The sequence below is a fragment of the Euryhalocaulis caribicus genome (assembly GCF_000412185.1).
Taxonomy (GTDB): domain Bacteria; phylum Pseudomonadota; class Alphaproteobacteria; order Caulobacterales; family Maricaulaceae; genus Euryhalocaulis; species Euryhalocaulis caribicus.
The window spans coordinates 1-111460 of sequence record NZ_ASJA01000004.1 but is presented as its reverse complement, the minus strand read 5'-3'; the positions used below and the strand labels follow the sequence as shown (position 1 = coordinate 111460).

Annotated in this window: 114 protein-coding genes, 1 tRNA gene and 1 riboswitch (1 of these 116 cut by a window edge); of the genes, 72 read left to right on the top strand and 43 right to left on the bottom strand. The window is 64.5% G+C overall.

Going from position 1 to position 111460, the window contains the following annotated elements; genetic code table 11:
- Nucleotides 1-475, bottom strand: partial view of a sodium:calcium antiporter gene (locus L338_RS04880; RefSeq protein WP_022697251.1) — the start only. The gene continues 554 nt to the left of window position 1, outside the view; only the first 475 of its 1029 coding nucleotides appear in the window; it begins with the start codon at nt 473-475; its stop codon lies off the left edge, out of view.
- Nucleotides 476-606: 131 nt separating this feature from the next.
- Between L338_RS04880 and L338_RS04875 the strand changes: the two genes are divergently transcribed.
- A complete protein-coding gene (locus tag L338_RS04875; RefSeq protein WP_022697250.1) occupies nt 607-1587 on the top strand; it encodes an acetyl-CoA carboxylase carboxyltransferase subunit alpha in 981 nt (326 codons plus the stop codon).
- A 5-nt stretch (nt 1588-1592) separates the two neighbouring features.
- On the opposite strand, the gene L338_RS04870 is transcribed toward L338_RS04875, so the two are convergent.
- On the bottom strand, nt 1593-2171 hold the full coding sequence (locus tag L338_RS04870; RefSeq protein ID WP_022697249.1) for a TMEM165/GDT1 family protein: 579 nt from the start codon (nt 2169-2171) through the stop codon (nt 1593-1595).
- Nucleotides 2172-2193: 22 nt separating this feature from the next.
- Nucleotides 2194-2371: riboswitch (yybP-ykoY riboswitch) on the bottom strand.
- A 103-nt stretch (nt 2372-2474) separates the two neighbouring features.
- The gene (gene secA, locus L338_RS04865; RefSeq protein ID WP_022697248.1) at nt 2475-5327 is read right to left on the bottom strand and encodes a preprotein translocase subunit SecA; all 2853 of its coding nucleotides are present in this window, start codon (nt 5325-5327) and stop codon (nt 2475-2477) included.
- A 221-nt stretch (nt 5328-5548) separates the two neighbouring features.
- Between secA and L338_RS04860 the strand changes: the two genes are divergently transcribed.
- The 3 genes from L338_RS04860 to L338_RS18090 all read left to right on the top strand — a co-directional run bounded on the left by L338_RS04860 (nt 5549) and on the right by L338_RS18090 (nt 7169).
- On the top strand, nt 5549-6523 hold the full coding sequence (locus L338_RS04860; protein WP_022697247.1) for a peptidylprolyl isomerase: 975 nt from the start codon (nt 5549-5551) through the stop codon (nt 6521-6523).
- Nucleotides 6524-6612: 89 nt separating this feature from the next.
- A complete protein-coding gene (locus L338_RS04855; protein WP_022697246.1) occupies nt 6613-7014 on the top strand; it encodes a (deoxy)nucleoside triphosphate pyrophosphohydrolase in 402 nt (133 codons plus the stop codon).
- Nucleotides 6927-7169, top strand: coding sequence for a Flp family type IVb pilin (locus L338_RS18090; protein WP_277813415.1), 243 nt, complete (start codon nt 6927-6929; stop codon nt 7167-7169). The genes L338_RS04855 and L338_RS18090 overlap by 88 nt, the downstream gene beginning before the upstream one ends.
- Here L338_RS18090 and L338_RS04850 read toward each other — a convergent pair.
- A complete protein-coding gene (locus tag L338_RS04850; protein WP_022697244.1) occupies nt 7166-8086 on the bottom strand; it encodes a methyltransferase domain-containing protein in 921 nt (306 codons plus the stop codon). The genes L338_RS18090 and L338_RS04850 overlap by 4 nt on opposite strands.
- Between L338_RS04850 and L338_RS04845 the strand changes: the two genes are divergently transcribed.
- From L338_RS04845 to L338_RS04830, 4 genes are read left to right on the top strand one after another with little or no spacing between them, the layout of a single operon-like run.
- On the top strand, nt 8085-8873 hold the full coding sequence (locus tag L338_RS04845; protein ID WP_022697243.1) for a ComF family protein: 789 nt from the start codon (nt 8085-8087) through the stop codon (nt 8871-8873). The genes L338_RS04850 and L338_RS04845 overlap by 2 nt on opposite strands.
- 27 nt (nt 8874-8900) lie before the next feature.
- Nucleotides 8901-9164 carry a glutaredoxin 3 gene (grxC, locus tag L338_RS04840; protein ID WP_022697242.1) on the top strand — a complete coding sequence of 88 codons (264 nt, stop codon included), beginning with the start codon at nt 8901-8903 and terminating at the stop codon, nt 9162-9164.
- Complete coding sequence (locus tag L338_RS04835) at nt 9161-9976, top strand: carbon-nitrogen hydrolase family protein (protein ID WP_022697241.1); 816 nt, start codon at nt 9161-9163, stop codon at nt 9974-9976. The genes grxC and L338_RS04835 overlap by 4 nt, the downstream gene beginning before the upstream one ends.
- On the top strand, nt 9973-10398 hold the full coding sequence (locus L338_RS04830) for a DUF1178 family protein (protein WP_022697240.1): 426 nt from the start codon (nt 9973-9975) through the stop codon (nt 10396-10398). Before L338_RS04835 ends, L338_RS04830 begins: the two co-directional genes overlap by 4 nt.
- Here the strand turns inward: L338_RS04830 and L338_RS04825 are convergent.
- Nucleotides 10395-11222 (bottom strand): MipA/OmpV family protein, encoded by an 828-nt coding sequence (locus L338_RS04825; protein ID WP_022697239.1) that lies wholly within the window; start codon nt 11220-11222, stop codon nt 10395-10397. The genes L338_RS04830 and L338_RS04825 overlap by 4 nt on opposite strands.
- Before the next feature lie 93 nt (nt 11223-11315).
- Nucleotides 11316-12089 (bottom strand): bifunctional 2-polyprenyl-6-hydroxyphenol methylase/3-demethylubiquinol 3-O-methyltransferase UbiG, encoded by a 774-nt coding sequence (gene ubiG / locus L338_RS04820; protein ID WP_022697238.1) that lies wholly within the window; start codon nt 12087-12089, stop codon nt 11316-11318.
- Nucleotides 12090-12195: 106 nt separating this feature from the next.
- On the opposite strand from ubiG, the gene L338_RS04815 reads away from it, so the two are divergent.
- The 5 genes from L338_RS04815 (at nt 12196) to L338_RS16355 (ending at nt 19881) form a co-directional block, all read left to right on the top strand.
- Nucleotides 12196-13434, top strand: a complete 1239-nt coding sequence (locus L338_RS04815) for an aspartate kinase (RefSeq protein ID WP_022697237.1) — start codon at nt 12196-12198, stop codon at nt 13432-13434.
- Nucleotides 13435-13455: 21 nt separating this feature from the next.
- The gene (gene ptsP, locus L338_RS04810; RefSeq protein ID WP_022697236.1) at nt 13456-15759 is read left to right on the top strand and encodes a phosphoenolpyruvate--protein phosphotransferase; all 2304 of its coding nucleotides are present in this window, start codon (nt 13456-13458) and stop codon (nt 15757-15759) included.
- Nucleotides 15760-15864: 105 nt separating this feature from the next.
- Nucleotides 15865-16479 carry a helix-turn-helix domain-containing protein gene (locus tag L338_RS16360; RefSeq protein ID WP_022697235.1) on the top strand — a complete coding sequence of 205 codons (615 nt, stop codon included), beginning with the start codon at nt 15865-15867 and terminating at the stop codon, nt 16477-16479.
- Between the two features lie 103 nt (nt 16480-16582).
- Entirely contained in the window at nt 16583-17725 is a 1143-nt protein-coding gene (gene ispG / locus L338_RS04800; protein WP_022697234.1) for a flavodoxin-dependent (E)-4-hydroxy-3-methylbut-2-enyl-diphosphate synthase, read from the top strand.
- Between the two features lie 107 nt (nt 17726-17832).
- Complete coding sequence (locus tag L338_RS16355; protein ID WP_022697233.1) at nt 17833-19881, top strand: ATP-binding protein; 2049 nt, start codon at nt 17833-17835, stop codon at nt 19879-19881.
- 9 nt (nt 19882-19890) lie between these two features.
- Here L338_RS16355 and L338_RS04790 read toward each other — a convergent pair whose 3' ends face one another.
- Nucleotides 19891-20601 (bottom strand): M23 family metallopeptidase, encoded by a 711-nt coding sequence (locus tag L338_RS04790; RefSeq protein ID WP_022697232.1) that lies wholly within the window; start codon nt 20599-20601, stop codon nt 19891-19893.
- Nucleotides 20602-20695: 94 nt separating this feature from the next.
- Here L338_RS04790 and prfA point away from each other — a divergent pair, with 94 nt between their 5' ends.
- Nucleotides 20696-21778: a peptide chain release factor 1 gene (prfA, locus tag L338_RS04785; protein ID WP_022697231.1), complete on the top strand. Its 1083-nt coding sequence runs from the start codon at nt 20696-20698 to the stop codon at nt 21776-21778.
- On the opposite strand, the gene L338_RS16350 is transcribed toward prfA, so the two are convergent.
- The gene (locus tag L338_RS16350) at nt 21775-22341 is read right to left on the bottom strand and encodes a class I SAM-dependent methyltransferase (RefSeq protein WP_022697230.1); all 567 of its coding nucleotides are present in this window, start codon (nt 22339-22341) and stop codon (nt 21775-21777) included. The two genes, prfA and L338_RS16350, sit on opposite strands and share 4 nt — an antisense overlap.
- 22 nt (nt 22342-22363) lie before the next feature.
- Between L338_RS16350 and L338_RS04775 the strand changes: the two genes are divergently transcribed.
- The 4 genes from L338_RS04775 to L338_RS16345 all read left to right on the top strand — a co-directional run bounded on the left by L338_RS04775 (nt 22364) and on the right by L338_RS16345 (nt 25105).
- Nucleotides 22364-22717, top strand: a complete 354-nt coding sequence (locus L338_RS04775) for a hypothetical protein (protein ID WP_022697229.1) — start codon at nt 22364-22366, stop codon at nt 22715-22717.
- A 117-nt stretch (nt 22718-22834) separates the two neighbouring features.
- Nucleotides 22835-23062: a hypothetical protein gene (locus L338_RS04770; RefSeq protein ID WP_022697228.1), complete on the top strand. Its 228-nt coding sequence runs from the start codon at nt 22835-22837 to the stop codon at nt 23060-23062.
- Nucleotides 23063-23319: 257 nt separating this feature from the next.
- The gene (prmC, locus tag L338_RS04765) at nt 23320-24186 is read left to right on the top strand and encodes a peptide chain release factor N(5)-glutamine methyltransferase (protein WP_027068279.1); all 867 of its coding nucleotides are present in this window, start codon (nt 23320-23322) and stop codon (nt 24184-24186) included.
- Between the two features lie 247 nt (nt 24187-24433).
- Nucleotides 24434-25105, top strand: a complete 672-nt coding sequence (locus L338_RS16345; protein WP_022697226.1) for a DUF4167 domain-containing protein — start codon at nt 24434-24436, stop codon at nt 25103-25105.
- 73 nt (nt 25106-25178) lie between these two features.
- Here L338_RS16345 and L338_RS04755 read toward each other — a convergent pair whose 3' ends face one another.
- On the bottom strand, nt 25179-26948 hold the full coding sequence (locus tag L338_RS04755; protein ID WP_022697225.1) for a sodium:proton antiporter: 1770 nt from the start codon (nt 26946-26948) through the stop codon (nt 25179-25181).
- Nucleotides 26949-27192: 244 nt separating this feature from the next.
- Here L338_RS04755 and clpB point away from each other — a divergent pair, with 244 nt between their 5' ends.
- Complete coding sequence (clpB, locus tag L338_RS04750; RefSeq protein ID WP_022697224.1) at nt 27193-29823, top strand: ATP-dependent chaperone ClpB; 2631 nt, start codon at nt 27193-27195, stop codon at nt 29821-29823.
- On the opposite strand, the gene L338_RS04745 is transcribed toward clpB, so the two are convergent.
- Genes L338_RS04745 through L338_RS04725 form a run of 5 tightly spaced genes read right to left on the bottom strand, consistent with a single transcriptional unit; the run spans nt 29820 to nt 34831 of the window.
- Nucleotides 29820-30350 carry a hypothetical protein gene (locus L338_RS04745; protein WP_022697223.1) on the bottom strand — a complete coding sequence of 177 codons (531 nt, stop codon included), beginning with the start codon at nt 30348-30350 and terminating at the stop codon, nt 29820-29822. The genes clpB and L338_RS04745 overlap by 4 nt on opposite strands.
- Before the next feature lie 2 nt (nt 30351-30352).
- Entirely contained in the window at nt 30353-31555 is a 1203-nt protein-coding gene (locus L338_RS04740; RefSeq protein WP_022697222.1) for a JmjC domain-containing protein, read from the bottom strand.
- A 49-nt stretch (nt 31556-31604) separates the two neighbouring features.
- On the bottom strand, nt 31605-32456 hold the full coding sequence (locus L338_RS04735; protein WP_027068278.1) for a formate/nitrite transporter family protein: 852 nt from the start codon (nt 32454-32456) through the stop codon (nt 31605-31607).
- Between the two features lie 40 nt (nt 32457-32496).
- Complete coding sequence (locus tag L338_RS04730; protein ID WP_022697220.1) at nt 32497-33267, bottom strand: carbon-nitrogen hydrolase family protein; 771 nt, start codon at nt 33265-33267, stop codon at nt 32497-32499.
- 55 nt (nt 33268-33322) lie between these two features.
- Complete coding sequence (locus L338_RS04725; RefSeq protein ID WP_022697219.1) at nt 33323-34831, bottom strand: M23 family metallopeptidase; 1509 nt, start codon at nt 34829-34831, stop codon at nt 33323-33325.
- 145 nt (nt 34832-34976) lie between these two features.
- Between L338_RS04725 and L338_RS04720 the strand changes: the two genes are divergently transcribed.
- The 7 genes from L338_RS04720 to L338_RS04690 all read left to right on the top strand — a co-directional run bounded on the left by L338_RS04720 (nt 34977) and on the right by L338_RS04690 (nt 40982).
- Entirely contained in the window at nt 34977-38168 is a 3192-nt protein-coding gene (locus L338_RS04720; protein ID WP_152485818.1) for an intermembrane phospholipid transport protein YdbH family protein, read from the top strand.
- A gap of 65 nt (nt 38169-38233) precedes the next feature.
- The gene (locus L338_RS04715; RefSeq protein ID WP_022697217.1) at nt 38234-38428 is read left to right on the top strand and encodes a YnbE family lipoprotein; all 195 of its coding nucleotides are present in this window, start codon (nt 38234-38236) and stop codon (nt 38426-38428) included.
- Between the two features lie 10 nt (nt 38429-38438).
- Complete coding sequence (locus tag L338_RS04710) at nt 38439-38780, top strand: YdbL family probable chaperone protein (protein WP_022697216.1); 342 nt, start codon at nt 38439-38441, stop codon at nt 38778-38780.
- A gap of 13 nt (nt 38781-38793) precedes the next feature.
- A complete protein-coding gene (locus tag L338_RS04705) occupies nt 38794-39048 on the top strand; it encodes a hypothetical protein (protein WP_022697215.1) in 255 nt (84 codons plus the stop codon).
- A 30-nt stretch (nt 39049-39078) separates the two neighbouring features.
- Nucleotides 39079-39723 carry a histidine phosphotransferase ChpT gene (gene chpT / locus L338_RS04700; protein ID WP_033310551.1) on the top strand — a complete coding sequence of 215 codons (645 nt, stop codon included), beginning with the start codon at nt 39079-39081 and terminating at the stop codon, nt 39721-39723.
- A gap of 65 nt (nt 39724-39788) precedes the next feature.
- Entirely contained in the window at nt 39789-40163 is a 375-nt protein-coding gene (locus tag L338_RS04695) for a response regulator (protein WP_022697214.1), read from the top strand.
- 6 nt (nt 40164-40169) lie between these two features.
- Nucleotides 40170-40982 (top strand): CheR family methyltransferase, encoded by an 813-nt coding sequence (locus tag L338_RS04690; protein ID WP_022697213.1) that lies wholly within the window; start codon nt 40170-40172, stop codon nt 40980-40982.
- A 10-nt stretch (nt 40983-40992) separates the two neighbouring features.
- On the opposite strand, the gene L338_RS04685 is transcribed toward L338_RS04690, so the two are convergent.
- Together L338_RS04685 and L338_RS04680 are read right to left on the bottom strand one after the other, a co-directional pair.
- Nucleotides 40993-41211, bottom strand: coding sequence for a hypothetical protein (locus L338_RS04685; protein ID WP_022697212.1), 219 nt, complete (start codon nt 41209-41211; stop codon nt 40993-40995).
- A gap of 8 nt (nt 41212-41219) precedes the next feature.
- Nucleotides 41220-43325: a TonB-dependent hemoglobin/transferrin/lactoferrin family receptor gene (locus tag L338_RS04680; protein ID WP_022697211.1), complete on the bottom strand. Its 2106-nt coding sequence runs from the start codon at nt 43323-43325 to the stop codon at nt 41220-41222.
- Nucleotides 43326-43420: 95 nt separating this feature from the next.
- Here L338_RS04680 and L338_RS04675 point away from each other — a divergent pair, with 95 nt between their 5' ends.
- On the top strand, nt 43421-44440 hold the full coding sequence (locus L338_RS04675) for a DUF6607 family protein (RefSeq protein WP_022697210.1): 1020 nt from the start codon (nt 43421-43423) through the stop codon (nt 44438-44440).
- Between the two features lie 102 nt (nt 44441-44542).
- On the opposite strand, the gene putP is transcribed toward L338_RS04675, so the two are convergent.
- Both putP and ctrA read right to left on the bottom strand, forming a co-directional pair.
- The gene (putP, locus tag L338_RS04670) at nt 44543-46054 is read right to left on the bottom strand and encodes a sodium/proline symporter PutP (protein WP_022697209.1); all 1512 of its coding nucleotides are present in this window, start codon (nt 46052-46054) and stop codon (nt 44543-44545) included.
- A gap of 239 nt (nt 46055-46293) precedes the next feature.
- Nucleotides 46294-47007, bottom strand: a complete 714-nt coding sequence (ctrA, locus tag L338_RS04665; RefSeq protein WP_022697208.1) for a response regulator transcription factor CtrA — start codon at nt 47005-47007, stop codon at nt 46294-46296.
- Nucleotides 47008-47342: 335 nt separating this feature from the next.
- On the opposite strand from ctrA, the gene fliI reads away from it, so the two are divergent.
- Together fliI and fliJ are read left to right on the top strand one after the other, a co-directional pair.
- Complete coding sequence (gene fliI, locus L338_RS04660; protein WP_022697207.1) at nt 47343-48692, top strand: flagellar protein export ATPase FliI; 1350 nt, start codon at nt 47343-47345, stop codon at nt 48690-48692.
- On the top strand, nt 48685-49092 hold the full coding sequence (gene fliJ, locus L338_RS04655; RefSeq protein ID WP_022697206.1) for a flagellar export protein FliJ: 408 nt from the start codon (nt 48685-48687) through the stop codon (nt 49090-49092). Before fliI ends, fliJ begins: the two co-directional genes overlap by 8 nt.
- Here fliJ and L338_RS04650 read toward each other — a convergent pair.
- Nucleotides 49089-49634: a DUF421 domain-containing protein gene (locus L338_RS04650; RefSeq protein WP_022697205.1), complete on the bottom strand. Its 546-nt coding sequence runs from the start codon at nt 49632-49634 to the stop codon at nt 49089-49091. The genes fliJ and L338_RS04650 overlap by 4 nt on opposite strands.
- Before the next feature lie 71 nt (nt 49635-49705).
- On the opposite strand from L338_RS04650, the gene L338_RS04645 reads away from it, so the two are divergent.
- A complete protein-coding gene (locus L338_RS04645) occupies nt 49706-50530 on the top strand; it encodes a S49 family peptidase (RefSeq protein WP_022697204.1) in 825 nt (274 codons plus the stop codon).
- A 148-nt stretch (nt 50531-50678) separates the two neighbouring features.
- Here the strand turns inward: L338_RS04645 and L338_RS04640 are convergent, their stop codons facing one another.
- Nucleotides 50679-51293, bottom strand: a complete 615-nt coding sequence (locus L338_RS04640; RefSeq protein WP_022697203.1) for a J domain-containing protein — start codon at nt 51291-51293, stop codon at nt 50679-50681.
- A 70-nt stretch (nt 51294-51363) separates the two neighbouring features.
- Here L338_RS04640 and L338_RS04635 point away from each other — a divergent pair, with 70 nt between their 5' ends.
- Nucleotides 51364-51639, top strand: coding sequence for a BolA family protein (locus tag L338_RS04635; protein WP_022697202.1), 276 nt, complete (start codon nt 51364-51366; stop codon nt 51637-51639).
- Between the two features lie 4 nt (nt 51640-51643).
- Here L338_RS04635 and L338_RS04630 read toward each other — a convergent pair whose 3' ends face one another.
- Genes L338_RS04630 through L338_RS04620 form a run of 3 tightly spaced genes read right to left on the bottom strand, consistent with a single transcriptional unit; the run spans nt 51644 to nt 54608 of the window.
- Nucleotides 51644-52933 (bottom strand): HlyC/CorC family transporter, encoded by a 1290-nt coding sequence (locus L338_RS04630; RefSeq protein WP_022697201.1) that lies wholly within the window; start codon nt 52931-52933, stop codon nt 51644-51646.
- Nucleotides 52933-54045 carry a 3-dehydroquinate synthase gene (gene aroB, locus L338_RS04625; RefSeq protein WP_022697200.1) on the bottom strand — a complete coding sequence of 371 codons (1113 nt, stop codon included), beginning with the start codon at nt 54043-54045 and terminating at the stop codon, nt 52933-52935. The genes L338_RS04630 and aroB overlap by 1 nt, the downstream gene beginning before the upstream one ends.
- Nucleotides 54042-54608, bottom strand: a complete 567-nt coding sequence (locus L338_RS04620; RefSeq protein WP_022697199.1) for a shikimate kinase — start codon at nt 54606-54608, stop codon at nt 54042-54044. Before L338_RS04620 ends, aroB begins: the two co-directional genes overlap by 4 nt.
- Before the next feature lie 118 nt (nt 54609-54726).
- Between L338_RS04620 and L338_RS17540 the strand changes: the two genes are divergently transcribed.
- From L338_RS17540 to L338_RS04600, 5 genes are all read left to right on the top strand, one after another.
- Nucleotides 54727-54867, top strand: coding sequence for a hypothetical protein (locus tag L338_RS17540; RefSeq protein WP_022697198.1), 141 nt, complete (start codon nt 54727-54729; stop codon nt 54865-54867).
- The gene (locus L338_RS04615; protein WP_152485817.1) at nt 54839-56035 is read left to right on the top strand and encodes a hypothetical protein; all 1197 of its coding nucleotides are present in this window, start codon (nt 54839-54841) and stop codon (nt 56033-56035) included. Before L338_RS17540 ends, L338_RS04615 begins: the two co-directional genes overlap by 29 nt.
- The gene (locus tag L338_RS04610; protein ID WP_022697196.1) at nt 55984-56532 is read left to right on the top strand and encodes a hypothetical protein; all 549 of its coding nucleotides are present in this window, start codon (nt 55984-55986) and stop codon (nt 56530-56532) included. Before L338_RS04615 ends, L338_RS04610 begins: the two co-directional genes overlap by 52 nt.
- Entirely contained in the window at nt 56529-57461 is a 933-nt protein-coding gene (locus tag L338_RS04605; RefSeq protein WP_022697195.1) for a site-specific tyrosine recombinase XerD, read from the top strand. The genes L338_RS04610 and L338_RS04605 overlap by 4 nt, the downstream gene beginning before the upstream one ends.
- A gap of 257 nt (nt 57462-57718) precedes the next feature.
- A complete protein-coding gene (locus tag L338_RS04600) occupies nt 57719-58039 on the top strand; it encodes a hypothetical protein (protein WP_022697194.1) in 321 nt (106 codons plus the stop codon).
- Between the two features lie 228 nt (nt 58040-58267).
- On the opposite strand, the gene L338_RS04595 is transcribed toward L338_RS04600, so the two are convergent.
- Nucleotides 58268-58717 carry a hypothetical protein gene (locus L338_RS04595; RefSeq protein ID WP_022697193.1) on the bottom strand — a complete coding sequence of 150 codons (450 nt, stop codon included), beginning with the start codon at nt 58715-58717 and terminating at the stop codon, nt 58268-58270.
- Nucleotides 58718-58915: 198 nt separating this feature from the next.
- A complete protein-coding gene (locus L338_RS04590; protein WP_022697192.1) occupies nt 58916-59878 on the bottom strand; it encodes an IS1595 family transposase in 963 nt (320 codons plus the stop codon).
- Nucleotides 59879-59985: 107 nt separating this feature from the next.
- Between L338_RS04590 and L338_RS04585 the strand changes: the two genes are divergently transcribed.
- Nucleotides 59986-60210 (top strand): DUF6471 domain-containing protein, encoded by a 225-nt coding sequence (locus L338_RS04585; protein WP_022697191.1) that lies wholly within the window; start codon nt 59986-59988, stop codon nt 60208-60210.
- Here L338_RS04585 and L338_RS04580 read toward each other — a convergent pair.
- From L338_RS04580 to L338_RS04570, 3 genes are all read right to left on the bottom strand, one after another.
- The gene (locus L338_RS04580; protein WP_022697190.1) at nt 60202-60741 is read right to left on the bottom strand and encodes a hypothetical protein; all 540 of its coding nucleotides are present in this window, start codon (nt 60739-60741) and stop codon (nt 60202-60204) included. The two genes, L338_RS04585 and L338_RS04580, sit on opposite strands and share 9 nt — an antisense overlap.
- Nucleotides 60742-61455: 714 nt before the next feature.
- Nucleotides 61456-61635, bottom strand: a complete 180-nt coding sequence (locus L338_RS04575; RefSeq protein ID WP_152485816.1) for a hypothetical protein — start codon at nt 61633-61635, stop codon at nt 61456-61458.
- 87 nt (nt 61636-61722) lie between these two features.
- The gene (locus tag L338_RS04570) at nt 61723-62577 is read right to left on the bottom strand and encodes an AAA family ATPase (protein ID WP_022697188.1); all 855 of its coding nucleotides are present in this window, start codon (nt 62575-62577) and stop codon (nt 61723-61725) included.
- A gap of 177 nt (nt 62578-62754) precedes the next feature.
- On the opposite strand from L338_RS04570, the gene L338_RS04565 reads away from it, so the two are divergent.
- The gene (locus L338_RS04565) at nt 62755-65151 is read left to right on the top strand and encodes a zinc-dependent metalloprotease (protein WP_022697187.1); all 2397 of its coding nucleotides are present in this window, start codon (nt 62755-62757) and stop codon (nt 65149-65151) included.
- 21 nt (nt 65152-65172) lie between these two features.
- Here L338_RS04565 and L338_RS04560 read toward each other — a convergent pair whose 3' ends face one another.
- Nucleotides 65173-66912: a tetratricopeptide repeat protein gene (locus L338_RS04560; protein ID WP_022697186.1), complete on the bottom strand. Its 1740-nt coding sequence runs from the start codon at nt 66910-66912 to the stop codon at nt 65173-65175.
- 190 nt (nt 66913-67102) lie between these two features.
- Between L338_RS04560 and flbT the strand changes: the two genes are divergently transcribed.
- From flbT to L338_RS04525, 7 genes are all read left to right on the top strand, one after another.
- A complete protein-coding gene (flbT, locus tag L338_RS04555) occupies nt 67103-67495 on the top strand; it encodes a flagellar biosynthesis repressor FlbT (protein ID WP_022697185.1) in 393 nt (130 codons plus the stop codon).
- A gap of 3 nt (nt 67496-67498) precedes the next feature.
- Nucleotides 67499-67873: a flagellar biosynthesis regulator FlaF gene (flaF, locus tag L338_RS04550; RefSeq protein ID WP_022697184.1), complete on the top strand. Its 375-nt coding sequence runs from the start codon at nt 67499-67501 to the stop codon at nt 67871-67873.
- A 224-nt stretch (nt 67874-68097) separates the two neighbouring features.
- Nucleotides 68098-68934 carry a flagellin gene (locus tag L338_RS04545; RefSeq protein ID WP_022697183.1) on the top strand — a complete coding sequence of 279 codons (837 nt, stop codon included), beginning with the start codon at nt 68098-68100 and terminating at the stop codon, nt 68932-68934.
- 315 nt (nt 68935-69249) lie between these two features.
- Nucleotides 69250-70077 (top strand): flagellin, encoded by an 828-nt coding sequence (locus L338_RS04540; RefSeq protein ID WP_022697182.1) that lies wholly within the window; start codon nt 69250-69252, stop codon nt 70075-70077.
- Between the two features lie 145 nt (nt 70078-70222).
- The gene (locus L338_RS04535; protein WP_022697181.1) at nt 70223-70600 is read left to right on the top strand and encodes a flagellar protein FlaG; all 378 of its coding nucleotides are present in this window, start codon (nt 70223-70225) and stop codon (nt 70598-70600) included.
- Between the two features lie 201 nt (nt 70601-70801).
- Entirely contained in the window at nt 70802-71638 is an 837-nt protein-coding gene (locus tag L338_RS04530; protein WP_022697180.1) for a flagellin, read from the top strand.
- 116 nt (nt 71639-71754) lie between these two features.
- Nucleotides 71755-71943, top strand: a complete 189-nt coding sequence (locus tag L338_RS04525) for a hypothetical protein (RefSeq protein ID WP_022697179.1) — start codon at nt 71755-71757, stop codon at nt 71941-71943.
- Here the strand turns inward: L338_RS04525 and pseB are convergent.
- Nucleotides 71931-73013: a UDP-N-acetylglucosamine 4,6-dehydratase (inverting) gene (gene pseB / locus L338_RS04520; protein WP_022697178.1), complete on the bottom strand. Its 1083-nt coding sequence runs from the start codon at nt 73011-73013 to the stop codon at nt 71931-71933. The genes L338_RS04525 and pseB overlap by 13 nt on opposite strands.
- A gap of 125 nt (nt 73014-73138) precedes the next feature.
- On the opposite strand from pseB, the gene L338_RS04515 reads away from it, so the two are divergent.
- From L338_RS04515 to L338_RS04445, 16 genes are all read left to right on the top strand, one after another.
- A complete protein-coding gene (locus tag L338_RS04515; RefSeq protein WP_022697177.1) occupies nt 73139-73924 on the top strand; it encodes a cytidylyltransferase domain-containing protein in 786 nt (261 codons plus the stop codon).
- On the top strand, nt 73921-74895 hold the full coding sequence (locus L338_RS04510) for an SDR family oxidoreductase (RefSeq protein WP_022697176.1): 975 nt from the start codon (nt 73921-73923) through the stop codon (nt 74893-74895). Before L338_RS04515 ends, L338_RS04510 begins: the two co-directional genes overlap by 4 nt.
- Complete coding sequence (locus L338_RS04505) at nt 74793-75869, top strand: N-acetylneuraminate synthase family protein (RefSeq protein WP_022697175.1); 1077 nt, start codon at nt 74793-74795, stop codon at nt 75867-75869. The genes L338_RS04510 and L338_RS04505 overlap by 103 nt, the downstream gene beginning before the upstream one ends.
- Nucleotides 75866-76396, top strand: a complete 531-nt coding sequence (locus tag L338_RS04500; protein ID WP_022697174.1) for a GNAT family N-acetyltransferase — start codon at nt 75866-75868, stop codon at nt 76394-76396. The genes L338_RS04505 and L338_RS04500 overlap by 4 nt, the downstream gene beginning before the upstream one ends.
- A gap of 95 nt (nt 76397-76491) precedes the next feature.
- Nucleotides 76492-77916, top strand: coding sequence for an amidohydrolase (locus L338_RS04495; RefSeq protein WP_022697173.1), 1425 nt, complete (start codon nt 76492-76494; stop codon nt 77914-77916).
- Nucleotides 77917-77935: 19 nt separating this feature from the next.
- Nucleotides 77936-78064, top strand: a complete 129-nt coding sequence (locus L338_RS18085) for a hypothetical protein (protein WP_022697172.1) — start codon at nt 77936-77938, stop codon at nt 78062-78064.
- Nucleotides 78065-78149: 85 nt separating this feature from the next.
- Nucleotides 78150-79418: a UDP-N-acetylglucosamine 1-carboxyvinyltransferase gene (gene murA / locus L338_RS04490; protein WP_022697171.1), complete on the top strand. Its 1269-nt coding sequence runs from the start codon at nt 78150-78152 to the stop codon at nt 79416-79418.
- Nucleotides 79419-79432: 14 nt separating this feature from the next.
- Complete coding sequence (locus L338_RS04485; protein ID WP_022697170.1) at nt 79433-79870, top strand: DUF2948 family protein; 438 nt, start codon at nt 79433-79435, stop codon at nt 79868-79870.
- Nucleotides 79871-79876: 6 nt separating this feature from the next.
- Nucleotides 79877-80365: a UPF0262 family protein gene (locus L338_RS04480; RefSeq protein WP_022697169.1), complete on the top strand. Its 489-nt coding sequence runs from the start codon at nt 79877-79879 to the stop codon at nt 80363-80365.
- Nucleotides 80362-80808 (top strand): arsenate-mycothiol transferase ArsC, encoded by a 447-nt coding sequence (locus L338_RS04475; protein WP_022697168.1) that lies wholly within the window; start codon nt 80362-80364, stop codon nt 80806-80808. The genes L338_RS04480 and L338_RS04475 overlap by 4 nt, the downstream gene beginning before the upstream one ends.
- Nucleotides 80809-80859: 51 nt before the next feature.
- Nucleotides 80860-81078, top strand: coding sequence for a translation initiation factor IF-1 (infA, locus tag L338_RS04470; protein ID WP_022697167.1), 219 nt, complete (start codon nt 80860-80862; stop codon nt 81076-81078).
- Between the two features lie 13 nt (nt 81079-81091).
- A complete protein-coding gene (locus L338_RS04465) occupies nt 81092-81691 on the top strand; it encodes a Maf family protein (RefSeq protein ID WP_022697166.1) in 600 nt (199 codons plus the stop codon).
- Complete coding sequence (locus tag L338_RS04460; RefSeq protein WP_033310562.1) at nt 81684-82748, top strand: ribonuclease E/G; 1065 nt, start codon at nt 81684-81686, stop codon at nt 82746-82748. The genes L338_RS04465 and L338_RS04460 overlap by 8 nt, the downstream gene beginning before the upstream one ends.
- 14 nt (nt 82749-82762) lie before the next feature.
- Nucleotides 82763-83647, top strand: a complete 885-nt coding sequence (locus L338_RS04455) for a phytanoyl-CoA dioxygenase family protein (RefSeq protein ID WP_022697164.1) — start codon at nt 82763-82765, stop codon at nt 83645-83647.
- Nucleotides 83648-83659: 12 nt separating this feature from the next.
- A complete protein-coding gene (locus tag L338_RS04450) occupies nt 83660-83848 on the top strand; it encodes a DNA gyrase inhibitor YacG (protein ID WP_022697163.1) in 189 nt (62 codons plus the stop codon).
- A gap of 93 nt (nt 83849-83941) precedes the next feature.
- Nucleotides 83942-84017 (top strand) — tRNA-Phe (locus L338_RS04445).
- 6 nt (nt 84018-84023) lie between these two features.
- Here L338_RS04445 and L338_RS04440 read toward each other — a convergent pair.
- A complete protein-coding gene (locus L338_RS04440; protein ID WP_022697162.1) occupies nt 84024-86171 on the bottom strand; it encodes a hypothetical protein in 2148 nt (715 codons plus the stop codon).
- A gap of 140 nt (nt 86172-86311) precedes the next feature.
- Here L338_RS04440 and L338_RS04435 point away from each other — a divergent pair, with 140 nt between their 5' ends.
- Genes L338_RS04435 through L338_RS04425 form a run of 3 tightly spaced genes read left to right on the top strand, consistent with a single transcriptional unit; the run spans nt 86312 to nt 89604 of the window.
- Complete coding sequence (locus tag L338_RS04435; RefSeq protein WP_022697161.1) at nt 86312-87814, top strand: flavin-containing monooxygenase; 1503 nt, start codon at nt 86312-86314, stop codon at nt 87812-87814.
- Nucleotides 87811-88632 (top strand): SDR family NAD(P)-dependent oxidoreductase, encoded by an 822-nt coding sequence (locus L338_RS04430; protein WP_022697160.1) that lies wholly within the window; start codon nt 87811-87813, stop codon nt 88630-88632. The genes L338_RS04435 and L338_RS04430 overlap by 4 nt, the downstream gene beginning before the upstream one ends.
- A 12-nt stretch (nt 88633-88644) precedes the next feature.
- Nucleotides 88645-89604, top strand: coding sequence for an alpha/beta fold hydrolase (locus L338_RS04425; protein ID WP_022697159.1), 960 nt, complete (start codon nt 88645-88647; stop codon nt 89602-89604).
- On the opposite strand, the gene L338_RS04420 is transcribed toward L338_RS04425, so the two are convergent.
- The 7 genes from L338_RS04420 to L338_RS04390 all read right to left on the bottom strand — a co-directional run bounded on the left by L338_RS04420 (nt 89601) and on the right by L338_RS04390 (nt 98418).
- Entirely contained in the window at nt 89601-90434 is an 834-nt protein-coding gene (locus L338_RS04420; protein ID WP_022697158.1) for an META domain-containing protein, read from the bottom strand. The genes L338_RS04425 and L338_RS04420 overlap by 4 nt on opposite strands.
- An 84-nt stretch (nt 90435-90518) precedes the next feature.
- The gene (gene csgH / locus L338_RS04415) at nt 90519-90956 is read right to left on the bottom strand and encodes a curli-like amyloid fiber formation chaperone CsgH (protein WP_022697157.1); all 438 of its coding nucleotides are present in this window, start codon (nt 90954-90956) and stop codon (nt 90519-90521) included.
- A gap of 114 nt (nt 90957-91070) precedes the next feature.
- Nucleotides 91071-92849 (bottom strand): ATP-binding protein, encoded by a 1779-nt coding sequence (locus tag L338_RS04410; RefSeq protein WP_161624596.1) that lies wholly within the window; start codon nt 92847-92849, stop codon nt 91071-91073.
- Between the two features lie 131 nt (nt 92850-92980).
- Nucleotides 92981-94072: an SMP-30/gluconolactonase/LRE family protein gene (locus L338_RS04405; protein ID WP_022697155.1), complete on the bottom strand. Its 1092-nt coding sequence runs from the start codon at nt 94070-94072 to the stop codon at nt 92981-92983.
- Between the two features lie 46 nt (nt 94073-94118).
- Nucleotides 94119-95540 (bottom strand): coniferyl aldehyde dehydrogenase, encoded by a 1422-nt coding sequence (locus L338_RS04400; protein WP_022697154.1) that lies wholly within the window; start codon nt 95538-95540, stop codon nt 94119-94121.
- A 29-nt stretch (nt 95541-95569) separates the two neighbouring features.
- Nucleotides 95570-97180, bottom strand: coding sequence for a GMC family oxidoreductase (locus L338_RS04395; protein ID WP_022697153.1), 1611 nt, complete (start codon nt 97178-97180; stop codon nt 95570-95572).
- Entirely contained in the window at nt 97180-98418 is a 1239-nt protein-coding gene (locus L338_RS04390) for a serine hydrolase domain-containing protein (RefSeq protein WP_022697152.1), read from the bottom strand. The genes L338_RS04395 and L338_RS04390 overlap by 1 nt, the downstream gene beginning before the upstream one ends.
- 144 nt (nt 98419-98562) lie before the next feature.
- Here L338_RS04390 and L338_RS04385 point away from each other — a divergent pair, with 144 nt between their 5' ends.
- The 6 genes from L338_RS04385 to L338_RS04360 all read left to right on the top strand — a co-directional run bounded on the left by L338_RS04385 (nt 98563) and on the right by L338_RS04360 (nt 106156).
- The gene (locus L338_RS04385; RefSeq protein WP_022697151.1) at nt 98563-101238 is read left to right on the top strand and encodes a TonB-dependent receptor; all 2676 of its coding nucleotides are present in this window, start codon (nt 98563-98565) and stop codon (nt 101236-101238) included.
- An 84-nt stretch (nt 101239-101322) separates the two neighbouring features.
- Nucleotides 101323-101739, top strand: a complete 417-nt coding sequence (locus tag L338_RS04380) for a hypothetical protein (protein WP_022697150.1) — start codon at nt 101323-101325, stop codon at nt 101737-101739.
- A gap of 13 nt (nt 101740-101752) precedes the next feature.
- On the top strand, nt 101753-102733 hold the full coding sequence (locus L338_RS04375) for a sterol desaturase family protein (RefSeq protein ID WP_022697149.1): 981 nt from the start codon (nt 101753-101755) through the stop codon (nt 102731-102733).
- Nucleotides 102720-103802, top strand: a complete 1083-nt coding sequence (locus L338_RS04370) for a ferritin-like domain-containing protein (protein WP_022697148.1) — start codon at nt 102720-102722, stop codon at nt 103800-103802. The genes L338_RS04375 and L338_RS04370 overlap by 14 nt, the downstream gene beginning before the upstream one ends.
- Before the next feature lie 3 nt (nt 103803-103805).
- A complete protein-coding gene (locus tag L338_RS04365) occupies nt 103806-105035 on the top strand; it encodes a parallel beta-helix domain-containing protein (RefSeq protein ID WP_051122706.1) in 1230 nt (409 codons plus the stop codon).
- Complete coding sequence (locus tag L338_RS04360) at nt 105032-106156, top strand: SO2930 family diheme c-type cytochrome (protein ID WP_027068270.1); 1125 nt, start codon at nt 105032-105034, stop codon at nt 106154-106156. The genes L338_RS04365 and L338_RS04360 overlap by 4 nt, the downstream gene beginning before the upstream one ends.
- Here the strand turns inward: L338_RS04360 and L338_RS04355 are convergent.
- The 5 genes from L338_RS04355 to ccmA all read right to left on the bottom strand — a co-directional run bounded on the left by L338_RS04355 (nt 106153) and on the right by ccmA (nt 110149).
- On the bottom strand, nt 106153-107721 hold the full coding sequence (locus L338_RS04355) for a hypothetical protein (protein WP_022697147.1): 1569 nt from the start codon (nt 107719-107721) through the stop codon (nt 106153-106155). The genes L338_RS04360 and L338_RS04355 overlap by 4 nt on opposite strands.
- A gap of 225 nt (nt 107722-107946) precedes the next feature.
- Complete coding sequence (locus tag L338_RS17535; RefSeq protein WP_022697146.1) at nt 107947-108102, bottom strand: hypothetical protein; 156 nt, start codon at nt 108100-108102, stop codon at nt 107947-107949.
- Complete coding sequence (gene ccmC, locus L338_RS04350; protein ID WP_022697145.1) at nt 108099-108857, bottom strand: heme ABC transporter permease CcmC; 759 nt, start codon at nt 108855-108857, stop codon at nt 108099-108101. Before ccmC ends, L338_RS17535 begins: the two co-directional genes overlap by 4 nt.
- Nucleotides 108858-108872: 15 nt before the next feature.
- Entirely contained in the window at nt 108873-109526 is a 654-nt protein-coding gene (locus L338_RS04345; protein WP_022697144.1) for a heme exporter protein CcmB, read from the bottom strand.
- Nucleotides 109523-110149 carry a heme ABC exporter ATP-binding protein CcmA gene (gene ccmA / locus L338_RS04340; protein WP_033310557.1) on the bottom strand — a complete coding sequence of 209 codons (627 nt, stop codon included), beginning with the start codon at nt 110147-110149 and terminating at the stop codon, nt 109523-109525. Before ccmA ends, L338_RS04345 begins: the two co-directional genes overlap by 4 nt.
- 96 nt (nt 110150-110245) lie before the next feature.
- Between ccmA and ccmE the strand changes: the two genes are divergently transcribed.
- Together ccmE and L338_RS04330 are read left to right on the top strand one after the other, a co-directional pair.
- Nucleotides 110246-110668, top strand: coding sequence for a cytochrome c maturation protein CcmE (gene ccmE, locus L338_RS04335; protein WP_022697142.1), 423 nt, complete (start codon nt 110246-110248; stop codon nt 110666-110668).
- 199 nt (nt 110669-110867) lie between these two features.
- Nucleotides 110868-111460, top strand: a 593-nt coding sequence (locus L338_RS04330; protein WP_022697141.1) for an outer membrane protein, incomplete at its 3' end; no start/stop codon positions are given.

The following is a 111460-nucleotide window of genomic DNA, read 5'->3' as shown; positions in this document are numbered from 1 at the left end:
CCACGTCCTTGCTGAACAGATAGGCGGCGAACAGGAAGGGCGTGACCGGGTGAACGCCCAGAATGGAAACCTCCGGCCCGGATGCGGCCAGCAGCACCAGCGCGATCAGTCCGATCAGCGCCGCGCCGTCCACCAGATTGGCCAGCGATACCGCGGCATGCTCCAGATTGGCCCGGCGATAGGCGAAATCGGCGATGACCAGAAACGCCGTCTGCGCCGCAATGCCTCCCATGGCGTTGGAAACGGCCAGTTCCGGGTGATTCTGCGCGGCGGCGGCGACGGAGGTGACAATGCCGGGCAGGGACGTAATCGCCCCCATGATGATCGCCCCGGTCATCGCCTCGCCCAGCCCCGTGGCGTCCGCCAGCTTGTCCGCGGCCCCGGCCAGCCGCGACCCGGCCGCAAGAATTATGGCGGCCGCAACCAGAAACAGCAGGATCAGGACAGGAAGGGGCAGGGCGGCGGGGTTTGGCATTGCCTTCCCAATGCGGGCGCGGCGGCCTTGTTCCGGCCGGTTAACCGTCTGCGCCGCTTGTGAGGGGGGCAAGGCCCCGTTAGGTTGCGCGCGCCGCGTCGAAAGGGCGCGCGGCGGCTATAAAAAACCCGATGTCCGATCCCACCCGCACCTATCTCGATTTTGAACGTCCCATCGCCGAGCTCGAGGCGAAGATCGAAGAGCTCGAATCCGCCGCCGGCTCGAACGGCGACGGCGATGACGGCGTCGATGTGGCTGATGAAATCAAGCGCCTGCGCGAAAAGGCCGCTGACCAGCTGCGCAAGACCTATGCGAATCTGACGCCCTGGCAGAAGACGCAGGTGGCCCGGCATCCGGACCGCCCGCACTTCCACGACTTCCGATCGAACCTGATCGAGGCCTTTACCGAGCTGTCGGGCGACCGTTCCTTTGGCGAGGACCCGGCGATTCTGGGCGGCACGGGCTGGATGACCAAACGCCCGGTTCTGGTGATCGGCCATGAGAAGGGCCGCGACACCCAGACCCGCCTGCATCACAATTTCGGCATGGCCCGCCCGGAGGGTTACCGCAAGGCGGTGCGCCTGATGGATCTGGCCGAGAAATTCCAGATACCGGTGGTCAGCTTCGTCGACACCGCCGGCGCCTATCCGGGTCTGGGCGCGGAAGAACGCGGACAGGCCGAGGCCATCGCCCGCTCGACCGAGCGCTGCCTGACGCTGGGCGTGCCGATGGTGACGGTCATCACGGGCGAGGGCGGCTCCGGCGGCGCCATTGCGCTGGCCGCGGCCAACACTGTCCTGATGATGGAGCACTCCATCTATTCGGTGATCTCGCCTGAGGGCTGCGCCTCTATCCTGTGGCGCGATCAGGCCAAGGCCAAGGACGCGGCGGAGGCCATGAAGATCACCGCGAACGATCTTCAGGATCTGCACGTCATCGACGACATTATTCAGGAGCCGATGGGCGGCGCCCATCGCGCCCCGTCAGAGATAATTCAGAGCGTCGGCAAGGCGATTGACCGGGCGCTGGCTTCGCTGGAAAACCGCAGCGCGGACGAGCTTCGCGAGCAACGCCGCGAACGCTTCCTGCGCATCGGGCGGGAACTCAGCTAGCTCTCTTAAGCGCCATAGAGGCCTGCCCCGACGCCCAGCAGCGTCAGCACGCCCAACGCCGTGAACATCAAGGCGGCGAGGCCATGCACCAGCCGCACCGGGATCCGGTGCGCGGCGCGCTCGCCCAGCAGCACCGCCGGCGCGTTGGCCAGCATCATGCCCAGCGTGGTCCCCGCAATCACGGCGGTCAGCGCCTCGAACCGGGCGGCCAGCGCCACTGTGGCGATCTGCGTCTTGTCGCCCATTTCCGCCATGAAAAACGAGACCAGCGCCGCCCCGAACGCGCCCATTGCGCCGCCATGGGTTTTCAGGCCGTCATCCGAATCCGGGATCAGCACCCACCCCGCCATGGCCAGAAAGGCCAGGCCCAGCAGCCAGCGCAGGACATCGGGGCCAAGGAACGCGGACACCGCAGCGCCAACCGCCCCGGCCAGGGCGTGGTTGAGGATTGTGGCGGCCAGAATCCCAAGCAGGATGGGAACGGGTTTGCGGAAGCGCGCGGCCAGTATGAAAGCCAGCAATTGCGTCTTGTCGCCAATCTCGGCCAGCGCGACGACGCCCGTGGAAACCAGAAACGATTCCATATCTTGAACTTTTCCGGGACGGGCGGGGCTTCGCGAATCCAATGACGCAAAGCGCTCCGCCCGTCCCGGCTGAAGCGCTCGGCGTCAAAGGTCTCGCCAAACCCGTTCGGGCCTGAACGCGCCACCGGCATAAAGCCGGAGTTTGTTGACGCGCTCTCCTCTCGCAAATCGGAGGACGGCTACTCCCCAATGACAGGGCGCTGTGTAACCGAAGGCGGGGGCCGGCGCAAAGGGCAATCACAACAATAAAAGGCCCGGCGCGGGGCCGGGCCTTTTAATCAAGAGCAAGCAAGGCGGGCTGTCTCAGGCGTCGGCCGAGACCGTGCCGTGGCAGTGCTTGTATTTCTTGCCGGAGCCACAGGGGCAGGGCGCGTTGCGCGGCACCTTGCCCCAGCTATCGGGGTTGTTCGGGTCCAGCCGCGCCTGTTTCGGCATGGTCGAGGCTGACGCCTGACCTTCTCCGTCCCCCATCTCGTTCCGGCCCGTATGCGGGTCGATATGCTGGGCCTGCATTTGCGGAGGCTCGGGCGCCTTGGGCGGCTCGACGGAAACGCGGACGCGCATCAGCGTGCGCGTCACCTTTTCCCGCAGGTCCACGATCAGCGCCTCGAACAGGTTGAAGGCCTCGGTCTTGAACTCGTTCAGCGGGTCGCGCTGGGCATAGCCGCGCAGGCCGATGACGGAGCGTAGCTGGTCCAGCTCGCGCAGGTGCTCGCGCCAGGATTCATCGATCGTGCGCAGCAGCATCTGCTTCTCGACGCGGCGCATCAGGTCCGGCCCCAGTTCGGTGACGCGCTGGGCGTAGCGGGAATCCACCGCTTGGACCAGACGGTTCTGGATTTCCTCGTCGGCGATGCCTTCTTCCTTGGCCCATTCGGCGATCGGCGGCTCGATGTCGAAGACATCCTTGATCTCTTCGGCCAGCCCCGCGATGTCCCATTGCTCGGCATAGGCCTTGGGCGGGACGTAATGGGCGACCTTGTCCTCGATGACCTGGTGGCGCATGTCGCGCACGGCCTCGTCGACATTGTCCTCGGTCATGAACTCGATGCGCTGCTCGAAGATCGCCTTGCGCTGATCGTTCATGACGTCGTCGTATTTCAGCAGGTTCTTGCGGATCTCGAAGTTCCGCTCCTCGACTTTGCGCTGCGACGTTTCCAGCGCCTTCGACATCCACGGATGGGCGATGGCCTCGCCCTCCTTCATGCCGAACGTCTTCATGATGTTGTCCAGGCGCTCCGGCGCGAAAATGCGCAGCAGATCGTCTTCCAGACAGACATAGAATTTGGATTTGCCGGGATCGCCCTGGCGGCCCGAACGGCCGCGCAGCTGGTTGTCGATGCGCCGGCTTTCGTGGCGCTCGGTGCCCAGCACGTACAGGCCGCCGGACTCCTTCACCACGCGCTTGTCTTCGGCGATGGCGGCGGCGATTTTCTCGCGCTCGGCCTCGATTTCGGCCTCGGTCGGCTCCTTGCCCTTCCCGGTCTGCTCCTCCATCCACTTCTCCAGCAGCATCTCGGCGTTGCCGCCCAGCTGGATGTCGGTGCCGCGGCCGGCCATGTTGGTGGCGACCGTGATCGCGCCCGGCACGCCGGCCTGGGACACGATGAAGGCTTCCTGTTCGTGGTGACGGGCGTTCAGCACCGCGTGCTCGATGGGCAGCTTTTTCAGCATTTCCGCCATGGACGGGCGCTCGACCGCCGCGTCGGCCTTCTCGCCGGCCGCCTTGCGTTCCTCGGCGGTGCGATAGAGATGGCCCAGCGTCTGGCGGAAGAATTTCTTGTCGGAGAGCAGCTTGGACAGCACTTCCGATTTCTCGATGGACACCGTGCCGACCAGAACCGGCTGGCCCTTCTCGCGCCGCTCGATCAGGTCGTCGATGATGGCGGCGTATTTTTCCGGCGCCGTGCGATAGACCTCATCGTCATTGTCTTCGCGTTCGATCGGCTTGTTGGTCGGAATTTCGACCACGCCAAGACCGTAGATATTCTCGAACTCCCCGGCCTCGGTCGCCGCCGTGCCGGTCATGCCGGCCAGCTTCTTGTAGAGGCGGAAATAGTTCTGGAAGGTGATGGAGGCCAGCGTCACGTTTTCCGGCTGGATCTCGACGTCTTCCTTGGCCTCGATGGCCTGATGCAGACCTTCGGAGAGGCGCCGCCCCTCCATCATCCGGCCCGTGAACTCGTCAATCAGGACAACCTTGTCGTCTTTGACGATATAGTCCTTGTCCTTGGTGTAGAGCTTGTGCGCGCGCAGCGCCTGCTGGACATGATGAACGACCGAAACATTGGTCACGTCATACATGTCCGTATCCGGCTCCAGCAGCTCGTGCTGGATCAGGATCTGCTCGATATGTTCGTTGCCGTCCTCGGTCAGCACGACCGAGCGCTGCTTTTCGTCCAGCTCGAAATCCTCGTCGACCAGCTCCGGAATCACCTTGTCGACCTGGCGGTAGAAATCGCTGCGGTCGTCGGTGGGGCCGGAAATGATCAGCGGCGTGCGGGATTCGTCGATCAGGATGGAGTCCACCTCGTCGACGATGGCGAAGTGGTGGCCGCGCTGGACCATGTCCTCCAGCGCATACTTCATGTTGTCGCGCAGATAGTCGAAGCCGAACTCGTTGTTCGTGCCGTAGGTGACATCCGCGGCGTAGGCGGCGCGGCGCTCGTGATCGACCATGCCGTGAATGATGCAGCCCACGGAAAGGCCCAGGAAATTATAGACCTGGCCCATCCATTCGGCGTCTCGCGAGGCGAGATAGTCGTTGACCGTAATGACATGCACGCCGGTTTCGGGAATGGCGTTCAGATAAACCGCCAGCGTGGCGACCAGCGTCTTGCCCTCGCCGGTCTTCATCTCCGCGATATCGCCCTGATGCATCACGATGCCGCCGACCAGCTGCACGTCGTAATGGCGCTGGCCCAGCGTCCGCTTGGCGGCCTCGCGCACCGTGGCAAAGGCTTCCGGCAGCAGAGCGTCCAGCTTCTCGCCGTTCTTGTAACGCTCGCGGAACTCGGCCGTCTTGGCTTTCAGCTGATCGTCGCTGAGCGCCTCGAATTCAGGCTCCAGCCCGTTGATCTTGTCGATCGTCCCCTGCATGCGTTTGACAACGCGCTGATTGGAAGACCCGAAAAAGCGTTTGGCGAAATTGAGCATAGGTAGACGGATCGCAATTCTTTAGCGGCGCAGAGAGATGGAACGGTCTGGCCAGTGAAATGGGACCGGGCCGATCAGTATTAAAGCCCTTGAATTCAGGGTCTGATGGTCCGACTTGCACTCGGCGCTGACTTAAGAGCGGCCCCGTGCCCTGTCAACGAAGCCGCGCGGCGGCTAGATTGCCGCCAACCCGTGTCCAAGAGCGTCTGGAGGTATCATAAATGAGCATCCGCTCCGGCCTGTTCCTTCTATTGGCCGCAATTGCGCTGGCCGCCTGCTCCGACGAGAGCAGCCCCGAAGCCTCCGTCGAGTTGCGCGATAACGTCACGCGTCTGGGCGATACTGTCGCAGCCGAAGTCGGGGAAACCCGCATCTATGTCTCGGATGTGGAGCGCGAGGCCGCCGCCCAGGGCGCCATTGCGCCGGGCGACCGCATCTCGACCGATTCCGATGCTTATTCCCGCGTTCTGGACGAGCTGATCGACCAGCGCCTGCTGGCCATGGAGGCGGCCCGCCGCGGCCTTGCCGACACGGATGAAGCGCGCCGCCGCCTGCAGACCGCGCGCGAACGCATTCTCGGCAATGTCCTGGTCGAGACCGCCGTGGACGAAAGCGTCACCGAGGATTCGATCCGCCGCATGTATGACGAGCAGGTGCGCCTGGTGGAGCTGGGCGACGAGGTTCGCGCGCGTCACATTCTGGTCGAGACGCGCGAGGCCGCCGACGAGATCAAGGCGCAGCTGGATGAGGGCGCGGACTTTGCACAGCTCGCCTTCGACAACTCCATAGACGAGGCGACGCGTCTGGATGGCGGCGATCTCGGCTATTTCACGTCAGACGCCATGGTCGCGCCTTTTTCCACCGCGGCTTACGCCACGCCGGTGGGTGAAATCTCCGACCCGTTCGAGACCGAATTCGGCTGGCATATCGTGAAGGTTGAAGACCGCCGGGCCCAGCAGCGCCCGAGTTTCGAGGAGCTGCGCCCGCGTATCGTGCGCTTCATGACATTCGACGAAATCCAGAACCTGCTGGATGATCTGCGCGACAACACCGAAATCACTGTTCGCGATGCGCCGGCGGTCTCGCTGGAAGGCGATTCCGGGTCCGATGATGAACCCGTCACGCTTGAGCCTGCGCCGCAGCAGCAAGACGACGCCGCGCCGGAAGATAACGCTGAACCGGCCCCGGAAGAGTGAGCGAAAAATCTCGCGATACTTTGGAATTGAAGGCTTTCGGGGAACCGGACCTTAATAATTCCAGTGATAGCGTCCGCCGCCCTGCATCATTGCCGCTTCTTCTTGTTTCTGCGGTGGCGTTGCTGGATGCGGATGGCCGGATACTCTTGTCCCGCCGCCCGCCGGGCAAACCGCTGGCCGGGCTGTGGGAGTTTCCGGGCGGCAAGGTCGAGGCCGGAGAATCCCCCGAACAGGCGGCGATCCGGGAGCTTTACGAGGAGCTGGAGGTCGAACCGTGCCGCACCTGCCTGCAGCCCTTCGCCTTTGCCTCCGCCCCGCAGGACGGGCGTCACATCCTGATGCCGCTGTTTCTCTGCCGCCAATGGGACGGCGTGGTGTTTCCGCGCGAGGGGCAGGAAATCGCCTGGGTGCGGCCCAAAAACCTGCTCAGCTACGACATGCCGGACGTCGACGTTCCGCTGGCCGCGGAGATCGAGGCCCGTCTGGGCTGATCGCCCGGTTTTCGCGAAATGAATCCGGCGCGACAGCCATCGAGTACGGCCTCATCTGCGCCTTGATATTCCTGGCGATTGTCGGGGCGGTCACGCTGTTCGCCAATAACAGCACCGATATGTTCAATACCGTGGCGACCGAGATCGCCTCCTAAGGCTTCGGCTTGCCCGGTTGCGCGGCTTCTCCCGCGCTCTCTTCTTTTACGCCCAGCGCCTCCGCCAGACTTTTCTGCGCCGATCCCGGCGCTTTCGGCCTGGGCTGGTCCGGGGCCGGGGCCCAGCCGGAAATATTGGCGATCACGAAAGTCGCCGGCAGGCGGCCGTCTTCATCCGCGTAACGCTCGGCATAGAGCGCCAGCGCCCGCGCGAACACGGCGCGCTTCAGCGCCGGGGCGCGGTCGGACAGGGACGCCGTCTCGCCCATGCCGCGCAAATCATGGAACAGCCGCGCCGGGTCGCGATAGACGACCCGGCGGCGGTCCAGATCGGAAACCGGCATGGCGAAACCGGCCCGCTGCAACAGGCCGCCCGCGTCCCGCACATCGGCAAACGGGGCAATCCGCGCCGCCGCGCCGCCGGTAATCTCCAGTTCCGCCTCCGTCAGGCATTCCCGCAGTTCGGCCAGCGTGCCCGCCGCGAACATCGACCCGATGAACAGCCCGTCCGGCTTCAGCGCCCGGCGAATCTGGATCAGCGCGCCCGGCAGGTCGTTGATCCAGTGCAGCGTCAGCGGCGCCAGCACCAGGTCCAGGCTGTCTTCCGCCAGCGGCAGGGATTCTTCGTTCGCCGCAAAGGCGGGGCTGTTTGTCCGCATCGCCATGCGCGGCGACAGGTCCATTTCGGCCAGCCAGCCGATGCGGTCCGCCATCGGTCCGGCGGCCATTTCCTCGCCGGTCAGGCCCGCGCCGCCAATGGCCAGCGCCCGGTCGAAACTGCGCGTCGTGAAGGCCGCGCGGTCCAGCGAGTCCTTGACCGCCTCGCGGATCAGGAAATCATGGGCGTCTATACGTCCCGCCGCGCGGTCGCGGCGAAGGCGCAGAAGCGAACGGTCGAAGGGGGCGGGGCCGGACATGCCCGTCAGATATGCCGACAAGGCCTGGGGGAAAAGGGCGGCTCTGCTGCCCGGCGCCGCGGCGCGCGCCGCGCTGGACGCGCTATTGCCGCCGCTATCCCCGCTCAGCACGGAGCCGGTCAGCCGCGCCGGGGATGTCTCCGCCACGCTCTGGGGCGCGCTGGATTTTATCGAGGCGCCGTTCTGCGACACCTGCGGAACGCCGTTTTCGTTCGAGGTGGAGGGCGCGGCCGTCTGCGGCGCCTGTGCGGCGCGGCCGCCCCGCTATGGCAAGGCGCGTTCGGCCCTGGCCTATGACGACGCCAGCCGGAAACTGGTCCTGGCGTTCAAGCATGGCGGCCGTCGGGACGCCTTGCCCGCCTTCGCGGACTGGATGGCCCGGGCGGCGGGGCCGCTGCTGGCGGAGGCAGATTATATCGCGCCCGTGCCGCTGCATTATTCCCGCCTGATCCGGCGGCGCTTCAACCAGTCCGGCGTGCTGGCGCGAGCGCTGGCGGCCAGAAGCGGCGCGGTTTTCGACCCCGACAGCCTCTATCGGCGCCGCCGGACCCAGACCCAGGCGGGCAAGACGCGCCGCGGCCGCCGCCGCAATGTCGCCGGGGCGTTCGCCGTACGTCAGTCAGCGGCGGATCGAATGCGCGGCGCGCGCGTTCTTTTGATAGACGATGTCCTGACCACCGGAGCCACGCTTGAGGCTTGCGCCCGCGCGCTTCGGCAGGCCGGGGCGGTTGAGGTGAACGCGGTGACTCTCGCGCGTGTGGCGAAGCCGCTGGACCCGTTGGCATAAACAAGAAGAGACTTACATAACGCCGCCATGAACACTGTAACGATATATACGCGCCCGTTTTGCGGCTTCTGCTCCCGCGCCATGCAGCTCTTGCGGGAAAAGGGAGCGCCGATCGAGGAAATCGACGCCGGCATGGACCCGGAAAAGCGCGCCGAAATGCGCGACAAATCCGGGGGGCGGAACACGTTTCCGCAAGTCTTCATCAATGGCGAGCATGTCGGCGGCTGTGACGATCTGTTCGCGCTGGACAAGAAAGGCGGGCTGGACGCGCTGCTGAAGGAATCGGCGTGAAGGCAGGCTTGATACAAATGCGTTCGGGCGGAGAGCCCGAAGCCAATATCGCCGCCGCTGAAAGCCTGATCCGGGAGGCCGCGCGCGAGGGCGCGCAACTGATCGCAACGCCGGAGACGACCAATATCGTCCAGCGCGACCGCGAAAAGTTGTTCCAGCACATCAGGACGCAGGACGAAGACCCGGGCGTCGCGCATTTCGCGGCGCTGGCAAAGGAACTGGGCGTCTGGCTTCTGGCCGGCTCCTTCGCCCTGAAAATCGGCGAGGGCCGCGCGGTCAATCGCAGCCTCCTGTTCTCGCCCGAGGGCGATCTTGAGGCGTCCTACGACAAGATTCACATGTTCGACGTAACGCTGGGTTCTGGCGATAACTGGCGGGAATCAGCGACTTACCGGCCCGGACAGCAAGCGGTTATGGCCGATGCCGGCGCCGCGAAGCTGGGCCTGACCATCTGCTACGACCTGCGTTTTCCCGCCCTCTATCGCGCGCTGGGTCAGGCCGGGGCGGAGATTATAACCGCGCCCGCCGCCTTCACCGTGCCCACCGGGAAGGCGCACTGGGAAACGCTGATCCGCGCCCGCGCCATTGAAAACGGCGCCTATATTCTGGCCCCCGCGCAGGGCGGCGGGCACGAAGACGGCCGAGCGACCTGGGGACGCTCGACCATTGCCGGCCCGTGGGGCGAGGTGACGGCGAAACTGGACCATGACGAACCGGGCGTGCTTCTGGCCGATCTGGATTTAGACGCGGTTCAGACTGTTCGGTCCAAAATCCCGTCCCTGCAGCATGACCGGGAGTTTTCGACCCCATGATTCGTTACGCGCTGGCCTGTGATTGCGGCCATGAATATGACGCCTGGTTTGGCTCTTCCGGCGATTTTGACGATCAGGCCGAACGCGGCCTTGTCGAATGCCCGCTATGCGGCGGCGCCGAGGTGCGTAAACAGGTCATGGCCCCCGCCATTGCGAAGTCTGGCGGCGCGAAAAAGCCTGAAAAAGCGCCTGATTCAGCCGCCTTCGTAAAAGCGATGCGCGATCATATTTCCGAGAATTTCAAGGATGTCGGCGCGGATTTTTCAAAGGAAGCGCGCCGGATGCACGATGGCGAAAGCGATCAGAAGGCGATTTACGGAACCGCCACATCGCAGGAGACGAAATCCCTGCGCGAGGACGGCGTGCCATTCTCTCCGCTGCCCGCCGGCCTGACGCCGGACGGGGCGAAAAAGCTCAACTAGAAGACCCGCGCCACGCCCAGAATGACCCGCGCCTGGTTCTCGTCCTGCGTCAGCGGGCTGTCGGCGGCGTCGCCGATCAGGCGGTCATAGGTCACAACCCCGGTCAGCATCCATGTATCGGTGACCAGATAGGTGCCGAAAACCCCCGCGCCGACGGAGCGGAAGCCCGCATCCGCGTCATAAACCGGCAGGCCGCTGCGCGCTGACTGCGCCGGAGTCACCCCGTAAAAGGCCTGATTATAGCCTTCACTGCCGTATTCGGCGGTCAGGCTGGGGCGGACGATCATGCGTCCGGCGACCGGAAAGCCGAAACCGCCATTCAATTCCACCTGGGTTCCGGTGTCCGTGCCCGTGAACTGGTGCTTGATACGCGTCGTAAAGGACGGGCCGACGGGCAGATCCATCTCCCACGGGCGGTATTCCAGGCTGATTTCGGCGGCCGCGCCGCCATTGATGTCGCCCATCCCGGTCAGGATGTCGGCGTCTTCCTCATCCCGTCCGAAGGAATAATTGACCCCGGCACCGGCGCGGAACGGGCCTTTTTCCAGCAGATATGCGCCCGCGCCGCGGATCGGATCGGCGTAGAAACGGTCCTTGTAGGTGATCAGGGCGAAGGGAAAGGCGCGTAATTCGTATTCGTCGGAGCCTTCATAGACAGGCCCGTACAGGCCGGCCGCGCCGCCCAGAATGAAGAAATCCTTGTTTTCCTGCTTCTTGATGAAGGATTCCGCGACCGGATGCAGGTCCATATCGGACTGGGCGGCGGCGGGCAGGGCGGTCATGGCGGCCAGTATTGCGGCCACGGCGACGGTGCGGAGTGTCATGAAAGAGGGCTTCCCGGGTCTAGTCTTGCGGCGTCATACAATGCGCCAGACAGAGATAGGGTCCCGGTCCGCGCGGGAAAGCCGCAGCGAAATCTATTTTTCAGGGGCGGTTACGACCGTCATGTAATTGACAGATGTGTCGCCGGACAGCCGCCATTCGTCCGAAAGCGGGTTGAAACTGACCCCGACCGGCTCGCCAACCTCATAGCCTTCCGGCGCCAGGGCGGCCTCGATCTCTTCGGGTTTGACCAGCTTGTCGAACTGGTGCGTGCCTTTTGGCAGCCAGCCCAGCACGTATTCCGCGCCGAAAATGGCCATGACGAAGGCTTTTGAGGTGCGGTTTATGGTCGAAACCAGCATCAGACCGCCCGGTTTCACGACCGACGCGCTGGTTTTCAGGAATTGCGCGGGGTCGGAAACGTGCTCCACGACCTCCATATTCAGCACCGCATCGAAGGGTTTTTCGCCGCTTTCGGCCAGCAATTCGATCGTCCTGTGCCGGAAATCGACCTTCACGCCGGTCTTTTCGGCGTGCGCCTTGGCGGTTTTGACGTTCCGGATGGCCGCGTCCACGCCAACGACCTCGGCCCCCAGCCGCGCCAGGGGCTCCGACAACAGGCCGCCGCCGCAGCCGATGTCCAGCAGGCGCAGACCTTTCAGCGGCTGATCGGCGTCTGCATCCAGGCCGAAATGGCGGGTCAGCGTGTCGCGAATATAGTTCAGGCGCAGCGGATTGATCTTGTGAAGCGGCTTGAACTTGCCGTCCGGATCCCACCATTCGTCCGCCATGGCGGAGAATTTTTCGACCTCTTCGGGATCGATGCTGGGCGATGTGAGTTCTTCTACGGCTTCGTTTGCGTGGGCCATGGGGGAATTTTGCGTCCGTGTCGCTTTGCTGTATCCGACTTGAGCGCGGGTCATGCCCGTTTGACAATAATGCGCGACAGCCAGATGGCGAGGGCAAGGGAACCGCATGTCCCGGCTTGTGATGAAATTCGGCGGCACTTCGGTGGCCGGCCTTGATCGCATGCGCGTCGCCGCAAGCCGCGTGGCGCGTGAGGTTTCGGCCGGAAAATCCGTTGCCGTGGTGGTGTCCGCCATGGCGGGGGAAACCGACCGCCTGCTGGGTCTGGCGCGGGAAGCGGGCGCCGATGTCGCCGATCCGCGAGACGAAACGGACGCGATTCTGGCCACTGGCGAGCAGGTGTCCGCCGCCATGATGGCGCTGCTCTTACGCGCAGAGGGCGTGAAGGCGCGCTCCTGGCAGGGCTGGCAGGCGCCGGTCCGGGCCTCCGCCTCTCACGGAAAAGCGCGTATCGACGGCCTGACGGACGATCTGATCGGACCGGCCATCGATTTCGGAGAAGTGGCGGTTTTGACGGGATTCCAGGGGGTTACGGAGAATAACCGGATCGCCACGCTGGGCCGCGGCGGCTCCGATGTCAGCGCGGTGGGGCTGGCCGCGGCGCTGGGCGGGGCGCAGTGCGATATCTATACCGATGTCGACGGCGTCTATTCCGCCGATCCGCGCATTGTCCGCCGCGCAAGGCGGCTGGACCGGATCAGTTATGAAGAAATGCTGGAATTCGCCTCTCTCGGGGCGAAAGTTTTGCAGACCCGCTCGGTGGAGCTGGCCATGGCGCGCAATGTTCCGCTGCGCGTGGTGTCCTCCATGACGCCTCTCGAGGCGGACAATCCGGGCACGCTGGTCTGCGCGGAGGACGAGAATATGGAACAGCGCATCGTGTCCGGCGTCGCCTACACGCGGGACGAAGCCAAGGTCAGTCTTCTGGGCCTTCCCCCGTCGCCGCAGGCCACCGCGCGCATCTTCGACCGCCTGGCGGACGCCGACGTGAACGTGGACATGATCGTCCAGAGTCCGGCGCGCAGCGGACAGGCCGCGAACATGGTCTTTACCGTCGGAATGGCGGAGCTGGACCGGGCGCTGGAGGCGATTTCTGCACACAAGGACGAAATCGGTTATTCTGAACTCGCCTCGGAGGCGAACGTGTCCAAGGTGTCGGTCATCGGACTGGGGATGCGCAGCCATTCGGGCGTGGCCCAGACGATGTTCAGCGCCCTGAACGAGCGAGGGATAGCGGCTCAGGCCATTTCGACCTCTGAAATCAAGATCTCGGTGCTTATCGACGCCGAGTATACCGAGCTGGCGGTGCGCGCCCTTCACGCCGCCTTTGGCCTGGACGCGGAATAGAAGGTCTCCCAAGGGCGGATAATGGCGAACGAAGCCGAATTGAAAACTCCTGCGCCCGAAGCGCCCGGCCCGGTCCGGTTGCTGCGCCAGATCCGCGACGTGATGGCGCGGAAAGGCGACGCACAGGAGCGGCTGGACAGCCTGGTGGACATCATCGCCGCCAATCTGCGCGCCGAGGTCTGCTCCATCTATCTGCGCCGCTCCGGCGGCTCGCTGGAGCTGTGCGCTACCGAGGGCCTGAAAGCCGAAGCGGTTCACGCCACGCGCCTGAACGCGGGCGAGGGCCTTGTCGGCTGGGTGGCGCAGACCGCGCGACCGCTTTCCACGATCAGCGCGCAGGAGCATCCGGCCTTCTCCTACCGGCCGGAGACGGGCGAGGACGCCTATCAGACGTTCCTGGGCGTGCCGATTCTGCGCGGCGGCCGCCTGCTGGGCGTGCTGGTGGTGCAGAGCGTGGAAAAGCGCGGTTACCGCGAAGACGAAATCGAGACCTTGCAGACCATCGCCATGGTGCTGGCCGAGGTGATCGCCTCCGGCGACCTTCTGGACACAGTGGCGCTGGAAGGGATCGAGCTTCGGCCCTCCCGCTTTGAAACCCTGCAGGGACGCGCCTTTGCCGGCGGCATCGCCATCGGCACGGCGCTGGTGCACAAGCCGCATGTCGGCTCCACCCGGTTGATCGCGGACGATCCGGACGCCGAGGAGCAACGCCTGCGCCTGGCGCTGGGGCAGTTGCAGTCTGACCTGGACCGCTGGGCGGAACGGGATGCGCGGGTCGGCGCCGGGCTGACCGGCGAGGTATTCGACACCTACCGCATGTTCGCGCGCGATCCGGCCTGGACCGGCAAGCTGTTCGACGCGGTGCGCTCCGGCCTGACCGCAGAGGCGGCGGTGGAGCGCGCGCGGAACGAGCAGCGCGCCCGCCTGACCCAGACGCGGGACGCCTTCTTCAGCGACCGGCTGCACGATCTGGAAGATATCGCCAATCGCACGCTGCGCTATCTTTCCGGCGAGGATACGCAGGTCGAGCTGCCCGAGAACGCTATCCTGATCGCCCGCCATATCGGGCCGGCGGACTTGCTGGAATACGGCGCCGGGACGCTGAAGGGCGTGGCGCTGGAGGAGGGGTCGGCGTCCGGCCATGCGGCGATTGTGGCGCGGGCGCTGGGCATTCCGCTGGTCGGGCGTCTGGATGACGCGCTGGACCGCGCCGAAGACGGCGACGTGGTGATTCTGGACGGCGAATCCGGCGCCATTCATCTGCGGCCCTCCGATGAGGTTCTGGAATCCTACACCGCCCGCGTCGCCCTGCGCGGCAAGCGTCAGGCGGAATTTGCCCGGCTGCGCCACCGTCCCTCCCGCACCAGGGACGGGCAGGATGCGGAGCTGATGCTGAACGCCGGCCTGCTGGTCGACCTGCCGCAGATGGGCGCGACCGGGGCGGACGGGATGGGCCTGTTCCGCACCGAGTTCCAGTTCATGATCGCCGAGCAGCTGCCCCGGCTGGAAGCGCAGATCGAGGTCTATACGCAGGTTCTGGACGCCGCCCGCGACAAGCCGGTGATCTTCCGCACGCTGGACCTCGGCGGCGACAAGATCCTGCCCTATGTCTCCTCGGAGCGGGAGCGCAACCCGGCGCTGGGCTGGCGCGCGATCCGCATGTCGCTGGACCGCAAGGGGCTGCTTCGTTACCAGCTGCGCGCTCTGATGACGGCCTCCGCCGGGCGGGAGCTGAACGTGATGTTCCCGATGCTGGCGACGGTCGGCGAATACCGCGCCGCGCGGGCGCTGGCCCTGAAGGAATTCGAATGGGCCCGGAGCCGCGGACGGCCCGTGCCGGACAAGCTGAATATCGGCGCCATGGTGGAGACGCCGGCCTTCGCCTGGGCCCTTCCGTCGGTCATGGGCGAGACGGATTTCGTGTCCGTGGGCGTGAACGATCTGTTCCAGTTCTTCTTTGCCGCGGACCGCGATCATCCGCGCCTGACAGACCGGTATGACGCGCTGGATCCTTACTTCTTGACGATGCTGGGCCGAATCCGGGACATCTGCGCCGAACATGGCGTTCCGGCCGGCGTTTGCGGCGAGATGTCCGGCCGCCCGCTGGAGGCGATGGCGCTTATGGGCCTTGGTTTCCGGCGGCTTTCCATGCCGCCGAGCGGGTTCGGGCCTGTGAAGGCGATGGCGCTGCAGCTTGACGCGAAATCTCTGGCAGAGCGCTTGCAAGAGGTGATTCGCAGCGACAACGGCTCGACGCGGGAATTTCTGAAGGAATATGCCGCGCAGAGTAATTTTTCCGGGCTAACCCATTGGCAAATCGGGTGAAGCCTGTTAATAAAATCGTTGCGGTGAGGCTTTATAGTCACACCGTGCGCTGGGGGGAGCCGCAGGGGATGCGGTTCAGCGCGAAACAAGGGGTAGAAGGATCTTATGACCGCAATCGGGTTCTCGGACGAGTGGTTCGGAGACGAGGTCTCCGGCTTCGAGGACGAACATGTCGGGGCGCAACTCCGGCAGGCGCGTCTGGAGCGCGGCCTGGAACTGGCCGACGCGGCGACCGCGCTGCGCATCAAGGAAGAATATCTCACCGCGCTTGAAGAAGCCGATCCGCTGGCGCTGCCGCCGCGGGCCTATGCGGTGAGCTTTGCGCGGAATTACGCGACCTTTCTGGGTCTGGATCCCTGCCATATTGCGGAAGGCGTCAAGAATGACTGCCGGTTCCGCGACGGTTACAAGCCCGAGCTGATTCAACCCGAAGCCCCGCCTGAGCAACGCCTTCCGCGCGGCCTGGCCGGAGCCATCGGCGTGTTCGCGCTCGCTGCGGTCGCCATGACCTGGTACGGCTATAACGCTCCGGCCAATTCGGCCAGCGAAGACACCCCGCCCGTGCCCGCCGCGCTTGCAGAGTGGAGTTTCGATGAAGCGCCGCAGGAGGCAGACGCCTCCATCTGGAACGGTCTGGCCGGCGAGAGCGCCGAACAGCAGGACACCGCGACCGAAGCCGCGACTGAAACCGCCCCCTCTGAAGTCGCCGCTGCTGAATAAGACGCGGCGGCCGCATGGCGGCCCAACTCATCGATTGTTATATCAGGCCTGACTTGCGCGGCGGACGCCGCCGCGCGCCGAGTTCTGGTGTGAACCTGCTGCCATGACTGTCGAAGACGCCATGCATGTCCGCCCCTGGCGGGCCATCGAACGCCGCAAGAGCCGCCAGATTCATGTCGGGTCCGTTCCCGTGGGCGGGGACGCGCCGATCAGCGTCCAGTCCATGACCAATACGCGAACGCCCGACGTCGCCGGAACGGTGGCGCAGATTCGCGCGCTGGAGGATGCGGGGGCCGACATCGTGCGCGTGTCCTGCCCGGACGAAGACTCCACGGCCGCGCTGAAAGACATCGTGGCGCAGGTCAATGTGCCGATCGTCGCCGATATCCATTTCCACTATAAGCGCGGCATCGAGGCGGCGGAGGCGGGCGCGGCCTGCCTGCGTATCAATCCGGGCAATATCGGGTCGAAAGACCGGGTTCGAGACGTGGTGCAGGCGGCCAAGGATCATGGCTGCTCCATCCGCATCGGCGTGAACGCCGGATCGCTGGAGCGCCATCTTCTGGAAAAATACGGCGAGCCGTGCCCCGAAGCGATGGTGGAAAGCGCGATGATGCACGCCGCGATCCTGGAAGAACACGATTTCCGCGAGTACAAGGTTTCCGCCAAGGCCAGCGATGTTTTCCTGACCGTGGCGGCCTATCAGGCGCTGTCGGAAGCGATGGACTGTCCGCTGCATCTGGGCGTGACGGAGGCGGGCGCCCGGCGCTCCGGCACCATCAAGTCCTCCATCGGGCTGGGATCGCTGCTGTGGGCCGGGATCGGGGACACGATCCGGGTGTCGCTGTCCGAGGACCCGGTCGAGGAAATCAAGGTCGGCTACGACATTCTGAAAAGCCTGAACCTGCGCACGCGCGGGGTGAATATCATCGCCTGCCCGTCCTGCGCGCGGCAGGGGTTCGAGGTGATCGAGACGGTGCGGACGCTGGAGGACCGGCTGGCCCATATCGCCGAGCCGATCTCCCTGTCGATTATCGGCTGCGTGGTGAACGGGCCAGGCGAGGCGGCCTATACGGACCTTGGCTTCACTGGCGGCGGCAAGGATTCCGGCATGCTTTACGTTTCCGGTAAGCCGTCCGCGAAACTCTCCAACGAGGAGATGATCGAGCGGATCGTGCAAATGGTCGAGGACAAGGCCGCCGAGATGCGCGCCGCAGGCGAAAGCGCAAAAAGCGCGGCTGAATAAGCGGTTACGGGCCTGCAGTCCGCTGGCTTTAAGTCGGCTTTCTTAAACCTATAGTCATTTCGAACCCGTTTTCTGGGTTGAATGCCGTAGTCCGACCAGAGCCCTGGATGATGAAGCAAAAGTTTTCAGACTATGCCAGCGAAATGTTCGACCGGCTGCCCGATGCAATCGCGGTGGCCGATCAGCAGCGCATCATCCAGGAGGTAAACCCCGCCTTTCTTGAACTTTTCCGCTATTCCGAGGAGGAGATCGTCGGCCAGTCCACGGCGGTCCTCTACGCAGATCCCGAGGATTTCAACCAACAGGGACAAAGCCGGTTCAACGCGGCGGCCTCGGCGGACAGCAGTGAATACATCATGCGGTATCAGACCGCGGACGGGGTGGTGTTTCACGGCGCCACGATCGGCGTTCCGCTGACCAATGGCGGCGACAAACATGTCGGCTTCATGGGGTCCATCCGCGATGTGACCGACCGTGTTTTGCGGCAACAGGGCATGTCGGCGATCCTTGAGCTCGCCGCCAGCGCCAGCGATCCCGATTACAAGTTGCGCGAATTGCTGCGCCTGGGGTGTGAGCATTTCGGGCTGGACCTTGGCATCATCAGCGCGGTCGATGGCGACCGGTACGAAGTGTTGCGGGTATTCGACCCGACGGGCGAGATCCAGGCCGGGCAGGTCTTCGCGGTTGGAGAATCCTTCACGCGCGACGTGCTGAACAGCGCCGCCCCCCTGGCGTTTCACGATGCGCCGGAGACCGGGGCCGTGCAGCATCCCTGCTATCAGAATGCCGGCATTTCGGGATTTATAGGCGCGCGCGTGGTGCGGGGCGGCAAGGTCACCGGCACGATCAGTTTTTCATCGGCGAAGCCGCAACAACCTTTCACCCATTCCGATTTCGACATCATGCGTCTGATCGCCGGCAAGGTGGGGCATGAGCTGGACCGGCTGGATCATGAGGAAGCGCTGGAGACCTCCCGCGATCAGGCTCTGAAAGCCGACAAGGTCAAATCCGAATTCCTGGCGGTGGTCAGCCATGAGTTGCGCACGCCCATGAACGCCATTCTTGGCGCTACGCAGGCGTTGCGGACCAGCGAACTGGACGACTGGCAGGCCCAGCAGCTGGACATGATCGGGGAAGGCGGCGGGATGCTGCTGACCCTGTTGAACGACCTCCTGGACCTGTCGAAAATCGAAGCGGGCAAAATGACCATCGAGGTCATTCCGCTGGACCCCTCTGACCTTCTGGAGAAGGCGCAGAAACTCTGGGACGCGCGTGCGCGCGACAAGGGGCTGTCGCTTCATCTCAGCATTCATAATGCGCCGGACGCCGTGATGGGCGACCCCACCCGTCTTCGCCAGATCCTGTTCAACCTGATTTCAAACGCGGTGAAATTCACCAGCGAGGGCGAAATCGCCATCCGGGCGGATTTTGAGGAATCCGCCGCCGAGGAATGGCGGATGACATTGTCCGTCACCGATTCAGGGCCGGGCGTGCCTGCGGAGGCGCGCGAGCGGATATTCGAGGCCTTTGAACAGACCGATCACAGCATCAGCCGCAAATATGGCGGCACGGGTCTGGGCCTGCCCATCAGCCGCAAGCTGGCCCAAGCCATGGACGGCGACCTTGTCCTTGCCGATGGCGGCGAACAGGGCGCGACATTCACGCTGACGGTGCCGCTAAGGCGCGCCCGTCTGGAAGAGGCGGAAACCAAGGAAACCCTGCAGTCCAACACGCCGCGCGGATTGAAAGTTCTGGTCGTCGAGGACGTCGGCATCAATCACGCGATCCTGGAGGCGTTGCTGCGGACCCTGGATTACAGGATTACGCAGGCCTGGACCGGTCTGGAGGCTCTGAACCTGGCGGAATCGCAGGATTTCGACCTCGTCTTGATGGATATGGGCCTGCCTGAACTGGACGGGCTTGAAACCACACGGCGGTTGCGTGCGTCCGGCGGGATCAACGCGGATACGCCGGTGGTCGGACTGACGGCCAATACGCATGACGACGACAAAAAGAAATGCCTGAACGCCGGAATGGACGGGTATGCCGTGAAACCGATTGATATTCGCGCCCTGTTTGCGGAAATCACGCGCGTTGTTAATGCGGGCGGGCGTCGCGCCATATCGGCCGGTCAGGCTAACGGCGAGGCTTCCTGACCGCAGCCATCACTGGCCGGCGAGGATCGGGAACGGGTTCATCGGTTCGCCCAGCCACCAGCTCTTGTCTTCGTCCAGTTCGCTGATCTGGAAGTGAAGGTGCGGGGCGCTGTCCGGCGCGTTGCCGCTGGTTCCGACATAACCGATCAGATCGCCGCGCTCGACGCTCTGGCCTTCTTCCAGCGCGTCGGCATAGGCGTCCAGATGCGCGTAATAATAGGAATAGGTTTGGGTGGGATCGAACTGATAGATGGTCAGGCCCCCGCGGTCGCTGTCGAAGAGCTTGACGATTGTGCCGTCATCGGCGGCCAGAACGGGCGTGCCGCGCTCGGCCATGATGTCGATGGCGCGGTGTTCGCGTCCGCCGGAACGCGGATCATCATAATTGTCGCTCAACATGCCGGTCGGCACGCCGCTGACGGGAATGATCAGGGGGCGCGGAAAGTCGGAAGGTGGGGCGGCGACAGGCGCCGCCGCAGGCGCGGCGGGCGGGCGGTTGCTGACCGGGGCGCCGGCCCGGGATTCCGGCGCCGCCATATCCGCTGACGGAGGTTCGGTCGCATCCAGACGTTGCGCCGCAATCGCCGTGATTTCAGGCGATGGCGCGGACGGATCCGGCGTCGTGGCCGTGCGGGTGAGAAAAATGGCGGCGTAGATAATCAGGATTACGCCGATCACGCCCCCGGCGGCCAGGCGGGCATATTCGGCAGTTCTGCTCATTCCATGCCTAACCCGCAGCCCCGCCAGAGAGTTCCGCCGCGTCAGGCGCTATCAGGCTTTGCGCCGCGCCGCGGCAACCGCTATTCGATGCGCCATGCCGCATATACCCGAATCCCGCCTCAATCAGGTCGTCGACCGTTTTGACGCCATCGAAGCCGAGATGTCCGCCGCCGCGGACGCCGACGCGATTGTCCGCCTGTCCAAGGAGCACGCCGAGCTGAAGCCGGTGGCCGATGCGGCGCGCGAACTCTCCACCCTGCGCCAGCAACTGGAAGAGGCCGAGGCGCTGGCCAGGGACGCGGACGATGCGGAGATGAAGGAACTGGCCGAGGCCGAGGCGGACGAGCTGCGCGACCAGATCCCGGGCAAGGAAAAGGCGCTGCAGCTACTGCTTCTGCCCAAGGACAAGGACGATCAGGCCTCCGTCATGCTGGAAGTGCGCGCCGGGACGGGCGGAGACGAGGCTGCGCTGTTCGCGGGCGATTTGTTCCGCATGTATCAGCGCTACGCGCAGGATCAGGGCTGGAAAGTGGAAATCGAATCCGAATCCGAGGGCGACGCGGGCGGATACAAGGAAATCATTGCCTCGGTCGAGGGCGCGGGCGTGTTCGGACGCCTGAAATGGGAATCCGGCGTGCATCGCGTGCAGCGCGTGCCCGACACCGAAGCGGGCGGCCGCATCCACACCTCGGCGGCGACGGTGGCGGTGCTGCCCCAGCCGGAAGATGTGGAAATCGAAATCCGGCAGGAAGATTTGCGCGTAGACACCATGCGCGCGTCGGGTGCGGGCGGCCAGCACGTCAACAAGACCGATTCCGCGGTTCGCATGACCCATATTCCGACCGGCATCGTGGTCATGTCCTCCGAAAAGTCGCAGCACCAGAACCGCGCCCGCGCCATGCAGATGCTGAAAACCAAGCTCTATGACATGGAGCGCGAGGCCAAGGATTCGGAGCGCGCGGCGGACCGCGCCAGCCAGGTCGGCTCCGGCGACCGCTCGGAGCGCATCCGCACCTATAATTTCCCGCAGGGGCGGGTCTCCGACCACCGCATCAATCTGACGCTCTACAAGCTGGACAAAGTTCTGGAGGGCGAGGCGCTGGACGAGCTTCTGGACGCCCTGATCTCCGAAGACCAGGCGCACAAACTGGCCGCGATGGAGGGGGCGGAAGCCTAGCGGCGGACGCCGACCACGATGTCCTGCTGCGCCTGGCTGCCGCTCGGCTCGATACCCTTGATGTCAAAGTAATACTGCCAGCGGGCAAGGACGTAGCCGGTGGCATGGCGCGTGTTGCGGTAATAGTCGGCCCGGTTTCCCAGCATGCCGGCAAACAGCGGCGGGATGTCGCTGTCCGAGATGCCGTGGCGGCGCATTTCCCGCGCATAGCGGATCATCTTTGGCAGGCGCGCGCGTTTGAGCGCGGATTCGGCGGCCACTGTGACAAGCAACAGGCCGCCGGGCTTCAGGATGCGGCGGTGTTCGGCCAGCCAGCGGAACTGGTCTTCTTCGGACAGATGCGTGTAGACGGACAGGCCGATCACCGCGTCGAAGCTGGCGTCCGGGAAGGGCAAAGGCGGGTCCAGGCCGATCGGGGCGAACTGGACGTCCGGTATGTTCGCAGCGGCCCAGGCGATGTTCTCCGCATCGATATCCACGCCGTGAATTTCCGCCTGCAGCATCCGGGGAAGGTGCTGGGTCAGACGCCCGGCGCCGCAGCCCCAGTCGAGGATTTTTTTCACAATCGGTCAGCGATTTGCCGGCATGGGCGCGCGCCGCGTGGTCGATATGCCAGAGGCTGGAATAACCGGAGAAAAAGTGACCGGCGCGCAGCAGGTCCTGTCCGTCCGCGCCTTTGCGCTCTGTGAAATGCGGATTGGTGCGCTCCACATTGCCGAAAGGCGGCGCGGGCCAATCACGCAAACACTCTTTCCAGTATGCCGGCAGGAAATAATTCATCCCGTGAAGGAAACCGGCGGAGGCGCCGTCCGGTCTTTGTGCGGAAAACAGGAAGCCGCGCGGGTCGGAGGGCACGGCGGCCAGATCGGCTTCGCCCTGGAATCGCCAGGACGGGCGGGCGCGGTCGAAGGCAAAGTGAAGCGGGTCGGCCGGTTCTGACAGTCTTTCGCAGACGCACTTGAACGCTGGCTGTCCATTCACCGTCACCGCCAGGTCATCTTCCCGGCCCTCGGGCAATGAATACCAGCCGGTAAAGGCGACTACATCGTCCCGGACATGGGTGATGGTCTCGAAATTGATGTAGCTGTATTCCGCGAAGAAGCGCCGGGCGTCCGCGAAGCTGGTCTCCGTCAATTGCGCCGATTGCCGGAAAATCGGCGTCTCTCCATCCTCGGTCATCGCCGCCGCCTGAATGCGGTGATCAATGCCGGCCCGGAAAAACTCGGGGATGCGGAAGCTGAACCCGGATGGCGTTTCCTGTTGTTTCACAGCGTCCATGAATGACAGGTCGCGGTCCGGAAACAGTCCCGGCAAGGTGCGCCTGTTCACCAGATCGCCCGCCAGAACGATTCCGACGATCTTTTCGTCCACGCTTATCTTGATGCGAAGCGGTTTCAGCGGCGCCGAGGCGTCGATCACGACGCCGGATACGACATTGTCGTCTTCCATCCGAACATGGTGCAGAAGGGTGCCGTGACTCATGTTCAAGCGTGCCTGTTCGCGTCAGAAAGGGACTGGACGATTAACCCCCCGGTGGCGGCATGAAAACAGCAAATAGACAGAACCGCGTCGGGGCGTTGCGGCGTTCGCTGGCCTCGCGCCTGGCCGCGGCGGGAAACGAGACGCCCGATCTGGACGCCCGCCTGTTGATCCAGCACGTCACCGGGCTGAGCCGGGAGTGGCTGGCGGCCGCGCCTGAAGCCGAGATGACGGGCGCGCAGGCGGCGGCGCTGGAAACGCTGGCGGCGCGGCGGCTGGCGGGGGAGCCGGTGGCGCACCTGACGGGCAGCAAGCCGTTCTGGAGCTTCGAGTTGCGCTCCGATGCGCGGGCGCTGACGCCGCGACCGGACACCGAAATTATCGTGGAGGCGGCGCTGGAGCGCCTGCCTGCCGGGCGGCCGTCGCGCATACTGGATCTGGGCGTGGGGTCCGGCGCCATTCTGCTGGCGTTGCTGACGGAACGGCCGGAAGCGTTTGGCGTCGGCGCGGACCGGTCCGCCGGGGCGCTGGCCCTGACGCGGGAGAATGCGGCCCAGCTGGGACTGGCGGACCGCGTGGCGCTGATGCAGGGGGACTGGGCGGCGGCGATTGATGCGCGCTTCGACCTGGTTGCGTCCAACCCGCCCTATATTCCGACGGCGGACCTGGCCGCCCTGGCCCCGGAAGTGCAGCGCGACCCCCGCGCGGCGCTGGATGGCGGCGCGGACGGGCTGACGGCCTATCGCGCGCTGGCGGCGTGCCTGCCGTCCTTGCTGGCGCCGGGCGGCTCGGCGGTGCTGGAACTGGGCGCGGGGCAGGCGGAGGCGGTCTCCGCCCTGATGGAATCAGCCGGGAAACTGGCTGTGGACGAATGCCGCGCGGACCTTGCCGGACACGGCCGCGCCTTGCTGATTTCCCTTGTCTGCTAAGGGAAAGCGGGGCGCGGTGAAAAGGGCTTGGAACGGGCGGTTTTTGCCGCTAGGGTCCGATTGTACGCAGCCATCGCCGGATCGGTTGATGAGGGCGGTTTTTGCCGCGCTGCGTTTAAGCGATCCGGAAACGGATCAAGCGACCAAGACGCTAAATATTGGAACTCTCAATCGCCTTTGATGAGGGACTGCGTTGCGCGAACCTGCGCGCGCGCGGCTTGAGGCGAACCGATAACAAGGAGACGCAATGAAACGTCAGCGCGGACGCAGCCGTAAGGGCGGCAATAGTGGCGGCGGGGGCAATCGCTCCATGGAGAGCAACGGGCCTGACGTGAAGGTCCGGGGCGCGCCCAGCACCGTCTATGAAAAATACATCCAGCTGGCGCGTGACGCTTCGTCTTCTGACGACCGCGTGAAGGCAGAGAACTATCTGCAGCACGCCGAGCACTATTTCCGCATCATGCGCGCTCAGGAAGAGCAGAAGCAGCAGCGGCAGCAGGAAAACAACAACCGCAATAACAACAATAACGACCAGCGGGACCAGCAGCGCGCGTCCGGCGGCAATAATAGCGGCAACAGCCACAATAACGACCAGCGCGGCGAGTCGAGGAATGACGACGCGCAGGCCAATGCGAACAACAACCGGCAGGACGACCAGCCCAAGGCGCAGAACCAGAACCGCGGCGGCGGCGATCAGGGCCAGAACAGCGCCGATAACGGCAAGGACGCCAAGCCGCGGCGTTCACGGGCGAAAAAGTCTGACTCCGAAAACAGCAATCCGCTGGAAGTCGTGACGCCCGAGGAAAGCGGCGAGCTGGGCGCGGCCTCGAAGGACGAGGCGCCCAAGCGCCGCGGCCGTCCGCGCAAGTCGGATGCCGCTTCGGATGACAAGTCCAAGAAGGAAGCGGCGAACGCCTGACGTTCCGCGGCTCGCTTCAAAAGCATCGCTTGAAACGCCCCGGCAGCCTTGCCGGGGCGTTTTCTTTGCCGGGTCAGCCGAACGGCATGAAGGCCAGGATGGCGAGGCAGCTGGCGATGCCGACCGTGATGTTCATGACCACGCCCACACGCAGGAAGTCGCTGAATTTGTAGTTTCCGGCGGCATAGACCAGCGTGTTGGTCTGGTAGCCGATGGGCGTGGCGAAGCTGGCGCTGGCCGCGAACATAACCGCCACGACCAGCGGCCGCGGATCGACGCCCAGCTCCGCCCCGATGGCAATGGCGATGGGCGTCAGGATCACCGCCACGGCGTTATTGGTGACGATCTCTGTCAGAATGGATGTCAGCAAATAAAGGCTCAGCAGCACGACAAAGGGGCTGGCCTGCGTCATGAACGGCGCCAGCGCGTTCACGATCAGCTCCACCGCCCCGGTGTTCTCCAGCCCCTTGCCCACGGCCAGCATTCCGAAGATGAGCAGCAGGACTCCGCCTTCCAGAGAGGCCAGCGCCTCTTCCAGATCGATACAGCGGGTCAGCAGGATCAGGGCGACTGCAATGATCGCCAGCCCGCCAATCGGCATGACATTGAACGCCGCCAGCAGCACGACCGCGGCCAGCGCGCCGATGGCGATCGGCGCGCGCCGGCGCTTGAAGGGGCGGGAGCGCGGGGTCTCAAGGCTGATGAAGGCGCCCTCGCGCATCATGGCGGCAAAGCCTTCGGGCGAGCCTTCGACCAGCAGCGTGTCGGCCGGGCGCAGCCGCACTTCGGCCAGTTCCGGCCCTTCGGAGCTGAGATGCCGCGACACGGCCAGCGGGCGCAGGCCGAAACGGTTGAGAAGGTCGAGGTCGGCCAGCGTCTCGAACACGCCGCGGCGGTTCGGGGCGGCCACGGATTCGAACACCACCGCGCCAGCGCCGATGTCCATGTCCGGCCGGATGCCGATGCGCGCCGCCGACCCTTCGCGCAGGGTCAGGATTTCGGAGACCGGCGCCCGGAACACCAGGCGGTCGAACGCTTCGGCGGTCTGGTCGGCTAAATCGGTCCGGATGGTTTCGCTGCCCCGCCGGATGGAGATCAGGCGGATCCCCGGCTTGTTGAGCTCCGAAATCTTGCCATAGGGCTGGCCGATCCAGGCGCTCTCCTCATTGACCCGCGCATCGCTCAGGAAGACGGTCGCTTCCTTTTCCTCCGCCTGCATGCCTATGGCGTCACGGGTGGGGATGAACCGGGCCAGCAAGAGCAGGGTGACGGCGCCCGCCGCCGCGGCGGCAAGGCCGATGGGCGTGATCTCGAAAATGCCGAACGGGCTGAGACCCTGATCCCGCGCCACGCCGTCGACCAGAAGATTGGTGGATGTGCCGATCAGCGTGCAGGTGCCGCCGAAGATGGCGGCGTAGGAGAGCGGGATCAGCAGTTTCGAGGCCGGAATGTCCAGCGCCCGGCCAAGCTTTTTCACGATAGGAATAAGGACCAGAACAACCGGCGTGTTGTTCATGAAGGCCGACGCCGCGACCGTGCCGGAGAACATGGTTCCGATAGCGGAAACGGGCCGCCCCGCCGCCTGGCGGGCGATAAAGTTCGCCACCGCCTCCAGCGTGCCGGTGCGCACCAGCGCGCCGGACAGGATGAACATGGCCGCGATGGTGATTGGCGCGCTGGAGGAAAACACGCCCATCGCGTCGTCCGTGCTGATATAGCCCAGCACCAGAAACGCCGCGCCGCCGGCCACCGCGACGACGGCGGGGGGAACGCGCTCCAGCGTGAAGGCCACGAACATCACGGCCAGCATCCCCAGCGAGATCCATGCGTGCAAATTTTCCATTCAGTCGCCGCCAGTCCGGTATTTCAGCAACGCATTATCCTACAGGAGTGCTTTTTCAGACCAGCGGATTCTTTTTCACGGCAAGGGAAATAGCAGCGCCCGCCAGAGCATGTTTCAGCGCCTCTCTTGCGTGACATAAGCGCAACACCATATCGGACTGTAACTTGCTTGTTCACGCCGTGCGTGCGCCATAACGGGCGCGTCCGGCGTGGTTCATCTGCCTGTATCAGGGGATTGAAACAATATGGATATGGAACGCTTTACCGAGCGCTCGCGCGGCCTGCTGCAGGCGGCGCAGGGGCTCGCCCTGGCTGCATCGCACCAGCAATTCACGCCAGAGCATCTGCTGAAGGCGCTGATCGAGGACAAGGACGGCCTGGCCGCCAATCTGGCGCGCGCGGCCGGCGGCCGCCCCGAACAGGCGTTGGACCTCGCCAACGCCGCGCTGGACGCCCTTCCCAAGGTGGAGGGCGACGGGGCCGGCAAACTCTACATGGCGCCCAAGACCGCCGAGGTTCTGAAGACCGCGCAGGAAGCCGCCGACAAGGCCGGGGACAGCTTCACGCCCGCCGAGCGCATCCTGCAGGCGCTGGCCATCGTGCCGGGCACCAAGGCGCATGAGGCGCTGAAACAGGCGGACATCACGCCCAAGGCGCTGAACGACGCGATCAATGAGGTCCGCAAGGGCCGCACCGCCGATTCCGCCAGCGCGGAAGAGGGCTATGACGCCCTGAAGAAATACGCCCGCGACCTGACCGAGGCCGCGCGCGAGGGCAAGCTGGACCCGGTAATCGGGCGCGACGAGGAAATCCGCCGCACCATCCAGGTGCTGTCCCGCCGCACCAAGAACAATCCCGTCCTGATCGGCGAGCCGGGCGTCGGCAAGACCGCCATTGCGGAGGGCATGGCCCTGCGCATCGTCAATGGCGACGTGCCCGAGAGCCTGGCCGACAAGAAGCTGCTGGCGCTGGACATGGGATCGCTGATCGCCGGCGCGAAATTCCGCGGCGAGTTCGAGGAACGGCTGAAGGCCGTGCTCTCCGAGGTCGAGTCAGCGGAAGGCCAGATCATCCTGTTCATCGACGAGATGCACACCCTGGTCGGGGCCGGGAAGACGGACGGGGCGATGGACGCCTCCAACCTTCTGAAACCTGCGCTGGCGCGCGGGGAGCTGCACTGTATCGGCGCGACGACGCTCGACGAATACCGCAAGCACGTGGAGAAGGACGCCGCGCTGGCCCGCCGCTTCCAGCCGGTCTTCATTGAGGAGCCGAGCGTGGAGGACACCGTCTCCATCCTGCGCGGCCTGAAAGAAAAATACGAAGTGCATCACGGCGTGCGGATCTCCGATTCCGCCATCGTCGCCGCGGCGAACCTTTCCAACCGCTACATCACCGACCGTTTCCTGCCCGACAAGGCCATCGATCTGATGGACGAGGCGGCCTCCCGCCTGCGCATGCAGGTCGATTCCAAGCCCGAGGCGCTGGACGAGATCGACCGCCGCCTGATCCAGCTGAAGATCGAGGCCGAAGCGCTGAAGAAGGAAAAGGACGACGCCTCAAAGGACCGGCTGGAGAAGATCGCGCAGGAGATTGCGGACCTTGAGGAGCGCTCGAACGAGCTGACCGCTTCCTGGCGCGCGGAGAAGGACAAGCTGGCCTCCTCCACACAGGCCAAGGAGGAGCTGGACCGGCTGCGCGCGGAACTCGCCGACGCTGAACGCCGAGGCGATCTCGGCAAGGCGTCGGAGCTGAAATACGGCCGCATTCCGGAGCTGGAAAAGCGCGTCGCCGAAGCCGAATCCGCCGACAGCGAAGCTACGCCCGAAGGGGTGATGAAGGAAGTCGTGGACGCCGAACAGATCGCTCACGTGGTGGGCCGCTGGACCGGCATCCCGGTGGACAAGATGCTGGAGGGCGAGCGCGAGAAGCTGATGGCGATGGAGGACAATCTCCGCGCCCGTGTGATCGGTCAGGACGAGGCGCTGGAGGCTGTCTCCGACGCCGTACGCCGCGCCCGCGCCGGCCTGAAGGATCCGAACCGGCCCATCGGCAGCTTCATGTTCCTGGGGCCCACCGGCGTCGGCAAGACGGAGCTGACCAAGGCGCTGGCCGAATTCCTGTTCGATGACGAGCACGCCATCACCCGCCTCGACATGTCCGAATATATGGAAAAGCACGCGGTCGCCCGCATCATCGGCGCGCCGCCCGGCTATGTCGGCTATGAGGAAGGCGGGGCGCTGACCGAGGCGGTCCGCCGCCGGCCCTATCAGGTGATCCTGTTCGACGAGATCGAGAAGGCGCACCCGGACGTGTTCAATGTCCTGCTTCAGGTGCTGGATGACGGCCGCCTGACGGACGGGCAGGGCCGCACGGTCGATTTCCGCAACACGCTGATCATCATGACCTCCAATGTCGGCGCCGAACATCTGATGACCATGACCGGCGAGGATGTGGAGGAAGCCCGCGAGGCGGTGATGGGCGAGCTGCGCGGCCGCTTCCGGCCCGAGTTCCTCAACCGCGTCGACGAGGTGATCCTGTTCCGCCGCCTCGCGATGGAGCACATGACCCATATCGTCGATATCCAGCTGAAACGGCTGGAAGGGCTGCTGGCCGACCGCGATATCCGCATCGATCTGGATGAGGCCGCCAAACAGGTCCTCGCCAGGGCCGGGTTCGACCCCGCCTATGGCGCGCGGCCCCTGAAGCGGGTCATCCAGAAACGCCTGCAAGACCCCATCGCCCGCCTGATCCTGCAAGGCGATATCAAGGATGGTGAGACGGTAACCGTCTCCGCCGACGGCGACACGCTGACGGTGAACGGCGTCCCGGTGGGCCTGGAGCGCGGCGCGCCAAGGGGCGCTGCGGTGAACTAGACGGCGCGCAATCGCGAAATGAGGTGGCCAGCTTGGTCGAGGAGGTCCTTGAAGAGATCGAGTTCCCCTCGAACGAGCTTGGCCTTCTCTATGACGGGTAGGTGCGAAAATTTCCCTTGAGCGGCTCCAATCACGCTTGCCCTTACACCTCGATATAGGGTGAGCCAGTTGACGCAGTCTTCTCGAGGTCCCGCTGGAAGAAAAGCAATATCGCCGAAATTCTTATCGGCGAAAGGCAACATCGCTAACGGGCTTTCTGTAGGGTCGTCTACGAAAAGGTGAAGCGGTTGGTCCTGACCGGCCTCTAATCGTTGAGCTATAGCTTCGTAAGAATCTATAGCTTTGCGGACTTCGAGGATCTTGAGATAAGCCTCGAGCTCTGCAGCGAAACCATACGCAAACGCGCGACCCTTGCGCTCTAAAAGTTTTTCCTGAAGTGCGATTTGCGAGCGGTGAGTAATTATGCCGCCTAGAACGATACCGCCGAAGGCGGCGAGGAGCGGAATAACAATATCCGTCCAAATCATTTCTATCCCCCGCCCATGCCTTCCGCCTGTGTCCTGGCGATGAGGTTGGCCTGTTCCAGCCTGGCGAGCGTCGCCTCGAACTCGTCCCGCTCCAGATAGGGGAAGCGGGCCAGCATGTCTTCAACGGTGAAGAATTGCTGTTTGAGGAGGTGGTCCACGGCCTCATAGCTGATGCCGAGCGGGGTCTGGCCGGACTGGGTCTCCAGCATCGCGCCCTGGTCGGTCTTGGTCACGCGGCCCGCGCCGCGATTGACGGCGTAGAATTGCGGCTTCGCGACATGGGGCAGGTCGAAGCGCGTGGGATCGTTCTTCAGCTTGCGCTGAGCGATTTTCACTTCCGTCGCAAAGGCCGGGGAGGTGACCAGCGCTTTGAGACGGTCGCCGAGTTCGCCGAGCCGTTGCTGCAACGCTTCCTCGTCATCGAGGGCGTGCGGCAGGAAGGCGCGGAAAGCGCTGTCGCGTTTGGCTTCGCGCTCCAGCAGCTTGAACAGGCTCAGCCCCGTGTTGGGCGAGACCGAAAAGGTGACGTGCATGGAGGCGTCGGAGCTGGCCAGCGCGTCGTGATACCAGCCGCGCGGCAGATAGAGCAGGTCGCCCGGCTTCATGTGAGCTTCGAACAGGACATTGCCCTTGGAGGCGTTGAGATACTGGCTGGTCGCATCGCCGGGCGGCAGCGGGTTCACCGGGGTGTCGGCGCGGTTCTCATACACCGTCCACGTCTTCTCGCCCTCGGTATGGATGGCGAAGACGTCATGCAGGTCGTAATGGCTCTGGAAGGCCTGCACGCCCTTGAAGGAGCAATAGATGTTCGCGCCCACGCCGGCGCCGAACGTCTCCTCCAGGATCGCTGCGACATCCCGCACGGGCGGGGAGACGTCATGCACCCGGTTGGCGACCATGCTGGCGCCCATACCGAGAAACGCCTTCACCTTGGCCGGATTGGCGCGCAGGGTCTTGTTGCCGTCCAGCGTCTCGACCTCGTCGCAATAATGCTCGGTCAGGGCCGCGCGGTTGCCCATGACCAGCTTCATGTGCGGTTCGATCCAGTAAGTGTGCAGATCGAGGATCCGGTTCAGCCCGGCCCAGTCCAGCATCGCCTTCCGCCTGCCCTCGGGGCAGGGGATGTGGACCGGTTTGCGGTCGTGATGGGCGGAGAAAAACTCCGCCGCGCTCATCGGCGCGATCAGATCGTCAAAACTTTGCATGGGGTTTTGATAATGATCGCCGGAAGCGGTGTCGAGCGCGCGGCGGGCGTCAGACTTCTTCCTTCACCTGCGCATAGGCCAGCACGGCGAACAGGCCCGTGCCGCCGACCAGATTGCCCAGCGCGGAGGGCAGCAGGAAGCCGGGCAGCAGGGCCAGCCCGCCCTGACCGTTCAGGATCAGCAGCCCGACCTCTGTGGTTCCCGCGATGACATGGGTGAAGCCGCCCAGCGCGATCAGATAGGTCATCAGCAGCACGACCCAGAACTCGAACCCTTTCGAGCTGGGCATCATCCAGACCATGGCGGCGATCAGGAAACCGGCCGGAACGCCTTTCAGGAACAGCTCCAGCATGCTGCGGTCCAGCGACTCCGCCGAAATTTCCAGCATGGCGGAAAGTTGCTCCGCGCCCGCCATGCCGGGGATCGTCGAAAAGGCGGCGGCGATCAGCGCGCCGGTAACATTGGCGACGAAGACCAGTCCCCAGAGCTTGGTCAATTGCATGAAACGCTTGCGGCTGGGCTGAGTCAGGATCGGCAGTATGGCGGTCAGCGTGTTCTCCGTGAACAGCTGCAGCCGCCCCAGAACTACGATCAGGAAACCGACCGGATAACCGAAGCTCTCCAGAACCGGTTTCCAGGGCGTATCGGGGAGATAGTGATGCAGCAGCCCCTTCATAACGACAGACAGGCCCAGCGCCATGCCCGCGGCCAGACCCGACCACCAGATCGAAGCGGCCGGCCGGGCCAGCTCCTGCCTGCCTTCGTCGGAAATGATGCGATAGATGACCGGGGCGCGCAGCCGCGCCAGCTCCTCCACCGTTTCGCGCTCGTCCGCCTCGATCTGCTCGGGACGTTCGCCCGGCGGGGCGGCTTTTTCGGCTTCGGTTTTGCTGGCTGTCATCGGGCGGGCTTTCTTGCGCGGCGGCGCGCCGAGCATAGACCTACATGACGTAACGCGGATAGAGGGACTTCGCGGCGTCCGCGAACTCGATATCGATGTCCAGCGTCAGGAAGGGGTTATCGGCATTGGTCTCGCCCAGAATCTCTCCGTTCGGGTCGGCGATCATGCCGGCCCCGCCCAGATTGGCGTCGCTCTCGCCTTCCTCCGGCTCCCACAGATTGGAGCTGAGAATATAGGCCCCGGAAATCACGCCGGAGGCTTTTACCCCGGTGCGCCATTTTTCCAGCGTCCGCCGCTCGGTCGCGCGCGGATGGCAGATCATCGCGGCCCCGGCGCGGCCCAGCATCCGGGCGTGTTCGATGAACCAGAGATCGGTGCAGATCATCAGGCCGGCGGTGACGCCGTTGACGCCGAAAACCTCGAACCCGCCATCGCCATGTTCGTACCAGGTCGCTTCCCAGTAGCCCGGCTCATTGGGGAGGAAGCGTTTGTGGTGCACGGCCTTGCAGAGGCCCTTATGCGCCAGAAAGCCCTGATTGAACCGCCGTCCGCCGATGGTGACGGGGCGGCTGCCGACGACCGGGAAGGGGGAATCGCAGATCGCCTCGATCCCGCTTTCATGAGTCCGGACGGCCTGCTCCCACGCTTCGGGGTCGCAGGCATCCGAATTGGAGAGCCAGGGGCTCATCGGCATCTCGGGGATGACGACCAGCTCGCTGCTTTTGTCGCGGGCATGATCGAACAGGGCGTCGAAGCCCGCCTCCCGGGCCGCCTGGTCATGACCGGGAATCTGACACACGGTTACGCGCATCGGGCCTTCAGCCTCCTGCAGCTTGTGCGAATTTTAAAGCGGTGCGCCGGAAAGCCTATTCGGCGCCGGAGGCCGAAGCGACCAGCGGAGCCTTGATTTCGGAAGCGTCGCGGGACTCGGCGTAAAGCGTATCCAGACGCTCGCGCTCGACCTTGAACAGCTCCAGCGGCTTGCCTTCCAGCTCCTTGCCCGTCGGCACGTCGACGCCCAGCGGGTTTTGCGGCGTGCCGTTCTTCAGGACTTCATAATGCAGGTGCGGGCCCGTGGAGCGGCCGGTCGTGCCGACATAGCCGATCACGTCGCCCTGGCTGACGCGGACGCCCTTCTTCATGCCGCTGGCGAAGCGTTGCATGTGGGCGTAGGCGCTCTGCCAGCCGCCGGAATGATTGATGCGGATATAGTTGCCGTAGCTGGAAGACCGGTAGGCGGTGTCCAGAACGCCGTCGCCGGCCGCATAGATCGGCGTGCCGCGCGGCGCGGCGAAGTCCGTGCCCTCATGCATCTTGGTATAGCCAAGCACCGGATGGCGGCGGCGGCCGAAATGCGAGGACAGACGCGCGCCATTGATCGGCGTCTTCATCAGGAAACGCTTCGTGGAAATGCCGTCGGCGTCGTAATAGTCGATGCCTTCGCCGTCATCGAAGCGGTAAAGCTCTTTCAGGTCGCCGCGCACTTCCAGAGAGGCGTAGAGAATCTCGCCCGTCTTGATCAGATTGCCGTCGGCGTCGTTGAAGCGCTCGAACATGATTTCGAAATCGTCGCCCTGGCGAATCTCGCGCTGGAAATCGACGGAATAGGAATAGACGCGGGCGAAATTGGCGATCACCCGGTCGGTGGCGCCGGCGTTATTGGCGTCGGCATAAAGCGAGTTATTGATCGTGCCGGCGGCCTTCACGACTTCGCGCTGCAGCTCCATCACGATCTCGCGCGCTTGGAAGGCGCCTTCATGATCCTTGGACACCGCAACCGTCTTCTCGACGGACGGCTTCAGGGTCAGGCCCACCAGATCCGGCGTGTCGGCGCTGTTGGCGGAAACTTTCCGGATGGGGGAGGTTTCCAGATACAGCGTGATTTCCTGTCCGACGCGCAGATGACGCGGGTCCCAGATGGCCTTCAACGCGGATATCGCGGCGGCGGACTGGTCGGTGGAAACATTGAAGCGGCCCAGAACACGTCCCAGCGTGTCGCCCGGCTGAATGTCTACGCGCTCGACGCGCAGGCCGGCGACCTCGCCCATATAATCCTGGGTCAGGGCGGCATAGCGGTCCAGAACCGGGGTCTTGGCTTCGGTCAGCGCGACATCAAGGCGGGGCGCTTCGGCGATTTTCAGTTGGGCGGGATCAACAGGGGCCTGATCTGCGTTGACGTTATCCGGGCCATCCAGAAGGCCGGTCGCATGACCCAGCGTGACGGCGATCGCGGCGACGCTCAAAGAAAGAGCGGCGCGTCGCCAACCGTCGCGAGTCGTCTTACGAGGATCGAATTCTTGCATTTCCTGAACGAGGCGCAGCTTAATGGAGTCCACGGCGTTCCGAACGCCGTTCAGCTTGCTTACGTCGTGCATGGATAACGGTCCCTTAACCCTGAGCGCAAAATTACGCCGTCCCCGAGTGATAGAAAACAAATCTCATGCCGGTCTGCCAAGTGCAAAAATCATCTTGCGTGTGATCTTTTTGCTATGCCGGCCGGAATGAGTGCGGATTTTTCATGTGAGAGTTGATTTGCGGCGCATCCTGCTCGCCTGTGTGGCGATTTTGTGTCTGGCGGGTGTGCTGGGCGCAGCGGCGTGGCTGTTCCGGGAGTCCCTGATTGAGGCGCTGGTCAAACGCAGCCTGTCCCAACGCGGGATGGAGGCGGAACTGTCCGTGGAGCGCGCCGGACTGGGCGGCGCGGAAATCCGCGACGTGCGCCTGATCGGCGAATCGGGCGACCGGCTGACCCTGTCGCGGGTGAATCTCGACTACACGCTTTCGGGGCTGCGCGCCCGCCGGATCGATTCGATTCTGGTGGAGGGCGGTTCCGTCCGCGCGCGTTACGGCGAAGACGGGCTGACCGTCGCGGGCTTCAAGGTCGGCGGCGGAGGCGGCGGCGCACCGCCGGTCAGCATCGGTTCGATGGAGGCGCGCGGCGTTGGCCTGACGCTGGAAACCGGCGAAGCGGTCCTGCGGGGCGAGGCCTCGGTCACGGGCGGCCAGCAATCGGGATGGCGGGGCGAGGCCGTGTTCTCCGAAGGCGCGCTGGACTTGCCGCAGCTGAGCGCGGCGGTTCGCCCCTCCCGCCTTTCTTTCAGTCTTCAGGACGGGGCGCTGGATGCAGAAGGCGCGCTGGCGCTGGAAAATCCGCAGGCGGCGATGGGCGCGGCGCAATCGGCGTCGCTGGATTTCACGGCCGCGCTGACCGGGTTTGACCCGGCCAGCCCGCTTGCGGCGAATGGCGATGTGCAGGCTGACCTGTTGCTGGCGGGCGCGGCGGCCGCCGATCCGGCCGCGCAGGCGCGATCCATCCTGCATCCCGATATGTGGTCCGGCGCGCCCGCCGTGGGCGGCGTGGCGGAGCCGCTGACCCAGCGACTGGCCGCGACGCTGGCGGATTTCGACGCCCGCGCGGATCTGATCGTTTCGCTGGACGGGGAGGGGGCGTCCTTGCGCTTTGACGAGGCGCTGCGCCTGACAGGCCAGTCCGGGCCGGATATTCGCCTGTTCAGCAATGGCGGCGCGCCGGCGCTCCGGGCGGACCCGGAAACCGGCGACTGGCGCGCCAATGCGGACCTTGCGATCGAGGGCGGACCGGATCTGGTCGCACGCGGCCTTTCCGCCCGCGGCCGGCGCGGCCGCCTGCAATCGGCATCCGGCGTTGTGTCGCTGGAACGCTTCGGCGGCGATGACATATGGGCCGCCCGCGATCTGGCCGTGGCGTTCGAGAACCGCGCCCAAGGCTGGGAAGCGCGGCTGGACGGCGAAACCCATTATAGCGGGGAGCTGGCCGGCTGGACGTTTGACACGCTGGCCTTGAACGGGGCGGCCGCCATTGAGCGCGCGGGGCGGGAAATTCACGTCAGCGGAGCGGATGAAGACGCCGTGCGCCTGTCGGCCGTATCGCTGGAAAACGCCGGCATCGTCCAGCGGCAGGTCACGCTGACCTCCATGCCGGACCTGACGATCACGCTGGGGGCGGACGGAATCGCGTATCGCTACGCGGCCGCGCCGGGCGCGCCCTTCCGCTATGGCGCGGCGTCGGTGCAGGCTGAAAGCTGGAGCCTGACAGACGTTCAGGCCTCCGGCCCCGCGGGCGTGGTGTTCGCCGGGCAGGGCGGCGATTTCCGGGTGGAGGACGCGCCCGGCATCGACCTGACAATAGAGACCGTGCGCGGCCCGGCCTGGACGCTTTCGGACGTGGCGGCGCGCGGCGCGGTGGCCGGCGACGCGCTGTTTGTCCGCCGCCTGGAAGGCGAGACCTTTCTTTCCATCCAGTCGGGCGCGGCGCGGATCGGCCGTATCACGCTGGAAAATGGCGTCGTGATGCACACGCTGTCCTTTCCCCGGCTGGCGCTGTCCGGACAGTTCCTGCCCGACCTGAACCTGACCGTGAATGCGCCGGCCTTCGAGGCCGGGCTGGACGCTGCGGGGCGGACCGGCATCGCGCTGGCGGGCGGCCAGACCCGGCTGCAGGCGGAGCGCAGCGGCGAGGCGCCCATCGCCACGCAGTTCCGCAGCGCAGACCTGGCGGCCAGCGGCGGCGATCTGCCGGTTCGCATGGATCAGGCCGTGGTGGCCGGGGACTATATTCTCTCCGACCCCGCCCGCGCCGATATCGATATTGACGGCGCGCGGGTTTCGCTGCTGTCGGAAAACCCGGCCGTGCGCCCGTTCACGGCGTCGGGCGGGCTGACGCTGGAGGACGGAATCGCACGGCTCCAGCTTTCGGGCGCGCCGGAAGCGGCCGCGTCCAGCCTGTTGAATATTGTGCTGACCCATAACCTCTCCGCCAATCAGGGCGAGGCGCAGATCACCCTGCCGGAAACGCGTTTCGATCCGGACGGCCTGCAGCCTCAGGATTTCATCAATCCGTTGCGCGGGCTTGTGGCCAATGTCGACGGGCTGGTAGCGGGCGAGATGCAGGCCTCCTGGGCGGATGGTCAGATGGAATCCTCCGGACAGGTCCGCTTGAACGACACCGATTTCGCTACCCGTTTCGGCCCGGCGGAGAATGTCTCCACGACCTTCGACATTTCCAGCCTCGCCCCGCTCCTCACCCCCGGCCGTCAGACGATCAGGGTGGGCGTGTTCAATCCGGGCGTGCGGCTGGAGGGCGGCGAACTGCAGGTGGAGATGCTGCCCGGCAACGAGATCGAGTTTTCCGGCGGCTGGCCGTTCGCCGAGGGGCGCATCTTTGTCGAGCCCTTTACCTGGAAGCGCGGCCAGACCCGGCATGAAGCCGTGGTGGCGGCCGAGTCGCTCAATCTCGCCTCGCTCATCGGCCTGTTTGGGAATGAATCCATGTCTGCGGCGGGCAAGCTGTCCGGGCGCGTCCCCATCCTGATCGACGAGGGCGACATTTCGGTGGAACAGGGCCGCCTGTTCGCCGATGAGGATGGCTATTTCAGCTATACGGGCCGCGCATCGGAGGCCGCCGCGCAGAGCAATGAACAGGCGAATCTGGCCTTCCGCGCGCTGAAGAATTTCCGCTACCGCGTGCTGGAGGCCGGCCTCGACGGGCCGCTGGCCGGGGAGATGCAGCTGGACGTCCTGCTGGAGGGGCACAATCCGGATGTGCTGAACGGAACGCCTTTCGAATTCGACATTACCCTGAACGCGGACCTGATGAATCTGCTACAGAACGTCACCCGCGGACGGCAGATCGAACGGCAGATTCGCGAACAACTGGGTGATGAATCACGTTAGACGCCTATATTAATCGCGGGTTCAGCGACGCTGTGGCAGGCTGCATCCCGAACTGGAGGACAGACATGAAATCCGCTGCACCTGTATTAATGGCGATAGCCGTCGCGATCGGGCTTGGAGCCTGCACGCCGACGGTTCAGGTCGCCGCGCCGAAAGAACCCATCCGCATCGATCTTAACGTCAAGATCGACCAGGAAATTCGCGTCAAGCTCGACAAGGAAGTCGAGGACCTGATCGCGGACAATCCGGATATCTTCTAGGGAGGCTGATATGCCCCGTGCTCTTACCATCCTTCTCGCCGCGGCCCTGGTCGCGGCCCCGGCTGTCGCCCAGACCGCCCCGCAGATCGTCGAACAGGCCAAGGCCGAAGGCGTCGTGGGCGAACGGGCGGATGGCTTCCTCGGCGTCGTGCCCAGCCAGGTCGATTCCGACATCAAACAGGCCGTGGACGAAATCAATATCCAGCGCCGCGCCGCCTATACCAGGCTTGCTGAAAAGCAGGGTGTTTCGGTGGATGCGGTGGCCCGCGTCACGGCTGAAAAGTTGATCGCCGAGAAAGTCGATTCCGGCGAGTACTACATGAACGCCAGCGGTCAGTGGGTGAAGAAATAGCCCGTCTGCCGCTATGAAACTCTACGCCCTGATCGCGATAATGGCGGCCCTTCTTGCGGCCGCCATTATCTTTGCCGCCGGAACCTGGCTGTCCGCCGGTCCGGTCAGCATCGGCTTTCACGGATGGACCGCGCTGACGCTTGGCGTTGTATTTTCGCTGGCGCTGGGGGGCGGTCTGATGTGGCTGGCCTTCTATTCCTCGCGCAGCGGACATGACGATGATGTCCGGAGCGGGGATGACGTTTTCGACGGCGATGAATGGTCCTGATCCGCGCCGAATCGCCTAAAGATCGAACTCATGTCCGAACCTGTCTCTTCCGCCGACCTCGCCGCGCTGCTCAGCGCCCGTCTCTGCCATGACCTGATCGGCCCGGTCGGGGCGACCATTTCCGCCGTTTCGGTCTTTGACGACCCGGACGCCGCGGACATGCGGGACGACGCCATCGCCCTGATCCGCGAGTCGGCGGAGAAATCCCGCGCCCGGCTGGAATTCTGCCGCCTTGCCTTCGGGGCCGGCGGTTCCGCGCCCGGCGTCATAGAGCTGGCCTCCCTGCAGCGCCTGACCGGCGACATGTATGCCGGGTCCAAGGCCGGCGTCGTCTGGAAGGTGGAGGGCGGGGGCCTGGAAAAGCGCGCCGCGCGTGTGCTTCTGAACCTGATCCTGATCGCCATGGAATCCGCCCCGCGGGGCGGCGAAGTGCGAATCGAGGCCAGCGAATCGGCGGGCGAAACACGCCTTCGCGTGACTGCGGCGGGGCCGCGCGCCAAGCTTCTGCCGGCCGCGGCCGACGCCCTGACGGGCCAGGCGCCGGAGGGCGGGTTCGATGGGCGCAGCATCCAGCCCTATTATATTTATCTTATAATTCAGGAAGTTGGCGGGCGCGTGGACGCGCAGACCAGCGAAGACCGGGTTGAGCTGACCGCGCTGGTCCCCGGCGCCTGAGGGCGGCTGATTCAGGTCTTGTTAACCGCGCAGGCGGACTCTCGCGCCATTACTGGAGAGGCGTGATGATGACTTGTCTCTTGGTGGACGACTCGCGGGTGATCCGGAAGGTCGCCCGCCGGATCCTGGAAGATCTTGATTTCGAATGCCGCGAGGCCGCCGACGGGTCCGAGGCCCTGAAGGCCTGCCGTCAGGACATGCCGGATCTGATCCTGCTGGACTGGAACATGCCGGTCATGAACGGGCTGGATTTCCTCAAGACGCTGCGCAAGGAACCCTCGGGCGAGGCGCCCAAGGTGGTTTTCTGCACGACGGAGAACGACATGGCGCACATCACCGAGGCGCTGCGTCACGGCGCGGACGAATACATCATGAAGCCTTTCGACTCGGATATCATCGCCTCCAAGCTGGCCGAGGTCGGTCTGGTGGAGGCGGCGTAGATCATTGTGAGCCAGAGCTGGATCAACGCGCTTGAGGACATGGCGCTGCGGCGCGCGGGCCTGTCGCTGACCGGACTGGACAGAAAACAGATCGAGGCGCGCCTGTCGCCGCTGGCCCGCCGTGAAGGCTACGATAACGCGGAGGCGCTCAGCCGCGCCGCGCTGGCCCGGCCGGAAGAACGGCTGGCCTATGAAGTGGTCGAGGCGCTGGCCCCGGGTAAGACCCGCTTCTTCGGACAGGGTTTCGAGACATTCCGCGAGATGATCCTGCCGGACCTCGTCCGCCGCAGCGAGAATCGCCCCGTGCGGATATGGAGCGCCGGCTGCGCCACGGGGCAGGAGGCCTATTCGCTGGCCATGCTGGCCGCCGCCGATGGCGTTTTCGCCGCCCCCGGGCGCTGTGAGATCATCGCCACGGATTATTCAGAGTCCGCGATCGACCGCGCGCAATCGGGCCGCTTTTCCCGGATGGAGGTCCAGACTGGCCTGCCGGTCCGCATGCTGGTTCAGCATTTCGAGCAGGATGGCGAGATGTGGCGCGCCCGGACGCATCTGCGCCGGAGCGTCGATTTCCGCACGCTCAACCTGATGGCGGAACTCGAGCCGCTGGGCGAGTTTGACTGCATCGTGCTGCGCGGCGTTGTCGCGCGCATGCCCGCCGACATCGCCGCGAAGACCCTTTCCCGCGTCGCCGCCCGGCTGCAGCCCGGCGGCTGGCTGATGCTGGGCGAGGGCGAGCGCACGCCGCAGACATTCGGCCGTCTGGATGAGGCCGGCGCGCCCGGCCTTTATCAGGCCCTGGACCGCGTCCCCGCCTGATCCAGGCCGGTCAGCCCGCGGCGCGCTGTGGCGTGTTGCGCACGTTCTCCCGCTCTTCACAAATCGCCAGAAGCTCATCGGCCAGCCAGTTGCGGTGGGTTTCGATCCGGTGGGCGAGGTCGGGATCGCCCATTGGATCGGCGGCCACCGCCTCCAGCCATAAATCCAGCGCCAGACATTGTCCGCTCAGCCATTGGGCGATTGTGGTCTCGTCGATCGGCGCGCACATGGGCCCTCCTAGAAGCCTTTCGTGTAGGTGAAGGCGATGCGGGCATTGCGGCCCGGCTCGCTGACTCCGGCAAAGACGCGGTCGTAATCGTGGTCCAGCACGTTATCGACGCCAGCGTCGATGCGGACGCCGCCCAGCGCCTCCGGCGCCCAGCTGGCGTAGAGGTCGCCCACGACATAGCCGGGGCGAATTTCGGACGGGTCATTGACCTTGTCGAACTCGTCTGCGGCCTGAACCCGCGCGCCCAGCCGCAGGGCCAGCGCCTCGAACAGATATGATCCGTCCAGGGTCAGGGTGGCCGGCGTCAGCACGCCCAGCTTGTCGCCGGTGGCCGAATTCTCGCCATCCACGGTGGAGAAGGCGGCGCTGAGCGAGATGCGGTCCGTGTCATAGCGGGCCTCGGCTTCCCAGCCCCACAGCTCCGCCGCATCGACATTGTCGCTGATGGTGACGCCGGCGTTGCACGGCTGGAAGGGCGGCGCGAAACAGGTCGGCGGGAAAGCAAAGTCCACGGCCAGATTGATCAGATCCGTGGCGTCCGTCTCGAAACGCGAGACCTTGGCCTGGAACCGGTCGCCGGGCGCGGCGACATTGCGGAAATCAAGACCCGCGCCGAACTCCACGGTCTCGGTCTTCTCCGGGACCAGATCCGGGTTGGGAATGAACTGGTTGCTGATGAAAACGGGCGCGCCGAGAATCGGATGCGGCAGCTGGAAATGCACTCCGTCCAGATACAGCTCGTCGATCGAGGGCGCGCGGAACCCTTCGGAATATCCGCCAAACACGCGCAGCCATTCCACCGGACCATAGCTGGCCGCGATACGGGGCGAGACCGCTTCGTCGTCATTCTCTTCCGGGTCGACGCTGGACGAGCTCTTGTAATTATCGAACCGGATCCCGGGCACGACCAGCAACTCGCCCGGCATGCCCAGCGGCCGGTCGAAGGCGGCTTCCGCCTGTGCGAACAGGCCCAGGAATTCGGACTTTCCATCCGGCACCCCGGCGCGCACGCCGTCGGTGCTGTCGCTGTCACGGCCGGTCTGCTTGTCCTCGAACCAGTCGACGCCGGTGGTCACGCGGATCTCGTTGGCGCCGAATTCAAATGTCGCGGCGTTGCTGGCGCGGAAGCCGGTGGTCTCCACGTCGCGTTCGGTCGTGCGCCCGGTCTGGGGGTCGTATTCGTCGACGCCGCTCTCGCTCCGGTACAGCGTGGCGCTGGCGTTGATCAGAGGCGTTGCCGGGTTGTAGGCCAGCCGGCCGCGCAGCGTGTCGGAAGTGATTTCCTTCTCCACATTGGCGAACTGCACGTCCGTCGGGTCGACTTCATTCAGGCCCTGACCGTTATTGGGCTCGAAGGCGTCATTCTTGAAGCTCTGCCAGGACAGCTCCAGGTTCAGCGCCTCGGTCACATCGACATTGCCCTTGAGAAGACCCGTCCAGATATCGTCGTCGGAGGGCAGGGTGTCGCCGCTGCCCAGCGAAATATCGCCAGAGTCGCGATAGGCCAGGCTCGCCAGAACATCGACCGGGCCGGTCTGGCCAAACACCGTAGCGCCGGCCAGCCATTCCTCGTTCACGTCGCGATAGCCGGTGCGCGCGCGGAAGCCATAGGCCTCGCCGTCTTCCAGCAGGTCTTCGGCGTCCAGCGTCTCGAACGCCAGAACCCCGCCGACCGCGCCCGAACCGTAGAGAGCGGATGCCGGACCGCGAACCACCTCGGCGGTTTTCACCAGCGCCGGGTCCAGGAAGAAGCGGCCGTCATGGCCGGAACGGAAGGTCTGACGCGCGCCGTCCAGAAGGATCAGGACATTGCCCCCGCTCAGGCCCCGGATGGCGGGGCCTTCGCCCGTGCGGCGCGGGCCGCCGAACCACTGCATCCCGGGCGTGTCTTCCAGCAGGTCGGAAATCGAGCTGGCGCCCAGCTTCTCGATATCTTCGCGCGTCACCACGCTGACCATGCCCGGATAGTCGAAAACGGGCAGGGGATTGGACGTGCCGTAAACCGTGACGACGTCCATGTCTTCATCGGCCTCCGGCAGATCGTCGTCGGCATGGGCCCCGGCTGTAAGGGCGGCGAAACAGGCGCCGGCGAGGAGGGATGAACGGATCAGCATGGCGGCTTTCCTTATTGCGAGTAATTCTCAGTTGCGATACAAAGAGGCTGTACCGACATTGAGAATGAGTCGCAAGAGCGCAATAGGGGAATTTAATGAAAAAGATCTGGGCGTCCGCCGCCGGCCTTGCGCTGGCGGTTTCGGCATGCGCCGCACAACCCGCCATGCAGATGCAGACCGGCGAGGCCGCGTCTTCCGTCCAGCCTTATGCGGGCGCAGAGAAGGCCGATTACGAGCGCGACCGCCAGGCCATTCTGGAGATGGCCGGCGATTTCGACGTGACATTCGACTTCACCGAAACCGTGCCGCTGCAGGATGGTTATGAGCTGAAGCCGCAAAAGGTCACGCCGACGACCGAGATCGTCCGGGTGATCGAGGATGAGCCGGGCTTCATCAGCCTGCAGCACATCCTTGTGATGAATCATGGCGGCAAGGACATCGTCGTGAAGCACTGGCGTCAGGACTGGGCGTATGAGCCGGAATCGATCCTGGCCTATCAGGGGCATGACCGCTGGGAGGCGAAGACGCTGAACACGGCCGAGCGTCAGGGCGCCTGGTCGCAGACCGTCTACCAGGTCGATGACGGTCCGCGTTACGCCGCCGTCGCCCCGTGGGAGCATGAGGGCGAGATTTCCACCTGGGAGCCGCCAGTGTCCTGGCGCCCGCTGCCGCGCCGCGACGCCACCACGCGCGACGATTATGACGTTCTGGCCGCGGTGAACCGGCACACGGTCGCCCCCTGGGGCTGGTGGCACGAGCAGGACAACCACAAGCTGGTGCTGACCGAAAACGGCCCGGAAGAGCTGGTGCGCGAAGTGGGCATCAACTCCTACTACCGCACGGACGGGTTCGCGCCGGATGCGGGCGAGGTCTACTGGTCCAAGACGGCCGACTATTGGGCCGGCGTGCGCGGCAAGTGGACCGCGCTGATCGAAACCGGTTCGCTCGCCATCGATGACAATGCAGAAGGCGAACGCCTCTACATGCCGGTTCTGGAACTGGCCGGAAAGGTCGAGGATGGCGAGATGACGACCGAGGCCGCGCTGGCCGAGGCCCGCGAGGTCATCGACCGGCAGACGCAAAGCGCCGCCGAAATCCGGACGGCGTCGAACTGATCAAGCTGACGCCGCCGCGCATAAAAACGCCCTCTCCGGGAGACCGGGGAGGGCGTTTTCCTTTTTGGCTATATGTGCGTCATCGGCTGGAGCCGGGACGGATCAGATGACCGATTTCGGGCCGTTCCTCTTCAACTCGTCCTTCACCCGGTCATAGGTTTCCACCATGTCCGGGGAGGGGGGCGTGTCGATCAGGCTGACGGCGATGATCGCAGCGAAGCTGAGAATGAAACCGGGGACGATTTCGTACAGCACGCTGGACAAGGCCGCGCCATCGGCCAGAACCGGGGCGTAAATCCAGAACAGGACGGTCACCGCGCCGACAACCATGCCGGCCAGCGCGCCGTTCCGCGTCATCCGCCGCCAGGTCAGGCTGAGGATAACCACCGGACCGAAGGCCGCGCCGAAGCCGGCCCAGGCGTTGGACACCAGGTTCAGGACATTGCTTTCCGGGTCATAGGCCAAGGCGATGGCGGCCAGCGCCACGGCCAGAACGGAAATGCGGCCGACCGTCACCAGCTCTTTCTCGCTGGCGTTCTTGCGCAGGAAGATGCGGTAGAAATCCTCGGTCAGAGAGCTGGAGGAGACCAGCAATTGCGACGACACCGTACTCATGATCGCGGCCAGTATGGCGGCCAGCAGGAAGCCCAGCACCAGCGGATGGAACAGTACTTCCGACAGGATGATCAGGATGGTCTCGGGGTCATCCACGGGCACGTTGTTCTGGGTCGCGTAGACCAGGCCGACAATGCCGGTGGTCAGCGTGCCGATCATGGAGACGCCCATCCAGGTCATGCCGATGCGCCGCATGGCAGGCACGTCCTTCACGGAACGCACCGCCATGAAGCGCACGATGATGTGCGGCTGTCCGAAATAGCCCAGTCCCCACGCCAGTGAGGATATCAGGCCCAGCAGCGTCACGCCTGAGAACAGGTTCAGCAGGGTCGGGTCGATGCTGTTGAGCGTCTGGGCCGCGCCGGACGGGCCGCCGACATCGGTCAGCGCCACGATGGGCACAACGACCAGCGCCACGAAGACGATGCAACCTTGCACGAAGTCGGTCAGGCTGACGGCCAGAAAGCCGCCGAACAGCGTATAGGCCATCACGACCGAGGCCGTGATCCACAGGCCCCAGCGATAATCCAGGCCGAAGGCGCTGTCGAACAGCTTGCCGCCGGCGACCATGCCGGAGGAGGTATAGAGCGTGAAGAAGATCACGATCACCACGGACGACAGGACGCGCAGCAAATGGCCGCGGTCGGCGAAGCGTTCGCCGAAATAGTCCGGAATGGTGATCGCGTCGTTGGCCTCTTCGGTGTAGACGCGAAGGCGCGGCGCGACGATGAGATAGTTCGCATAGGCGCCGACAAACAGCCCCACGCCGATCCACGCGGCCGGCAGGCCGGAGACGAACATCGCGCCCGGCAGGCCCATCATGAGCCAGCCGCTCATGTCGGAGGCGCCGGCGGACAGCGAGGCAACAGCCGGGGAAAGGTTACGGCCGCCAAGCATGTAGCCGGACACGTCGGAGGTCGATTTCCTCCACGCGTACAGCCCGATGCCCAGCATTCCAAGAAAATACAGAGCGAGCGTAATCAGTGTTCCAGTTTCCATGGGGCATGGGTAACAGGCTTCATACGCCTGCGACAACCGCCATGCCGGGATCGCCCGGCTGGAACCTGTCAGCCGCTATCAACCGTCACAGGGACGATCAGGATTCAGGATCCGCATGAAAAGTGACGGGACTTTGACGGACCGTCCGATTTCCGGGTTTTCGGACGCGCAAAAGAAAAGAGCGGCCCGTGCGGACCGCCCTTTCCTGGCGTTCGGGGTAAGTCTGGTGAAGCGGCGTATCAGGCGGCCGCGGATTCGCTTTCCGTGACCGTGCCTTCTTCCGGATCGCGCAGCACATAGCCGCGGCCCCAGACGGTTTCGATATAGTGGTTGCCGTTGGTGGCGGCGGCGAGCTTCTTGCGGAGCTTGCAGATGAAGACGTCGATGATCTTCAGCTCCGGCTCGTCCATGCCGCCATAGAGATGGTTCAGGAACATCTCCTTGGTGAGCGTCGTCCCTTTGCGCAGGGAGAGCAGCTCCAGCATCTGGTATTCCTTGCCGGTCAGGTGCACGCGCTGGCCGCTGACCTCGGTGGTCTTGGCGTCCAGGTTCACCGTGATGTCGCCGGTCTTGATGACCGACTGGGAGTGACCCTTGGAGCGGCGGACAATGGCGTTGATGCGGGCGACCAGCTCGTCCTTGTGGAACGGCTTGGTCATGTAGTCGTCGGCGCCGTAGCCCAGACCGCGAACCTTCGCGTCCACGTCGGCCGTGCCGGACAGGACCATGACCGGGGTGCCGATCTTGGCGACCCGCAGCGTCTTAAGGACGTCATAGCCGGGCATGTCCGGCAGGTTCAGGTCTAGAAGGATGATGTCGTAATCATACAGCTTGCCGAGATCGACGCCCTCTTCGCCGAGATCGGTTGTGTAGATGTTGAATCCTTCGGATTTGAGCATGAGCTCGATGGACTGAGCCGTGGAGCTGTCGTCCTCGATTAACAAGACCCGCATTGATGATCCCCCGAATGTTTTTGGCGCGAATCGTGGTGGCGCCGGACTTACCGATGGTTAACGCTTTCCCGACGCTAAGGACAAATCCTTAAAGAAGGTTAACCGCCGGGGCGAAATTACGGCGATTCGCACAACCTCCTGTCAGGGGCGACTCGGTAACGCGCGCGTTCCCGATTCTCATGGCGGGGATCAACCCGGTTCCGGGCGGCTATTCCCGTTTAATGACGGGTTAATCAGCAAATTCAATTTGTAGCGTTAACGCCGGGGAAACGCACCCGGGCATATCTTGCCGGGCAACGAAGAAAATTGCAGCCCGGACAGGCCCTTTAAACCCAATGCGCAGCGCAATTGCAGATATCGAAGCCCTGGAGCCCCGCCACTGGCGCGGCCGCGCCCGCTCTGTCGGCGGGCTGGTGATCGAGGCGTCCGGCCCGTCCGGCGCCTTTCCATTGGGCGCGCGTGCGCTCACCGGCGCGCGCGAGGGCGATCTGGAATGCGAAGTCGTCGGCGTGCGCGACGGCAAGGCGCTGCTGATGGCTTACGGTTCACTGGAGGGCGCGCGCGCCGGCGCCGATGTGCGCCTGGCCGAGGCGTCTCCCTCTGTCCGTCCCAACGCCGCATGGCTGGGGCGGGTCGTGGATGCGTTCGGCCGTCCCGCCGACGGCAAGGGCTCGCTGGACGAAGGCGACCTGCCGGTGCGTCTGCGCGCTACGCCGCCGCGGGCTTGCGAGCGCGCGCGGCTGGGCGAACGCATGACGACTGGGGTTCGCGCGCTGGATACGTTCGCGCAGGTCCGCCGCGGCCAGCGTCTTGGCATTTTTGCCGGTTCGGGCGTCGGCAAATCGGTTCTGATGTCCATGCTGGCGCGCCGCGCCGAAAGCCAGGTGGCCGTGATCGGCCTCATCGGCGAACGCGGCCGCGAAGCGCGCGAGTTTGTCGAGGACGTGCTGGGCGAGGAGGGGCTGGCCCGCTCCGTTGTCGTGCTGGCGACCTCCGATGAAAGCGCGCTGGCCCGCCGTCAGGCGGCCTGGACCACGCTGGCGGTCGCCGAATATTTCCGGGATCAGGGGCAGGACGTGCTCTGCCTGATGGATTCCGTGACCCGTTTCGCCATGGCGCAGCGCGAAATCGGCCTCGCCGCGGGCGAGCCGCCCACGACCCGCGGCTACACGCCGTCCGTCTTCGCCGAGCTTCCGCGCCTGCTGGAGCGCGCCGGCCCCGGTTACGACAATGGCGGCAAGACCGGCACGATCACCGGCCTGTTCTCCGTCCTGGTCGAGGGCGACGACATGAACGAGCCGGTCGCCGACGCCGTGCGCGGCGTGCTGGACGGCCACGTGGTCATGAGCCGGGACATCGCCGAACGCGGCCGTTTCCCGGCGATCGATGTCTTGAAGACGGTCTCGCGCGCCATGCCGGACTGTCAGACCCCGGAGGAGCAGCAGATCACGCGGCAGGCCCGCCGCATGCTCTCTTCATACGCGGACATGGAAGAACTTATCCGGATCGGCGCCTATCAGCGCGGATCCGACCCGGAACTGGATCAGGCCATCGCGCTCAATCCGGAGCTGGAAGCGTTCCTGGCGCAGGACAAGAATGAGGCGACCTCGATGGAGGAAAGCTTCACGCGCCTGCAGGGAATTTTGAGTGGCAGGGGTATGAACCAAGAGGATAACAATGAATAGATCTCATGAATCCCTGATCCGTCTGGCGCGGTTCAAGGTTGAGGGTCTGCAAAAGCAGATGGCCGAACTGGACCGCGCGCGCGGTTCGCTCGGCCGCAAGGCGGACGAGCTGGAACAGGACGTCCAGCGCGAGCAGGAAGCCGCCGCCGCCGACCCGCAATCGGGCGCGGCCTATGGCGCCTACGCCAAGGCGGTGATCGAGCGCCGCGAGAACATCAAGCGCTCCCTCAACGAAGTCGACGAGCAGGCCGAGGCGATGCGCGCCGACCTGCGCGCCGCCTTCGAGGAACTGAAGAAATACGAACTTCTGGAGGAAAGGCGTAAGGCGCGGGATCGCGCCGCCGCCCAGAAATCCGAAAACGACGAGCTGGACGAGGCCGGATCCCGCATGGCGGGCTAGCCGGACGTCGGGATCGCGCTGCCGCTTCGCCGGACATTGTCCAGCAGCGCCGGTTCGATCTCCATATCCTTGCCGTGCAGCACCGACACGTCGCCGGTTGTCTCGAACACCACCGCCTGGACCTCTTCCAGGCGGTGGATGTTTTCCGACCGCAGCTTGGCGTAGAGGTCGTGCTCGGTAACTTTGGCGGCCTTCAGGTTGTCGAACAGGATTTCACCGCGCTCCATCAACAGCAGCGGCTTGTTGTCCATCACCACCTCGCCGCGCCAGCGTTTGCGCGCCATCGCCGAAATTTCCTGAATTGCAAACAGCGCCGCCAGCCCGATCAGGCCCAGCGCGATGGGCAGGCTGGGCGTCAGGATGATCGTGCCGAGCATGGAGCCGACGGCGACGGTGGTGACAAAGTCGAACGCCGACATTTGCGAAAAACTGCGAAGCCCGGCGATGCGCGCCAGCAGGATTAGTCCCGCAAAACCGGTCAGCGCGCCCAGCGCCACCCGCCATGCCGCCGTCCAGTCTGACGGCGCAAACCATTCAATCATTTCCAGCCTCCCCTATATCGCCCGTCATTCCGGCGCTTGCAGTTCCGCGCCAAGGGCTTAGGTGTTTGCCCATGTCAGATAAGTCCCGTTTCCGCCTTCCGTTCCTGAAATCTTCGCCCGTCGTGCCGCTGGTGCGGCTGGAAGGGGCGATTTCCGCCACGCCCTCACGCTTCGACCGCGCGCTGAATCTCGCCGGGGTCGGGGATGCGCTGGACAAGGCGTTCACGGTGAAGAAGGCGAAAGCCGTGGCGCTGGTCATCAATTCGCCGGGCGGCGCGCCGGTGCAGTCCAACCTGATTCATCGCCGCATCCGCGAGCTGGCGGACAAGCATGACAAGCAGGTGCTGGTCTTCTGCGAGGATCTGGCCGCCTCCGGCGGTTACTGGATCGCGCTGGCGGGGGACGAGCTATATGCCGACGCCGGCTCCATCGTCGGCTCCATCGGCGTGATTTCAGCCAGTTTCGGTTTCACCGGTCTGATGGAGAAGGCGGGCGTGGAGCGGCGGCTCTATACCGCTGGCAAAAACAAATCGATGCTGGACCCGTTCTCCCCGGAAAACCCGGAGGATATCGAGCGGCTGAAGACCATCCAGAAAGGCATGCACGCCCAGTTCAAGGCGCTGGTGAAATCCCGGCGCGAGGGCAAGCTAACCGCCGATGACGAGACGCTGTTCAATGGCGATGTCTGGCTTGGCGAGGAAGCGGCAAAACTGGGCCTGATCGACGCCACCGGTTCGGTGCGCGCCATCCTACGGGAAAAGTTCGGCGATGACGTCCGGGTCAAGCCGTTCGGCGGGCCGAAGAAATCCCTGGTCGGCAAGCTGCTCTCCGGCGGCGCCAGCGCGTTCGCCGCCGAGGTCGAACACCGCGCCGCCTATTCCCGTTTCGGGCTTTAGGGCATGGGAACCGGCCTGATTACCCTGATCCTGGTCGGCGCCGCCGTGGCGGCGTTCTTCTTCTGGGGCGGCAGGAAAACGCGGGATCGCCGTAACCGCGCCGCCGACGCGGCCGAAAAGGCGGTCCGCGACCGCATGAACGGGGAGTCTAGGTCAGACCCGTCGTCTTCAGAGTCTCATAAGCCCGAATAACCGCCTGCAGGCGGTCTTCCAGAGACCGGTCGCCGCCATTGGCGTCCGGGTGCAGGCGTTTGACCAGTTCGCGGTAGCGCTGGCGGATATCGCCGGCTGAGGCCGCCTCGCTCAGATTCATTTCCTCAAGCGCTTTTTTCTGCAGCTTGGTCAGACGGCGGGTCTGGGGCTGCGGCTGTCCCGGCTTGGCGCCGCCGAACAGGCCGTGCGGATCGGAAAAGATCGTCGTCCAGTCGCGGTTGGCGCGGGAGGCCGCATCGCCGCGGCGGGAGCCGTTCTTGAAATCCCAGGTCGGGCGGTGGCCGTAATAGCCGCTTTCCTGGAACGCCTTGATCTCGCCCTCGCTCATGCCGTCGAAGAAGTCCCAGGAGCGATTGTATTTCGCCGCGTGTTCGGCGCAGAACCAGTAGAAATGCTTCAGGTCCTCGGGCGATTTCGGCGCGCGGCATTCGCCTTTGCGCACACACCCGGCCCACTCGCAGGTCTGCTCGCCTGTACGCGCCTCTTCCTTTCCGGGCGGTTTGACCCGTATGTCCCGAAACTTGGGGCGATATTGGAACGCGCCTGACATAACGCAGAGATTATGGGCAGCGACCGCCCCCCGGGCAACGACTTGACAAGCGTGAAAGGCAGATAGGGCTATGGGCGAGACAGCGAAACGGATTCAATCGGCGCTGGAGACCGCATTTCCGGGCGCTTATATCGCGCTGCAGGACGAATCCGCCCTGCATGAGGGCCATGCCGGCGCGCCCGATGGCGGCGAGAGCCATTTCGCCGTCGCCGTCGTCTGGAACGGCTTCGAGGGCATGAATCGCGTTGCCCGTCACCGCGCGGTGAACGCGGCGGTGGACGCTGAATTTTCCGGCCGGCTGCACGCGCTGCGCATTCGAGCCCTGACGCCGGAAGAGGCGGAATAGCGCCTTAAACGCCTTCCGGAACGGCGAAATCGGGTTCCGGGGCGGGCGAGATTCGCAACAGCGTGATCTGGTTGCGCTGGCGCTTCAGCACTTCGAAACGGTGATCGTGGAAGGCGAAGATCTGGCCGGTTTCCGGGATCGTCTGCGCCTCGTGAATCACCAGACCGGCAATGGTGACTGCTTCCTCGTCCGGCAGGTTCCAGTCCATGGCGCGGTTGAGGTCGCGGATCGGGACGGACCCCTCCGCGATGACAGAGCCGTCGCCCTGCGTTTTCAGGCCCTGCACGCGCTCGTCATGCTCGTCCTCGATCTCGCCGACGATCTCTTCGAGAATATCCTCCAGCGTGATCAGGCCCATCAGCGCGCCATATTCGTCGACCACCAGCGCGAAATGCTCGCGCTTGCGGCGGAAGGCGTTCAATTGCTCCAGCAGGGACGTCGTCTCCGGCACAAACCACGGCTCGCGCGTTACATCCCGAACCTCGATCTGCGAAAGGTCGCCGCCGACCGCGCGAAGCGCCCGCGACAGGTCCTTGGCGTGCAGCACGCCCACAATGTTCTCGGCGTCGTCCTCATAGGCGGGCAGGCGGGTATGGGCGCTGTCCAGCGCCTCGTCGACCAGCTCCTCGGCGGTCTTGGCCAGGTCCAGCATGTTCATGTTCTTGCGGTGGACCATCACGTCCTCGACCGTCAGGTCGCGCAAATCCAGAACGCCGCCCAGCATGTCGCGGTCATGTTTGACCACGCCGCCTTCATGGTGGTGCAGGTCGACCGCGCCGCGGATTTCCTCATGCGCGTCCAGCGCGTCGCCTTCCACCTTGATCCCGAAAATGCCCAGCGTCAGGCGCACGATGAAACGCACCGCGGCGACAATCGGGGCAAACAGGAAAACGATGATCTGGATGGGCCGCGCGACCGTGGTGGCGAACCGGTCGGCGTTGGACAGGGCATAGCTCTTGGGCAGGACCTCCGAAAAGATCACGACAAGAGCGGTCATCGCCGCTGTGGCGTAGGCAACGCCCGCCTCGCCGAACATCTGCACGAAGGCAACCGTGGCCAGCGCAGAGGCGAGGATATTGACCAGATTATTGCCCAGCAGGATCGCGCCGATCAGGCGCTCCCTGTCTGCAATCAGGACATTGGCGATGCGCGCGCCGCCGTCTCCCTGCTTTTCCCAGCCGTGCAGGCGGGCGCGGGACGCGGCCGTCAGGGCGGTTTCGGAGCCGGAAAAGAATCCGGACAGCATCAGCAGGAAGGCGATGGCGATCAGGGTGGCAGTCAGGCCGAAAATCATCAGGGCTTGGTTTCATCCTCCAGAAAAGTCGCCAGCGCGCCGGGGTCGGCGTCGGGCTCTATGAACGCCTCGCCCAGCCCCTTGGTCAGGATCAGGGTGATGCGTCCGCCCGACACTTTCTTGTCGTCCGCCATGCGCTGCATAAGCCGTTCAGCAACATAGGGCCCGCCGCCCAGCGTTTGAAGACTGTGCGGAAGCCCGTGTGCGGAAAGATGCGCGGCAAGGCGGTCCGCCGCGTCTTCTGCGCACAATCCCAGCCGCGCGGAATAGCGCGTCGCCGCCGCCATGCCCCAGGCGACGGCCTCGCCATGAATGACGCCGCCGTCATAGCCGGCTTCGGCCTCCGCCGCGTGGCCGAATGTGTGGCCGAAATTCAAGAGGGCGCGGACGCCGGTTTCCCGTTCGTCCTCTGCCACGATGCGGGCTTTCCAGGCCGCGGAGCGGTGCACGGCTTCGGCCACGGCCTCCGGCTCGGCGGCGAGGACGTCCTGTCCCTTCGCCTCCAGCCAGTCGAAAAACCCGGCGTCGCGGATCAGCGCGTATTTCAGCACTTCCGCATAACCGCCGCGGCGCTCGCGGCCGGGCAGGGTGGCGATGAAGCGGGTATCGGCGACCACCAGTTTGGGCTGGTGGAATGCGCCGACCAGATTCTTGCCGCGCGCCGTATTGATCCCCGTCTTGCCGCCGACCGAGGAGTCGACCTGCGCCAGCAGCGTTGTCGGGATCTGGATGAAGGACGTTCCGCGCTTGAGTATGGCCGAGGCGAACCCGGCCAGATCGCCGGCCACGCCGCCGCCGAACGCGATCACCGCGTCGCCGCGTTCGGTCCGGCGCTCCAGCAGCGCGTCCAGCACGCGTTCCAGCTCCGAAAAGGATTTCTGCGCTTCGCCCGGTTCGATGAGGATTGGCTCCACGGCGACATTCGCCGCCGCCAGCGTATCGGTCAGCGCCTTGCCGTGCAGTCCCCAGACCGTGCGGTCGCTGATCACGCTGGCGGTTCCGCGCGGGAAATATTCCCCGGCGCTATTGCCAAATCGCTCCAGCGCGTCGGGGCCGATCAGGATGGGGTAGGACCGGTCGCCCAGATCGACGGTCAGGTCATGTCCGCTCATGTCCGCGCGTATCCGTGCTGTTCCAGCGATTGCAGGATGGCGCGCACGGCCGTGTCATGCGGGCCGGGGCCGCAATCGACCACGATATCGGCCTGTCCGTAGGCCGGGTCGCGGGTTTCCGCCAGTTTTTCCAGAACGTCCCGCGGATTCTTGCCGCGCAGCAGGGGCCGCGTGTTCCGGCGGGAGACGCGTTCGGCCAGGATATCCAGATCAACGCGCAGCCAGACGGACACGGCGCGATCCTTGATCAGGCCGCGCGTCTGGTCGTTCATGAACGCGCCGCCGCCGGTGGCCAGAACACAGGGGCCGTCATCGACCAGGCGGGCAATGACCTTGCGTTCGCCGTCGCGGAAATGCGCCTCTCCGAATTCGTCGAAAATCTCGCTCACCGTGCGGCCCGCCGCCTTCTCTATTTCCTCGTCCGCGTCATAGAACGGTATACGCAGCCGTTTCGCCAGACGCCGGCCGACCGTGGTCTTGCCCGCGCCCATTAATCCGACCAGAGCGATTGTCTTTTCGCGGCGGGGCTTGTCCGCCGAACTTCCGCCAGTTTGATGAGTCATGTATGTCGAGCTTTAGGGATAGCCCGCGCCCGCCGCAAGGCGCAGAAAGGCGGGGTGGATATTTTCGCGGCGCCGCTGTTTGCTGGCGCACGCCTTGAGATAAGTTCTGGAGACAAAGATGCGTCTGACCCTGTTCGCCATCATCGCAATCCTGGTGATCTTCATCGGCGGCTTCGCATGGCTGCTGGCGGTGGCGAACGGCATGGATCCGGGCGATGAGGAGGTTCGCGTTGAAATTGAAGTCCCTGCTGAAGAATAGCGCGCTTGGCGTGACGCTGGCCGCCTGCGCCGGCGCGGCGCTGGCCCAGTCCATCACGTCCGAGCCGCTGCGCCCGGTCGATCCGTTCGATGTCAGCGCGCTGGACCGCAGCGAAGGGGCGCTGCCCGAGACACTGTGGCGCGGCTCCAACGCCGCCACGGCGCGCGCCGCGATCGAACGCGCCCCGGCGCCGTCGCAATCGGCGGCCGTGAACCGGCTGACCGCGCGGGCGCTGCTGTCCGGCGGCGCGCCGCCCGACGGCGCGGCGGGCGATCAGGCGCTGGCCGCGCTGCGCATGGAGACCGCCTGGAATATAGGTTTCGCCGAGGACGTGGCCGAGCTGGGCCGCCGCACGCCGGCCATAGAGGAAGCGCCGGATCTGTCGCGCCTGAAAGCCGATGCCGAGCTGTCGCTGGGCCAGCTGGACCAGGCCTGCCAGACGGCGAACCGCCTGAAAGACGGGCGGGACGAGGCTTACTGGCTGCAGCTTCGAGCGGTCTGCCTGACCCGCGCCAATGATTCCGCCGCCCGCCTGACCGAGGATCTGGCGCGCGCCGCCGGACCGGACGAGAATTTCGACACCGCCATGTCGCTGGCCTATGGCGACGAGGTTGAGGAAGTGGAGCCGGCAAGCCCGCTTCTTCTGGCCATGGCGCTGAACAGCAACACGACGATCCGCCTGAAGCTGGACGAGCTTTCGCCGCCGGTCCTGACTGCCCTGACGCTGGGCGAGGGGCCGGAAGAGATCAAACCCGTGCTGGCCCGCAAGGCGGCGGGGATGGGCCTGATCTCCGCCGGGGCGCTGGCTGAAATCTATCGCAGCGTGCAGCCGCCCGAGACCGAGGGCGTGGCCGCGGACCTGATGGCCGCGGCGATGAACGCCGAGGGCGAGACGCGCGAGGCGCTGTTGTTCCGCGCCGCCGAGAGCCTGACCGATCCGGCGATGAAAGCGGACGCGGTGGCCGAGGCGCTGGACGGCGCCCGCACGGCGGAGGATTTCATGCTGACCGCCCGGCTCTATCGCCCGGTGATGGCCAATATCGAGCGGTCCGGCGATCACGCCATTCTGTTCGCCCGCGCCGCCGCGGCGGGCGGCGATCCGGAACTGGCGGAGCTGTGGCGCGAGCGGGCGACGACCCGCCGCCGCCGCCGCCGGCCTCCTCGCTGAGCGCGCCGCTGGATGCGGATGGCGATGGCGCGCCGGAGCCGGTTTCCCTGACCACGCCGGCCTCGCAACGCGCCAGTTTCGATCCGCCGTCGGACACGGATCTGGCGCGGCTGAACGCGCTGATCGATCTTTATCCCTCCGCCCGCGGCGAACTGGCCGTCGAGCGGCGGCTGGATGAGGGCGGCGCGAATGCAGGGTTCGAGGCGCTGATGCTCTCGGCGATGGGCGGCGAGCCGCTGTCCCCGGACATGCGCGCGGCGTTCCTGGAAGCCGATGGCGGCGCGGTGAGCGGGGCGCTGGTCCTGACGCTGGCGGCCGCGGCGGAAGCGGGCGCGAAGGCCGAGACCGGGCTGCTGGCCGCGGCGCTGCTGGGCGACAGCCCGGCGGCGGCCTCCGATGCTGATCTGTACAGCGCGGTGTCGGCCTTGCGCCGGGCCGGGCTGAATGACAGCGCGGCGGAGATCGCGGTGGCCGCGGTGCTCGCCCGGCGCAGATGAGGGGCGCGGACGCCGCCGCGATCGAAGCCTTTCTCGAGATGATGAGCGCCGAGCGGGGCGCTTCCGCCAACACGCTTTCGGCGTATCGCCGCGATCTTGAAGATTTCTCGGTCCGGCTGGGCGCGGACGGGCAGAGCCTGAAATCGGCCAATGCGGACGGCGTGGCGAAATGCCTGTCCGCCTTTGCGGGCGAGGGGCTGGCCGCCACGACGCAGGCGCGGAAACTCTCCGCCGCGCGGCAATTCTTCCGCTTCCAGCGCGCGGAGAAGCAGCGCAAGGACGACCCGACCGAGACGCTGGATTCGCCGGGGAGGGGCCGCCCGCTGCCCAAGACGATGAGCGAGGGCGATGTCGACCTTCTGCTGGAGGCGGCGCGGTCCGACGAAAGCACGGCGGGCCTGCGCACGCGCTGCCTGATCGAGGTCCTGTACGCCGCCGGCCTGCGGGTCAGCGAGCTGGTGTCGCTGCCGGTTTCCGCGGTGGCGCGGCGCGAGCGTTGCCTGATGATCCGCGGCAAGGGCGGCAAGGAGCGGCTGGCGCCGCTGAACCCCGATGCGCTGGACGCCATCGCCGCCTGGCGCGCGGTGCGGGACCGCACATTGCCGCCCAAGGGAACGAAACAGTTCGACAAGGCCGAGAAATATCTTTTCCCCTCGCGCGCCGCCGCCGGGCACCTGACGCGGGAGCGGTTCGCGCAAATTCTCAAGGCGCTGGCGCTGAAAGCCGGCCTCGACGCCTCGAAAATCTCGCCCCACGTCTTGCGCCACGCCTTCGCCAGCCATCTGCTGGCGCGGGGCGCCGATTTGCGCAGCGTCCAGACCCTGCTGGGCCATGCCGATATCTCCACGACGCAGATTTACACGCACGTTCTGGAGGAACGGCTGAGACGGCTGGTCGAAGACGCGCACCCGCTGGCGCGGGAGGATTAGCGATTCGCTGATCTCACAGTCCCTTCTCCCCTGTGGAGGGGAGAAGGTGGCCCGGAGGGCCGGATGAGGGGAGGCGTTGGAGGCAGGCGCTTTGTTCTGAGAGCCGCCCCCTCACCCTTTCGCGTAGCCAATCAAAGATTGGGCGCTCAAGCCCTCTCCCCCTCTCGGGGGCGAGGGGACTTCTTTTCCGGCATTATGTATCAAAAGCACCAGATAGCGAACTCCCCTCAAGCCCTTTGATTATCTAGAATCTGGGCATGAAGGCACTAGAGAAAAAGCGTGACGAATTGCGCGCGGAGATCAAGGCCCTTCGCGCTGATCTCAAAACCGTTGAAGCTGCTATCAGGATCATGGGCGGGGACACCTCGCCCCAGCGCATATTCAAGCGCGGCCAGTTGAAACGCCTAGTCTGTGACGCCATGCGCGAAGGCGCGGAGAGCAACAGGGACATTGCCCTTGTGGTCATCCGTGAAATGGACTGGGAGGCCACAGACGAACGCGTCAGAGATATAACCGTGCGCGTGAAAGACGTGACCAAGACGCTGCGCGGCCAGATGCTGGCGCTCAAGAAGGCCTGACTCACATACGCAAAGGCCTGCGGCGGTAACACGTCGCAGGCCTAAGGCGTTGAGGGACGGTTGCCCGCCCCGCTCTTAACTAGCGGCCACCGTGGTAGTGATCGCCGCTAGCTTAATGGACTAGCAGAGACTTAGACTAGCCGTGTGCCATCTGCTGAGCAAGTTGATTGCCCTTGATTTCCGCAAATCGCCGTATCAAAAGAAAAGACAATGGCTATTTCCCCTGCATTATGCGCGATCCGAGCGTTGCGTGTGTTTCCGCTTCCCGCGGCGCTCGACATGCACCTTTCCAAGTGTGTCATGATCGCTGCTTTCGCGGACGAGCCTCTCAGCCTTGCGCATGTCCTTGGCCTTCGCTTTGTTCCGAACATCAGCATATGCCATCCGCACACGGGTCGTGAGGGCATCCAGACCTCCGAATTTTCCCGCGGGGTTCTGGTAGGGGATCAAGGCCCAGTAATTGGCAATCGAATCGGCTTCGAGAACATTTCGGATACGGTTCACTAATTCTTCCGGTGTTTCGGTAGTTTGAATGACAAACGCCATATGACGTTTGTCATGCATGGCGGGCCGGAAGGCGCGGCCGATTGCGGTTCGTATCGACATTAGCTCACGGACACATAAGTCATTGTCGTACTTAAAGAAAACTTGGAGAATTACAACGTTTTGCTGGCGCATGGATAAGGCTCCTTTTCTGCGCAAGGAGCCAAAGGGCGGCTTGACTAATTCCTCGGAATCTGCCAATTAGAAAATTCGAAAACAACAGCTTGCCACCCGTTGGCAATTAAAGTTTCAGCCCGCACGATTGCGACTCGTGCGGGCTTTTTAATACCCTGATTCAATATTCGGCGCCAAGTAAGACGTTCCGCTTACGTTCTACGCCGCCGCGCGCTGCCAATATCCTTTCCAATTCCGGCTGACGCCTGACGCCATGGCCAGCGTCAGAGCACGGCCCGCCAGTTCACCATTCGCCTCGCGGCGGTGATCCTCGCGCCACGCGGCCTCGCCCGCATACTGGTGCAGGTAGCCGGGGCTGACGTGGTGGTGCTGGCCCGTGACCATGCGGCGCAGGCGGGAGAAATAGGACTCCACATTGTTCGTATGCGCGCCCTGATCGCTATAGGCGTCACGGTGATTGATCCGGCCCATGGGATAGGCAACGGCCAGACGGTCCCAATGGGCGGCTTCGTCCGCGAAGATGATGGTCTGTTCTTTCAGGACGCGGGCGGCGATATCGACGCCATCGGACTCAAACTTGGCGACGAACGGCAGGGTGCGGCCCTGACGCTGGCGCAGAGCAACCACAACGCGGCGCTTGCCGGTCTGGTGACGGGCAAGGCGGCGGTCAATGCGTTCCTCGGCAAAGTTCGCCGGGCGGATATGACCGCCAACATGGCAACCGTCGATTTCGACAACGCCGTCCAGCTTCATGCCCTTGGTTTCAAGCGCCATGGCCTCGCGCAGCTTGTGCGACAGGACGAAGGCCGTCTTGTATTGGCAGTCCAGATCGCGGCTCATTTGCAGCGCGGAAATGCCCTTGACGGCGTTCACGAAGATGCAGATCGCGGCCAGCAGGTCGGTAAAGTCCATCTTGCGGGAGGCGAAGATCGTCCCGCTGGTCACGCTGAACTGGTGGTGACACGCCTTGCACTTGAACTTGCGGCGCGTGGTGATGCTGTAGGCTTCCAGACAGCCGCAGCGCGGGCAAACCGGCCCCCCGTCCGTCTCAACCCAGCGGATCGAACAGAACGTCTTGTAAGCGGCATCCTCGCCCGCCTTGTAGATCTCCTTGAGGGAGAGGGAGCGGGCTTGGGCGGAGAGAAGAAAGTGCTGCGTCATTTGTCATCGTTTCCAGTGCTTATGCACTAGATATAATGACCATATGTCACCATTGCAAGGGCAAACGTCATCATTTATGATGCTTTCAACATCATAGGAGACGAATCATGCCCGAACGGAATCAATGGGAGGACCGCGCCGCGAACCTCCTGAAAGCCGAGTTGAAGCGAAAGGGCCTGACTTACGCCCAGCTTGCCGAGCGGCTGGAAACGGTCGGGGTCAGCGACAGCGAACGCAATATCCGAAACAAAATCAGCCGGGGAAAATTCACGGCAGCGTTTCTGCTGGCGTGTTTAAGCGCAATCAACGTGACGGATTTGCGGTTATCCTAGAAGTCCGGCTTTCTTTAGCTGCTTACTGTTCAGGCGCAGCTTTCCGTAAGTCTCACTGTCGCCGTGCGCCTTAGTGCGCTCGGTCCCGTGAAGGGTAATCCAACTGATATCGCCCCTGATCCAGTAATCTTGGGGGATTTCGACTTCTAGCCCAAAGGTTGGTGTCTTTTCATTCAGACCACCGGATTCTAGCTGAGGCTTCCCCCAAAGGGTGATCTTGCCCCTGCCGGCAAGCTCTTTGATCTGCGCTGGCCCATCGTCCCCCAGGTGCTTCTTGACGGCCCTATAAGCAGCGGTCAGGTCTAAGTCGGGTTTCGGTGTTAGGCCTCGATTTCGCACAGCCTGAAACACGATCCATGAGACCGTGACAACCAGCCCCAGTAGACCAGTATAAAATAGTAGGGCGCCAACTAACGTAGGCAGTGTTGGGAATACGTTCGGAGCGCCGATCATCACGGCCTCCAACCCGAACAAGATTGTGAGCTTAGTCCTCTCCCCCATAAGGGGCATGTTGTCGGAAAAGTTGTGCACGGGGAAGCCTTACTCATTTGAAAGTCTCCCGGCCTTGGTGCGCTTGATACATAATGCCGTTCTTTTCTTTTTCTCTTTTCTAGCTCCCGGAATCCGCGTCAGCGGATGTCCGGGATCCAGTTTGCGGCGGGTCCGCCGTCTCTGGTCCCCGGATATTGGCTAGGCCAATTCCGGCGACTGTCGGGAGAGGATGCGCCGAAAGCTCCGCAGGTCCTTTGACCTCGGAGGTGTTGGGTGAGTGAGGGAAGCGGCGCGCGTTTCGGACGCTGGCCGTATTTATTATTGGATTGCTTTGCGAACCGAAGCTGCGCGCCGCTGACGTTTGAACCTGCCTGAAGTTGGCCTTGCGACCGTTTTTCCTTCGCAGTCCCTTCCGACAGGCCGGAGCGGTCATCGGGCAAGGTCTCCTCCCGAGACGCCTCCGGCGCCGTTCCCCGCCCCATGCGACCCGAGCTCATGGTCCCTCGCGGCAGCGAACAGGAGGGAGTATGGCGCAGGTGGAGACCCGGTCTGATATTTCCGTGTTTGTCCCTGCTTTCCCGGCCCTTCGAGACGCCGCGCCCTTGGCGCGGCTCCTCAGGGGAAGCGTGATGGACGCGGGTGGAGAAACAGTAGCTTCATACCCCCGACCCTTAGCCTGAGGAGCCCGCAAGGGCGTCTCGAAGGCGGGGTCCGGGAACAGCGAATTTCCTCCGCAAACCCGGAGGAAATTCCCTAGTAGTTGTCGCCCATCACGCCTTGCGGCGTGGAGTTGTCGCGGGCTTCGTCCATCCAGGGGTCTTCCATGACTTCCGGGTCGAGTTGCGAATCCTCGTCGATCATGGCGCAGGCCGAGAGGCCGAGGATGGCGGTCAGGCCGGCGAGCAGGCCGATGCGGCTGGAAAGTCTGGTCATGAAGTCCCCCTGGTCCGGGCGCGGCGGCGCGCCCCGGAACCGATTAGACGGCGCCGCGCCGGGCGCGGTCAAATGGCGATTGCGTGACTACTGCGTCCGGCTTTCGCGGCGGGCCATGAAGGCCAGGCGCTGCAAGAGCTCCACGTCCTGTTCGGTCTTCAGGAGGGCGCCGTAGAGCGGGGGCAGCAGCTTGTTCGGTTCCTTTTCGCGGATCGTCTCGGGGTCGATATCCTCGACCACCAGCAGTTTCAGCCAGTCGAGGAGTTCGGAGGTGGAGGGCTTCTTCTTCAGGCCCGGCGCCTCGCGAAGCTGGAAGAAGGCTTTCATCGCCTCGGAGACCAGGCGCGGCTTGATGTCCGGGAAATGCACCTCGACGATATCCTTCATCGTCTCCTCGTCCGGGAAGGCGATGTAGTGGAAGAAGCAGCGGCGCAGGAAGGCGTCCGGCAGCTCCTTCTCGTTGTTCGAGGTGATGATGACGATGGGGCGCTGTTTCGCCGTGATCGTCTCGCCGGTCTCATAGACATGGAATTCCATGCGATCGAGCTCCTGCAGGAGGTCGTTGGGGAATTCGATGTCGGCCTTGTCGATTTCGTCGATCAGCAGGATCGGGCGCTCTTCCGAGGTGAAAGCCTGCCAGAGCTTGCCGCGGCGGATATAGTTGGAAATGTCGTGGACGCGGTCATCGCCGAGCTGGGAGTCGCGCAGGCGGGCCACGGCGTCATATTCATAGAGGCCCTGGGCGGCCTTGGTCGTGGACTTGATGTGCCATTCCAGCAGCGAACAGCCGAGGGACTTGGCGATCTCTATGGCCAGCATCGTCTTGCCGGTGCCCGGTTCGCCCTTCACCAGAAGCGGGCGCTCCAGCGCCACCGCCGCATTGACCGCGACCCGCAGATCCTCGGTCGCGACGTAATTTTCCGTGCCCTCGAAACGCGCCATGTAGCCTTGCCTTTTGCCTGTTTCCGAACCTTCGCAATTGCAGCGAAGCTAGGGGCGGAGACCGCGCGCGGCAAGGCCGCAAGCGGGTGACGTAAACGTCAGCCCAGATGCGATTTGCGCGGACCGGAACGCTGCGCCAAGGTGCGCGTCGAAGTTTTGACGGTTTCGGGGAGCGACATGCGAATAGCGGTAATTTGCGCGGTTCTGGTTCTGGCGGCGGCCTGTGACGATACGGGCGCCGACAGCGCAAGCGCCTATGACGAGGCGGTTGCGGGGCTGGAGAAGCAGGATGGCTTCTTCGATGTCTGGGTGGATGCGGAGGAGGGCCGGGTGCTGGCCGAACTGCCCGCGCCCGGCGAGGACGGCGTGGCCCTGACGGCCATCTATGCGCAGCGGCTGTCGGCCGGGTTGGGCTCCAACCCGCTGGGGCTGGACCGGGGCTGGGGCGATTCCGGGCAGTTGGTAACGTTCCGCGTGGTCGGGCCGAAACTGGTCGTGGCCGCCGAGAATACCCGCTATCGCGCAACCGCGGATAATCCGCTGGAGCAGGACGCGGTGGATGAGTCCTTTGCGGACTCTTTCCTGTGGTCGGGCGAGATTGTCGGGCGCGGACCGGACGGCGCCGTGCTGGCCGATATCAGCGGCATGGTGAGCCAGGATGGGCTGCAGCTGGCCGGGGCGATGGACGAGGACGGGGCCGGGTTTGCGCTGGACGCGGGCCGGTCCATGGTCGATCCGGGATCGGTTCTGACCTTCCCGGACAATGTGGAGCTGGATTCCTTCCTGACCTTCGCCTCCGCCAATCCGGGGCCGGAAGTGCGGGCGACGGCGGCGAACCCGAACGCGGTGACGCTGCGCCAGCATCATTCCTTTGTGCGGCTGCCGGGCGAGGGGTTCGAGCCGCGGGAATTCGACCCGCGCGTCGGCACGATCCACACGGCTTTCTATGATTATTCCGCGCCGCTGGATGAGGCTGTGGTGAAACGCTACGCCGTGCGGCACCGCCAGACCGAGGGCGAGCCGATCACCTATTATATCGATCCGGGCGCGCCGGAGCCGGTGAAGAGCGCGCTGATGGAGGGCGCGTCCTGGTGGGGCGAGGCGTTCGAGGCGGCGGGCTATCCCGGCGGTTTCAAAGTGGAGGAATTGCCGGAAGGCGCGCATCCGCTGGACGCCCGCTACAACGTGGTTCAGTGGGTGCATCGCCAGACGCGCGGCTGGTCCTATGGCGGCGGCGTGGTGGACCCGCGCACGGGCGAGCGGATCAAGGGTCATGTGATCCTCGGCTCCCAGCGCGTGCGGCAGGACCGGATGATTTTCGAGGGACTGGCCGGGACCGCGAAGGTTGGCACCGGCGAGGATGACGACCCGGTGGAGCTGGCGCTGGACCGCATCCGCCAGCTTTCAGCGCACGAGGTCGGGCACGCGATCGGCGTGCATCACAATTTCGCGGCCAGCGCCTATGACCGGCAATCGGTGATGGATTATCCCGCGCCGTGGGTGAAGGCGCGCGGCGACGGCACGCTGGATTTCTCCGACGCCTATGACGTCGGGATCGGCGAATGGGACAAGTTCGCGATCACCTGGCTTTATGACGACGCGCCCGAGGGCGAGAGCGAGCGGGCGTTTCTGGACAATCTGGTCGAGGACGCGCGGGAGCAGGGCCTGGTCTATATCGCCGATGGCGACGGGCGCGCGCCCGGGACGGGCCACGCCAGGACCAGCGTCTGGGACAATGGCGCGGACGCGGCGCGGGAGCTGAACAATGTGATGCGGGTGCGCCGCATCGCGCTGGACAGTTTCGCCGCCGACCGCATCCAGGCCGGCGACCCGATGGCGGATCTGCGCGAGGTGTTCGTGCCGATCTATCTCTATCACCGCTTCCAGACCGCGGCGGCCGCCAAGATGATCGGCGGTTATGATTACGCCTATGCGGCGCGCGGGGACGGGGCGGAGCCGCCGCGGCCGGTGGGCGCGGCGGATCAGCGCCGGGCGCTTTCGGCGGTGCTGGACACGCTGTCGCCGCAGGCGCTGGACGTGGATGACGCGGTGCTGGGCGTTCTGGCGCCGGCCAATCCGGACCGGGAGCTGGCGGGCGGGGAGCTGTTCGAGAATCGCAGCGCCCCGGCCTTCGATCTGATCGCGGCGGCGGAAAGCGCGGCGGACATCACGCTGGGATCGCTGCTGGATTCGCGGCGGGCGGAGCGTCTGGCGCAGGCGGAAGGCGGCGCGCCGGACTTTGGCGCGGTGCTGGACGCCGCGGACGCGGCGCTGTTCACGCCGGGGGAAGAGGAAACGGCGCGGCAGACCCGGATCCGTCATGCGGTGCAGGGGCGTTATGTGTCCGCGCTGATCGCGCTGGACCAGGACGCCGCGGCGTCGCTTTCCGTGCGGTCGGAAGCGCGGGCGCGGCTGAAGCGAGTCTATGGACGCTTGCGGGTGGCCGACAGCGAGGCGGCGGCGTGGCTGGCTGACCGGGTGGAGGCGCATCTGGCGCGTCCGGCCAGCGCGGCCGACCCGCAGGTGGCAGGCCCGGAAACGCCGCCGGGCAGCCCGATCGGCTCGACGCGGTAGAGGGGTAGGAAAAGGCGGCCGTCAGGCCGCCTTTTCTTTTGAAAGGCGCTGTTTGAGGGCGCTGGCGATATCGCCCATCGTGGACTTCCAGTCGCCCCAGTTTTCCGGGGAGAAGGCGCGCGTCTGCGGATACCAGAGCAGACGGCCCGCGCCGAGCAGCGGCCAGTGCGACTTGTAGGCGATGAACCAGACATCGGCGCCGGTGGAGGCGGCGAGGTTGGTGGAGGCGTTCATCGGGCCGATGGACAGGTCCAGCGCCGCGCCGAGGGCGGCGACGCCGTCCAGATCGTCCTTGAGGTCCAGATCGTCGAGCTGGTGGATCTTCACGCCGTAATCGGCTTCGGCGCGGGCCAGTTCGTCCGCCGTGTCGCCATATTGCAGGCTGACGAAACTGACGCCGGGCGTTTCCAGAACGCTGCGCCATTGCTCGAACGGTGAGAAGAATTTCGAGCGCTGGGTGGTCATCAGCATGGATTTCCACACGATGCCGACTTTCGGCCCCGGGCCGATGGCGTCCAGCTGCGCCTTGATGGCGGCGACGCATTCGGGGTCCGGCGTCATGTATCCGCTGCGGTCCGGGAAGGCGGCGGTTTCGCCGCGGAAAGCGCGGGCCAGCTCGCCCATGGGCAGCCAGACATCGCAGCCGCCCTGCTCTTCCAGCCATGTGACGGCGCGGAATTTCTTGCCCTCGGCCTCGAACGTGCCGTGCTGGCCGACATGAGCGTCTGGGAAGGAGCGCTGGAACAGCGGGACCAGGCGGCGCGTGCAGGCGATCATCAGTTCGCCGTCCGGGCCAATGACGTCCTGAAGGTCGCGGGCGGCGTTCATGAACAGGATCTCGTCGCCCAGGCCCTGCTCGCCCACCAGCAGCACGCGCTTGCCTTTCAGCTCTCCCGTATCGCCTTCCCAGCGCGGGGCCTTGATCAGGAAGACGGTGGATTTGTTGTAGTCGCGGGTCAGGCGGACGGCGTATTCGTCCCAGCCGCGCGCCACCTGACCGTCGGCCAGCAGCGTATGAGCGAGGCCGTGACGCATCTCCGCCGCGTCGCCGGGGGAGCCCGGGCTTTCCAGCGCGTTCTCGAACGCCGAGATGGCGCCGGGAAGATCGCCAATCAGGTCCAGCGCGTAAGCGAGGTTGTGCCAGCCGCGCGCGAAATCGGGGTCCAGGCGGATCGCTTCGTTATAGAAGGTGACGGCCTGCCCCGGATCGCCGGATTCCAGCAGCACGGTGCCCAGCGCGTTCCACAGGGTCGGCTCCGCCATATTGGCGTAAACCGAGGTCTGGAGAATTTGCGCGGCGTCGTCGAACTGGCCCTTGTCGCGCAGGGCCCCGGCCAGATTGATCGCGCCGTCGGTCGAGTTCGGGCGCATCTTGCGATAGAGGCGGAAAAATTTCTCCGCCGCGTCGACCATGTCCAGCTTCCAGGCGACCAGGCCCAGATTCTGGTAGATGTCGGCGTTTTCCGGGGTCAGGCGCCAGGCGTTTTCGTAATGCTGCAACGCCTGCGAAAGCCGGCCGGCGCGGTCCAGCGTCACGCCCGCGACATGGTGGGCGAGGCCGCTAGACGGGTCCGTCGCCACAGCCTTCTGGGCGAGGTCGATCGCTTTTTCGTTATGGGTTTCCGCCGCCTTCAGGGCGCGCTTCAGGATGGCGATCGTCTTACGCTGGATGGAATCGTCGGCTTCCACTTTAGGCATCAGGCGGCGGTCGGCGGCGTCCTTGAGGGCGCGGCCCTCCGGCTGGTCCTGTTGTGGCGTCATGTGGAAGGGCCCTCGTCTGGCGCGGAAAATCAGGGATTCGCGAAGCAGATTGGAGGCGGGCGGTTAAAGCCCGATTAACCATGAGGGTTCGTGTAAATTCCAAATTCGTTTAAAGTTTTCATTCATTCCTCTTGATCAAAATTGCAATTCAGAAAGCCCCTGTGGGCTAGAAAGACCCGAGACCCCGCCAATGCCTTTGAAACTGTCTTTGAAACCCGGCGAGAAGTTCGTTCTCAACGGCGCGGTCGTGCAGAACGGGGACCGCCGGGCGAACCTGGTTCTGCAGAACAAGGCGTCTGTCCTTCGGGAGAAGGACATCATGCAGCAGGGCGAGGCGACTTCGCCGGCGCGGCGCATCTATTTCCCGGTGATGATGATGTATCTGAACCAGAGCACAAACAGCGGGGAATATTACGACGACTTCGTGCTGCGCATGACCGAGTTCATGAATGCGCTGAGCAATCCGGAGATCCTCGCCGAGTGCGTTTCTGTCAGCCGCGACGTGATGGCGGGCGAGCTGTACAAGGCGCTGCTGCGCTGCCGCAAGCTGATCACCTACGAAGACGAGCGGCTCAAGGGGTAGGGAATGACTCTTCAGGCCTATCAGAAAGCGTATCAGTCGAGCACGACGCGCAGCGAAAACCCGCGCGATACGGAATACCGGCTGTTCGGACAGGTAACGCGGTCGCTGATCGAGGCGTCGCAGGCGCCGCGCGAAGAAATGCAGAAACGCGCCGCGGCGCTGGCCTGGAACCGCAGCGTCTGGTCGGCGCTGGCCACCGATTGCGCGGACGAGGCCAACGGCCTGCCCAAGGAGCTGCGGGCCGGCATCATCTCGCTGTCCATGTTCGTGCGGAAATATTCGCGCGACGTGATGCAGCAGGGCGCCGATTTCGAGCCGCTGATCGACATCAACCGCACCATAATGCAGGGTCTGGCCCCCGGCTCCAGCGCCAACTAGGCGCTGACCGCCCGGCAGAAAAGCGCCCGCATGCCCGGCAAGACTTGCCGCGCGCCTGCGCGCTGTATGCGTCGCCTGTAATTAATTCCTGAAATTCAAGGACTTGGCCGCCGGTCTTCCGCCTGGAAACCGGCATGACGTTTGCGATCCTTGCGGCGGTGCAAAATGCCCTGCCGGCCGCAAAAGCGTCCCGGTCTCGTTTTCCAGAATGGAAGGACCCTAAAATGGCTATCAGCAATTCTGTAAACACCAATCCGGGCGCGTATGTCGCCCTGCAGAATCTGTCGAAGACGAATATGGAGCTTGAGCAGACTCAGAACCGGATCAATACCGGGCTGAAGGTCGCCTCCGCGAAGGACAATGGCGGTATCTACGCCATTGCCCAGAAGATGCGCGCCGAAGTCGCCGGCTATGGCGTGGTTCAGCAATCGCTGGACCGTGGTCAGTCGACGGTCGACGTGTCTCTTTCCGCGGGCGAGGCGATTTCCGATCTGCTCATCCAGATGAAGGAAAAGGCCCTTGGAGCCGCCGATGAGTCGCTGGACACGCAAAGCCGTGACGCACTCAACGAAGACTTCAAGGCCCTGCGCGATCAGATCGCGACCATCGTCGAGAACGCCGAGTTCAACGGCGTCAATTTGATCGATGGATCGACGACTGGCGGCTTCGTGGCGCTGGCGAACGCTGAAGGTTCGAACACGATCACGGTCGGTTCCGAGGACATGTCTCTCTCGGGCTCAATCGTGACGCTTTCGAGCACGGCTTCGTTTGGCACCGCGTCTGACGCCAGCACGATAGCGACGCAGATCGATACTTCGCTCGAGAACGTGAACGAGTCGCTTGCGCGTCTGGGCACGAAATCGAAGGCTCTGGAAATCCATGCCACGTTCGCGACCAAGCTGAGCGACGAGCTGGAAACGGGCATCGGGAACCTGGTCGACGCCGACCTGGCCAAGGAGAGCGCGAAGTTGCAGGCACTGCAAGTAAAGCAGCAGCTGGGCATTCAAGCGCTTTCAATCGCCAATCAGGCGCCGCAATCCATCCTGGGCTTCTTCCAGTAAGTTCGCGCCTCGTCGGGGCCGCCTCCGCGGCGGCCCCGCCGTTTTTTGAAATGGGTCCGATAACAAGAAAATCTTGCCGGGCAGGCAATTTTTGCCGGGTCGAATTTACCGACCCGTCGATGACGCATGTCTGAAATCGGAGAAGGGCGCGATATAAACCGCAATATACTCAACTATTTATAAGTCCTTGGTTAATCGAACCTTTCGCAAAAAGAAAACGGCGCCGTCATTGCGACGGAGGATGCGGGGGCAAAAGGCCCTTGCCCTGCGCAAAAAGCGCGGGGAACTGTCAAAAAGACGGAAGGGAGACCAAGAATGGTCACTGTCAATACGAATCCGGGCGCGATGATCGCCCTGCAAAACCTCAACAACACCAATTCGGAGCTGGCTCAGACCCAGAACCGTATCAATACCGGCCTGAAGGTCGCGTCCGCGAAGGACAATGGCGGCGTGTACGCCATTGCGCAGAAAATGCGTTCGGACGTTGCCGGCTTCAGCGCCGTTCAAAACTCGCTGGACCGTGCGGTTTCGACCGTTGATGTCGCCATGGCCGGCGGCGAAGCAATTTCTGATCTGCTGATCCAGATGAAAGAGAAAGCCCTGGCGGCTTCCGACGAGTCTCTGGATACGGCCAGCCGCGACGCCCTCAACGAGGACTTCGAGGCGCTGCGTGATCAGATCGGCACGATCGTTTCCAACGCCGAATTCAACGGCACGAATCTGATCGACGGTTCTGCCACGGGCGGTTTCGTCGCTCTTGCGAACGCTGATGGCTCCAACACCATCACCGTTGGCTCCGAAGACATGTCTCTGTCGGGTTCGGTTGTGACGCTTGGCGCGTCCGACTCCATCGACACGACAACTGACGCGAGCGCGGCGGTTACGGCCATCGAAACCTCGCTGGATAACCTCAACAGCTCCCTGGCCCGCCTGGGCACGGGCTCGAAGTCTTTGGAGATCCACTCCACCTTCGTGACCAAGCTGTCCGACTCTCTGGAAACCGGTATCGGCAACCTTGTGGACGCCGACCTGGCCAAAGAGAGCGCCAAGCTTCAGTCGCTGCAGGTCAAGCAGCAGCTGGGCATTCAGGCCCTGTCGATCGCCAACCAGGCGCCGTCGACGCTTCTGGGTCTCTTCCGCTAGACGGAAGCTCCACGGAGAGGCGGGAGCTAGAGGGGTCCAGCTCCCGCCGACTCCATTTTTCCGGGCCGAAGCCGGCCGCGTACGAAGTGATCCCTAGCGCTTTGACAAGTGGAAGGAGCCGGTCCGGGACCGGCCGTGTGGTGTCATGAATGGCGAAATATCACCCGTTACGCCGTTGATTGCCGCGCCTTCGGCGAAATCCGAAAAGCGTGAAGAGACGGCCCAGGGCGACGACAAGCGGATCGTTCCGCCGCGTTACGCCTCTGATGTCGAGATTGTCCGCCGGGCGGACGATCAGGACCAGGAGCGCCGTCACCGCGAGTTCCAGGAGAAAATCCGGGCCGCGCTGAACCTCGAAGCCCAGCTGATGATCGACGAAGACGAAGCGACAGGCGCTTTCGTCTATCGCATCATAAACCGCGAGACGGGCGAGCAGCTTCGCCAGTGGCCGCGGGAAGACATGCTGAAGCTGTCGGAATTCTTCCGCGGGCTGGACGGGCAGATCGTCGACCGGAAAGTCTGACGGTCAAGGCCGCCGGGTCGGTCAAAACTGCCGGATCAGCAGACATTTATTGCCGCACTGACCGCCGCGCATTCTGGCAATGCGCGGCGTTGTTTTATCCAAGTTACTGAAATTATTGAGGTTAAGGATATCGATTAACCTTGGCACGGCCATTGCTCCGTGGGCGGGAAGACTACGTTCGCCTTTAGTGGGAGCAGGACCATGGTACTTAGCGTTCACACAAATCAGTCGGCGCTGATCGCCCTGCAGAATTTGAACAAGACCAATGTTGATCTTGAGCAGGCGCAAAACCGCATCAATACGGGCCTCAAAGTATCTGGCGCGAAAGACAACGCCGCCGTTTACGCCGTCGCGCAGGGGATGCGCGCCGATACGGGGGCGCTGAACGCCGTTTCGACGAGCCTGGACCGGGCGAACTCCATTTCCGATATCGCGCTGGCGGCGGGGGAGAGCATCTCCGACCTGCTGGTGGAAATGCGGGAAAAGGCGACAGCCGCCATGGACCCGTCCCTGGATACGTTCAGCCGCGAAGCCTATAACGCCGACTTCAAGGCGCTGATCGACCAGATCAATGTCATCATCCAGAACGCCGAGTTTGACGGCGCGAACATTCTGGACGGGTCGATCTCCGGCGGCATTGAATTCCTGGCCGATGCGGACGCTGCGCGCACGCTGACGCTGAAGACGCAGGACTTCACCTTCTCCGGCTCCATCATTTCCCTGTCCTCCTCGGCAAGTCTTGGAACCGTGACGCTGGCGACCGAGGCGGTCTCCCAGATCAAGGCGAGCCTGGACAATGTGAACCAGGCGCTGGCCAATCTCGGCTCCGACCTCAAGAAGATCGAGGCGCACAACTCCTTCGTCGACAAGCTGAAAGGCTCGCTGGAAGTGGGCGTGGGCAATCTGGTCGACGCGGATCTGGCCAAGGAAAGCGCCAAGTTGCAGGCCTTGCAGGTGAAGCAGCAGCTGGGCGTTCAGGCGCTCTCCATCGCCAACAGCCAGCCGCAGATCATCCTGTCCCTGTTCGGCGGCGGATAGCCCGCTCAACAGACAGCGTAGTCATGATGAAGGGCCCGCCGGAAACGGCGGGCTTTTCGCATTGAGGTGGCCGGGCGTCCGGGCGCAATAGGGTTTGCGCCGCATGGCGGGGGCGGATGATGCGCGGGGCTTTGGTGATCTTCGGCTGGTTGAGCGCGGCCGCGGTCATGCCGGACGGGTTCGTGCGGCGGCTGTTTGGCCTGCCGGCGCTGGTCTATTTCCCCGTCCGGGTGGTTATGAGCATCGGGATCGGCTCGCGGGCGCTGGATGTAGCCGCCCGCATGAAGACCGCTCAGGCCGCGTAGCTTTTCTCGACCATGGCTTGCAGGGCGCGGGCGTCGAAGCGTTCCGGGTTGGTGTCGGAGGAGTATGAGAAATCCTCCGGCGTTTCCGTGGCGCCGTCGGCCAGCCATGCCTGTTTCTTCTCCGGCGAGAAGGCCGGCAGGATGACGTAGCGGTCTTCGATCTCCACGGTCCAGCGGCCGTCGTCTTCCGGCACCATCGTCTCGTGCAGCTTTTCGCCCGGCCGGATGCCGATGATTTTCTGTTCCAGCGACGGGGCGAGGATTTTGGCCAGCTCCACCGTGGTCATGGACGGGATTTTCGGCACGAAGATTTCGCCGCCCTTGGCGTGCTCCAGGCTGGAGAGGACGAAATTCACCCCTTGCTCCAGCGTGATCCAGAAGCGGGTCATGCGCGCGTCCGTGATGGGCAGGGAGTCCGCGCCCTCCGCGATCAGCTTGCGGAAGAAAGGCACGACCGAGCCGCGGCTGCCCATGACATTGCCGTAGCGTACGACCGAGAAGACCGGCCCGCCGGCGCCGCCCATATGTTCGGCGGCGGTGAAGATCTTGTCCGAGGCCAGTTTCGAGGCGCCGTAGAGATTGACCGGATTGGCGGCCTTGTCCGTGGACAGCGCGCAGACGCGTTTCACGCCGGCCTGGATGGCGGCGCGGACCACGTTCTCGGCTCCCATGACATTGGTCTTGATGCACTCGAACGGATTGTACTCGGCGATGGGGACGTGTTTCAGCGCCGCGGCGTGGACGACGATATCAACGTCGCGCATCGCCTGCGTCAGGCGCGAGACGTCCCGCACGTCGCCGATGAAATAGCGCATGAAGGGATAGGTCTCGACGGGGAAACGCTGAGCCATCTCGTATTGCTTCAGCTCGTCCCGGGAGAAGATGATCAGTTTCTTGGGCTTGTATTCGGAGACCACGGTCTCGACGAATTTGTGCCCGAAAGAGCCGGTGCCCCCGGTGACAAGAATGGTCTTGCCGTTGAGGTCGGCGCGCGGGGCGCGGAAATCGCGGCGCGAGATGAGGGCTTCCAGCTTGCGCTCGGCGCTGGCTTGGTCCGTTTCGGCGGTCATGGATCGGGTCGTCCCCTTCGACGGATTCGTTTTCAGGGTCGAAACTGACCGGTTTTGGTTAACGGCTCATTAGGCCGCACGCCTGTAATGTCTGTTTCGTCTCCAGACCAAGGGGGGCGAGACACGTGAGCTTCGCCGTTATCGTTCAGGCCCGCACGGGGTCCAGCCGGCTTCCGGGCAAGATTCTGGAAATGCTGGGCGCGAAAACCGCGCTGGAGCGGTGTCTCGACCGTTGCAGGCAAATTCCCGGCGCGGACCTGGTGGTCGCCGCCATTCCCGACATCGAAGACGATGACGAGCTGGCCGAGTTCGCCGCCGACAAGGGTTATTTTGTTTCCCGCGGGTCCGAAAAGGACGTGCTGTCGCGCTACGCCAGGGCGGCGCGCGAGGCGGACGCGGAGACCGTGATGCGCGTGACCTCCGACTGTCCGTTCATTGATCCGCAGATTTGCGGCGAGACGGCGCAATTGCTGGCCAGTTCCCGCGCCGATTACGCCTGCAACAACATGCCGCCGAGATTTCCGCACGGGCTGGACTGCGACATCTTTCCGGCCGCGCTTCTGCATGAGGCTGACCGGAAAGCGCATGACCCCTATGACCGCGAACACGTAACGCCATGGCTGCGGACCAATCCCAATCTGGTCCGCGCCGCGCTGCTCGGCCCCGGGGAGGGGGGCGAGCGTCTGCGCTGGACGCTGGATTACCCGGAAGACCTGCAATTGTGCCGCGATATCTACGCGGCGCTGGGGGAGGCCGCGGCGACGGTCAGCGCGCCGGCCCTGATCCGCTTCTGCATGGATAACGCGCATCTGCTGAACGCCAATGAAGGCCGGGTGGACGAGGCGCGGCTGACAGCCGGCGCAAAGGCGACCCTGACCACGGCGCGCAAGACGCTGGAGCCGGCGGCGTGAAGCGGTGGCTCGTCCTTGGAGGGTCGGGGACCCTCGGCCGGGCCATCAGCGCCGAAATCCGCCAGCGCGGCGACTCCGTGGTCACCGCGGCCCGGCGCGGGGCGGACCTTCCCGTCGATATTCGCCAGGCGAACTGGCTTTCCGGCGCGCTGGAAGCGGTGAAGCCGGACGGGATTATCAATTCCGCCGCCATCGTGGATCTGAAAGCCTGCGAGGCGGACCCGGAGCTGGCGCATGCGGTGAACGCCGCGCCGGTGGGCGATCTGGCCCGCTGGAGCCGGGAGACCGGCGGGGCGCTGATCCAGATTTCCACGGACCATTATTTCGACGGCGATGGCGACGCGGCCCATGACGAGGACGCGCCGGTCACGCTGCTGAACGAGTATGCGCGATCGAAGTTTGCCGGCGAGGAATACGCGCTGGAAGCGCCCGGCGCGCTGGTCGTGCGGACCAATGTGACCGGCCATAATCCGGGCCGCGAGACGCCGACTTTCGCCGACTGGGCCGCCGCCTCCATCCGCGAGCGCCGCCGCCTGACCCTGTTCGAGGATTTCTTCACCTCCACCATTGATGCGGAGTCGCTGGCCGCGGCCGTGCTGGATCTGCACGCGGCGGGGGCGTCGGGCGTGCTGAACGTGGCGTCCAGCGACGTGTCCTCCAAATGGGAGTTTGTTCACGACCTCGCCGCAGCGATGGGAATCGTTCTTGATTGGGCGGAGCGCGGAACGGCGCGGGGGATGACGCCGCCGCGCGCCTTGAGCCTAGGGCTGGATGTGCGCCGCGCCGAAGCCATACTGGGCCGCCCGCTGCCGGACCTTCTGGAGGTCTGCGCGGCGCTGGCCGACACGATTGAAGGAAATGCGCCCGAATGGAATGGGACGAACAATTCGAAATCAATGGCCGGACGGTCGCGCGGGGCGCGCCGGCCTATTTTATCGCCGATATTGCCTCTTCGCATGACGGGCAGCTAGACCGCGCGGTCTCGCTGATCCATCTGGCGAAGGAAGCCGGGGCGGACTGCGCCAAGTTCCAGCATTTTCTGGCCCGCGACATTGTCTCCGACGAAGGCTTCAAGGCGCTGGGCGGTCAGATGGCCCACCAGTCCGAGTGGAAGCAGTCCGTCTACGAGATTTTCGAGAAATACCAGACGCCGCGCGACTGGACCGAAACGCTGGTCGCCGAATGCGGCAAGGCCGGCATCGATTACATGACGACGCCCTACGACCTGCAGGCGGTGGAGCTGATGGCGCCGCATCTGGAGGCCTACAAGATCGGCTCCGGCGACATCGCCTGGACGGAGATGATCCGCACGGTGGCGCGCACCGGAAAGCCGGTTTTCATCGCCACGGGCGCAGCTGACATGGCGGATGTCGAGCGCGCCATGGACGCGGCGCTGACCGAGACGCGACAGATCTGCCTGATGCAGTGCAACACCAATTACACGGGCGATCCGAAGAATTTCGGCTATGTGAATCTGAACGTGCTGAAGGGGTTTGCCGAACGCTGGCCGGGCCTGCCGCTGGGCCTGTCGGATCACACGCCGGGCCATGCGGCGGTGCTGGGCGCGATCACGCTGGGCGCGTGCGCGGTGGAAAAGCATTTCACGGACGACAATGACCGCGACGGGCCGGACCATCCCTTCTCCATGAATCCGCACAGCTGGCGCGAAATGGTGGACCGCACGCGGGAGCTGGAGCTGGCGCTGGGCGACGGGGTGAAGCGGATTGAGCCGAACGAACATGACAGCGCGGTGGTGCAGCGCCGCTGCCTGCGCCTGACCCGCGCGATGAAAGCCGGGGAGACGATTGGCGAGGACGACCTGGAGGCTTTGCGGCCCCGCCCCGAGGGCTCCATCGAACCGTTCGAGATGGGCAACGTGGTCGGGACGACGCTGACGGCGGACAAGCTGAAAGGCTCCGCCCTGCTGCGGGACGACCTGGCATGATGAGCGGGACCCATACGGCCCTGCGCGAGATCCTTGAAGAGGATCTGGAAGCGCTGCGCGTCTGGCGGAACAATCCGGACCAGCGCCGCTATTTCCGCGAGTATCGCGACATCACGCCTTCCATGCAGAAGGGCTGGTACGAGAACACGGTCTGCAGGGACGACCGGGTGCGCATGTTCGCCATTGCCGAGAAGGCGAGCGGGCGGCTGCTGGGCGCGTGCGGGCTTTGCTATATCGACTGGCTGCGCCGCTCGGCCGATTTCTCCATCTATCTGGGCGCGGACGATCTCTATATCGACGACACTTTCGCGCCGGACGCCGCGCGCCTGTTGCTGCGCTACGGGTTCGAGGAACTGAACCTGCACAGGGTGTGGGCGGAGATTTACGATTTCGATTCCGCCAAGCGCGATTTCCTGCCCGCCCTCGGCTTCAAACTGGAAGGGCGGCACCGCGAGACCCACTGGTCGGAGGGACGCTGGTCGGACTCGCTTTTCTACGGACTGCTGGACCGCGAATATTTCGGCTAGCGCCTGAACGTCCCCGCCGCATTGCGAAGCGCGCCGCGCCGCCCTAGCGTGACTCCCGAAATCGAAGAGATGAATCTTTCGGGGAGTTAGACCGCATGCGCCTTGTCACCACAGCCCTTTCCGTCGCCCTTCTGGCCGCGCCCGCCTTTGCGCAGGACGCCCATGACTATGTCGCCGAGCGCGTGGACGCACGCGAGGATATGGCGGTCGATACCGCCGAGAAGCTGTGGAACTGGGCCGAAGTCGGCTATCAGGAAACGCAGAGCACGGACCTGCTGCAATCGCGGCTGGAGAGCGAAGGGTTCGAGATCGAGGAGGGCGTGGCCGGAATCCCGACCGCCTTCATCGGCGAATGGGGCGAGGGCGGTCCGGTCATCGCCATCCTGGCCGAGATGGACGCCCTGCCGGGGATTTCGCAATCCGCCTCGCCGACGCGAGAGATTGTCGAGGGCAAGCACGCCGGCCAGGCCTGCGGCCACCACCTGTTCGGGTCGGCCTCGGTCACCGCGGCGCTGGCCGTGCGCGACTGGCTGGAAGAAACCGGCACGCCGGGGCGCATCCGCGTCTATGGCACGCCCGCCGAGGAGGGCGGTTCGGGCAAGGTGTATATGGCGCGCGCGGGCCTGTTCGGCGATGTCGACACAGTGCTGCACTGGCACCCCTCGGACCAGAACAAGGCCAATCCGGGATCGAACCTGTCCAACCGTTCGGGACGTTTCACCTTCACGGGCGTTTCCAGCCATGCCGCCGCCGCGCCCGAAAAGGGCCGCAGCGCGCTGGACGGCGTCGAGGCCATGAACATGATGGTGAACATGCTGCGCGAGCACGTGACGCAGGAAACCCGCATTCATTACGTGATCACCGAAGGCGGCGAAGCCCCGAACGTGGTGCCCGATTCCGCGCAGGTTTATTACTATGTCCGCAATCCCGAGGTGGACGGACTGGAAGCGGTCTGGGCGCGCGTTCTGAAGGCCGCCGAAGGGGCCGCGACCGGCACGGGAACCGAGGTGGACGTGGAAGTGATGCACGGCAACCGTCCGCTGCTGGCTAATGAATCGCTGCAAAAGCGCATGCATGAAAACCTGCAGGAAGTCGGCGGCGTGGAATATGACGCCGAGGAACTGGCCTTCGCCGAAAAAATTCGCGAATCCCTGGACAGCCCGGAAATCGAGCTGGGCTCTCAGGAAGAGGTCTATCCCTACGAGATGGAGCAGAGCTATGGCTCCACCGATGTGGGCGATGTCAGCTGGGTCGCGCCGACGGCGGGCCTGCGCACGGCGACCTGGGTGCCCGGCACGTCGGCCCATAGCTGGCAGGCGATTGCGGCGGGCGGCATGAGCATCGGCCACAAGGGCATGATCAACGCCGCCAAGGTGCTGGCGATGACCGCGACCGATCTCTACACGGACGAGGCGCTGCTGCAGTCCGCCAAGGACGAGTACCAGTCCCTGATCGGGCCGGACTTCGAATATTACGCGCTGCTGGGCGACCGCGAGCCGCCGCTTGATTACCGCAAATAGCAAGGCGCAGGGTCGAACCATGGCCGGAGACGGAAAAACGGAAAAGGAAGAGCGCGAGGCGCGGCTGGCGGAGGAATTGCGCAAAAACCTCCGCCGCCGGAAGCAGGCGTCCAAGGCGGTAAAGGAGAAAAACCGCAAAGACGCCTGAACCGCGCCTTCACTTGGCCGTTGTGTTTTCGCCTCATCACGCCATAAGGCCCGAAACTCTCAACCCGTAACGCCCGCGGAGCATCATGGATTCCATTATCATTGGCGGCGGCAAGCCGCTGAACGGCGACATTCCGATTTCCGGCGCCAAGAACTCGGCGCTGAAGCTGATGGCGGCGGCGCTGCTGACCGACGAAAAAATCACGCTGACCAACATGCCGCGGCTGCGCGACACGCGCTTTCTGGCCGATCTGCTGGGCGATCTGGGAATGGCGGTGGATGAAGAGGGCGACAATGTCACCCATCTTCACGCGCCGCATATTACCTCGACCGTGGCGCCCTATGACCGGGTGCGGAAGATGCGCGCCAGCTTCAACGTGCTGGGCCCGCTTCTGGCGCGCGCGGGGAAGGCGGAAGTCTCCCTGCCCGGCGGATGCGCCATCGGCGCGCGGCCGGTGGACCTGCACCTGCAGGCGATCAGCCGCTTTGGCGCGGCCATCGAGCTGTCGGCCGGCTATGTCCACGCCTTCGCGCCGGACGGGCTGCGCGGCGGCCATGTGAACTTCCCTTTCGTTTCGGTCGGCGCGACCGAGCACGCCATGATGACCGCCGCGCTGGCCAAGGGCGAGAGCGTTCTGGAGAACGCGGCGCGGGAGCCGGAAATCGTCGACCTGGCCGATTTCCTGAACAGTTTCGGCGCGAAGATCGAAGGCGCGGGCACGTCCACGATCCGGATCGAGGGCGTCGAGCGCCTGTCGGGCGGGACCTACTCCGTGGTGCCTGACCGGATCGAAACGGGCACGTTCGCCATCGCCGCCACGGCGGCCGGCGGCAAGGTGCGCCTGACCGGCGTGCGCGAAGAACATCTGCACGCCCTGTGGCCGCTGCTGGAAGCGGCGGGGGCGGAAATCGGGCTGAACGGGGACAGCGTGACGATCTCTCGCGATCCGTCCTCTCGGCCGCACTCGGTCGATATGGCGACCCAGCCCTATCCGGGGTTTCCGACCGATCTGCAGGCGCAGTTCATGGCCTTGATGACGATTGCCGACGGGGCTTCGGTCATCCGCGAAAATATCTTTGAGAATCGCTTCATGCATGCGCCGGAGCTGAACCGCATGGGCGCCAATATCCGCGTCGATGGCAATGAAGCGGTGGTGCGCGGCGTGGAAAGCCTGGTCGGCGCGCCGGTCATGGCGACGGATTTGCGGGCCTCGGTTTCGCTGGTGATTGCGGGGCTGGTCGCCGAGGGGCAGACGCAGGTGAATCGCGTCTATCATCTTGACCGCGGCTTTGAGCGGCTGGAAGAAAAGCTGGGCCGGGTAGGCGCCGAGGTGCGGCGCGCCCCGGGCGAATAGGGACAGGATATTCCATGGCGAAACCCAAGCCGCTGAAGCTGAAGGCCGAGGATGCGGAGGATCTGAAGATCATCTCCGCCGCGCTTCAGGATGCGATCGGACGGCTGGGCGATTTTCGCTATGACCGGACCGAGCGTCATTTCACCGCCGAGTTCAACCGTTTCCAGTGGGAAGCGGCGGAGCAGGGGCGCAAGCAGCGCGTCCGCAGCGCCGTGCGCTTCCACGACGTGATGGATACAAAGGCCAGAAACCTGAAACGCGACGCCGCCGAGGCGGTGGTCGAGCTGCTGGCCATCGAGTTCGAGCCGGGCGAAGCGCCGGGCGGGGCCTTGCGCCTGATCTTCTCCGGCGGCGGTGAAATGCGGCTGGAGGTCGAATGTATCGATGCGCTGCTGGCCGATGTCTCAGCGCCCTGGCCGACGCGGCGCGCGCCCGAACACGCCGATGACTAGGCGTTCATGAGCGATAGCGCGGAGCACAAGCTGGTCGCGGTGCGGCTGGACAAGGCGTCGCTGGCCGCCTCCAGCGCCGACGCGGAGCATGAGCGGCGCGTGGCGATCTATGACTTGCTGGAAGAAAACAGCTTCAAGCCCAAAGACAGCGAGACCGGCCCTTACGAGCTGGATCTGTCGCTGGCCGACCAGCGGCTGGTCATGGCGGTCAGCCGGCCCGAAGGCGAGGCGGTCCATACCTTTGTTCTTTCGCTGTCGCCCTTTCGCGGCGTCATCAAGGACTATTTCATGATCTGCGAAAGCTATTACGAGGCGATCCGCACCGCCGCCCCCTCCCGGATCGAGGCGATCGATATGGGCCGCCGGGGTTTGCATAATGAGGGATCGGAGCTGTTGCAGGAGCGGTTGTCGGGCAAGGTCGAGGTGGATTTCGACACCGCGCGGCGGCTGTTCACGCTGATCTGCGCGCTGTCGCGCCGGGGCGTGGTGACATGAGCGCTTCCAGACCCGCCGCCGTGCTGTTCGCCTGCAACATGAACTCCATCCGCTCGCCGATGGCGGCCGCGCTGGCGCGGCGGCGGTTTGGCAAATGGCTGCACGTGGAATCCTGCGGCGTCATGGCGGGCATGGCCGACCCCTTTGCCGAATTCGTTATGGACGAGCTGGGCGTGGATATGAGCGGGCACGAGGCCAAGGCGTTCGAGGACCTGGAAGAGAATAATTTCGACCTGATTATCAGCCTGACGCAGGAAGCCGACCTGCGGGCGAAGGAAATCACCAAGGGGCTGTCGGTCGAGACTGAATTCTGGCCCATTCCCGACCCCACGATGGAGGCCGGATCGCGCGAGCGGCGGCTGGAGGCGTTCCGCGCCCTGCGGGACGATCTGGACCGCCGGATTGCAGCGCGCTTCGCCGATCTATCGACGAATCCGCTTTGAGGCGCCATATACAGGCGCAAATACGCAAAATTACCGAGTTAGAGGAGCCGCATGGCGAAAGAAGAATTGCTGGAATTTCCGGGCGAGGTTGTCGAACTTCTGCCCAACGCGACCTTCCGGGTGAAACTGGAAAACGACCATGAGATCATCGCCCACACGGCGGGCAAGATGCGCAAGAACCGCATCCGCGTGCTGGCCGGCGACAAGGTGCTGGTCGAGATGACGCCTTATGACCTGACCAAGGGGCGCATCACCTATCGCTTCAAGTAAGCCGCGCGCCGGCATGCGTGCGGACGCGCCCCTGATCCTGGCCAGCGCCAGCCCGCGACGCGCGGAGCTGCTGGCCCGCATCGGCGTCACGCCGGACCGGATCAGCCCAGCCGACATTGATGAAACGCCCGCCAGGGCCGAGCTGCCGCGCCCCTACGCGCAGCGGCTTGCGCGCGAGAAAGCGCGGGCCGTGGCGGAAGAGGGCGCTTTCACTCTGGCCGGGGATACGGTCGTGGCGGTGGGACGGCGGATTCTGGAAAAGCCGGAAGATGAGGCGCAGGCGCGCCGCTTCCTGACCCTGATGTCGGGCCGCCGCCACACGGTGATCACGGCCATCTGCCTGATCGCGCCCGATGGCGCGGCGTCTGAACGCTGTGTCGAGACGCAGGTGAAGTTCAAGCGCCTGACCGAGGCCGAAATCGCCGCCTATCTGAAAAGCGGGGAATGGCGGGGCAAGGCGGGCGGCTATGGCGTGCAGGGCATGGCCGAAATGTTCGTCACCCATATCAATGGATCTCATTCGGCGGTGGTGGGCCTGCCGCTATACGAGACCGCCAGCCTGTTGAGCGGGCGGGGCTATCCGATTCTTGCCGGCGATGACGGCGATGCGTGAGTTGCTGATCGACGCGGCGGTGGGCGAGACCCGCACCGCCCTGATCGAAGGCGGCCGCATTGCCGAGATTCATGTTGACCGCTGGAGCGAGGCGGGCCGCTTCGCCGCCGCCGGGGTTCGCTATCGCGTCCGCGTCGCCAGCATCGACCGGGCGCGGGGCGGGGCCTTCGTGGAACTGGGCGTGGGGCCTGCGGGCTGGATGCCGCTCTCGAAAGACCGAAAAGACGTGACCGAGGGCGCTGCCGTGGAGGCGCGCGTACGGGCCGAGGCGCACGCGGATAAAGGCCCGCTGATGGTGTTCGAGGCGCTGGCGGAGCCGGGCGCGAACGCCCCGGAGCTGTTGTCCGGCGAGGCGAGCTGGGGCGCGCGTTTTCCGGAGGACGAGATTGTCGTCCGGCAGGCGGAAATCGTGGACCGGACGGATATTGACGACACGATCCATGCGGCCCTGGGCGCGCGGGCGGCGATCCCCGGCGGGGGGACGCTCTGGATCGAGCCGACGCGGGCGCTGACCGCCATTGATGTGGATTCCGGCGGACGCGAAATGAAGGGCGGCAAGGCGCGCGCGACCAAATCGCTGATTGTCGACGCCGCCGCGGAAATCGCTTTCCAGACGCGGTTGCGCGGGCTGGGCGGCCTGTTGGCCGTGGACCTGCCGCATTTGCCGCGCCCGGCCCGCAAGGAGGCGGACGCGGCCATGCGCAAGGCGTTCGCGAACGATCCGCGCCGGGTGGAGTTCGCCGGGCTGTCGCGCTTCGGGATCATGGAAATCGCGCGCGAGCGGGCCGAACGGCCGCTGGCGGAGATCATGCTGAACGAGGACGGGGCCTTGAGCGTGGAGAGCGCGGCGCTGGCCGCGCTGCGGGCGCTGGAGCGGGAAGGGGCGGCCAATCGCGGCGCGCAACTGACGCTACGCGCAGCGCCGGAGGTGATTGGCTGGCTGAAGCGCGATACAATCGGCTGGCGCGCCGCGATGACCGAGAGACTCGGCCCGCGCTTCGAGATCGAGAACGATCCGGAGGCCGCGCGCGACAGGGCGGACGTGAAACTCCGCTAGGGAGGGAGGACATCATGGAAGACGGCAAGGTGCTGAGCGCTGAACAGATCGCCGGTTATTGGGAGGATGGCTATATCGTCATCCCCGGCGTGCTTTCGGCGGACGAGATCGAGACCTACAAGGCGCGCGCCCGCGCGGTGGCGCACGGCGAGTATCCGCCGGAGGCCAAGTCCCGCATCATGCGCGACGTGCGTATCGCCAAGGGGGTTGTTCCGGCGCCGGAAGATCCCGAAGACGGGCTGTGGAAGCTGATGAACCCGGACCGGTTCGACCAGACCTTCCGCGATTTCACCTATACGCCGAAGCTTCTGGACCCGGTGGAGGACTTGCTGGGGCCGGACCTGATCGCCTTCCTGATGATGATGATCTACAAGCCGCCCAAGGTGGCCGACGCGGTGCACCCTTTCCATCAGGACGCCTTTTATTTTCCGTTCGGCCCGCACGAAAAAGTGCTGGGCTGCTGGATCCCGCTGGATGACGCCGATGAGTCGAACGGCACGCTGGTCGTGGTGCCGGGGTCTCACAAGAACGGGGTGGCGGCGCACGAATATCCCGACGGGCTGGTGAATATGGGCAGCTTCCATATTCCGGGCGCGGACGAGGCCGAAGGCGCGAAAGTGCTGGAAGTGAAGGCCGGGGATGCGGTGCTGTTCAATTCCCGCACCTGGCACAAGAGCCTTGGCAACCGGTCAGAGCGGCGCCGGCGGGTGATCACCATGCACGCCGCCAGCGCCGAATGCGCGCCGACGCGCGACGCCGATATCGGCGAATTCGGGATGCGCCTGGTGCGCGGGGAGCTGCATGAGGGCGGCATCCAGCCGCCGGCGGAGGCGAGCCTGGCGTTCAGGACGCACAGCGCCTCCAGCTTCGAGAATGATGTCAGCCTGCCGCAACGATAAGAAAAGGTCCGCATGCCCCGTAAAACAGCCAGTCCCGCCTGTCCGATCTGCGGCGATCCCGCGGACAAGAGCTACAAGCCGTTCTGTTCGCGCCGCTGCGCGGACGTCGACCTTGGCCGCTGGCTGAAGGGCAAATACGCCATACCGGGGGAGCCTGTGGACCCGCGCAGCCGCCTCGAAACGGAAGAGGATGGAAATTAGGCGCCGCGCGGTCTTGGCTTGGCTTTTCGCCTCGCCTATAAGCGCGCCTCTCGCCCATGCGAACGCTGTCCCTCAAACGGGATTCGCGACGGGGCCCGGGTAGCTCAGTTGGTAGAGCAGCGGATTGAAAATCCGCGTGTCGGCAGTTCAATTCTGTCCCCGGGCACCATTTTCCTCACTGAAGATCAGCGTCTGGTCCGCTCTCAAGACAATCGGCGAATCTGCGCCAGAGCGGCGCGGCGTCTTCCCTGACTTCGTAGACATTGGCCGGGTGACGGCGGTGCGTTGTTGTGTGGATGAGCCGGAAACGCGCGTCCTGGCCGAGGAAAGCCGCCCCGCGATATTCAAAAATGAACCGGACCCGGTTTTCAAAGACCGTCTGGTCGATCAGCGCGTAATTGGCGGCCCGGTACGGGTTGCGGCCGGCGATGTGATGCGCCCGGGCGACGATGCCGACACATTGCTCCGGTATTTCCGCCCGGCCGAGAATAGCATCATAGATACGGCGATCGCCGGACCGGGGGCGCAGGATGTTCTTGCTGGGGCTGTTGAGAGGAGACACGAAGACCCGCCGCTCGAAGGACGGAAAATGAAAGCTGTAAGTGTGCTCCCCGGAATTGATCAGAAGCAGATTGGCCTCCGGAAACTGCTTCAGCAGCTGGATGACCATGGCTGACATATATTCGTTCTGCAGGCCCTGCGCGGTGCGGTCCGGAAATGCGTCCAGACGGCGGTCTATAAAGTCGAGAGAGACCGCGTGGCCGCGGGTCACGATCTGGGCGTTATACAGAATGCAAAGTCCCAGAAGCACATAGAGTCCGGGGCGCGCCCGCGGCAGCCTGGTGACCATCAGCGCCAGCCCCGCCGCCAGCAGCGCCAGCCAGAACACCTGATAGCGGCCCACGGACGAGTAATTGTCGGCGCCTTCCTGGGCGACCTGAAAGCCCCATTGCGTGATCAGGATGGCGTTGGCCGCCAGGATGGCGGCGGCGAAAATATAAAAACGCCCGGCTTCCGGCTGGTCCCGGAAGCCGGTTCTTGCGTGAAACACGGCGGCGGCCGCCGCGAAGGACAGCGTCAGCACCGGCGCAAGGATGCCAAAACCGCCCGAATTCGCCATGAAATCGCGGTCCAGGGGCGGAAGCGACAGCAGCAGGTGCGGGGCCAGTTTCACGATCGCCAGAAACGCGTCCCAATGAGACGCCTCTGTGCTGATGACCCCCTTGTCATAGAATTGTTCCGGCAGCGGGGCCGCCCCGAACGTTACGGGAAAGTCATAAGGATAGAGCGGGTTTCCGAAGCCTGTCAGGTTCGCCAGATAGACCGCGCCGCCAATCGCAAGGATGACAGCGCCCGCGGCGAGCGTTTCGGAGCCGACCACGGCAAAGCGGCCGGTCTGATCGCTAAGCCGGATGCGCTGGACGAACCATATGAGGGCGGCGAAGGCGACGGTCACGACGCCAAAACTCTTGGTTCCCAGCGCAAGCCCCGCGGCGGCGGCGAAGATGATCCAGTTCAGTCTGAACTGATCCTGACGGAGAGCGGTGAAAATGGCCGTCAGGGACGCCGCCCAGAACAGAATATCGGCCCCGTGATTCATGCCCTGCAACAGGACCAGCGGCGCGGATGAGGCCGTGACGGACAGAATGAAAGCCGGCGCGGCGTCCGCGCCGAAACTGCGCGCGATGAAATAGGTCACAGCGGGCCAGAGCGCGAAAACGCATAGCAATGGAAACAGGCCGGAGAGAATGTCGCTGCCGATCAGGACCAGCGGCAAGCCCCAGAGCAATCCCGTGACGTGGGGGAAGTGGTTGATCCTGAAATCGGCTTCCGGGGCGTAGGCGATCTGGTCCATCGCCGCCCAGCTGACGGGGGCGGCGAAATGATAGCGCAACGCATCCCCGATGCTCGCGGGCGTCACGATCTGCGCGTAAGCGCCATAGAGCAGTAACAGGATCCATGCCGCTGCAAACGGCCAGACAATGGCGGGAATGGCGCCGGGGGAGGGAAGGCTGCGCCTGGGTAAGCGCGCCTGCCCCCACAAAAAATAGAGTGTGGCGAGACCGGCGGCCAGCAGCGCCAGCGCAGCGGCGACATAGGCGGGCCGGGTAAAGGAAATCCGGCCCACGGCCTCCGTGAAGGCGGCGGTGATGGCGAGAAACGCAATCAGATAACCGGCCACGAAGGCCGCGCCGTTACGCGGCCCGGCCAGCCGTGTCAGCGCCAGGGCCGCCGCGCCAAGGGCGCCCAGCACGACAAGCGCGGAAATGATTGCGGAGACGACCAAGAATGATGACCCGGGAATGGCGATGGCGGCGCTCAATACGCTTGTAGCGCAAAGGCGTGCACAGCTGAACCAAAAGAAAACGCGGGCCGCGCGGTTTTGCCCCTCGCATTCGGCGGGCGCATGCTTACGCTGACGTGAGGGAGAGGCGGCGTCAGATCGCCTTTAAAGGGGAGATTATGGCCGAAGAGCATTTCGACGTGCTGGTCGTGGGGGCCGGAGTCTCGGGCATTGCGGCGGGGTATCACCTGCAGAAACGCTGCCCGGACCGTCGCTACGCCATTCTGGAAGCGCGCGCGGCGATGGGCGGAACCTGGGACCTGTTCCGCTATCCGGGCATACGCTCCGATTCCGACATGTATACGTTCGGCTACGCTTTTCGCCCCTGGACCAGCGGCAAGGTGTTCGCCGACGGCCCGGCCATCCGCCACTACGTGAAGGACACGGCGGAGCGCCACGATATTGAAAGCCATATCCGTTACCGGCATCGCGTCGTGTCCGCCGACTGGGACGGCAAGTCGGCGCGCTGGACCGTCACCGTGGAGCGCGGCGAGGACGGCGCGCGAGCCATCTATACTTGCGGCTTCCTGATGATGTGTTCGGGCTATTATCGCTACGACAAGGGCTATCTTCCCGCGTTCGAGGGGATGGAGGATTTCACCGGCCGCATCGTGCACCCGCAACACTGGCCGGAGGATCTGGATTATGCCGGCAAGCGGGTGGCGATCATCGGCAGCGGCGCGACGGCGGTGACGCTGGTCCCCGCCATGGCGGAAACGGCGGCGCATGTGACGATGGTGCAGCGGTCGCCCAGCTATATCGCGGCGCGGCCGATGCGGGACCGTATCGCCGACGGATTGCGCAAAGTCTTGCCGGGCGGGCTGGCCTATAGCCTGACCCGGGCCAAGAACGTGCTGCTGACCATCTATTTCTACCAGCTCTCCCAGCGCTTTCCGGAATTCGTGAAACGTCAGGTGATGAAGGCGATCGAGAAGAAGCTGGGCGAGGACGCCGCTGTCGGGACGCATTTCAACCCGAGCTATAATCCCTGGGACCAGCGTTTCTGCCTGGCGCCGGACGGCGATTTCTTCCAGGCGCTGAAAGACGGCAAGGCGTCCATCAGGACTGACCATATCGACCGGTTCACACCGGACGGGCTTGAGCTGAAATCGGGCGAAGTGGTGGAAGCGGACATCATTATCCCCGCCACCGGCCTGCAGATGCTGCTGCTGGGCGGCGTCGATTTCAGGGTCGATGGCGCGCCGTTCGTGGCGAAGGATTCGTTCGCCTATCGCGGCATGATGCTGAGCGGAATGCCGAACCTGGCGCTGGCCTTCGGCTACACCAACGCGTCATGGACGCTGAAAGTGGACCTGACGTGCGAGCGGGTCTGCCGTCTGCTCAATCACATGAAGCGCAAGGGCTATGACTATGTAGAGCCCGTCGCGCCGCCGGATCTGGAAGCGGAGCCGCTTCTGGATTTCTCGTCGGGCTATGTACAGCGCTCCATCGCCGAGTTTCCGAAACAGGGCGCGCGTCCGCCGTGGCGGGCCTATCAGAACTATATCCAGGACATGCTGGCGATCCGCTATGGCAAGCTGGAAGACGGGGAAGTGCATTTCGGGGAAGCGGGCGATGCAATGACGGGCCGGGATAATGCTCCCGCGAAGGCGGCGGAATGAGCGGCCGCATGGACTTTGCGGGCCGCACAGCCGTGATCACGGGGGCGGCCAACGGCATTGGCGCGGCGCTGGCCGGGGCGCTGTCCGCGCGCGGCTGTCACCTGGCGCTGGCCGATATCAATATGGCCGGTCTGGAGGCGGTGCGGAAATCCCTGCCGGGGGAGGGACGGGCCACCCTTCACGCGGTCGATGTCTCCCAACCCGACGCCATCGCGGCGTTCGCCAAGGCGGTGAGGGACGAACATGGCGGGGCTCATCTGCTGTTTAACAATGCCGGAGTCGCTGTCGGCGGGACGTTCGAGGAGATTGCGCCGGAGGATTTCGAGTGGCTGTTCGCCATCAATTTCTGGGGCGTGGTGCGCGTGACGCGCGCTTTCCTGCCTCTGCTGCGGGAAGCGGACGCCGCGCACATTACCAATATTTCCAGCATTTTCGGCGTCATCGCCCCGGCCGGCCAGACCGCCTATAGCGCCAGCAAGTTCGGGGTGCGCGGCTTTTCGGATGCGCTGCGGCATGAGCTGGCGGGATCGCCGGTCGGGGTGACCACCGTGCATCCGGGCGGCGTCGCCACGCAGATTGCCGATAGCGCCCGCATTCCGGCCGGAGCGAGCGAGAAAGAGATCGCGGCGCGGCGGGAACAGGCGAAACGTCTGCTGACCATGCCGTCGCCGCAAGCCGCCGAAATCATCCTGAAGGCTGTTGAAAAGCGTAAACCCCGCGTGCTGGTCGGGCGGGACGCAAAATTGGCGGCCCTGTTCGAGCGGCTGAGCCCCGGCGGCTACTGGTCCCTGATCAATCGCCGCGCGGAAAGAATATAGACGGAGAAGCCCATGACCGCCTTTCTGATCGTTCTGGCGATACTGATTGCGATAATCGCCCTGCCGCTGCTGGGGCTGTTCCTGTTTTCCCGGCGCATGGCGGCCAAGGTGGAGGCCGGAATGCCGCCGCCGGGGCGGTTCACCGATGTTGAAGGCGGACGCATTCACTGGCTGTCAAAGGGCAAGGGACGGCCCGTCGTGATGATTCACGGCCTGTCGGGCAATCTGCATAACTTCACTTACGCTACCGCCAAGCCTCTCGCGGCCGATTACCGCGTCATCGCGGTTGACCGGCCCGGTTGCGGCTATTCCGCGCGGGACCGGGACGATCTGGCGCGGATTCCCGAACAGGCGCGCATGATCGCCGAGTTTCTTGAAAAGGAAGGCATCGAGAAGCCGCTGATCGTCGGGCATTCGCTGGGCGGCGCCGTGGCGCTGACCCTGGCGGTCAATCATCCCGAACGGGTTGGCGGACTGGCGCTGGTCTCGCCCCTGGTCGAGCCGCAGGACGAAGCGCCGCCGATGTTCAGGAGCATCGATATTTCCAGCCCGCTTATCCGCCGCCTGATCGCGGAGACCATCGCCGTTCCGATGGCGATACGGCGCGGCGCGAAGACGCTGGCGCTGGTGTTCGCGCCGGACAGGCCGCCTGCGGATTTCGGGGTGAAGGGCGGGGGGCTGTTGTCGCTGCGGCCGGACGCGTTCTACGCCACCTCCACCGATCTGCACGCCGTGCCGATGGACTTGCCGGGGATCGCGCCGCGCTATGGCGAGATATCGGTTCCCGCCGGGGTTCTCTATGGGGCGCAAGACCGCGTTCTGGATGCGCAAACCCATCTGGACGCGTTGCGCGCGGCGCTGCCGGAAATCGAAATCGTGACCCTGCCGGAAACCGGCCATATGCCGCTGGCCGCCGCCCCGGAAGAGACGGAAAGCTTCATCCGGCGCATGGCGGACAGGACATTCGCCTAGCGGCGGGCGGTGATCGCCGGCGTGTCGCGGGAATAGAGCACCAGCGCGCCGGTGTCCGAAATCCCGAAACGGTCGATGCCGGATAGCGCGGTCAGGAAGCGGTTTTCCTGATTCATCAGAGCCGGGGCGCAGGCCTTCTTGGTCGACATGGCGCGCTCGAAACTCAGCCCTTCGCCGGTGATCGAATATGAGGCGTTATAGGTGTTGCAGGAGGCCATGCCGCTGACCCGGCCTTCTTCCTGAAAATTCAGCGTGACGCGGGAGGAGTCGATGATGCCGCCCTGCGCGATATCCTCGACCACCCATTCCGGGCCGGTCAGCAGGTCTTCCGGCGCGCCGCCGCAACCCTCAAGCGTCTGGTCCGGCGTCTCCACCGTGACCGATTTTGGATAGTTCATGCCGCTCATCGGATCCTGGCAGAGCGTGTCCCGGACCGTGGCCACGACGTTATCGGAAAGCGCATAGCGGACGCCGCTATTGACGGGCTCTGGCGCCGGCGCTTTGAAAGTGGCGCGGTTCTGGCCGTAATCGGTCAGCAATTCCGCCTCTTCAGCGCCGATGGTGAGCGACCAGCCCGGCTCCTGCCCGATCGCGGTCAGTTGCGGCGTCCCGGCGATTTCGTCGGTGTCCGGCGCTGCGGTCCCGGCGGAGTCTTCATTCTGCCGAATGCCTTCGCCGGCCGTCGTCGTGGGGCGGTCGGAATTGTCCTGGGTCATGGCCGTCTCCGTCTCTGCCGCGGGGGCGGCGCGGTCGGGATCGCAGCCCGTGGCGCCGATAACGCCAAAGGCGAGAAGGCAGAGGAGCGGCTGGGCGGATAGCGGGCTGGTCATATCATTCTCCGGCGGCTTGCTGCGGGGGCGATTGCGCCTCCCCCGCAGGTAAAACCCGAAAACGGCTATTTTGATCCGTGGAAACTAGAAGCGGCGGCCCTCGCCGGGAAAGCCGCTGCGCGAGCGCAGATCGGACCGCACAACGCGCGCCGCGTTGCCGCGCATGACGTCCTGACAGATCAGGCCGCCATCAGGGGCATAGACGCGCAGCGTCGCGCGGAAGCTGTTCTCGCGCTCCACATCGATGCGGCTGAGCCCGCCGCGGCGCCAGCCATAGCCGCCGAAATCGCCGGTCAGACGGGCGGAGGTCGAGCCGGTGGGCGTATAGATGTCGGCGATCATCTCATATTCGCCGGTGACGCCGCGATCGGCGGAGGCGCGCAGGGAAACGCCCTTTGCGTTGCGTTCCACCTGAATCGCGCAGCCATCGGGGGCGGAGGCGAGATTGGCCGGGGCCGCGCCCGCAGCGCCCGCCAGGGCCGTCAGCGCCGCTGCGCCGGCAATCAGAAGTCCGTGTTTCATCGGGGCCGCTCCATTGTCCTGTTCAGTGACCATGGAGGCGTTTTAGAGGGGCGGGCGTGAGCCGGCCCTGAAACCCCGGTTCATCCTGCATACATCAGCCGGGAAGCGTCTGGCTCAGGCGGGCCGCGGAGCGTCGCCGTCATGGCGGCGGCTTTCCATGGCGGAAACCATCGCGCCCAGCATCTGGCGCGGGTCCAGCGGCTTGCTGGCATAGGCATCCATGCCGTTCTGCAGGCATTTGTCCCGGTCGCCGGTCATCGCGTCCGCGGTCAGAGCGACGATGGGAATTTGCGACCAGGCCTCTTGCGATTCGCGAATGGCGGAGGCCGTCTTGAAACCGTCCATGACCGGCATGTGGACATCCAGAAGCACAAGATCGAACGGACCGTCCGCCAGCAGGTCCAGCGCGTCCTGTCCGTTCTCCGCCTCCATGATCTCGCAATCGAAATCGGCCAGGAATATCGAGGCGACCTGACGGTTCACGGCGTTGTCGTCCACCACCAGAACGCGCTTCTCGCGCACGCGCGATCTGTATTGCGACAGCTCCGCCTCGTCATTGGCGGCCTCATGCAGGGCTGCGCCGTGACGGGCGAGGAAATCGATGCAGAAACTGGAGCCCTGACCGGCTGCGCTTTCAACGCTCGCATCGCCGCCCATCAGGTTCGCCAGCCGCCGGACAATGGAGAGCCCCAGTCCGGACCCCTGAAAACGCCGGGATATGGAGCTGTCGACCTGGGTGAAGGGCGTGAAAAGCCGCTCGGCCATTTCCGGGCTGATGCCGATGCCCGTGTCAGTGACCGCGACAAATACCCGCAAATCGCCGTCTTCCCCCGCTTCGGCGGGCTGGGATCTGGCGCTGACCGTGATCGAGCCGCTCTCGGTGAATTTCACCGCGTTCGACAAAAGATTGGAAACACACTGCCCCACGCGCAGTGGATCGAAGACGATTTGCTGGGGCAAGGTTTCGTCGACCTCCAGCGAAAGCGTCACCCCGTTTTCGCGCGCCGCGCCTTCGAAAAGGGAAACCGCCTGGGCGAGCGTGGCTTCGAGGTCGGCCTCGACCGGTGAAATTTCCATCCGTCCGGCCTCGATCCGCGACAGGTCCAGCACGTCATTGAGGACAGCGGTAAGGAGATTGCCGGACGCTATGATGGTGCTGATCTGTTTTTGTTGCGCCGGGTCTTCCGCGCCGCGCTCCAGCAGGCGCGCCATGCCGAGAATGCCGTTCAAGGGCGTGCGGACTTCATGGCTCATCGTGGCGAGGAAGGCGGATTTTGCGTCGCTCGCCTGTTCGGCGGCGCGCTTCTGGTCTTCCAGAGAGTGGGTGGTTTCGCGCAAGTCCTGGCGCGTCCGGTAATAAACCTGAGAGGCCCGCCATGCGAAGCCGGTCATCAGGATCAGCATGCTCATCAGCATGACCTGTTCGACGCCGGAAAAGGGCGGATCCACAAGCGGCGCGCCGATGAGGACAAGAGTCGTCGGCCCGCCCCCGGCCAGCAGCGTGACATGCGAGCCGTGCATGAAGCCCTGCACATAGATCAGGGTGCCCGCCCACAGGCAGACCGCCGCCATCTGGTAGGCGGGCGTATCGGTAAACCACAGCATGAGGCTGAGGGTCAGCCAGGCGGAAACCGCCGCCACCGCCGCGGCCAGAAAAAACATGCGCGTTCTGAACGTGGCGGGGGAGGCCTTCAGCAGCGTGTCGGAGGCCCATTTGGAATAGATTTCGATGGGTATGATCAGGGCAAGCCAGATGGCCATGGATTGCCAGCCCAATGAAAGGCCAACCAGCGGCGCCAGGATCGCCACCAGCAATAGCCGGCTTATCCAAAGGGAATTGGACCCCGTGGCCGCATCGGCAATCGCCGGATCATTGAAAAACCGCGCCAGCATCATCGTATCCAACCGGGCCTGAATAGCGCGGATCTATAAGGGAGACGTGTTTTAAAGCGGTTAAATATACAGGTTGTATATTCGCAAAACTCGCCTTGCGGGACTGGAGCGTTCTTCAGCCTGCGCCCGCGTTACTGGCGGTCGGGGGCGCGGTATCTTCCTATGACCGGGGCGGTAAGCGAGCCGATCCAGACATATTCGCCTTCAGGCACCGCGTTGGCGATCATGCCGAAGCGGCCGTCCGGATCATGATAGGAATCCAGGTAGTCTCCCTCTTCGTTCATCACCAGCACGAATCCGCTGGACGGTCCCGCGCGCAGCCACAGGCCGCGCGGCAGCTTGGTGATCATCTTCGTGAGAAACGGGTTTTCGTGCAGGAAGGCGAGGACGGGCGAGCGCTGGGTGTCCATGGCGACATAGAGCTTGCCTTGCCGGTCGCTCATCACGCCGTCGGGAATACCAGGCAGGTTTTCGGCGATTATCTCCGCCGCGCCGGCGTTCGGGCCGTCCAGCCAGTATCGCTGGATGCGGTAGCGGAATGTTTCCGCCACGAAGACGGAGCGTCCGTCCGCCGCCATGGCGACGCCATTGGCGAAATAGAGATTATCCAGCAACAGCGCCGTCTCGCCGGTGTCCGGATGATAGGCGTAAAGCGCGCCCCAGGGCCGGTTCTCCACCATGTCCATCACGTAGTCGGGGCCGCTTTCCGATCCCGCGCCCCATTTCGATGTGGCGTCGGTGAAATAGATTGTCCCGTCGTCCGCCACATCCAGATCGTCGCCGAAGCCGAAGGGTTCGCCGTCATAGGCGTTGGTCAGAAGTTCGCTCTCGCCGGTTCCCACATTCACGCGGTAAAGCCCGTCAGGCGCCATGGCGGCCAGATCGCCCTCCGGCGTCCATTGCAGGCCCAGAACCGGATAGTTGGAGACATCGGCGACGGTTTCCACCGTGTCGGAACCCGGACGCAGGCGCACCAGCCGTCCGTCAGGTTGCCCGGCATAGACCGCGCCGTCGGGACCGATAGCGATATCCTCTGAACTCATCACCGCGCCCGCGCCGATCTGTTCGGCCTGGGCAAGACGGCCGCGCGGCTCCAGCACGCCGGTCATTTCCGGCGGTTCCGGCTCGTCCCAATAAGCGGGATCGGCCTTTGCGGGCCACAGATACCAGACCGCGCAAATGACGATCAGGATCGCGAAAAGCCAGAGCAGGGCGCGTCCCATGGGTTCCTCCCCGAACCGTTAGGGCAGGCGTGCCGGAAGCGCCGCGTCAGCGCTTCTGCAGGCCCGCGATGAAGTCGAACATCTTGCCGTAAGGCGGCGCGATCAGGCGCGAAGGATGCCAGACCGGCGCTTCGAACACGGACCGCTCATGCGTGAATTCCAGAAAGCCGCGCTCGCCGTGATAGGCGCCATAGCCGCTCTTTCCGACGCCGCCAAAGGGCATGTCCTCGACTGACAGGTGCAGCATGGTGGCGTTCACGGAGGCCCCGCCGGACATCGTCTGTTCCAGCACGCGGCGGGACTGGCTCTTTTCTTTCGAGAAGACATAAAGGGCCAGCGGCCGGTCGCGGCCATTCACGAAATCGATGGCTCCGGACAGCAGCTCATAGCCAAGGACCGGCAGGACCGGGCCGAAGATTTCCTCCTGCATCAGCGGGCTGTCTTCGGGCAGGTTCAGGATGACCGTCGGGGGAATCTTGCGCGCCGCCCTTGCGGCCTCGGCGTCATGTTCGGGCTGAAGAATGCGGGCGCCGGCGGCCCGCGCTTCCTCAATCATGCCGCTGAGGCGGTCATAATGCTTTTGGGAGACGATGGCCGTGTAGTCGTCATCGCTGGAAAGGTCCGGATAGAAGTCCGAAACCGTCGCGATCAGCGCCTCGCCGATTTCCTCGACCCGGCGATTGGGGACCAGCACATAGTCCGGCGCCACGCAGGTCTGGCCGGCATTGAAGAATTTGCCCCAGGCCAGCGGCTTCATGAGGTCCTTCGTCTCATAGGACTCGGTGACGATGGCCGGCGATTTTCCGCCCAGCTCCAGCGTCACCGGCGTCAGGTTTTCCGCCGCCGCTTTGGCGACGATGCGGCCGACATGGGTGGAGCCGGTATAGAAGAGGTGGTCGAAGGGAAGGGCGGTGAAGGCCTCCCCCACGGACGGCCCGCCGGTGACCACCGCCACCTGATCTTCGGAAAATCGCTCGCCCAGCAGGCGCTGCATCAGCTCCGCCGTCGCGGGCGTGTATTCGCTGGGCTTGATCATGGCGCGGCACCCGGCGGCCAGCGCGGCGATCAGCGGCGCGATGGCCAGCTGGTAGGGATAATTCCAGGGTGAAACGATGCCCGCCACGCCCTTCGGCTCGCGCCGGACATAGGCCTTGCCGGGGGCCAGTGTCATCGGGACGGAGGCCTTTTGCGGCTTCGCCCATTTATCCAGATTCTTCAGCGCGTGTTTGGCGGACGCCAGCACGAAGCCGATCTCGCCCAGCTGCGTCTCCGCTTTCGAGCGGACGCCGTAATCGCTGGCTATGGCGTCAGCGATTTCGCCGGCATGGGCGGCGGTCAGGGTCTGGACGGCCTCAAGGTCCGCCTTGCGCTCGTTCAGCGGGCGGTGGCGGTCACGCGCAAAAGCGTCCTGCTGGCTGGCCAGAAGGGATTTCATCCGTTCGATCTGACGGGCGTCGATATCGCTCATGGTGTTCCTGACCTTCTCATCTGGTCGCTTCAGGCGTCGGCGGCGATCATATCAGCCGCGCGGCCCGCGACCATAATCGTCGGGGCGTTTGTGTTGCCGCCGACAAGGCGGGGCATGACCGAGGCGTCCACCACGCGCAGCCCCTCGACCCCCCGGACACGGCAGCGCGGATCGGTCACCGCCATCTCGCCATCGCCCATCGCGCAGGTGCTGGTCGGGTGATAGAGCGTCTCCGCCCGGGCGCGGATATCGTCGCGAAGATCGTCCCGCGTGACCTTCAAATCGCCGGGCAGGAGTTCCGCCACGCGCTCCTCCGCGAAGGCCGGGGCGTTCAGGACGCGGCGGACAATTTCCAGCCCGTCGGTGAGCGCCTCCAGATCCTCTTCCGCCGAGAGATAATTCGGGTCGATCAGCGGGTACATGCGCGGATCGTCGGAGGCGAGGCGGATTTCGCCGCGGCTCTGAGGGTAGAGGTGACAGACATGCAGCGTCGCCCCGTGGCCGTAGATCGTCTCCCGCCCGTGCGGGGCGGAGAGCGAGGGGATAAAGACCAGCTGCAGGTCCGGCAGACCGTCGGACTGGGACGATTTCACGAAAGCGCCGCCCTGGATCGGGTTGACCGTGAAATCGCCGTCGCCCCGTATCATCCAGCGCAGCACGTCGCCGATCAGCTTGGGCGCGGCGCGCCAGCTGCGCCCGATAGAGCGCGCGCTGCGCATCTTGATCTGGCCCGTCACGTCCAGATGGTCCTGAAGGTTTTTGCCCACGCCCGGCAAGTCGATTTCCGGGGTCACGCCGGCGCCGCGAATTTCCTGTCCCGGCCCGATGCCCGACAGCAGCAGGAGCTGCGGCGAATTGATCGCGCCGCCGGACAGGATCACCTCCTTGCGGGCGGTGATCTCGGCCGGCGCGCCCTCGATCTCCGCGACCACGCCGGTGGCGCGCTTGCCGTCCAGCCGGACGCGATGGGTGAGGGCGTCCGTGATGACGGTCAGATTCTCCCGTTCCAGCGCCGGGCGCAGGAAGGCGTCGGCGGCGCTCCAGCGGCGCGGGCCTTTTTGGGTGACCTGATAGATGCCGAAGCCGTCCTGACGCGCGCCGTTGAAGTCGGCGTTCAGCGGATATTGAAGCTCCGCCGCCGCCTGAATGAACAATTCGCTGATCGGGTTGATCGGCTGGATATCCTGCACGCGCAGCGGGCCGCCCGTGGCGTGATGGTCGCTCTCTCCCCGCTCCTGGTCCTGCTGGGCCAGGAATTTCGGGAAACAGTCCTCCCAGGACCAGCCTTCAGCGCCATAGGTCGCCGCCCATTCGTCGTAATTCTCCCGCGCGCCGCGGATATAGTGCATGGCGTTGATGGAGCTGGACCCGCCCAGCGTCTTGCCGCGCGGCCAGTAGAGCGTGCGCCCGTTCAGATGCTGCTGCGGGACCGTTTCGTAGTCCCAGTTGATGGCCGGGGTGGTCATGGCGTTCTGCAGCAGCATGGGCGTGCGGATGATCGCCTTGTCGTCCGATCCGCCCGCCTCCAGCAGGCAGACCGTGACGTCGCGATTTTCCGACAAACGCCCGGCCAGCGTGCAGCCCGCCGATCCGGCCCCGACGATCACATAGTCGAATTCCAGCGCCTGTTTCGCGGCCATTACGGGGCCTCCGCCTCGGCGCTTTCCGTTTCGGGTTCGGGCGATACAGCCGCGGATATGGCGCGCATGACGGTGATGGCTTCGCCAAGGCGCGATCCGAATTCCGGGTCGGCCGAGTTGCGGGCGATCACCACGCCGCGCTTCCGGTCCACCCAGATATATTGACCGAACACGCCGGCCATCTGGAATTCGCCGTCCGCGTCCTGCGGAACCCAGAAATGCAGGCCATAGCCGACAATGTCATAGGTCGCGCCCGGCTCCTGAAACGGGGCCTGCGGGGTGGTCGCCATGGTCACCCACCCCTCTGGCAGCAGGCGTTGGCCGTCCCATACCCCGTCCTGAAGATAGAATTGTCCGAAGCGGGCATAGTCCTCCAGCCTCGCATTGAGGCAGCAATAGCCGATGGCGATGCCGTCCCCGCCCTGCACGTTCTGGGACCAGTAGGCGTCGCCGCTCATATCCAGCGGTTTCCAGATCTGCTCTTCCATGATGGCGGCCAGCGGCTTGTCATAGACGGCGCGCACGACCGCCGAGAGGACGTGCGTGTTCGGGCTGACATAGTGAAGGTCCTCGCCCGCCGGGCGGTCGCGTTCGATGGCGGCGGCCATCTCGTCGACATTCTTGCCCATGATGAAGGCGTCGAAGAAGAACGGGTCGATATCCGAATCGGGCGCGCCGTAATCCTCGTTGAAATCCATGCCGGCGGACATCATCAGAAGGTGACGCAGCGATGTCTCGCCATAATCGGAGCCTTCAAACTGTACGGCGTATTTTTCCGCCGGATCGTCCAGGCTGTCGATCAGGCCGTCGCGCATCGCCATCGCGACCAGCGTCGCCACGAAGCTTTTCCCGACAGACCATGAGGTGAAGCGGTCGTCCGGGCCTGCCTCCATGCGGTATTCTTCATGCACGACCGCGCCGTCTTTCAGCACGATCAAGCCCAGCGTTCTGGCCTCTTCCAGAAACTGGTCGAGACTCTTTTCCTCGCCCTGCCAGTCATAGGTCAGATCCAGCGATTGTTCGTTGCGGGGCAGGGGCGCGGCGTCCGTATTGGCCGCGATTTCCCGGTGCGGGAAAATCTCGTCCATGGCGCGGAAGGTCTGGGGGTAATTTTCCGGCGCGTTCAGCCGCGCAATCTTGGCCGGCGCATAATCCGACCAGGGCCGGAAATACCAGCCAAGCGCGGCCACAACGACGATTACAACCACGGCCGCCGCCGCCCAGACGATGCGTTTCATATTTCCTCCCCCGGCAAAAAACGCTGCGCGTCTTTTACAATCTTAACAAAGTTGTAGCTGACAGCCGCCAATTTTGGTGATCTTATTACGCCACGTTTGAGCGGGCCGTCAGCGTTCGCAGAACCGTGCACCTAGGGGGGATACATGTCCAGAATTTCGAAACTCGCCACGCTTGGCTCCACGGCCATCGTCACCAGCCTGATCGTCACGGGGGCGGCGCACGCCCAGATCGACGAGATCACGGTCACCGCGCAAAAGCGCGAACAGACGCTACAGGAAACTCCGGTTTCCGTGGCCGTCGTGACTGACGAGCAGATTGAGCAATCCCAGATTCGCGACGCCGCCGACCTGATGACGCTTGTGCCGTCCTTGCGGGTCGCCGAGTTCGCCTCGTCCACCAATACCGAATTTGCGCTGCGCGGGATCGGAACATCCAGTTTCAACCCGGGCCTTGAGCCTTCGGTCGGCGTGTTCGTCGATGGCGTTTATCGTCCGCGCACGGGCTCTGCGATCAACGACCTGATCTCGGTGGAGCGCGTGGAAGTGATCCGCGGTCCGCAATCCACGCTGTTCGGGCGCAACACCCCGGCGGGCGTTGTCAGCATCATCACCAAGCAGCCGGAATATGATTTCGGGGCGGAAGGCGAGCTGACGGCCGGCAATTACGGCCAGTTCATCGCCAAGGGCTCAATCACCGGGCCGATCGTGGAAGGCCTGATGGCCGGCCGCTTCGACGCCAGCTACCACACCAATGACGGCTATCTGGAAGACGTCACCGACGGCAGCCAGATCAATAACCGCGACCGTCAGACCTATCGCGGCCAGCTGCTGATCGAGCCGGGCGAGAATACCTCGATCCGCATCATCGGCGATTATGGCGTGATTGACGAGAATTGCTGCGCGGCGCCGTTTGCCTTCTATGACCCGATCGACCAGGCCGCGCTTGTCGGTCTCGGCGGCACGGCCCTGCCGGCCGATCCGTTCGACGGCGATATCGCGATTGACGGCGATGTCCGCACGGAGCTGAAAACCTCCGGCATCTCCGGCGAGCTGAACCACGACTTCGACACGTTCACCTTCACCTCGATCACCGCCTATCGTCATTATGACGAAGACCAGCTGTTCGATGCGGACTTCTCCGACCTCGACCTGGTCAGCACGCGGGCGATCACCAACGAATACGATTCCTTCACCCAGGAATTCCGCTTCGCCTCCACGGGCAGTAATTTCATCGACTGGATGGCGGGCGCGTTCTACTACAAGAACGAGCTGGAATACACGAACGCCACGCCTTACGGGGCCGATGCGCGGGCCTTCTTCGATTTTGCCTCCGCGCCGCAGGTTGCTCCGATCGTCGCGGGTCTGGGCCTGCCGCCCGGCCTTGGCGGCGTGTCGCTGCTGGAGTTCTTCCTGAACAACAACAATGCCGCGGGCGTGGGCAATTTCGTGCCGCTGCCCTCCGGCAACGCCTCGCTGCCGACGGTTCCGGCCGAAGGCTTCATTTCCACCCAGCATGGCCTGATCAGCGAAGCGTATAATTACGACACTGAAGCGGTCTCCATCTTCGGCAAGCTGGACTTCAACCTCACCGACAAGCTGACCATGACGGTGGGCGCGCGTTACGCCGAAGAAGACAAGGACATGGAAACCAACATCAACAATCCGGACCCGATTTCGGCGTTCAGTTTTGTTGATGTCGGCCAGGATTTGCGCCTTGTGTCGCCGACCACCTGCGACCCGACGCTGTTCCCGATCATCGGCGGCGACGCCTGCGCCTATCTGATCCCGGCGCTGCTGGCCGGGGCGGGGCTGCCGTTCGACCCGACGCAGCCGCTGACCGACGAACAGGCGCGCAACCCGGCGATCAACCAGCTGCTGGGCTTCACCGCGTTCCAGAACTGGCCGCCGGTCAACGCCGCGGCCTTCCCGGACAGCCGGTCGGACTCCAACTTCTCCTACAATGTCATCGCGTCCTATGACGTGACGCCGACCTTCAATGTCTACGCCAGCTACGCCACCGGCTTTAAGCCGGGCGGGTTCAACGTCTCTGTGGACGCGGCCAAGACCGGCGTGTTCGAGTTCCAGGACGAACAGGCGCAGTCCGCCGAAATCGGCGCCAAGGGCGCTCTGGGCAATAACCGCTTCATCTACGCGGTGGCGCTGTTCGCGCAGGAAATCGAGGACTTCCAGTCCAATAATTTCGTGGGCAACGGCTTCGCTCTGGACAATGCCGGCTCCATCGAAGTCGCGGGCCTTGAGTTCGAGAGCCAGTGGGCGCCCACGGACCGCCTGTTCTTCACGGGCGGCTTCACCTGGCTGTTCCACAATGAATATGGCGATTATCAGTTCGCGCCGTGCCCGGACAGTTTCGATCCGTCCGATCCGATGTTCGAGCTTTGCCTGCCGGGCAATGAGCGCACGAACGAAGGCGGCGTAACGGCGTCGTTCAACGACTTGACGGGCGTTGACCGCGGCAATTCGGACTTCGTCGGCTCGCTGACCGGCACCTATACCCAGCCGATCGGCAATACGATGGAAGGCTTCGTGCGCGGCGAGGTGACCTACACCTCCGAATTCGCTCACACGACCAGCCTGGACCCGCGTCCCTTCGCCAATCAGGACGACTTCGCCCTGTTCAACGCCAGCGTCGGCCTTGGCGGCGCGGATGGCGGCTGGCAGGTCCAGCTCTGGGGGCGCAACATCTTTGACGAGGAATACACCAAAGGCGGTTTCCCGTCGGTCGGTTACCTCGGCACCAGCTACAACGTCTATCCGGGCGACCCGGCGACGTATGGCGTGACGCTGCGCCTGCGCAAATAGCGTCCGCGCCGTTGACGTAAGAAAGAGGGCGGGGGCGCGTGTCGCCTCCGCCTTCTGCGTTTACGGACCAGGGACCATGTTTCCATGACGACGCTCCTGATCATCGCGGCGTCCTTCGCCGCCATTCTCGCCCTCTTCGGCATCAATATCTGGCTCACCGGCCTCAAGCCGGGCCTGATGGATTCGGTCGAGGCCGCGGCCGTGCGCCTGGAAAACGACCTGGCGGGGTTCGAAGCGGGCGAGGGCGTGGTCTCCACGGACGGTCTGGCCGCGCTGGTCGCGGACAAGGCGTCCAACCGGGTCGGGCTGGCCGTCGTGCGGGGCGTGGACGTGGTTACGCGGCTGCTCGCTCCGGCCGATATTCGCGTGGTTGACGTTGACGGCAGCGGCAATTTGTCGCTGCGGCTTTCCGATTTCACCTTGGGCCGTGTTTCGCTTATGCTGGAAAGCGAAGAAGAAGCGCGCGAATGGGCGCGCCGTATTGGGGAGACAGGGCGCTAGCGCCTGATGGACGATGCCGGAACTGCCGGATCCCGTTACTTTTGCGATACCCGCCTTTGTCGGGTTGATCCTCGCGGAAATGCTGTTTGTCCGCTTCACGGGCCGCGGCCGCTATGAGCCGCGCGACACGCTGACCAGCCTGATGATGGGGCTGGGCAACACCATTTCCGGCGTCCTGTTCGGCTTCCTGGCTTTCGGCTGGTCGATGTTCGTCTACCAGTTCGCCCTGTTCGATATCGGTTTTGCCTGGTGGGCGTTCGCCATCGCCTTCATCGGCGACGACTTCCTTTATTACTGGTGGCATCGCGCCTCGCACCGGGTTCGCTGGTTCTGGGCCGCGCACGTCATCCATCATTCCAGCCAGCATTATAATCTCAGCACCGCCCTGCGGCAGACCTGGACCGGGCAGCTGACCTTTTCCTTCATCATATTCGGCACGCCGCTGGCCCTGCTGGGCTTCCACCCGGTGATCATCGCCTTCGTCAGCGGGCTGAACCTGATCTATCAGTTCTGGATCCATACAGAGGCGGTGAAGCGTTTCCCGCCCTGGTTCGAGGCGGTGATGAACACCCCCTCCCATCACCGGGTCCATCACGCCACCAATCCGCGCTACCTGGATTCCAACTATGCCGGCGTCTTCATTGTCTGGGACCGCATGTTCGGCACGTTCGAGCCGGAGCGCGACGACGAGCCCTGCCGCTACGGCATTGTCAGAAATCTCGGCACCTTCAATCCGCTGAAGGTCGCCTTCCATGAATGGTACGGGATCGGGAAGGACGTCGCGTCCGCCCGCTCCGTCGGTCACGCTTTCGGATATGCGTTCCGCCCGCCCGGCTGGTCGCCGGACGGCAGCCGGGACACGTCCGAAACGATCAAGGCCCGCTGGAAAGAGAGCCTCGCCCGCAAGGGCGACATAAAGGCTCCGCGGGACGAGGATGCGCGCAACGACGCGCAAGCCCCACCCATGGGAGGAGAAACCAATGTCCCTGCGTGATTTGTATCCGATGCCGGACATCGACCCGGCCTGGACCGTGCCCCAGGAATTCGACGCCGTGTTCGACTGGGAATTCGACGAGGGGCGCATGTCGCTCATGCACCTCTACCAGAAGGGCAAGGACATGCAGTGGGACGCGGTCGAACGCATCGACTGGTCGCAGGACATAGATTTCGAGAATCCCATGCAGATGCCGGACGAGGCCAACGGCCTTTACGGCTCACCCATCTGGGAGAAGATGGACGAGAAGGAGCGCATCGAGGTGCGCCGCCACATGCAGGCCTGGAATATCTCCCAGTTCCTGCAGGGCGAGCAGGCCGCGCTGCTCTGCGCCTCCAAGATCGTGCAGCAGGTGCCGGACCTCGATTCCAAGTTCTACGCCTCCACCCAGGTGATGGACGAGGCGCGGCATGTGGAGGCCTACAAGAAGCTGCTGGAGAAATTCGGCGTCGCCTATCCGATGACCGGGCCGCTGCAGGAGCTGGTGGATCAGGCGCTGCGCGATTCCCGCTGGGACATGACCTATCTGGCCATGCAGGTGGTGATCGAGGGGCTGGCGCTGGCCGCTTTCGGCACGATCCGCGACATCGCCCAGAATCCGCTGGCGCGGCAGGTGAACGCCTTCGTGATGGAGGACGAGGCGCGCCACGTCGCCTTCGGCCGTCTGACGCTGCGCGATTATTACCCGGAGCTGAGCGACGCCGAGCGCGCCGAACGCGAGGAATTTCTGGTCGAGGCCTGCTATCTGATGCGCGACCGGATGACCGACGCCTCGGAAATGTACGAGGCGCTCGATCTGAACCAGAAGGAGTGCAAGGAATGGACGGAAAAGTCTGAAATCGTTCAGCTTTACCGCCAGCTCCTGTTTCAGCGCATTGTGCCGATCGTCAAGGATATCGGCCTGTGGGGCGCGCCTGTGCGCAACGCCTATGAGGATATGGGCGTGCTGCATTTCCAGGATCTGGACCCCGAAGAACTCCAGAAAGACGACGAGGCGAAAGCCAAGGATTTCGACGCCCGCAGCGCCTATGTGAATGCGGTGGCGGGCACCGGGGCGGCGGCGGAATAGATGATGAAAAAGACGATGATTCTTGCCGGCCTGGCCGGCGCTCTGGGCCTTTCCGCCTGCGGCGACGGCGGCGATCAGTCCGCCGGACCGGCGCAGGAAGCGGATGCTTCCTACCAGGATACGTTGCGCACCGCCCTGCTGGACGCGCAGCCCGGCGACGTGATCGAGATCCCGGCGGGCAAATTCTCCTTCGACCGCTCGCTCAGCCTGACCACGGACGGGGTGACGATCCGGGGGCAGGGGATGGACGAAACCATCCTCAGCTTCGCCGATCAGATCGCCGGGGCGGAAGGTTTGCTGGTCACGGCCAGCGATTTCACCATCGAAAACCTCGCCATCGAGGACACGATCGGCGACGCATTGAAGGTGAATGAGGGCAAGAATGTCGTCATTCGCGGCCTGCGCACGGAATGGACGAACGGGCCGGACACCGAAAACGGCGCCTATGGCATCTATCCGGTGCAGATCGAGAACGTTTTGATCGAGGATAGCGTCGCCATCGCCGCCTCCGACGCCGGCATTTATGTCGGCCAGTCGCGCAATGTGATCGTCCGGAACAACCGCGCCGAATACAATGTCGCGGGGATCGAGATCGAAAACACCATCGGCGCGGACGTTTACGGCAATGTGGCGACCGAAAACACGGGCGGAATCCTGGTCTTCAACATGCCGCACCTGCCCCAGCCCGGGCACACGACGCGCGTCTATGAGAACCGGATTTTCGAGAACAACACCCGCAATTTCGGCGCGGAAGGCACGGCGGTGGCCAGCGTTCCGGCCGGGACGGGCGTGATTATCAATTCCAACGACGCCGTGGAGATCTTCGATAACGAGATTTCCAACAACAAGACGGCGAACGTGATCGTCTCCTCCTACTATACCAGCGGCTATACCGAGCAATTCGACACCGCCGACGCGTTCGATCCGTATCCGGAGCGCATCTATGTGCACGGAAACGACTTCGCCGGGGGCGGCGGATCGCCGGACAATATGGATCTTCAGGCGCTGCGCGTGCTGAAATTCGGGCCGACTGGCCGCCTGCCGGACGTATTGTGGGACGGTTATGCCCGCGAGGGCGGCGCTGATCCGGTGCTCTGCGTCGATAATGGCGACGCCGAGGTGATGAATCTGGACGCCCCGAACGATTTTTCCGACCCGCGCATCGTCGATGGCGGCGCGGATTGCCCGATTGAACCCCTGCCGGCGGTCTCGCTGGCCGCCCCGGCGCCTTGATCCGGGCGCTATCGGCGGGCGTTTGCGCGCTGGTTCTGGCCGCCTGTGGCGGCGAAAGCCCGCCGCAAACGGTCACATTGCATGACGACAACCCGGTAAATTTGAGCGATTGGGGGCTGGTGACGGCCGCCAATGGCGCGCTGGAACTGGGCGAGGGCGTCACGCCTTACGACCTGAACACGCCGCTTTTCACCGATTACGCGCACAAATTACGCACGGTCTGGATGCCCGAAGGCGCGTCCGCGCAATACCGGGAAGGCGATGTTCTGGACTTCCCCGTGGGCACGGTGATCACCAAGACCTTCTATTATCCGCGCGGAACCGCCCCGGGCAGGGTCGCAAAAGCCCCCGAAACGGCCTCGGAACGGGCCGGAAACGGGCTGAAACTGGACCAGGTTCGCCTGATTGAGACCCGGCTTCTGATCCGGGACGAGGGCGGCTGGAGGGCGCTTCCATATGTCTGGAACGCCGAACAGAGCGAGGCGACGCTGCAAAGAGGGGGCGCGGTGAAGCGCCTGACGCTGGAAGATGAGGGCCAGCCGCGGGATTTCGCCTATATCGTGCCCGATGCGAACCAGTGCAAAGGCTGTCACGCGACCAACAACACGACCCGCGAAATCCGGCCCATCGGCCCCAAGCCGCGCAATCTGAACAAGACCTATGCCTACGCCGAAGGCGCGCAGAACCAGATCGCGAAACTGGTGGAAGCCGGCTATCTGGTCGGCGCGCCGGCGGCTGAAACCGCCCCGGCCCTCGCGGTCTGGGACGATGAATCCGCCCCCGTCACGGCCCGTGCGCGCGCCTATCTGGACGTGAACTGCGCCCATTGCCACAACCCGGCCGGACCGGCCGATACGTCAGGCCTGCACCTTAATGTGGAGGCGGAGGAGGACGCGCATCTGGGCGTCTGCAAGCCGCCCATCGCGGCGGGCCGCGGGTCCGGCGGGCACACCTATGGCGTGACGCCGGGCGCGCCGGATGAATCCATCCTGCTGTTCCGCATGCGCTCCGACGCCCCCGACATCATGATGCCGGAACTGGGCCGGAGCCTGGTTCACGAGGAAGGCGCGGCGCTGGTGGAGGCGTGGATTGCCGGGATGGACGGGGCCTGCCGGTCCTAGTGCCGGGTCAGCCCTGAGCCATTGCCGTTGCGCTTGGCGCCGGGGGCGAAGAGGGGCTCGCCCTTGCGGCGCTTTCTTGTCTCCTCATCGCCCTCCGGGCCGTCGTCGCGGTCCGAGCGGTAGGGGGAGCCCTGGCGCTTGGCAGGGGCGTGGGCATAGCGGGCGCGGCTGCGGGAGCGTTCGTCGAAGCCGGCGATCAGGGCCAGCATGATCCACACCCACGGGCCGAAATCGACCGCGATGGCGATGACCCAGGGCAGGATCGCCTGTTCCCAGCTATTGAACAGCACCAGAAGCGGCGAGGTGTAGGTGAATTCCGGCGGCTCCGGCGGAGTGTCCGCCAGGGCGCGGTTCATCTCGTTCTTCACGGTGCCGCGGGCATTGCCGAGATAGGACGAGATCTGGCCGCGCGCGTCGCGCTGGGCATCGGCGACGGTGGAAGACGCGCTCATCGCGCCGCCGAAAATGATGCCGTCGAGGAGGTCCAGCTGGCCTGACGCGGCGCGGATATGGGAGCGCGAAGAGGCGCTTTCCCAGGCGCCGCCAATCTCCCGCTCCAGCCCGCGCACGCGGTCCTGCCAGTCGCGCACGGGCAGGGCCTCGCCTTGAGCATTCTGGAAGAAATCGCCCTCAAGAACCCGGGCGCGGGCGCCGTCGAGGCGGTTGGCCAGGACATCGACGGTCTCCAGACGCGCCTGTTGTTCGCGCATCACCAGACCGGCGGTCTGTTGCAGGTCGCCGGAGGCGTTGTTGAGCTGGTTCACCACAGAGCCGGCGCCGGCATAGCCGGAAATCGCGCCCGTGGCGGCCTCCTGCCCGGCGAGGGTTTCCATGCGGGTGGAGAGCGACTCCAGGCTGAGCGCGACGGAGTCGGCGTCCTGAATATAGCCTTCGAGACTGCGCGTGGAGCGCGTGTAATCGTCCATCCAGCCCAGCACCGAACGTTCCAGAATACGCGGACCGGCCAGGCCCAGCGCGCTGGTGGTGGTGGAAACGGCGAAGATGGGAACGGCGGCCAGAAGCGGAATCAGGAAGGCCGCGGCGAAGCGGTTGCGCCGTGCGCCGCCTTCTTCATGGTCCTGACGGATGACGAGATCGAACGTCCAGGTCCATGTCAGATAGACGAACAGGAAGGCGTAGAGGAAGACCACGACCGGGAACAGGCGATAGCGGATAAACCCTTGAGCGGGATCAAGAAATTCGATGGTCACGCCATAAGTCGTGGTGTAGCCGGAGATCATCGCGGCCACGAGCGTGAACAGGAGATAGACCCGGTAGGGGCCGCTATAATCCGGGCTGAAGGCGCGGCTGAGCGCCCGGCCGACCAGGAAAACGAACACCAGCGCGCCCAGCAGGATCAGCGCGATCACGCCATAGGCGGCCATCGCGTCGGCCGAGGCGAGGTCGCCCTGTAGCTGTTCGGGAAGCGGGCGGCTGGTCATGGTCCAGTAGGCGGCCAGCGCCGCGGCGCCGGTCAGCACCACGATCAGCGAAATGATGAAGCCGCGCATGGCGCTGGGCCTGTGGTCTTCGGGATAGACCGCTTCTTCGCGGTGTTCAGCCATGATGTCCTGTGCCTCGCTTTAAATTATTAACGCGCCGGCGCGCGCCTGATCGCCCCGCGGAGCGGTCTCCATCGGGCGCGATCCTTGCCATTCCCGGCTGAATTCAAGCTGAACACAGCCCCCGTTTTCGCCTCACAGGCGAATATCATGGTTAATTATGCAAGGGAATTGCGTAGCTGTTTCGGCAAAAACAAGGCTGGAATGGGGCGATCTGGCCGTTCGGCGTTAATCGCGCGCGTTTGTCTTGCGCGTTTCTTCCAGTTTTCTGGCGGCGCGGGCTTCGCGCAGGACAAGCACTGCGGCGCCGAGCAGTCCCGCGGCCGAAATCAGCCAGCCCGCCCAGACGAAACCCCCGTTTGGTCCGAAATCCAGAAAGCTCATGATGCGCCGCCTTCCCGCGTTTCCAGCCGCGCGCGCGAGGGGCGGGACTGTTTGGCCGCATTCTCCGCTCTACGGCGGGCCAGCGCGGCGCGCATCCGCGTCAGCTGCGCCCAGCCGAAGAAGAAGGTGTAGCCCAGCGCCATGACGAGGAGCGGCCACAACATGGCGGGGTCAATGCGCGGGCCGTCCATGCGGATCACGGTCGCGGGCTGGTGCAGCCCGGCCCACCAGTCGACCGAAAACTTGATGATCGGGATGTTCACCACGCCCAGCAGCGCCACGGCCCCGGCGATGCGGGCGGCGCGCTGGGTCGGCTCGACCAGGCTCCAGATCGCCATCAGGCCCAGATACATGAAGAACAGGATCAGGACCGAGGTCAGGCGCGCGTCCCACACCCACCACGCGCCCCACATCGGCTTGCCCCAGACCGCGCCGGTGATCAGCGCCAGCGCGGTGAACAGCGCGCCCAGCGGGGCGGCGGCGCGGGCGGCGATATCGGCCAGCATATGCCGCCAGACAAAGCCGGCCAGCGCCGCGCCGGCGATGAAGACATAGACGAACATCGCCATCCAGGCGGCGGGAACATGGACATAGATCAGGCGGAATCCGTAACCCATTTCCGAATCCGGCGGCGTCAGGAACAGGCCCCAGACCGTGGCGCCGGCCAGACAGAGCGCGGCGGCCGCCCCGAAGACCGCGCCCAGGGGGCGGGCGAGGCGTTCAAACCGGGCGGGATTGGAGAAATAGGAGAGCATCGGCGTTTTCTATCCCTAGTCGGCCTGCGCGCGCAGCGCCAAGGCGCAGGCGGCGGGGCATATGGCCGCGGCGAACAGGCTGGCGGCCAGCAGCGCCCGCGCTTCCGGGCCGAACATAGCGCCGGACTGGGCCATGCCTACGCCGAATATGAGCACGGGCGCGATCAACGGCCCGGCGATCAGCGGGCCGAGAATGCCGCCCGCGCCCTTCGCCCCGGCGCCCGAGGCGGCCCCGGCGGCGGCGTAACCCAGCGCGGCGGGGCTGCCCAGCAGCAGGGAAAGCGCGATCAGGCCGCCGGAATCATGCGCGAATGCAATGGCGGCGGCCGGGGCGAGGACGACCAGCGGCGCGGCGGTCAGCAGCCAGCGCGCGATCAGGCGCGCGGCGATGATGGCCGACAGGGAGACGGGCTGGGTCATCAGCCAGTCCTGTTCGCCATCCTCGATCGGTTCGGAGAACAGGGTCTGAACCGAAAGCAGAATGGAGAAGACCGCCGCCAGCCAGACAATGGCGGGGGCCGCGGCGCGCAGACGCGCCGGATCTGGCCCCAGCACCAGCGCGGAAAGCATGAGGAACAACAGGAAGAAGGCGAGGCCGAACGCCCAGACGGCCGGACGGCGCGCCCCGATCCGCAATTCCCGCAGGAAGATGGCGAGCGCGGCGTTCATTCCGGGCGCTCCAGGATCAGCGTCAGGTGGGCGGGAGGGCCGGCATTGGCCGCGTGGCGGGCGATGACCGCGCCGCCGCCGCGCGCCAGATGTTCGCCCAGCGCGGCGCCGAAACGGTCCGCGCCATCTTCATCCAGACCCGCAAACGGTTCGTCCAGCAGCCAGATCGGGGCGTCCGACATCAGGGCGCGGGCCAGCGCCGTGCGCCGCCGCCAGCCGCGCGACAGGAGCCGGACCGGCGTATCGGCGTAGGGTTCGAGCCCCAGTGCGGCGAGGGCGGAGTCTCCGCCCGTCATGGCGGGGAAGGCGGCCCAGAAGCGCAAGGTCTCCGCCACCGTAAGCTCCGGGCGCAGGGCGTCGCGGTCGGCGACCCAGGCGACATGGCCGGGCTCGCGCGGGGAAACGGCGCGGCCGCCAATCTCGAGGGAGAGGCGGCCGTCCTCGGGGCGGATCAGGCCGGCGAAGATTCGCAGGAGGCTGGTTTTCCCAGAGCCGTTGGGGCCTTTCAGGTCCAGCCGCCGGCCATTGGACAGCGACGCGGAAGCGCCTTCCACCACGCGGCGGCCCCCGCGCCGCGCGCAGAGATCGTCAAAGGACAATGTGAAGGCAGGGAAGGCGGTCAAGGAACTGCTCTTGCGGCGCCCGCGACGCATGGCGAGGAAACGATCCGCGCGCTATAGCAGAGAAAACCGCGCCTTAGCGAGAATACTGTACGCACCATGACGCCGCCGCACAGAAACCGACGCCTGATCACGCTCGCCGTCGCCGCCATACTGGTGGGCGGGGCGGCCGCACTGGCGCTGTCCTCGCTCCAGGAGAACATCTCCTATTTCATGACGCCCAGCGATCTGGCCGCCGAGGGGCAGGCCGGGGAACGCGTGCGTCTGGGCGGATTCGTGGAGGAAGGCAGCGTGCGCTATGGCGACGGGGCCGATGTCACATTCCGGGTGACGGACGGCGATGAGACCGTGGACGTGATCTATTCCGGCGCGCTTCCGGACCTGTTCCGTGAGGGGCAGGGCGTGATCGCCGATGGCCGGATTGAGTCGGCGCGCAAACTGCGCGCGGAACGCGTGTTGGCCAAGCATGATGAAAATTACGAGCCGATCGAGCTAAAGGCTGTTAAATCCGCAACACGCTGATGAAATTTGGACACAGCGCCTGAATTTCCTTTGACATTGCCGCCTCCAAAAGGAACGATATACGCGGATTATTGCATTGAGCGCATGATCCGCGTGCGGCGCATTATTTGTGTGCCTTTTATGGGAACCTTTTGGTGCACGCCGCGTTTATGGCAGCCGCAGCGGGTCATCCGATCCGCATGACGGAGGGGAATTAAATATGAAATCTCGGCTTCTTTCAGCCGTTGCTCTCACGGCGATCGTCCTTCCGGGCGCCGCTCTGGCGGGCGACGAATGGTACGGCCGTGCCGCAGTTGGCTTCGGCACGACCGGAGACATCGACTACACCGACGAAAACGGTAGAGATCTGGAGATCCAGAGCCAGGGCCACGTCGCCCCGCTTCTGGCGCTCGGTTACGCTCTTCCGGATTCCGGCTGGCGTGTCGAACTGTCTCTTGAGCACCAGTGGAACGACACCGGCGCCGTCGGCAACCTGCCGAACACGGATAGCAACATTCACTCCTATCCGGTGATGGCGAACGTCTTCTACGACTTCAACGAAGCGGGCCGCTTCCAGCCGTTCATCGGCGGCGGCGCGGGCATCATGCTGAACAATGTTCGCGGCGTGTCCCCCGACTTCGAAAATATCGATGACGCGGATTCCTCCATGGCCCTGCAGGGCATGGCCGGTATCGGCTGGGCGCTTTCCGAGCGTCTGATCGGTGAAGTCTACTACCGTTACCTCTGGTCCGACGACATCGAGGTCAACACGTTTGGCGGAACCACCGACGTTGCCCTGGAAGACTTCCAGAG

Coding starts and splice junctions, on each gene's coding strand:
- flbT (WP_022697185.1), top strand. CDS start 67,103: ATGCCTTTGAAACTGTCTTTGAAACCCGGCGAGAAGTTCGTTCTCAAC.
- L338_RS04620 (WP_022697199.1), bottom strand. CDS start 54,608: ATGACTCATCAAACTGGCGGAAGTTCGGCGGACAAGCCCCGCCGCGAA.
- L338_RS04640 (WP_022697203.1), bottom strand. CDS start 51,293: ATGTCAGGCGCGTTCCAATATCGCCCCAAGTTTCGGGACATACGGGTC.
- L338_RS04705 (WP_022697215.1), top strand. CDS start 38,794: ATGAAACTCTACGCCCTGATCGCGATAATGGCGGCCCTTCTTGCGGCC.
- L338_RS04695 (WP_022697214.1), top strand. CDS start 39,789: ATGATGACTTGTCTCTTGGTGGACGACTCGCGGGTGATCCGGAAGGTC.
- L338_RS04735 (WP_027068278.1), bottom strand. CDS start 32,456: ATGACAGCCAGCAAAACCGAAGCCGAAAAAGCCGCCCCGCCGGGCGAA.
- L338_RS04715 (WP_022697217.1), top strand. CDS start 38,234: ATGAAATCCGCTGCACCTGTATTAATGGCGATAGCCGTCGCGATCGGG.
- pseB (WP_022697178.1), bottom strand. CDS start 73,013: ATGACCGCCGAAACGGACCAAGCCAGCGCCGAGCGCAAGCTGGAAGCC.
- L338_RS04540 (WP_022697182.1), top strand. CDS start 69,250: ATGGTCACTGTCAATACGAATCCGGGCGCGATGATCGCCCTGCAAAAC.
- ctrA (WP_022697208.1), bottom strand. CDS start 47,007: ATGCGGGTCTTGTTAATCGAGGACGACAGCTCCACGGCTCAGTCCATC.
- fliI (WP_022697207.1), top strand. CDS start 47,343: ATGCGCAGCGCAATTGCAGATATCGAAGCCCTGGAGCCCCGCCACTGG.
- L338_RS04560 (WP_022697186.1), bottom strand. CDS start 66,912: ATGACGCCACAACAGGACCAGCCGGAGGGCCGCGCCCTCAAGGACGCC.
- L338_RS04500 (WP_022697174.1), top strand. CDS start 75,866: ATGATGAGCGGGACCCATACGGCCCTGCGCGAGATCCTTGAAGAGGAT.
- L338_RS04420 (WP_022697158.1), bottom strand. CDS start 90,434: ATGACCAGCCCGCTATCCGCCCAGCCGCTCCTCTGCCTTCTCGCCTTT.
- prmC (WP_027068279.1), top strand. CDS start 23,320: ATGAAAACAGCAAATAGACAGAACCGCGTCGGGGCGTTGCGGCGTTCG.
- L338_RS04590 (WP_022697192.1), bottom strand. CDS start 59,878: ATGACGCAGCACTTTCTTCTCTCCGCCCAAGCCCGCTCCCTCTCCCTC.
- L338_RS04815 (WP_022697237.1), top strand. CDS start 12,196: ATGTCCCGGCTTGTGATGAAATTCGGCGGCACTTCGGTGGCCGGCCTT.
- secA (WP_022697248.1), bottom strand. CDS start 5,327: ATGCTCAATTTCGCCAAACGCTTTTTCGGGTCTTCCAATCAGCGCGTT.
- ptsP (WP_022697236.1), top strand. CDS start 13,456: ATGGCGAACGAAGCCGAATTGAAAACTCCTGCGCCCGAAGCGCCCGGC.
- L338_RS04680 (WP_022697211.1), bottom strand. CDS start 43,325: ATGCTGATCCGTTCATCCCTCCTCGCCGGCGCCTGTTTCGCCGCCCTT.
- L338_RS04410 (WP_161624596.1), bottom strand. CDS start 92,849: ATGCTGGCGCGGTTTTTCAATGATCCGGCGATTGCCGATGCGGCCACG.
- L338_RS04790 (WP_022697232.1), bottom strand. CDS start 20,601: ATGAGCAGAACTGCCGAATATGCCCGCCTGGCCGCCGGGGGCGTGATC.
- L338_RS04585 (WP_022697191.1), top strand. CDS start 59,986: ATGCCCGAACGGAATCAATGGGAGGACCGCGCCGCGAACCTCCTGAAA.
- L338_RS16345 (WP_022697226.1), top strand. CDS start 24,434: ATGAAACGTCAGCGCGGACGCAGCCGTAAGGGCGGCAATAGTGGCGGC.
- L338_RS04545 (WP_022697183.1), top strand. CDS start 68,098: ATGGCTATCAGCAATTCTGTAAACACCAATCCGGGCGCGTATGTCGCC.
- L338_RS04845 (WP_022697243.1), top strand. CDS start 8,085: ATGCCCGTCAGATATGCCGACAAGGCCTGGGGGAAAAGGGCGGCTCTG.
- L338_RS04850 (WP_022697244.1), bottom strand. CDS start 8,086: ATGTCCGGCCCCGCCCCCTTCGACCGTTCGCTTCTGCGCCTTCGCCGC.
- L338_RS04480 (WP_022697169.1), top strand. CDS start 79,877: ATGAGCGATAGCGCGGAGCACAAGCTGGTCGCGGTGCGGCTGGACAAG.
- L338_RS04390 (WP_022697152.1), bottom strand. CDS start 98,418: ATGAAACGCATCGTCTGGGCGGCGGCGGCCGTGGTTGTAATCGTCGTT.
- L338_RS04465 (WP_022697166.1), top strand. CDS start 81,092: ATGCGTGCGGACGCGCCCCTGATCCTGGCCAGCGCCAGCCCGCGACGC.
- L338_RS04825 (WP_022697239.1), bottom strand. CDS start 11,222: ATGACACTCCGCACCGTCGCCGTGGCCGCAATACTGGCCGCCATGACC.
- L338_RS16355 (WP_022697233.1), top strand. CDS start 17,833: ATGATGAAGCAAAAGTTTTCAGACTATGCCAGCGAAATGTTCGACCGG.
- L338_RS04870 (WP_022697249.1), bottom strand. CDS start 2,171: ATGGAATCGTTTCTGGTTTCCACGGGCGTCGTCGCGCTGGCCGAGATT.
- L338_RS16360 (WP_022697235.1), top strand. CDS start 15,865: ATGACCGCAATCGGGTTCTCGGACGAGTGGTTCGGAGACGAGGTCTCC.
- csgH (WP_022697157.1), bottom strand. CDS start 90,956: ATGAAACACGGACTTCTGATTGCCGGCGCAGCGGCGCTGACGGCCCTG.
- L338_RS04385 (WP_022697151.1), top strand. CDS start 98,563: ATGTCCAGAATTTCGAAACTCGCCACGCTTGGCTCCACGGCCATCGTC.
- L338_RS04860 (WP_022697247.1), top strand. CDS start 5,549: ATGAGCATCCGCTCCGGCCTGTTCCTTCTATTGGCCGCAATTGCGCTG.
- L338_RS04535 (WP_022697181.1), top strand. CDS start 70,223: ATGAATGGCGAAATATCACCCGTTACGCCGTTGATTGCCGCGCCTTCG.
- L338_RS04565 (WP_022697187.1), top strand. CDS start 62,755: ATGCGAATAGCGGTAATTTGCGCGGTTCTGGTTCTGGCGGCGGCCTGT.
- L338_RS04635 (WP_022697202.1), top strand. CDS start 51,364: ATGGGCGAGACAGCGAAACGGATTCAATCGGCGCTGGAGACCGCATTT.
- L338_RS04395 (WP_022697153.1), bottom strand. CDS start 97,180: ATGGCCGCGAAACAGGCGCTGGAATTCGACTATGTGATCGTCGGGGCC.
- L338_RS04710 (WP_022697216.1), top strand. CDS start 38,439: ATGCCCCGTGCTCTTACCATCCTTCTCGCCGCGGCCCTGGTCGCGGCC.
- ispG (WP_022697234.1), top strand. CDS start 16,583: ATGACTGTCGAAGACGCCATGCATGTCCGCCCCTGGCGGGCCATCGAA.
- L338_RS04630 (WP_022697201.1), bottom strand. CDS start 52,933: ATGATTTTCGGCCTGACTGCCACCCTGATCGCCATCGCCTTCCTGCTG.
- L338_RS04365 (WP_051122706.1), top strand. CDS start 103,806: ATGAAAAAGACGATGATTCTTGCCGGCCTGGCCGGCGCTCTGGGCCTT.
- L338_RS04455 (WP_022697164.1), top strand. CDS start 82,763: ATGGAAGACGGCAAGGTGCTGAGCGCTGAACAGATCGCCGGTTATTGG.
- L338_RS04770 (WP_022697228.1), top strand. CDS start 22,835: ATGGGTGATGGTCTCGAAATTGATGTAGCTGTATTCCGCGAAGAAGCG.
- L338_RS04875 (WP_022697250.1), top strand. CDS start 607: ATGTCCGATCCCACCCGCACCTATCTCGATTTTGAACGTCCCATCGCC.
- L338_RS04425 (WP_022697159.1), top strand. CDS start 88,645: ATGACCGCCTTTCTGATCGTTCTGGCGATACTGATTGCGATAATCGCC.
- L338_RS04450 (WP_022697163.1), top strand. CDS start 83,660: ATGCCCCGTAAAACAGCCAGTCCCGCCTGTCCGATCTGCGGCGATCCC.
- L338_RS04525 (WP_022697179.1), top strand. CDS start 71,755: ATGATGCGCGGGGCTTTGGTGATCTTCGGCTGGTTGAGCGCGGCCGCG.
- L338_RS04400 (WP_022697154.1), bottom strand. CDS start 95,540: ATGAGCGATATCGACGCCCGTCAGATCGAACGGATGAAATCCCTTCTG.
- L338_RS04740 (WP_022697222.1), bottom strand. CDS start 31,555: ATGCAAAGTTTTGACGATCTGATCGCGCCGATGAGCGCGGCGGAGTTT.
- infA (WP_022697167.1), top strand. CDS start 80,860: ATGGCGAAAGAAGAATTGCTGGAATTTCCGGGCGAGGTTGTCGAACTT.
- L338_RS04405 (WP_022697155.1), bottom strand. CDS start 94,072: ATGGGACGCGCCCTGCTCTGGCTTTTCGCGATCCTGATCGTCATTTGC.
- L338_RS04345 (WP_022697144.1), bottom strand. CDS start 109,526: ATGAACGCCGCGCTCGCCATCTTCCTGCGGGAATTGCGGATCGGGGCG.
- prfA (WP_022697231.1), top strand. CDS start 20,696: ATGCCGCATATACCCGAATCCCGCCTCAATCAGGTCGTCGACCGTTTT.
- clpB (WP_022697224.1), top strand. CDS start 27,193: ATGGATATGGAACGCTTTACCGAGCGCTCGCGCGGCCTGCTGCAGGCG.
- L338_RS04430 (WP_022697160.1), top strand. CDS start 87,811: ATGAGCGGCCGCATGGACTTTGCGGGCCGCACAGCCGTGATCACGGGG.
- L338_RS04530 (WP_022697180.1), top strand. CDS start 70,802: ATGGTACTTAGCGTTCACACAAATCAGTCGGCGCTGATCGCCCTGCAG.
- L338_RS17540 (WP_022697198.1), top strand. CDS start 54,727: ATGCGTCTGACCCTGTTCGCCATCATCGCAATCCTGGTGATCTTCATC.
- chpT (WP_033310551.1), top strand. CDS start 39,079: ATGTCCGAACCTGTCTCTTCCGCCGACCTCGCCGCGCTGCTCAGCGCC.
- L338_RS04755 (WP_022697225.1), bottom strand. CDS start 26,948: ATGGAAAATTTGCACGCATGGATCTCGCTGGGGATGCTGGCCGTGATG.
- L338_RS04460 (WP_033310562.1), top strand. CDS start 81,684: ATGCGTGAGTTGCTGATCGACGCGGCGGTGGGCGAGACCCGCACCGCC.
- L338_RS04675 (WP_022697210.1), top strand. CDS start 43,421: ATGAAAAAGATCTGGGCGTCCGCCGCCGGCCTTGCGCTGGCGGTTTCG.
- grxC (WP_022697242.1), top strand. CDS start 8,901: ATGAACACTGTAACGATATATACGCGCCCGTTTTGCGGCTTCTGCTCC.
- L338_RS04370 (WP_022697148.1), top strand. CDS start 102,720: ATGTCCCTGCGTGATTTGTATCCGATGCCGGACATCGACCCGGCCTGG.
- aroB (WP_022697200.1), bottom strand. CDS start 54,045: ATGAGCGGACATGACCTGACCGTCGATCTGGGCGACCGGTCCTACCCC.
- L338_RS04595 (WP_022697193.1), bottom strand. CDS start 58,717: ATGCGCCAGCAAAACGTTGTAATTCTCCAAGTTTTCTTTAAGTACGAC.
- L338_RS04730 (WP_022697220.1), bottom strand. CDS start 33,267: ATGCGCGTAACCGTGTGTCAGATTCCCGGTCATGACCAGGCGGCCCGG.
- L338_RS04355 (WP_022697147.1), bottom strand. CDS start 107,721: ATGGCTGAACACCGCGAAGAAGCGGTCTATCCCGAAGACCACAGGCCC.
- L338_RS04435 (WP_022697161.1), top strand. CDS start 86,312: ATGGCCGAAGAGCATTTCGACGTGCTGGTCGTGGGGGCCGGAGTCTCG.
- L338_RS04830 (WP_022697240.1), top strand. CDS start 9,973: ATGATTCGTTACGCGCTGGCCTGTGATTGCGGCCATGAATATGACGCC.
- L338_RS17535 (WP_022697146.1), bottom strand. CDS start 108,102: ATGAGCTTTCTGGATTTCGGACCAAACGGGGGTTTCGTCTGGGCGGGC.
- murA (WP_022697171.1), top strand. CDS start 78,150: ATGGATTCCATTATCATTGGCGGCGGCAAGCCGCTGAACGGCGACATT.
- fliJ (WP_022697206.1), top strand. CDS start 48,685: ATGAATAGATCTCATGAATCCCTGATCCGTCTGGCGCGGTTCAAGGTT.
- flaF (WP_022697184.1), top strand. CDS start 67,499: ATGACTCTTCAGGCCTATCAGAAAGCGTATCAGTCGAGCACGACGCGC.
- L338_RS04575 (WP_152485816.1), bottom strand. CDS start 61,635: ATGACCAGACTTTCCAGCCGCATCGGCCTGCTCGCCGGCCTGACCGCC.
- putP (WP_022697209.1), bottom strand. CDS start 46,054: ATGGAAACTGGAACACTGATTACGCTCGCTCTGTATTTTCTTGGAATG.
- L338_RS04505 (WP_022697175.1), top strand. CDS start 74,793: ATGGAATGGGACGAACAATTCGAAATCAATGGCCGGACGGTCGCGCGG.
- L338_RS04485 (WP_022697170.1), top strand. CDS start 79,433: ATGGCGAAACCCAAGCCGCTGAAGCTGAAGGCCGAGGATGCGGAGGAT.
- L338_RS04650 (WP_022697205.1), bottom strand. CDS start 49,634: ATGATTGAATGGTTTGCGCCGTCAGACTGGACGGCGGCATGGCGGGTG.
- L338_RS04645 (WP_022697204.1), top strand. CDS start 49,706: ATGTCAGATAAGTCCCGTTTCCGCCTTCCGTTCCTGAAATCTTCGCCC.
- ccmE (WP_022697142.1), top strand. CDS start 110,246: ATGACGCCGCCGCACAGAAACCGACGCCTGATCACGCTCGCCGTCGCC.
- L338_RS04685 (WP_022697212.1), bottom strand. CDS start 41,211: ATGTGCGCGCCGATCGACGAGACCACAATCGCCCAATGGCTGAGCGGA.
- L338_RS04375 (WP_022697149.1), top strand. CDS start 101,753: ATGCCGGAACTGCCGGATCCCGTTACTTTTGCGATACCCGCCTTTGTC.
- L338_RS18085 (WP_022697172.1), top strand. CDS start 77,936: ATGGCCGGAGACGGAAAAACGGAAAAGGAAGAGCGCGAGGCGCGGCTG.
- ccmC (WP_022697145.1), bottom strand. CDS start 108,857: ATGCTCTCCTATTTCTCCAATCCCGCCCGGTTTGAACGCCTCGCCCGC.
- L338_RS04475 (WP_022697168.1), top strand. CDS start 80,362: ATGAGCGCTTCCAGACCCGCCGCCGTGCTGTTCGCCTGCAACATGAAC.
- L338_RS04605 (WP_022697195.1), top strand. CDS start 56,529: ATGAGGGGCGCGGACGCCGCCGCGATCGAAGCCTTTCTCGAGATGATG.
- L338_RS04380 (WP_022697150.1), top strand. CDS start 101,323: ATGACGACGCTCCTGATCATCGCGGCGTCCTTCGCCGCCATTCTCGCC.
- L338_RS04600 (WP_022697194.1), top strand. CDS start 57,719: ATGAAGGCACTAGAGAAAAAGCGTGACGAATTGCGCGCGGAGATCAAG.
- L338_RS04745 (WP_022697223.1), bottom strand. CDS start 30,350: ATGATTTGGACGGATATTGTTATTCCGCTCCTCGCCGCCTTCGGCGGT.
- ubiG (WP_022697238.1), bottom strand. CDS start 12,089: ATGGCCCACGCAAACGAAGCCGTAGAAGAACTCACATCGCCCAGCATC.
- L338_RS04775 (WP_022697229.1), top strand. CDS start 22,364: ATGGGCGCGCGCCGCGTGGTCGATATGCCAGAGGCTGGAATAACCGGA.
- L338_RS04725 (WP_022697219.1), bottom strand. CDS start 34,831: ATGCACGACGTAAGCAAGCTGAACGGCGTTCGGAACGCCGTGGACTCC.
- L338_RS04570 (WP_022697188.1), bottom strand. CDS start 62,577: ATGGCGCGTTTCGAGGGCACGGAAAATTACGTCGCGACCGAGGATCTG.
- L338_RS04495 (WP_022697173.1), top strand. CDS start 76,492: ATGCGCCTTGTCACCACAGCCCTTTCCGTCGCCCTTCTGGCCGCGCCC.